The 85008-nt window shown below is 63.7% G+C and carries 81 protein-coding genes, 1 tRNA gene and 1 rRNA gene; 51 read left to right on the top strand and 32 right to left on the bottom strand.

Annotated elements, in window-relative coordinates; genetic code table 11:
* The first annotated feature begins 255 nt into the window (after positions 1-255).
* Together rrf and PTE30175_RS22645 are read left to right on the top strand one after the other, a co-directional pair.
* Positions 256-369, top strand: a 5S ribosomal RNA gene (gene rrf / locus PTE30175_RS22640).
* A 258-nt stretch (positions 370-627) separates the two neighbouring features.
* Positions 628-1428, top strand: coding sequence for a DUF3047 domain-containing protein (locus tag PTE30175_RS22645; protein WP_150699332.1), 801 nt, complete (start codon positions 628-630; stop codon positions 1426-1428).
* Positions 1429-1533: 105 nt separating this feature from the next.
* Here the strand turns inward: PTE30175_RS22645 and PTE30175_RS22650 are convergent, their stop codons facing one another.
* Positions 1534-2727, bottom strand: coding sequence for a M20 aminoacylase family protein (locus tag PTE30175_RS22650; protein ID WP_150699333.1), 1194 nt, complete (start codon positions 2725-2727; stop codon positions 1534-1536).
* A gap of 224 nt (positions 2728-2951) precedes the next feature.
* On the opposite strand from PTE30175_RS22650, the gene PTE30175_RS22655 reads away from it, so the two are divergent.
* Positions 2952-5030 carry a molybdopterin-containing oxidoreductase family protein gene (locus PTE30175_RS22655; RefSeq protein WP_150699334.1) on the top strand — a complete coding sequence of 693 codons (2079 nt, stop codon included), beginning with the start codon at positions 2952-2954 and terminating at the stop codon, positions 5028-5030.
* A gap of 22 nt (positions 5031-5052) precedes the next feature.
* Entirely contained in the window at positions 5053-6228 is a 1176-nt protein-coding gene (locus PTE30175_RS22660) for an aminopeptidase (RefSeq protein WP_150699335.1), read from the top strand.
* A 7-nt stretch (positions 6229-6235) separates the two neighbouring features.
* Here PTE30175_RS22660 and PTE30175_RS22665 read toward each other — a convergent pair whose 3' ends face one another.
* Together PTE30175_RS22665 and PTE30175_RS22670 are read right to left on the bottom strand one after the other, a co-directional pair.
* The gene (locus tag PTE30175_RS22665; protein WP_150699336.1) at positions 6236-6718 is read right to left on the bottom strand and encodes a MarR family winged helix-turn-helix transcriptional regulator; all 483 of its coding nucleotides are present in this window, start codon (positions 6716-6718) and stop codon (positions 6236-6238) included.
* A gap of 160 nt (positions 6719-6878) precedes the next feature.
* Complete coding sequence (locus PTE30175_RS22670) at positions 6879-8039, bottom strand: porin (RefSeq protein ID WP_150699337.1); 1161 nt, start codon at positions 8037-8039, stop codon at positions 6879-6881.
* Between the two features lie 106 nt (positions 8040-8145).
* On the opposite strand from PTE30175_RS22670, the gene PTE30175_RS22675 reads away from it, so the two are divergent.
* The 18 genes from PTE30175_RS22675 to lpxC all read left to right on the top strand — a co-directional run bounded on the left by PTE30175_RS22675 (position 8146) and on the right by lpxC (position 28263).
* The gene (locus tag PTE30175_RS22675; RefSeq protein ID WP_150699338.1) at positions 8146-8388 is read left to right on the top strand and encodes a hypothetical protein; all 243 of its coding nucleotides are present in this window, start codon (positions 8146-8148) and stop codon (positions 8386-8388) included.
* Complete coding sequence (gene coq7 / locus PTE30175_RS22680; protein WP_150699408.1) at positions 8357-8992, top strand: 2-polyprenyl-3-methyl-6-methoxy-1,4-benzoquinone monooxygenase; 636 nt, start codon at positions 8357-8359, stop codon at positions 8990-8992. Before PTE30175_RS22675 ends, coq7 begins: the two co-directional genes overlap by 32 nt.
* Before the next feature lie 405 nt (positions 8993-9397).
* Positions 9398-9826, top strand: coding sequence for a division/cell wall cluster transcriptional repressor MraZ (gene mraZ, locus PTE30175_RS22685; protein WP_150699339.1), 429 nt, complete (start codon positions 9398-9400; stop codon positions 9824-9826).
* Positions 9827-9848: 22 nt separating this feature from the next.
* Entirely contained in the window at positions 9849-10802 is a 954-nt protein-coding gene (gene rsmH / locus PTE30175_RS22690) for a 16S rRNA (cytosine(1402)-N(4))-methyltransferase RsmH (RefSeq protein ID WP_150699340.1), read from the top strand.
* Entirely contained in the window at positions 10799-11134 is a 336-nt protein-coding gene (ftsL, locus tag PTE30175_RS22695) for a cell division protein FtsL (RefSeq protein WP_150699341.1), read from the top strand. The genes rsmH and ftsL overlap by 4 nt, the downstream gene beginning before the upstream one ends.
* Entirely contained in the window at positions 11131-12906 is a 1776-nt protein-coding gene (locus PTE30175_RS22700) for a peptidoglycan D,D-transpeptidase FtsI family protein (protein ID WP_150699342.1), read from the top strand. The genes ftsL and PTE30175_RS22700 overlap by 4 nt, the downstream gene beginning before the upstream one ends.
* Positions 12906-14441 (top strand): UDP-N-acetylmuramoyl-L-alanyl-D-glutamate--2,6-diaminopimelate ligase, encoded by a 1536-nt coding sequence (locus PTE30175_RS22705; protein WP_150699409.1) that lies wholly within the window; start codon positions 12906-12908, stop codon positions 14439-14441. Before PTE30175_RS22700 ends, PTE30175_RS22705 begins: the two co-directional genes overlap by 1 nt.
* Entirely contained in the window at positions 14438-15832 is a 1395-nt protein-coding gene (locus tag PTE30175_RS22710; protein WP_150699343.1) for a UDP-N-acetylmuramoyl-tripeptide--D-alanyl-D-alanine ligase, read from the top strand. The genes PTE30175_RS22705 and PTE30175_RS22710 overlap by 4 nt, the downstream gene beginning before the upstream one ends.
* Positions 15833-15836: 4 nt before the next feature.
* The gene (mraY, locus tag PTE30175_RS22715) at positions 15837-17006 is read left to right on the top strand and encodes a phospho-N-acetylmuramoyl-pentapeptide-transferase (protein WP_150699344.1); all 1170 of its coding nucleotides are present in this window, start codon (positions 15837-15839) and stop codon (positions 17004-17006) included.
* Positions 17007-17112: 106 nt separating this feature from the next.
* The gene (gene murD / locus PTE30175_RS22720) at positions 17113-18627 is read left to right on the top strand and encodes a UDP-N-acetylmuramoyl-L-alanine--D-glutamate ligase (RefSeq protein ID WP_150699345.1); all 1515 of its coding nucleotides are present in this window, start codon (positions 17113-17115) and stop codon (positions 18625-18627) included.
* Positions 18624-19883: a putative lipid II flippase FtsW gene (gene ftsW, locus PTE30175_RS22725; protein ID WP_150699346.1), complete on the top strand. Its 1260-nt coding sequence runs from the start codon at positions 18624-18626 to the stop codon at positions 19881-19883. The genes murD and ftsW overlap by 4 nt, the downstream gene beginning before the upstream one ends.
* Positions 19880-20983 (top strand): undecaprenyldiphospho-muramoylpentapeptide beta-N-acetylglucosaminyltransferase, encoded by a 1104-nt coding sequence (murG, locus tag PTE30175_RS22730; protein ID WP_150699347.1) that lies wholly within the window; start codon positions 19880-19882, stop codon positions 20981-20983. Before ftsW ends, murG begins: the two co-directional genes overlap by 4 nt.
* A gap of 1 nt (position 20984) precedes the next feature.
* Positions 20985-22394 (top strand): UDP-N-acetylmuramate--L-alanine ligase, encoded by a 1410-nt coding sequence (gene murC / locus PTE30175_RS22735; protein ID WP_150699348.1) that lies wholly within the window; start codon positions 20985-20987, stop codon positions 22392-22394.
* Between the two features lies 1 nt (position 22395).
* A complete protein-coding gene (locus PTE30175_RS22740; RefSeq protein WP_150699349.1) occupies positions 22396-23379 on the top strand; it encodes a D-alanine--D-alanine ligase in 984 nt (327 codons plus the stop codon).
* Between the two features lie 24 nt (positions 23380-23403).
* Positions 23404-24249 carry a cell division protein FtsQ/DivIB gene (locus tag PTE30175_RS22745; protein ID WP_150699350.1) on the top strand — a complete coding sequence of 282 codons (846 nt, stop codon included), beginning with the start codon at positions 23404-23406 and terminating at the stop codon, positions 24247-24249.
* Positions 24250-24271: 22 nt separating this feature from the next.
* Positions 24272-25504, top strand: coding sequence for a cell division protein FtsA (ftsA, locus tag PTE30175_RS22750; RefSeq protein ID WP_150699351.1), 1233 nt, complete (start codon positions 24272-24274; stop codon positions 25502-25504).
* Positions 25505-25608: 104 nt separating this feature from the next.
* Positions 25609-26796: a cell division protein FtsZ gene (gene ftsZ, locus PTE30175_RS22755; protein ID WP_150699352.1), complete on the top strand. Its 1188-nt coding sequence runs from the start codon at positions 25609-25611 to the stop codon at positions 26794-26796.
* Between the two features lie 552 nt (positions 26797-27348).
* Positions 27349-28263, top strand: a complete 915-nt coding sequence (gene lpxC / locus PTE30175_RS22760; RefSeq protein WP_150699353.1) for a UDP-3-O-acyl-N-acetylglucosamine deacetylase — start codon at positions 27349-27351, stop codon at positions 28261-28263.
* Between the two features lie 81 nt (positions 28264-28344).
* On the opposite strand, the gene PTE30175_RS22765 is transcribed toward lpxC, so the two are convergent.
* Complete coding sequence (locus tag PTE30175_RS22765; protein WP_191629185.1) at positions 28345-28827, bottom strand: DciA family protein; 483 nt, start codon at positions 28825-28827, stop codon at positions 28345-28347.
* 244 nt (positions 28828-29071) lie between these two features.
* Here PTE30175_RS22765 and secA point away from each other — a divergent pair, with 244 nt between their 5' ends.
* The 4 genes from secA to PTE30175_RS22785 all read left to right on the top strand — a co-directional run bounded on the left by secA (position 29072) and on the right by PTE30175_RS22785 (position 34712).
* A complete protein-coding gene (gene secA, locus PTE30175_RS22770) occupies positions 29072-31867 on the top strand; it encodes a preprotein translocase subunit SecA (protein ID WP_150699355.1) in 2796 nt (931 codons plus the stop codon).
* Between the two features lie 229 nt (positions 31868-32096).
* Positions 32097-33326 (top strand): bifunctional glutamate N-acetyltransferase/amino-acid acetyltransferase ArgJ, encoded by a 1230-nt coding sequence (gene argJ, locus PTE30175_RS22775; RefSeq protein WP_150699356.1) that lies wholly within the window; start codon positions 32097-32099, stop codon positions 33324-33326.
* 48 nt (positions 33327-33374) lie between these two features.
* Positions 33375-34250, top strand: a complete 876-nt coding sequence (locus tag PTE30175_RS22780) for an ATP-binding protein (protein WP_150699357.1) — start codon at positions 33375-33377, stop codon at positions 34248-34250.
* Positions 34251-34283: 33 nt separating this feature from the next.
* Positions 34284-34712, top strand: a complete 429-nt coding sequence (locus PTE30175_RS22785) for an NUDIX domain-containing protein (RefSeq protein ID WP_150699358.1) — start codon at positions 34284-34286, stop codon at positions 34710-34712.
* A 100-nt stretch (positions 34713-34812) separates the two neighbouring features.
* Here the strand turns inward: PTE30175_RS22785 and yacG are convergent, their stop codons facing one another.
* From yacG to PTE30175_RS22820, 7 genes are all read right to left on the bottom strand, one after another.
* Positions 34813-35007, bottom strand: a complete 195-nt coding sequence (gene yacG, locus PTE30175_RS22790; RefSeq protein WP_150699359.1) for a DNA gyrase inhibitor YacG — start codon at positions 35005-35007, stop codon at positions 34813-34815.
* 5 nt (positions 35008-35012) lie between these two features.
* Positions 35013-35768: a cell division protein ZapD gene (zapD, locus tag PTE30175_RS22795; protein ID WP_150699360.1), complete on the bottom strand. Its 756-nt coding sequence runs from the start codon at positions 35766-35768 to the stop codon at positions 35013-35015.
* Positions 35769-35911: 143 nt separating this feature from the next.
* The gene (gene coaE / locus PTE30175_RS22800) at positions 35912-36562 is read right to left on the bottom strand and encodes a dephospho-CoA kinase (RefSeq protein WP_150699361.1); all 651 of its coding nucleotides are present in this window, start codon (positions 36560-36562) and stop codon (positions 35912-35914) included.
* Positions 36559-37431 (bottom strand): prepilin peptidase, encoded by an 873-nt coding sequence (locus tag PTE30175_RS22805; protein WP_150699362.1) that lies wholly within the window; start codon positions 37429-37431, stop codon positions 36559-36561. Before PTE30175_RS22805 ends, coaE begins: the two co-directional genes overlap by 4 nt.
* Positions 37428-38663 (bottom strand): type II secretion system F family protein, encoded by a 1236-nt coding sequence (locus PTE30175_RS22810; protein WP_191629186.1) that lies wholly within the window; start codon positions 38661-38663, stop codon positions 37428-37430. Before PTE30175_RS22810 ends, PTE30175_RS22805 begins: the two co-directional genes overlap by 4 nt.
* Positions 38664-38677: 14 nt before the next feature.
* Positions 38678-39892, bottom strand: coding sequence for a GspE/PulE family protein (locus PTE30175_RS22815; RefSeq protein ID WP_150699364.1), 1215 nt, complete (start codon positions 39890-39892; stop codon positions 38678-38680).
* Between the two features lie 78 nt (positions 39893-39970).
* Positions 39971-41269, bottom strand: coding sequence for an HlyC/CorC family transporter (locus PTE30175_RS22820; protein ID WP_150699365.1), 1299 nt, complete (start codon positions 41267-41269; stop codon positions 39971-39973).
* 152 nt (positions 41270-41421) lie between these two features.
* On the opposite strand from PTE30175_RS22820, the gene PTE30175_RS22825 reads away from it, so the two are divergent.
* A complete protein-coding gene (locus PTE30175_RS22825) occupies positions 41422-41811 on the top strand; it encodes a hypothetical protein (RefSeq protein WP_150699366.1) in 390 nt (129 codons plus the stop codon).
* Between the two features lie 247 nt (positions 41812-42058).
* Here PTE30175_RS22825 and PTE30175_RS22830 read toward each other — a convergent pair.
* Positions 42059-42135 (bottom strand) — tRNA-Pro (locus PTE30175_RS22830).
* A 30-nt stretch (positions 42136-42165) separates the two neighbouring features.
* Complete coding sequence (locus tag PTE30175_RS22835) at positions 42166-43095, bottom strand: polyprenyl synthetase family protein (protein WP_150699410.1); 930 nt, start codon at positions 43093-43095, stop codon at positions 42166-42168.
* Positions 43096-43507: 412 nt separating this feature from the next.
* Between PTE30175_RS22835 and rplU the strand changes: the two genes are divergently transcribed.
* The 4 genes from rplU to proB all read left to right on the top strand — a co-directional run bounded on the left by rplU (position 43508) and on the right by proB (position 46583).
* Complete coding sequence (gene rplU / locus PTE30175_RS22840) at positions 43508-43819, top strand: 50S ribosomal protein L21 (protein ID WP_150699367.1); 312 nt, start codon at positions 43508-43510, stop codon at positions 43817-43819.
* Positions 43820-43844: 25 nt separating this feature from the next.
* The gene (gene rpmA, locus PTE30175_RS22845) at positions 43845-44105 is read left to right on the top strand and encodes a 50S ribosomal protein L27 (RefSeq protein WP_150699368.1); all 261 of its coding nucleotides are present in this window, start codon (positions 43845-43847) and stop codon (positions 44103-44105) included.
* Positions 44106-44255: 150 nt separating this feature from the next.
* Entirely contained in the window at positions 44256-45404 is a 1149-nt protein-coding gene (gene cgtA, locus PTE30175_RS22850) for an Obg family GTPase CgtA (protein WP_150699369.1), read from the top strand.
* Positions 45405-45449: 45 nt separating this feature from the next.
* Positions 45450-46583, top strand: coding sequence for a glutamate 5-kinase (gene proB / locus PTE30175_RS22855; RefSeq protein ID WP_150699370.1), 1134 nt, complete (start codon positions 45450-45452; stop codon positions 46581-46583).
* Between the two features lie 21 nt (positions 46584-46604).
* On the opposite strand, the gene PTE30175_RS22860 is transcribed toward proB, so the two are convergent.
* Together PTE30175_RS22860 and PTE30175_RS22865 are read right to left on the bottom strand one after the other, a co-directional pair.
* The gene (locus PTE30175_RS22860) at positions 46605-47165 is read right to left on the bottom strand and encodes a CNP1-like family protein (protein WP_191629187.1); all 561 of its coding nucleotides are present in this window, start codon (positions 47163-47165) and stop codon (positions 46605-46607) included.
* Between the two features lie 70 nt (positions 47166-47235).
* The gene (locus tag PTE30175_RS22865; RefSeq protein ID WP_150699411.1) at positions 47236-47832 is read right to left on the bottom strand and encodes an RNA pyrophosphohydrolase; all 597 of its coding nucleotides are present in this window, start codon (positions 47830-47832) and stop codon (positions 47236-47238) included.
* Between the two features lie 90 nt (positions 47833-47922).
* Here PTE30175_RS22865 and PTE30175_RS22870 point away from each other — a divergent pair, with 90 nt between their 5' ends.
* A complete protein-coding gene (locus PTE30175_RS22870; protein WP_150699372.1) occupies positions 47923-49656 on the top strand; it encodes a proline--tRNA ligase in 1734 nt (577 codons plus the stop codon).
* A 93-nt stretch (positions 49657-49749) separates the two neighbouring features.
* Here the strand turns inward: PTE30175_RS22870 and PTE30175_RS22875 are convergent, their stop codons facing one another.
* Together PTE30175_RS22875 and ffh are read right to left on the bottom strand one after the other, a co-directional pair.
* Positions 49750-50298 carry a hypoxanthine-guanine phosphoribosyltransferase gene (locus PTE30175_RS22875; protein ID WP_150699373.1) on the bottom strand — a complete coding sequence of 183 codons (549 nt, stop codon included), beginning with the start codon at positions 50296-50298 and terminating at the stop codon, positions 49750-49752.
* Positions 50299-50369: 71 nt separating this feature from the next.
* Positions 50370-51734, bottom strand: coding sequence for a signal recognition particle protein (ffh, locus tag PTE30175_RS22880; RefSeq protein ID WP_150699374.1), 1365 nt, complete (start codon positions 51732-51734; stop codon positions 50370-50372).
* 86 nt (positions 51735-51820) lie between these two features.
* Between ffh and PTE30175_RS22885 the strand changes: the two genes are divergently transcribed.
* The 8 genes from PTE30175_RS22885 to PTE30175_RS22920 all read left to right on the top strand — a co-directional run bounded on the left by PTE30175_RS22885 (position 51821) and on the right by PTE30175_RS22920 (position 60555).
* Positions 51821-52714 (top strand): cytochrome C assembly family protein, encoded by an 894-nt coding sequence (locus PTE30175_RS22885; RefSeq protein WP_150699375.1) that lies wholly within the window; start codon positions 51821-51823, stop codon positions 52712-52714.
* Between the two features lie 6 nt (positions 52715-52720).
* Entirely contained in the window at positions 52721-52993 is a 273-nt protein-coding gene (locus tag PTE30175_RS22890; RefSeq protein WP_150699376.1) for a PP0621 family protein, read from the top strand.
* A gap of 186 nt (positions 52994-53179) precedes the next feature.
* Positions 53180-53692 (top strand): DUF1269 domain-containing protein, encoded by a 513-nt coding sequence (locus tag PTE30175_RS22895; RefSeq protein ID WP_150699377.1) that lies wholly within the window; start codon positions 53180-53182, stop codon positions 53690-53692.
* Positions 53693-53705: 13 nt separating this feature from the next.
* Positions 53706-54086, top strand: a complete 381-nt coding sequence (locus PTE30175_RS22900; protein ID WP_150699378.1) for a hypothetical protein — start codon at positions 53706-53708, stop codon at positions 54084-54086.
* Positions 54083-54670 (top strand): 1,6-anhydro-N-acetylmuramyl-L-alanine amidase AmpD, encoded by a 588-nt coding sequence (gene ampD / locus PTE30175_RS22905; protein ID WP_150699379.1) that lies wholly within the window; start codon positions 54083-54085, stop codon positions 54668-54670. The genes PTE30175_RS22900 and ampD overlap by 4 nt, the downstream gene beginning before the upstream one ends.
* Positions 54671-55099: 429 nt before the next feature.
* Positions 55100-58057 (top strand): ribonucleoside-diphosphate reductase subunit alpha, encoded by a 2958-nt coding sequence (locus tag PTE30175_RS22910; RefSeq protein ID WP_150699380.1) that lies wholly within the window; start codon positions 55100-55102, stop codon positions 58055-58057.
* A gap of 83 nt (positions 58058-58140) precedes the next feature.
* On the top strand, positions 58141-59310 hold the full coding sequence (locus tag PTE30175_RS22915; protein ID WP_150699381.1) for a ribonucleotide-diphosphate reductase subunit beta: 1170 nt from the start codon (positions 58141-58143) through the stop codon (positions 59308-59310).
* Between the two features lie 621 nt (positions 59311-59931).
* Positions 59932-60555, top strand: coding sequence for a histone H1-like DNA-binding protein (locus PTE30175_RS22920; protein WP_150699382.1), 624 nt, complete (start codon positions 59932-59934; stop codon positions 60553-60555).
* Between the two features lie 218 nt (positions 60556-60773).
* Here PTE30175_RS22920 and PTE30175_RS22925 read toward each other — a convergent pair whose 3' ends face one another.
* The 10 genes from PTE30175_RS22925 to PTE30175_RS22970 form a co-directional block, all read right to left on the bottom strand.
* Positions 60774-61253, bottom strand: coding sequence for an outer membrane lipoprotein (locus PTE30175_RS22925; RefSeq protein WP_150699383.1), 480 nt, complete (start codon positions 61251-61253; stop codon positions 60774-60776).
* A gap of 26 nt (positions 61254-61279) precedes the next feature.
* The gene (locus tag PTE30175_RS22930; RefSeq protein WP_150699384.1) at positions 61280-62215 is read right to left on the bottom strand and encodes a carbohydrate kinase family protein; all 936 of its coding nucleotides are present in this window, start codon (positions 62213-62215) and stop codon (positions 61280-61282) included.
* A gap of 61 nt (positions 62216-62276) precedes the next feature.
* Positions 62277-62777, bottom strand: coding sequence for a thiol peroxidase (tpx, locus tag PTE30175_RS22935; RefSeq protein ID WP_150699385.1), 501 nt, complete (start codon positions 62775-62777; stop codon positions 62277-62279).
* A 35-nt stretch (positions 62778-62812) separates the two neighbouring features.
* Positions 62813-63817, bottom strand: coding sequence for a DUF3426 domain-containing protein (locus PTE30175_RS22940; protein ID WP_150699386.1), 1005 nt, complete (start codon positions 63815-63817; stop codon positions 62813-62815).
* A 33-nt stretch (positions 63818-63850) separates the two neighbouring features.
* Positions 63851-64744 carry a 50S ribosomal protein L11 methyltransferase gene (prmA, locus tag PTE30175_RS22945; protein ID WP_150699387.1) on the bottom strand — a complete coding sequence of 298 codons (894 nt, stop codon included), beginning with the start codon at positions 64742-64744 and terminating at the stop codon, positions 63851-63853.
* A gap of 9 nt (positions 64745-64753) precedes the next feature.
* On the bottom strand, positions 64754-66115 hold the full coding sequence (gene accC, locus PTE30175_RS22950) for an acetyl-CoA carboxylase biotin carboxylase subunit (RefSeq protein WP_150699388.1): 1362 nt from the start codon (positions 66113-66115) through the stop codon (positions 64754-64756).
* Positions 66116-66196: 81 nt separating this feature from the next.
* A complete protein-coding gene (gene accB, locus PTE30175_RS22955; protein WP_150699389.1) occupies positions 66197-66655 on the bottom strand; it encodes an acetyl-CoA carboxylase biotin carboxyl carrier protein in 459 nt (152 codons plus the stop codon).
* 63 nt (positions 66656-66718) lie between these two features.
* Positions 66719-67165: a type II 3-dehydroquinate dehydratase gene (gene aroQ / locus PTE30175_RS22960; protein WP_150699390.1), complete on the bottom strand. Its 447-nt coding sequence runs from the start codon at positions 67163-67165 to the stop codon at positions 66719-66721.
* A gap of 184 nt (positions 67166-67349) precedes the next feature.
* Positions 67350-67871, bottom strand: coding sequence for a TlpA family protein disulfide reductase (locus PTE30175_RS22965; RefSeq protein WP_150699391.1), 522 nt, complete (start codon positions 67869-67871; stop codon positions 67350-67352).
* 60 nt (positions 67872-67931) lie between these two features.
* Positions 67932-68591 carry a UDP-N-acetylmuramate--alanine ligase gene (locus PTE30175_RS22970; RefSeq protein WP_150699392.1) on the bottom strand — a complete coding sequence of 220 codons (660 nt, stop codon included), beginning with the start codon at positions 68589-68591 and terminating at the stop codon, positions 67932-67934.
* A gap of 157 nt (positions 68592-68748) precedes the next feature.
* Here PTE30175_RS22970 and mpl point away from each other — a divergent pair, with 157 nt between their 5' ends.
* From mpl to mtgA, 7 genes are all read left to right on the top strand, one after another.
* On the top strand, positions 68749-70131 hold the full coding sequence (gene mpl / locus PTE30175_RS22975; RefSeq protein ID WP_150699393.1) for a UDP-N-acetylmuramate:L-alanyl-gamma-D-glutamyl-meso-diaminopimelate ligase: 1383 nt from the start codon (positions 68749-68751) through the stop codon (positions 70129-70131).
* 11 nt (positions 70132-70142) lie between these two features.
* Positions 70143-70736, top strand: coding sequence for a YqiA/YcfP family alpha/beta fold hydrolase (locus PTE30175_RS22980; protein ID WP_150699394.1), 594 nt, complete (start codon positions 70143-70145; stop codon positions 70734-70736).
* A 70-nt stretch (positions 70737-70806) separates the two neighbouring features.
* Positions 70807-72960, top strand: coding sequence for a ribonuclease catalytic domain-containing protein (locus PTE30175_RS22985; protein ID WP_150699395.1), 2154 nt, complete (start codon positions 70807-70809; stop codon positions 72958-72960).
* Between the two features lie 8 nt (positions 72961-72968).
* Positions 72969-73901: an energy transducer TonB family protein gene (locus PTE30175_RS22990; protein WP_224788934.1), complete on the top strand. Its 933-nt coding sequence runs from the start codon at positions 72969-72971 to the stop codon at positions 73899-73901.
* 75 nt (positions 73902-73976) lie between these two features.
* Positions 73977-74873 (top strand): lipid A hydroxylase LpxO, encoded by an 897-nt coding sequence (lpxO, locus tag PTE30175_RS22995; protein ID WP_150699396.1) that lies wholly within the window; start codon positions 73977-73979, stop codon positions 74871-74873.
* The gene (aroE, locus tag PTE30175_RS23000) at positions 74870-75727 is read left to right on the top strand and encodes a shikimate dehydrogenase (protein WP_150699397.1); all 858 of its coding nucleotides are present in this window, start codon (positions 74870-74872) and stop codon (positions 75725-75727) included. Before lpxO ends, aroE begins: the two co-directional genes overlap by 4 nt.
* An 18-nt stretch (positions 75728-75745) precedes the next feature.
* Complete coding sequence (gene mtgA / locus PTE30175_RS23005) at positions 75746-76486, top strand: monofunctional biosynthetic peptidoglycan transglycosylase (RefSeq protein ID WP_150699398.1); 741 nt, start codon at positions 75746-75748, stop codon at positions 76484-76486.
* Positions 76487-76507: 21 nt separating this feature from the next.
* On the opposite strand, the gene PTE30175_RS23010 is transcribed toward mtgA, so the two are convergent.
* Positions 76508-77377 (bottom strand): mechanosensitive ion channel family protein, encoded by an 870-nt coding sequence (locus PTE30175_RS23010; protein WP_150699399.1) that lies wholly within the window; start codon positions 77375-77377, stop codon positions 76508-76510.
* 147 nt (positions 77378-77524) lie between these two features.
* Between PTE30175_RS23010 and pyrF the strand changes: the two genes are divergently transcribed.
* Positions 77525-78337: an orotidine-5'-phosphate decarboxylase gene (pyrF, locus tag PTE30175_RS23015; protein ID WP_150699400.1), complete on the top strand. Its 813-nt coding sequence runs from the start codon at positions 77525-77527 to the stop codon at positions 78335-78337.
* 88 nt (positions 78338-78425) lie between these two features.
* Here the strand turns inward: pyrF and PTE30175_RS23020 are convergent, their stop codons facing one another.
* The 3 genes from PTE30175_RS23020 to thiL are packed head-to-tail and all read right to left on the bottom strand — an operon-like array spanning position 78426 to position 80497.
* Positions 78426-78929, bottom strand: a complete 504-nt coding sequence (locus PTE30175_RS23020; protein ID WP_150699401.1) for a CinA family protein — start codon at positions 78927-78929, stop codon at positions 78426-78428.
* 57 nt (positions 78930-78986) lie between these two features.
* Positions 78987-79508 carry a phosphatidylglycerophosphatase A family protein gene (locus PTE30175_RS23025; protein WP_150699402.1) on the bottom strand — a complete coding sequence of 174 codons (522 nt, stop codon included), beginning with the start codon at positions 79506-79508 and terminating at the stop codon, positions 78987-78989.
* Entirely contained in the window at positions 79505-80497 is a 993-nt protein-coding gene (thiL, locus tag PTE30175_RS23030; protein WP_150699403.1) for a thiamine-phosphate kinase, read from the bottom strand. The genes PTE30175_RS23025 and thiL overlap by 4 nt, the downstream gene beginning before the upstream one ends.
* Before the next feature lie 359 nt (positions 80498-80856).
* On the opposite strand from thiL, the gene PTE30175_RS23035 reads away from it, so the two are divergent.
* From PTE30175_RS23035 to PTE30175_RS23045, 3 genes are all read left to right on the top strand, one after another.
* Positions 80857-83163, top strand: a complete 2307-nt coding sequence (locus PTE30175_RS23035) for an NADP-dependent malic enzyme (RefSeq protein WP_150699404.1) — start codon at positions 80857-80859, stop codon at positions 83161-83163.
* A gap of 336 nt (positions 83164-83499) precedes the next feature.
* Complete coding sequence (locus PTE30175_RS23040) at positions 83500-83904, top strand: guanyl-specific ribonuclease (RefSeq protein WP_150699405.1); 405 nt, start codon at positions 83500-83502, stop codon at positions 83902-83904.
* A gap of 49 nt (positions 83905-83953) precedes the next feature.
* Positions 83954-84463, top strand: coding sequence for a barstar family protein (locus PTE30175_RS23045; RefSeq protein WP_420819669.1), 510 nt, complete (start codon positions 83954-83956; stop codon positions 84461-84463).
* 118 nt (positions 84464-84581) lie between these two features.
* Here the strand turns inward: PTE30175_RS23045 and PTE30175_RS23050 are convergent.
* The coding region (locus PTE30175_RS23050; RefSeq protein ID WP_150699407.1) for a YidB family protein at positions 84582-85008 on the bottom strand (427 nt) is incomplete at its 5' end.

Raw genomic sequence — 85008 nt, forward strand, 5'->3', positions numbered from 1 at the left:
TACTAATTGCCCGTGAGGCTTGATCCTATAACCAGTGTGTTTTTTTACGGCCAGTGTTAGCGCTTGAGCTGTCGGCTTGAGTTAGTGCTTCAGCACTTACTCCGGCCCCATGCAGAGCACTTACTCTGGGCCAATGCAAAGCACGGCTGGTGTGTATCGTGAATATGCCGATACAAGCACAACCCGATTGTTGTACTACGACTTCTTCTGAATTGGTTTCGTAGCCCCAAAAGGCTGCGAGACATACAAGTTATGCCTGATGACCATAGCGAGTTGGAACCACCCCTTCCCATCCCGAACAGGACCGTGAAACGACTCCACGCCGATGATAGTGCGGATTGCCCGTGTGAAAGTAGGTAATCGTCAGGCTCCCCTAAAAACCCTTCAGTGCATGCGTACTGAAGGGTTTTTGCTTTTGCGGCAGCGGTTTCTTGCAGGCAAAACTGTTGCACAAATGCGGCTACGAGCGAAATCCCTATAGCGTGTATCTTCGGTGATCGCTTAGGATGCCCTTCACGGGGATATTGCAGGCAGCACAATCGGGGTTATCAAGTGGTCGTACGGAAGAAGGGAAGTCGTTTGGCGCGACATTTTGCGCTTACGCGGCGTACAGTGCGCAGCGTTACCATGATCACCTGTGTCGCAGGGGCATTTGTCATGGGCTTGAGCGGTTGTGCGCTCACCCGTTCAACATCGCAATCGGCCAGCGCGTCACCGCCATCGGCCGCGTCTCTCGTGTCCATCACGCCATTCTCCGATCCCGCTGAAGCTGGCGTTCTGCCTGCGCCTTGGGAACCGTACATCGTCACCCGCAACAAGCGCCCCACCGAATACCGACAAGTACCGGATACCGACGGCATTCCGGTCATCGAAGCTCGCGTGGACAATTCCGCATCAGGCTTCGCGCAAAAACTTGATATTCCTGTCATTGCAGGTTCGAAACTCAGTTGGCGCTGGCGCGCCGATGCGATGCCTGTGGACGCCGATATCCGCACCAGGCGTGGTGACGATGCTCCCGTCCGGATTGCTCTCGCGTTCGATGGCGATAGCGACAAGTTGAGCGGAAAGGACCATCTCCATCGCGAGCTCGCACGCTTGGTGAGCGGGCGTGATATGCCCTATGCAACATTGATGTATGTTTGGGGCAGTAGCGATATGAAGCGCGACGAAGTCATTCCGAGTCCTTATACCGGACGCATTCGTGCGATTGCCGTGGAACGGGGAGATGTGCACCTCGGCACCTGGCAAACCTATGTCCGCGATATCGCCGCAGACTACGAGAGGGCTTTCGGCGAGCCGCCCGGGCGTCTTGTCGGTATCGCAATCATGAGCGACGGCGATAATACGCAATCACGCTTCACCGCGTGGTATGGCGACATCCGACTCATTAAGGGTGACGAAATCCGCACGCAAACGGCAGCCAACTAACGCGACCCAGCGAAGGCTCCGTGAAAGCCAAAAGCCGGCATGTGCCGGCTTTTTTGCCTATGCCCCCGTCGCGCATCTTCTTCGCAAATCGGGACGTGCCGCGAACTACGTGCGTGAAAAGTACGATTCCACCAATTTCACCCAGTAGGTTCCGCCCAGCGGCAGAAGCTCATCGTTAAAATCGTAGCTGGCATTGTGCAGATTGCACGGTCCAAGACCGTGGCCGCTGTCCCGGTGATCGCCTTCGCCGTTGCCGATGAATACGTATGCGCCCGGCTTCTCCAGCAACATGAACGAGAAGTCCTCCGCACCCATCGTCGGCTCGACTTTTGCATTGACGTTTTTCTCGCCAACGATACCGCGCATCACGCCTGCACACAATTCGGCCATCGCCGGATCGTTGATCGTCGGTGGATAATTCCGATGGAAGCTGACCTCAGCGCTGCAACCAAAGCCCTTGGACACGTATTCCGATAGCTCGCGTAGGCGTGTTTCGATCAGATCGAGCACCTCCACGGAGAATGTGCGGATCGTGCCGCCAAGCCAGGCCGTATCCGGAACGACATTGGTCGCGTCGCCGGCATGAATCTGCGTGATCGACAGCACTGCCGCATCGATCGGGCGCTTGTTGCGGGTCAAAATGCTTTGCAGCGCCTGGGCCAGACTGGCGGCCGCAATCACCGGATCAATACCCGCATGCGGTATGCCAGCGTGGGTGCCCTTGCCCGTCAACGTGATCTTGAATTCGTTGCTCGACGCCATGATCGGGCCCGGCGTCAGCGCAAACGTGCCCACTGGCACGCCCGGCCAGTTATGCATGCCGAATACCGCTTCCATCGGGAAGCGCTCGAACAGCCCGTCCTTGATCATCTCGCGCGCGCCGCCACCTCCTTCTTCCGCCGGCTGGAAAATCAGGTACACGGTGCCGTCGAACGGGCGATGTTTCTGCAAGTACTGGGCGGCGGCCAACAACATCGCCGTGTGCCCGTCGTGTCCGCACGCATGCATCTTGCCCTCATGTTTCGATGCGTGCGAAAACGTGTTGGCTTCGTGGATCGGCAAGGCATCCATATCGGCCCGAAGGCCGATGGCACGGTCGCTGGTACCGTTCTTCAAGATACCCACGACGCCCGTAGTACCCAAGCCGCGGTGAATCGGAATACCCCATTCCGTCAGTTTTTCCGCCACGACGTCGGACGTGCGCCTTTCCTCGAAACACAATTCGGGATGTGCGTGGATGTCTCGCCGCAGTGTCTGGATCTCGGCGCGCGCCGCGTCGATTTCGGAGATGAGCTTCATGACGTGTTCCTGCAGGTCGCAATTGACCCATCTTACCCCGTCTGACCGTTTCCCGCACCCGCCCGGAAGGGGTAGAAGTACACGGCCAGGCGTGCCGCCACGCAGCAAGAACGTACCGCTTTCCGGCAATTTTGGGGGGCGGATGGCGGGAGGAAGACGTAATACAATAGCGCCATACGCGACGCCGGAGAGGGCGCCGCTTTCCGGTAGAAAGGAGTGGATTCATGACGTCAGGCACGCACGTCGTACGGGCCGCCTGCCCGCACGATTGCCCTGATACGTGCGCACTGCACGTGACAGTGGAAAATGGCGTAGCGATCAAGGTGCAAGGCGATCCCGAGCATCCGACGACAAAAGGCGTGCTTTGTACGAAAGTCGCCCGCTATACGGAGCGGACTTACCATCCGGATCGCCTGCTTCACCCCCTCAAACGCATCGGCGCGAAAGGCGAAGGTCGCTTCAAGCCGATCAGTTGGGAAGAAGCACTCGACGAAATCGCCGCGCGGCTCGGCGAGATCTCCGCAAGAGACCCGCAGGCAATCGTGCCGTACAGCTATGCCGGCACCATGGGACTCGTGCAGGGCGAGAGCATGGCCGCCCGTTTCTTCCACAAGCTTGGCGCCTCGCTGCTCGACCGCACGATCTGCGCGAGCGCTGGCGCGACCGGACTGCGCTACACCTACGGCGCAAGTGTCGGTATGCAGGTTGAACACTTCGTCGACAGCAAGTTGATCCTGATTTGGGGCAGCAACCCGATTACCTCGAGCGTCCACTTCTGGGCGATCGCCCAGGAAGCAAAGCGCCGCGGCGCAAAACTGGTCGCCATCGACCCTTATCGTTCGCTCACTGCGGAAAAGTGTCATCAACACATTGCGTTGCTTCCGGGGACCGATGCTGCGCTGGCGCTCGCCATGATGCACGTGTTGATCAACGAGGATCTCGTCGATCACGAATACATCGCGCGCCATACGGTCGGCTTCGCGCAACTCAAAGAGAGGGCGCAGCGCTATTCACCTGCCCGGGCGGCCGAAATCTGCGGCATTCCGGCGCAGACCATTATCGCGCTTGCGCGGGAGTATGGCGCCACGCGTCAATCAGCCATCCGCCTGAATTACGGCATGCAACGCGCCAAGGGCGGCGGGCAGGCCACCCGTGCGGTCGCCTGTCTGCCGGCGCTGACGGGCGCGTGGCGTGATCCGGCCGGGGGGCTGCTGATGTCGACATCGGGCTTCGCGCCGGTCGACAACGCCGCGTTGGGCCGTCCCGATCTGTTGCCGGGCTGGCCGCAACGCCTGCCGCGGACGATTAATATGAGCACCATCGGGGATGCGCTTTGCCACCCCGGAGACGCTGAGTTTGGTCCGAAGGTTGAGGCGGTCGTCGTCTACAACAGCAATCCGGTGGCCGTCGCGCCGGAGTCGGGCAAAGTGGCAAAGGGATTCGGCCGCGAAGATCTGTTCACTGTGGTTCTCGAGCATTTCCAGACCGATACGGCGGATTATGCGGACATCGTGCTGCCCGCCACCACGCAACTCGAACATCTTGATATTCACAAGGCATACGGTCACACGTATCTTCTCGCGAACAATCCGGCGATCGCCCCGATGGGCGAGGCGAAACCCAATGCGGAGATTTTCCGCCTCCTCGCCGATCGCATGGGCTGGCAAGAGGCATGCTTCAAGGACAGCGACGACCAACTGGCCGAACAGGCTGTCCGTTGGGATGATTCGCGCGCGGCCGGCGGCAGCTGGGCGCAACTGAAGCAGGATGGCTGGAAGGCGCTGAATCTACCGGATGCCCCGTTCGCGCAAGGCAATTTCCCCACGCCATCGGGCAAATGCGAGTTCTACTCCGAGCGTATGGCGCAAGCCGGCCTGGATCCGTTGCCGGATTGGGTGCCGCCGTATGAGTCCGTGGCGAGTAACCCGGTGTTGGCGGAGCGGTTTCCCTTGGCCATGATTTCGCCGCCGGCGCGCAATTTCCTGAATTCGAGTTTCGTCAACGTGGACAGCCTGCGGAAGTCAGTCGGCGAGCCAACGCTCGATATTCATCCGGACGACGCGCGCATGCGCGGCATCGCCGAGGGGCAGATGGTGCGCGTGTTCAACGAGCGCGGCACGCTGAACGCCAAGGCGCATGTCACCGACAAGGCGCGCGAAGGCGTTGTCGTGGGGCTCTCGCTGTGGTGGAAAAAGCTTGCGCCGGATGGCAAGAACGCCAATGAAGTCACCAGCCAGCGCTTGACCGATCTCGGCAACGCGCCGACGTTCTACGATTGCCTTGTCGAGGTCGCCGCGCTTTGAGCGCGATTCAGGGGGTGCGCAAATGACGGTCGAATCGATCTCACGTGCGCTTCGCCTGACTGGGTGTGCCACGGCAGCGGGGGGCGCGATCGCCCTTTCCGCTTGCGGCCAGATCGGTTATTACGCCCAATCGATCAACGGACACTTTACGGTGCTGCACGAGGCGCACCCCGTCAGCGAATTGCTTGCGGACCCCGCGCTCAACCCGCGCCTTCGTGCGCGGCTCATCGACGCCGAACAGATGCGTGCGTATGCGGTCAGCGCGCTTGGCCTGCCCGACAACGGCAGCTATCGCAGCTATGCCGATCTGAAGCGCCCGTTTGTCGTGTACAACGTGTTCGCTGCGCCCGCGCTTTCGTTGAAGCTGCACGAATCGTGTCTACTGGTTGTCGGTTGCGTGGAGTATCGCGGCTATTACTCCCGCGAATCGGCGGAAGCGTACGCCGCAGATTTGCATCGCGATGGTTGGGAGACGTTCGTCGCCGGTATTCCCGCCTATTCGACGCTCGGGTATTTCGATGACCCGCTTCTGAATACGTTTATCTACCTGCCGCGCGGCGAACTTGCCCGCATGATTTTTCACGAACTCGCGCACCAGGTGCTGTATGTGCGGGGCGATACCACTTTCAACGAATCGTTCGCCGTGACGGTCGAATCCGTTGGTGTTCAGCGCTGGATCGATGCACACCCGGATGCCGCGCCGGAATATGCGCAATACAGTACGCAACGAAAGCAATTCCGGGGGCTGGTCGAGGGTTACCGCAAGCGGCTGCAAGCAGTCTACGAGGGGGCGGGTGATGATTCGCGCAAGGCGGCGGAGAAGATGCGACTTTTCTCGGCCATGCGTGATGATTATCAACAGCTACGCGCGCAATGGGGCGGGTACGCCGGATTCGACCGATGGTTTGCGTCAGACCTCAATAATGCGAAGATCGGCGCATTTGCCACCTATAACCAATGGGTGCCGGCGTTTGCGGCCCTTCTGGCACAGGAAGGTGGCGATTTGCCGAGCTTTTACAGGGCGGTGAAGGCGCTGTCGAAACGGCCGGAAAGTGAGCGGAATGCGGTGCTCGCGCAATTGAGCCGGACACCGGCTGCCATGGCCGTTCGAGACAGGGACTTGGAGACCCCGGGCGAGGGGCGCGCCGATGTGCTTGTGCCGCCCGCGCCTGTCGGACAAAGCCGGCGGGCGCCGTAGTCTCGCGTCATCCGCCGATCGCAGCCTTCAAGCTGCCGAGCAGGCTGTACAACTGTTGTTGTTCCTTTTCAGGCATCTGACGCATCAGCGTTTCGACCCACGCTTCGTGTGCGCGAGCCATGCTGGCGAATGCCTTCTTGCCGCGCGGCGTCAGCTTGATCAGAAAAGCACGGCGATCATTCGCCACGGTCTCCCGGGTTACCCAGCCTTCCTTCTCCAACTGATCTGTGATGCCGGTGACATTGCCGCCCGTCACCATCATGCGTTTGGAGAGCTCGCCCATCTTCAACCCTTCGGGATGCCGGTCCAATTGCGCAAGCAAGTCGAAGCGCGGCAGCGTGCAGTCGAATTCCTGCCGAAGCCGCGAGCGGATGTCGGTCTCGATCAGGTTGGTGCAGGTCAGCAGGCGCAGCCAAAGACGCAGGGCGTCGTGCTCGTGATCGCTGGCGCGCGTTTCGAGATCGAGTGAGGCAGTGTCGGCGAGGCTCATGGCGCGAGAGCGAAAAATTTGCGATGTGGAAATTTTAGGTTTGAAATAATCGCCCGGTCAAGCGCTTAAGTGGTGTGTCGCCACAGATGTGATTGGCTGGCACCATAAAAAAGGGCACCCGAAGGTGCCCTTTCCAAGCTAAGTGACGAGAATCGTCAGCTTAGAACTTGTGGCGAACGCCAGCCGTCACAGCGAACTGGTTCTTGTTAGCCGAGAACGGTTGGCCGTTCAGCTGAGCTTGACCAGCGTCGTTGTTGGCGTGTTGCCACAGGCCAACCAGGTACGTGTCCGTACGCTTCGACAGCCAGTAGTCCAGGCCCAGGTTGACTTGGTGGTACTTCGGCGAGAGGCTGCCAGCCGGGAGCACGACGCCGTTCGAGGTAGCCTTCGACCACGTGTACGTGTACGCAGCACCCAGTTGCAGCGCCGGGGTCAGCATGTACTTGGCGTTGATTTCGGCGTTGTCGAACTTGAAGCTGCCGGCGTTCGCAACGAAGTCATACTTCGAGTGGCTGTAGACCAGGCCAACCGTCGCAGGACCGAAGGCGTACGAACCGCCAGCCGCCACGATCTGTGCCTTGTCGGTCGCCGTGATGCCATTGAGGTTGGTCGCGAAGCTGCCGAAGTCGTTGCCAGCAGCGCCGGTGTTGTTAGCACCCGGCGTACCCAGGTACAGGTAGCCGACGCCCAAGGTCAGCGGACCGTTGGCGTAGCCAGCACCCAGCGACCAGGCGCGGTTGTTGGCGAAGCCCGTGCCGCCGCCCGTGTTGGCTTGATTGCTGAAGCCGTACAGTGCGCTGGCGCTGAAGCCGCTGTAGTTGGCGGTCGTGTACTTGACCGAGTTGTTGATACGGAACGAGTTGTTCAGGTTGTCGTTATCGAACGGGTGCGCGCCCGAGAACGTTGCCCATTGGCTACCCGAAGCGAGCGGACCGACGAAGTCGACGACGGAGTCATACTGACGGCCGAGGGTCAGCGTGCCAGCCGTGGCGCTGCTCAGGCCGACGTAGGCTTGACGACCGAATTCACGGCCGCCTTGGGCCAGGTTGCCGTCACCAATGCGGAAGCCGTTTTCCAGCACGAAGATCGCCTTCAGACCGCCGCCCAGATCTTCCGCACCCTTCAGGCCCCAACGGTTACCTTGTTGGTTGCCGTTGCTGAACTTGATGTTCTTGCTGCCGGTGGTGCCGCCGGGGGTGCTCTCGTTGTTGACGTAGGTGATACCAGCGTCGAGGATACCGTACAGGGTCACGCTGCTTTGTGCGTTAGCAGCACCAGCGAAGGCACCGAGCACGCCCAGAGCGAGAAGCGACTTTTTCATTGAGTGATCTCCAAAAGATTGTGAGATTTGTTTAACAAGGTCACTAGTGATAACGTCCTTGCTAATCAACTTCGCGAGAAGTTGGACGTAATGTAACAAATTCACAATGACGGGCAAAGGAAAAGGGGCGTTTTACGGGGGATTCCTGGCCGTGTTGTTTCGTTTACGCAACAACGCCGGGATCCGCTTTCCACGGGCTTTCGGCGGGCTTGCGCCCGCGAAAGGCGCGCCGGCTCAGGGCGCGTATCATGACCCCGGCGGCAATTTTGCCGATACCGCATTCCATATCGTGAAGTATAGAAGTCAGGAAGCAGATGATGTTGTCAGACCGCTGGATTACCGAAATTGACCGTGGCTTGCGCGCCATTGCAGGCGTGACCCGTGCGTCACGCCCGACGCCGGAACCCGCGAATCTCGATGCCGGGGAAGACGATGCGCTGTCGGCCCATGAGAAGCGGCACGTCGCTGGATTGATGCGGGTCAATCACGTCGGCGAGGTGTGTGCACAAGCGCTGTACCAGTCGCAGAAGCTCGCCACGAAGAGCGCCGGCCTGCGCGAAGCCTTTGCCCATGCGGGGCAGGAAGAGGAAGACCATCTGGCCTGGACAGCCCAGCGCCTGTCGGAGCTTGGCTCGCGCCCGAGCCTGCTCAATCCGCTGTGGTACGCCGGCGCCTTTGCGATCGGCTACACGGCCGGGCGCGTCGGCGACAAGGTCAGTCTTGGCTTCATGGCGGAAACGGAGCGGCAGGTCGAACACCATCTCGACGGCCACCTCGACCGGCTGCCGCCGCAGGACCAGCGCTCGCGAGCGATCGTTGACCAGATGCGCCGCGACGAGGCCGCGCACGGCCAGGCCGCGCGCGATGCCGGCGGCATCGATCTGCCGGTGCCGGTGCAGCGCCTGATGCGCGCTTGCGCCAAGGTCATGACGACAACGGCCTACTATATATAGAGGCGTTTCGACGCACGTTTTTTTCGGACGATTCTGCCTCGTTTGAGGTAGAGTCCGACGAATTGCGTGGCGTAAGTGCGCACTCCGTTGCTGTGTCAGTGCTGACGGGGGCTGCCGCCGAGGATGGTTAGATTTTGAAGTTCCACTTTCAATATCCGGCTTATCTCTTTAATTTTTCAACAAAAACTGCCGTCGGGCGCTTGAAGAAAGTGCGCTAAGTCATTGTTCTGGCTCGTAAATCTCCCGTCTAAAAGCGGCAAAACGCTTGACCGCCCCAACACGTTCCTCTAAAGTGGGAAATAGTGTGAGAAAGTGTATTTTTGTGTGCTGTACGAAGTGTTTCCGGGCACACTCCTTTCTCTCTCGGCATGACGGGTTTGCGGTTGGAAAATCACGGGAGCGCGCGTGTTTCAGGGAGCCTCGGCACTTTCACTGGATGCAAAGGGACGGATGTCGATTCCGGCCCGGCATCGTGACGTGCTCGTGGGCGAGGCGGAAGGCAAGGTGACCATCACCAAGCACCCCGACGGTTGCCTGCTCCTGTTCCCGCGTCCTGAATGGGAAATCTTCCGCGGCAAGATCGCCGCACTGCCGATGGACGCGCACTGGTGGCGCCGCATTTTCCTTGGTAACGCCGCCGACGTCGACATGGACTCGGCGGGCCGGGTGCTGGTGGCGCCGGAATTGCGCGCTGCGGCCGGGCTCGACAAGGAAGTCATGCTGCTGGGCATGGGCAGTCATTTCGAACTCTGGGATGCCGCGACATATGCCGCCAAGGAGCAGGCGGCGATGGCGCAAGGCATGCCCGAGGCACTGAAGAATTTCACTTTCTGATTGATCAGGTGGTCCGACGAGCATGGCGCACGCGGTGGATACGGAAATGCAGCACCGCACGGTTCTGCTGGACGAGGCCGTGGATGCCCTGCTGTGGCGGGACGACGGCGTATACGTCGACGGCACGTTCGGCCGCGGCGGGCACAGCCGCAGGTTATTGGAGCGATTGAGCGACAAGGGGAGACTGCTCGCGTTCGACAAGGATCCCCAAGCGATCGCGGAGGCGGCAACGATTGCCGATCCGCGATTTTCGATTGAGCACGACAGCTTCGCACAACTGCGCGAGGTGCTGGCTCGCCGCGGTATTGCACGCGTGGCCGGCGTCCTGCTGGACCTGGGTGTGTCGTCGCCGCAGTTCGACGACCCCACGCGCGGTTTCAGTTTTCGCTTCGACGGGCCGCTCGACATGCGCATGGATCCCACGCGCGGTGAGTCGGCCGCCGAGTGGCTGGCCCGGGCAACGCTGGAAGAAATTACGGAGGTCATCAGGGACTATGGGGAAGAACGGTTTGCTTTTCAGATTGCAAAGGCGCTTGTTGCTCGCCGGGCAAGCACCGATCGCCTCGGTCCACTCGCCAGCACTGGCGAGCTTGCCGCGATCGTGGCGGGCGCCGTCAAGACCCGTGAAAAGGGCCAGAACCCGGCAACACGTACCTTTCAGGCTATACGGATTCACGTCAATCAAGAGCTTGCGGACCTGCAGATAGCACTCGATGTCGCGGCCGATGTCCTCGAAACGGGGGGGAAACTCGTGGTGATCAGCTTTCATTCGCTGGAGGACCGCATCGTCAAGCGCTTCATGCAAGCGAAGACGAGCGTTCCCGCGGTCGATCGCCGCGTGCCCCTGCGCGCCCACGAATTGCCGACGCCGCCGTACAAACTCGTGCGCAAGGTCAAGCCCTCGGACGAAGAGGTGGCGGCCAACCCGCGCGCACGTTCGGCGATCATGCGCATCGCGCAACGGGTGGCGCCATGAGCCGGCTCAACGTCCTGCTCCTGGTCGTCCTGATCGGCAGCTCGCTCTCGCTCATCAATGCCCAGTACCAGGCCCGCGGCACGTTCGTCGAACTGAACCGCGAGCAGGCGCTCGAACACCAGCTGCTGCAGGACTGGGATCGCCTCCAATACGAACAGAGCGCGCAAAGCAAGAGCGCGCGCGTCGAAGCGGTCGCGCGTAACGACCTGAAGATGCAGGCTGTCTCGCCCGGCCGCACGCAATACCTGTCCGCACCGGGCGGCGCATCGGGCGCCGCCGTCCCCGTGCCGATGCCGGCCGCCCCCGCTTCGCCCGCCGGAGCCTCGCGATGAGCCGCCGCCAGGACGCCAAAACCAAATCCAAGGACGTTCAGTTCTCGGCGAGTCCCGTATTGTCGGTGCGCTTGCCGATGTGGCGTTCCAAGTTGGTGGTGTTCCTGGTGTTTACTGCATTCGCGGCGCTGGCCGCCCGCGCGTTCTGGATTCAAGGGCCGGGCAACGATTTCTATCAACGTCAAGGCGAATCGCGCTACGAGCGCACGCTGGAAATGTCCGCCACGCGCGGCAAGGTGTTCGACCGCAATGGCCAGGTGCTCGCCACCAGCCTGCCGGTGCGCGCGATCTGGGCCATTCCCGAAGACGTTCCGGAAGATCTGTCCGCCGCCAAGTTGCGCCAGCTCGCCAAGCTGCTCGACATGAGCGAAGCCGAGCTGCGCCGCAAATTCAACCAGGACAAGAGCTTCGTCTATGTGAAGCGTCAGGTCCTGCCGGAGGTGGCCAGGCAGGTCGCCGACCTGGAGATTCCGGGCGTCTACCAGCGCAAGGAGTACAAGCGATTCTATCCGGAAGGCGAGATCGCCGCCCATATCGTCGGCTTCACGAACGTCGAAGACATCGGCCAGGAGGGTGTCGAGCTGTCGATGCAGAAGTCGCTCGCTGCCACGTCGGGCAGCCGGCGCGTCATCAAGGATCGCCTCGGCCGGATCGTCGAGGACATCGACATCCTCGCGCAGCCGCGTGACGGCAACGACATCACGTTGTCGATCGACGGCAAGATCCAGTTCCTCGCGTTCAGCGAACTCAAGGCGGCCCTCGAACGCACTGGCGCGAAGGCCGGCAGCGCAGTCGTGCTCGACGTGCGCACCGGCGAAGTGCTCGCACTCGTCAATTTGCCGACGTACAACCCGAACAACCGCACCAACCTCACCGGCGCGCAATTGCGCAATCGTGTGTTGACGGACACCTTCGAGCCGGGTTCGATCATGAAGCCGCTGACGATCGCCACGGCCATCGAGAACCGCCACGTCACGCCGAATTCGCTGGTGCAGACGACCGGCCGCTGGACGCTCAATGGCGCCACGATCACCGATACCCATGACTACGGCACGCTGACGGTCGCCGGCGTCATCCAGAAGTCGAGCAACATCGGCACCGCCAAGCTTGCGTTGCAGATGAAGCCGCAGGAAATGTGGGACATGTTCACCAGCGTCGGGCTCGGACAGGCGCCCAAGATCGGCTTTCCCGGCGCGGTCGCGGGCCGCCTGCGTCCCGCCAAGAGCTGGCGCCCGATCGAGCAGGCGACGATGGGATACGGCTACGGTCTGTCCGCCTCGCTGATTCAATTGGCGCGGGCTTACACGGTCTTTGCCCACGACGGCGAGCTGCTGCCGATCTCGATCTACAAGACGGATGGTTCGGTCGTGCGCGGCGAGCCCGTGATTTCGCCGGCAACGGCACGCGAAGTCCGCACGATGCTCGAAATGGTCACCTCGCCGGGCGGCACCGCCACGATGGCGCAGGTGATCGGCTATCGCGTCGGCGGCAAGACCGGCACCGCTTACAAGCAGTCGGGCCGCGGCTATGACAAGAGCAAGTATCGCGCGTCGTTCGTCGGCATGGCGCCGATGTCCGAGCCGCGCATCATCGTGGCCGTCACGCTCGACGAGCCGAGCCGTGGGTCGCATTTCGGCGGCGTCGCCGCCGGCCCGGTGTTCGCCTCGATCGTCGGCGGCACGCTGCGCGCGCTCAGCGTGCCACCCGATTCCCCCGTCACGCAACTGGTTGTGAGCGAAAAAGTCGAGGAGAGCGAGCCATGGGCGCCGTGATGTCGATGCTCACCGACAAGAAGCAACGAAAGGCGCTGCAGGACGCCTGCGACTGGCTGCGCGCGACTGTGCCGGCCGGCGCCACGCTGCATGCCGACAGCCGCCGGGTGCAGGCCGGCGATGTTTTCGTGGCGTATGCCGTCGAAGGCGCCGACAGCCGCGGTTTCATCGCGGACGCCGTCGAACGCGGCGCGGCAGCCGTGGTGTGGCAGACGGATGGCTTTCATTGGCCGGACGGACTGGATGACGTCGCCGCGTTTGGCGTGGCGCATCTCGATCAACTGGCGGGGCCATTGGCCGCACTCTGGTATGGCGAGCCGAGCGATACGCTGCTCACGCTCGGCGTGACCGGCACCAATGGCAAGACGTCGTGCAGTCAGTGGCTCGCGCAACTGCTGTCGAAGTGCGGCATGCGCAGCGCCGTCATCGGCACCCTGGGCAGCGGCTTCCCCGGGCATCTGACCGTCACCGGATTCACGACCCCCGACGCCGTGCAATTGCAGCGCAGTCTTTCCGACCTGCGCGCACAGGGCGCCGCCGCCGTCGCGATGGAGGTGTCGTCGCACGGACTCTATCAGGGCCGTGTGGCGGGGGTTGCGTTCGACGTGGCCGTCTTCACGAACCTGACGCAGGATCATCTCGACTATCACGGCACGATGGCCGCCTACGAGGCTGCCAAGACACGTCTGTTCGATTGGCCTGGTTTGAAGGCCGCCGTGATCAATCGTGATGATGCGATGGGCCAGCGATTGCTGGCGCGCCTCGCGGGCAAGCCACAGGTGATCGAGTACGGCATCGGCGGGGCTGCGCAATCGGGCCACGGCCACCGTGTGCTGCGCGCTGAAGACGTGCGTGCCACGTCCGCCGGCACCAGCTTCACGCTGCATCTCGACGGCGCCTCCCATTCACTGAGTGTGCCGCTCGTCGGCGAGTTCAACGTCAGCAACGTGCTCGCCGTGCTTGGCGCGGCGCTTGCCGGCGGCGTGCCGGCCGCTCGTGCGTTGGCGGCGCTGCCGTCGCTCGCGCCGGTCTCCGGGCGCATGGAGCAAATCGGGCAGGCCGGTCAGCCGCTCGTGGTCATCGACTACGCGCACACGCCCGATGCGCTCGAGAAAACGCTCGCCGCGCTGCGCCCGGTGGCGCAAGCCCGCGCCGGCGCACTTGTGTGTGTCTTTGGCTGCGGCGGCGATCGCGACAACGGCAAACGGCCGTTGATGGGGGCGGTGGCCGAACGGCTGGCCGATGCGGTGGTGCTGACGAGCGACAACCCGCGCACGGAAGCGCCCGCAACGATTCTCGAACAGATCGCCGCCGGTTTGCAGGCCCCTGAGCGTGCGCGCCTTATCGAGGACCGCGCCAGCGCGATCCTGCAGGCGATTCGCGGCGCGAACGCGTCCGACGTCGTGCTGATCGCCGGCAAGGGTCACGAAAACACACAGGAGACCATGGGCAAGAAACGCCCGTTCTCCGATCAGGAACATGCCCAACTGGCGCTTGCCGCCCGGGCTACGACATCGCGTGGAGGTGGTGAATGAGCATGTGGCGCTTGCAGGATGCCCAAGGCGCGCTGTCGAATGCGGCGCTTCATGGACGCGGCAACGTCGCGTTCGAGCGCATCGTCACGGATAGCCGCGCCGTACAGCCGGGCGATCTGTTCGTGGCGATCAAGGGCGAGCGCTTCGACGCACACGATTTTCTGGCGGACGTCGCCGCCGCCGGCGCCACCGCCGTGCTGGCTTCGCGGGTGCCGGAAGGTTTCGAGACACCCGCGCTGATCGTGCCCGACACGCGCCTCGCGCTGGGCGAGCTTGCGACGGCATGGCGCCGCCGCTTTGCGATTCCCGTCGTGGCCGTGACCGGCAGCAACGGCAAGACGACCGTCAAGGAAATGATCGCCGCGATTTTCGCGCAGGCCGTGGGCGAGAACGCCCGCCTGTCGACCGCCGGCAACTTCAACAACGATATCGGTCTGCCGCTGACGGTGTTTCGCCTGAACGCATCGCATCGCCTCGCGGTGCTTGAACTCGGCATGAACCACCCGGGCGAGACGGGGTATCTGGCGAATATCGCGCAGCCGACCGTCGCGGTCATCAACAATGCGCAGCGCGAGCATCAGGAATTCATGGTGAGCGTCGAGGCCGTCGCGCAGGAACATGCGGCCGTGCTGGCCGCGCTGCCGCAAGACGGCGTGGCCGTATTCCCCGGTGACAGCGATTTCACGCCGCTGTGGCGCGACGTCGCAGGCAGCCGGCGCATTCTCGATTTCGCGCTCGACAAGCGCGCTGCGGTTTCCGGCCGCTACGACAGTGCCACGCGCGTGCTGCGTGTGGCCACGCCGTCGGGCGACTTCTCCCTCCGGTTGCCCGTGCTCGGTGAGCACAATGCCCGCAACGCGTTGGCCGCGATTGCCGTGGCGATCGGCGCGCATGTCGACATTGTTTCGATCGTGCGGGCACTCGAAGCGTTCGCGCCCGTCAAAGGCCGTCTGCAAGTGTCAACGCTTTCGCGCGGACCGCTCGCCGGCATCACGCTGATCGACGACACCTATAATGCGAACCCCGATTCGGTGCGCGCGGCCATCGATGTGCTGGCTTCGACACCGTCGTCATGCGTGCTGGTGCTCGGCGACATGGGTGAAGTCGGCGATTCCGGACCCGAGGTTCATCGGGAAGTCGGGGCCTACGCGGCGGAGCGCGGCGTCGAGCGGTTGCTTGGCCTGGGCGAGTTGACGCGCCATGCCTGCGAAGCGTTCGGCGCGGGTGCGGAACATTTCGCGGATGTGGGCGCGCTCACCGAAGCGCTGATCAAGGGCGTGAGCGCACCGGCCACCGTGCTGGTGAAGGGTTCGCGCTTCATGAAGATGGAACGCGTGTTGCACGCGTTGAATGAAACTGGGGGCGGCAACGCCCCGGCAAATAAGGATTGATGGAATGTTTTTGACGTTGGCGCAATGGCTGCAGGCGGATGCGAGCTTCTTGCGCGTGTTCAACTACCTGACCTTCCGGGCGGTGATGGCCAGCCTCACCGCGCTGATGATCGGTCTTGCCTTTGGCCCGGCCGTGATTCGCAAACTGGCGGAGATGAAGGTCGGCCAGGCGGTGCGCACGGATGGCCCGCAGACGCACCTCGTCAAATCGGGCACGCCGACCATGGGGGGCGTGCTGATCCTCATCGCGATCACGATCGCCACGTTGCTGTGGGCCGACCTGTCGAACCGCTTTGTGTGGATTGTGCTCGCGGTAACGCTCGGCTTCGGCATCATCGGCTGGATCGACGACTACCGGAAGGTCGTCTACAAGGACCCGCGCGGCATGTCGTCGCGCGAGAAGTATTTCTGGCAGTCGATTATCGGATTGTTCGCAGCGATCTACCTGGCGTTCAGCGTGTCTGAAACGAGCAATCTCAAGGTGTTCGAGCTGTTCATCAGCTGGGTGCGCCACGGCCTGCCGCTCGATTTGCCGCCGAAAGCGGACTTCATCGTGCCGTTCTTCAAGACGATGACTTATCCGCTCGGCGTGTTCGGCTTCATCGCGCTCACCTATTTTGTCATCGTGGGTTCGAGCAATGCCGTTAACCTCACCGACGGTCTCGACGGGCTCGTCATCATGCCGGTGGTGCTGGTCGGCAGCGCGCTGGGCGTGTTCGCGTACGTCATGGGCAACGTCGTCTACGCGAAGTACCTGCTGTTTCCGCACATCCCGGGCGCGGGCGAGCTGCTCGTGTTCTGCGCGGCGATGTCCGGCGCGGGGCTCGCGTTCCTGTGGTTCAACACGCATCCGGCGCAAGTGTTCATGGGCGACGTGGGCGCGTTGGCGCTCGGCGGCGCGCTCGGCACAGTGGCCGTGATCGTGCGTCAGGAGGTGGTGTTGTTCGTGATGGGCGGCGTGTTCGTCGTCGAAACGATCTCCGTGATGCTGCAGGTTACGTGGTTCAAGTATACGAAGCGCAAGTACGGGGAAGGGCGGCGCATCTTCAAGATGGCGCCGCTGCATCACCACTTCGAATTGTCGGGCTGGAAGGAAACGCAGGTGGTCGTGCGCTTCTGGATTGTGACGTTGATGCTGGTCCTGATCGGGCTGTCGACGTTGAAGTTGCGCTAAAGGATGCGCCGCCGACGCCGATAGTCGGAGGTCGGCCGAGTAGATGCCGTTGGGCTGGCGATGCATCCGCAGGTGGTTGGAATCGATTGAATAAGGAAATAGCGACGTGTTTGGCGAGAAGTTTGGCGAATCCTGGCAACCGCGTGTCCTGATCCTGGGCTTGGGAGAATCCGGCCTGGCGATGGCGCGTTGGTGCGCGCGTTACGGCTGCAGTGTGCGTGCGGCCGATACGCGCAATGCGCCGGCCAATCTCGCCGTGCTGCAAGCCGATGCGCCGCAGGCCGAGTTCGTTGGCGGCCCGTTCGCCACCGCGTTGCTGGAAGACATCGAACTGGTCGGCATCAGCCCGGGCCTGTCGCCGCTGTCGGCCGACGTCGCGCCGTTGCTGGCCGCCGCCGCCGAAGCGGGCATTCCCGTCTGGGGCGAGATCGAGTTCTTCGCGCAGGCGCTGCAGCACATGGCGGCCACCAGCGGCTACGCGCCGAAGGTGCTGGCCATCACGGGCACCAACGGCAAGACCACGACCACGAGCTTGACCGGCCTGCTTTGCCGCCGCGCCGGCAAACGCACTGCCGTGGCGGGCAACATCAGCCCGTGCGCACTTGACCGTCTGTCCGAATGCATCGCCGAGGCGGCGCTGCCGGACGTCTGGGTGCTGGAGCTGTCGAGCTTCCAGCTGGAGACGACGCATTCCCTCGCGCCCGATGCGGCAGCGATCCTCAATATCACGCAGGACCACCTCGACTGGCACGGCAGCATGGATGCCTACGCCGCAGCCAAGGCGCGCATTTTCGGGCCCGAAACGGTCCGCGTGCTCAATCGCGACGACGCCCGCGTGATCGCGCTGGCCGCGCCCCAAGCGCATGTCGTGACCTTCGGCACGTCGGCGCCCGACGCGCTCGGCGATCTCGGACTGCAGCTCGAGAGCGGCATGTGGTGGCTCGTCGAGGCGATCACGCGCGACGACGCGCCGCCCGCGCCATCGGCGCGCCGCCGCAAGGCCGCCGATGCGGCCGCCGCACCGGTCGAAGTGTCGATGAAACGCCTGATGCCCGCCGACGCGCTGCGCATCCGCGGCGCGCACAACGCCGCGAATGCGCTGGCCGCGCTCGCACTCGCGTGCGCGATCGATTTGCCATTGGCCAAACTGCTGCACGGCCTGCGCGAATACCCGGGCGAACCGCACCGCGTGCAGCTGATCGGCACGATCAACGACGTCGAGTATTACGACGACAGCAAGGGGACGAACGTCGGCGCCACGGTCGCCGCGATCACCGGCTTGCAGAAACGTATCGTGCTGATCGCCGGCGGCGACGGCAAGGGCCAGGATTTCTCGCCGCTGGCCGATCCGGTGGCGCATCACGCGCGCGCCGTGGTGCTGATCGGCCGCGACGCCGCCCGGATTCGCGCCGCGCTGGCCGACACGAACGTGCCGCTCGTCGACATGGATACGCTTGAAGCCGCCACGCGTGAGGCTGCCAAGCTGGCGCATGTGGGCGACGCCGTGCTGTTGTCGCCGGCGTGCGCCAGTCTGGACATGTTTCGCAACTACGCGCACCGGGCCGACGTGTTCCGGGAAGCCGTGGTCGACCTGGCCGCTGACGCGGGGGTGATGCTATGAACCGGCTCAAGACGTTCTTCAGCAAGAAGCGCCAGGCAGGCTTCGCCGGTACCGGGGCCTCGGCGCCGGCATCGACTGCCTCGGCCGGCACGCTCGGCAGCATCAAGCCGACGCGCTCGCGCATGCTCGATTATGACCATGCGCTGGTGTGGGTCGTCATCACGCTGCTCTCGCTCGGCCTGATCATGGTCTATTCCGCGTCGGTCGCCTTGCCCGATTCGCCCAAGTACAACGGCTATTCGACGTACCACTTCCTCGGTCGCCACATCGTGTCGCTGACGATGGGCCTCACCGCGGCGTTCATCACCTTCCGCATCCCGGTCAAGACGCTCGACAAGCTTGCGCCCAAGCTGTTCCTGCTGGCGCTGATCCTTTTGATCATCGTGCTGATCCCGCACGTCGGCAAAGGTGTCAACGGCTCGAAGCGCTGGATTCCGTTCGGCATCCTGAACCTGCAGCCGTCCGAAGTGATGAAACTCGCGGTCACGCTGTACGCGGCGAACTATACGGTCCGCAAGCAGGAGTTCATGCAGAGCTTCCGCAAGGGCTTCCTGCCGATGGGGATTGCGGTCGTGTTCGTCGGCATGTTGCTGCTGCTCGAACCGGACATGGGCGCGTTCATGGTGGTCGCGGCCATTGCGATGGGGATCCTGTTTCTCGGGGGCGTGAACGGCAAGCTGTTCGGCGGCCTCGCGCTGACGGCGGTCGGGACCTTCGCGATGCTGATCTGGCTGTCGCCATGGCGCCGCGAGCGGATTTTCGCGTATCTGGACCCGTGGCGCGAAGACTATGCGCTGGGCAAGGCCTATCAGCTGACGCACTCGCTGATCGCGTTTGGCCGTGGCGAATGGACGGGCGTCGGACTCGGGGGCAGCATCGAAAAATTGCACTACCTGCCTGAAGCGCATACCGACTTCATCCTCGCCGTGATTGGCGAGGAATTCGGCTTCATCGGCGTGCTGTGCGTGATCCTGCTGTTTTATTGGCTGGTGCGCCGTGCGTTCGAGATCGGCCGTCAGGCGCTCGCGCTCGAACGCACTTTCGCCGGACTGCTGGCCAAGGGCGTCGGCGTGTGGCTCGGCGCCCAGACCTTCATCAACATGGGCGTGAATCTCGGCTTGCTGCCGACCAAGGGCTTGACGTTGCCGCTTGTGAGCTACGGCGGCTCCGGCATTTTGCTGAACTGCATCGCCATCGCGGTGCTGCTGCGCGTCGATTACGAGAACCGGGTGCTGATGCGAGGAGGAAAGGTATGACCGACCGGCTGACGGCCGTGCCGTCTCCCGAAACCGAAACCCGTACGCTGCTGGTCATGGCCGGCGGAACGGGCGGTCACGTCTTTCCCGGACTCGCGGTGGCCAACTTCCTGCGCGTGCAGGGCTGGCAGGTGGTCTGGCTCGGCAATCCCGACGGCATGGAAGCCACGCTCGTGCCGAAGTATGACTTCCCGATGGCGTACGTGAAGTTTGGCGGCTTACGCGGCAAGGGGCTGGTGACAAAACTCGTGCTGCCGATCATGCTGTTGCGCGCGTTCTGGCAAAGCGTGCGCGCGATCCGGCGCGTGAGGCCGAACGTCGTGCTCGGCATGGGCGGCTACATCACATTCCCGGCGGGCATGATGGCCTCGCTGCTCGGCCGCCCGCTTGTCCTGCACGAACAGAATTCCGTGGCCGGGCTGGCCAATCGGGTGCTTGCGCGCGTGGCCGACAAGGTCCTGCTCGCGTTTCCCGATACGCTGCCGGGCGGCGAGTGGGTCGGCAATCCGATCCGGGCCGATTTCGATGGTCTGGCCGACCCCGCCGACCGCTACGGCACGCGCAACGGGCCGTTGCGCGTGCTCGTCGTGGGCGGCAGCCTCGGTGCGGCGGTATTGAACGAAATCGTGCCGAAGGCGCTGGCCAAGTTGCCGCGCGACGTGCGCCCGCAAGTCGTCCATCAAGCCGGCGTGAAGCACATCGGCACATTGCAGGCCAACTACGCGGCGGCCGGCGTGGCCGTGGAGGCGGTGCCGTTCATCGACGACATGGTCAAGGCCTATGCCGATGCCGATCTGGTCATCTGCCGCGCCGGCGCGATGACGGTTGCCGAAGTGGCTGCCGCGGGCGTGGCGGCGCTGTTCGTGCCGTTCCCGCATGCCGTGGACGACCATCAGACCGGCAACGCGCGTTTCCTCGCCGACAAGGGCGCGGCAACGCTGATCGATCAGCGTGAGTTGTCGGTCGACATTCTGGCCGAGTGGCTGCGCCGTCAAACGCGCGAAACGCTGCTGGCCACCGCACAGAAAGCCAAGGCGCTCGCGAAGCCGGACGCCACCGAACAAGTGGCGCGCATCTGCGTGGCCTTGGCCAAGGATTGAAATGAAGCACATCGTCAAACACATTCACTTCGTAGGTATCGGCGGCGCCGGCATGAGCGGCATCGCCGAGGTCCTGCTGAACCTCGGGTACCAGGTCAGCGGCTCCGATCTCGGCGACAACGCCGTGACGCAGCGCCTGACGCGGCTCGGTGCGCGCGTGATCCAGGGTCATGCTGCCCGGAACGTGGAGACGGCCGACGCCATCGTGGTCTCGACGGCGATTACCGCCGATAACCCCGAAGTGCTGGCCGGCCGCGCCAAGCAGATTCCTATCGTGCCGCGCGCGCTGATGCTCGCGGAGCTGATGCGCCTGAAGCAGGGCATCGCGATCGCCGGCACGCATGGCAAGACGACCACGACCAGCCTTGTCGCGAGCGTCCTTGCGCAGGGCGGTCTCGATCCGACGTTCGTGATCGGGGGACGCCTGAACAGCGCCGGCGCGAACGCGAAGCTCGGCACGGGCGACTTCATTGTCGTCGAAGCGGACGAGTCGGATGCGTCGTTCCTGAACCTGAATCCGGTCATCGAAGTCATCACGAATATCGATGCCGACCATATGGACACCTATGGTCACGACTTCGCACGGCTCAAGCAGGCGTTCGTCGCCTTCACGCAGCGCCTGCCGTTCTACGGCATTGCCGTGCTGTGCGTCGACGATCCGAATGTGCGCGAGATCCTGCCGTTCGTCTCGAAGCCGATCGTCCGTTATGGTCTCTCGGAAGACGCCCAGGTGCGCGCGATCGATGTGCGTGCTGACGGCGGCCGCATGCAATTCACGGTGCTGCGCACGTACGGCGAAGGCGCGGCGCCGCTCGACGTCACGCTGAACCTGCCGGGCAACCATAACGTGCTCAACGCGCTGGCCGCGATCGCGATTGCGACGGAACTCGAAGTGCCGGACGACGCGATTCGTCAGGCGTTGGCCGAATTCCACGGTGTGGGCCGGCGCTTTCAACGATATGGCGAGATCGCGCTGCCCAAGGGCAGCGGCGGCGGCACATTCACGCTGATCGACGACTACGGGCACCATCCCGTCGAAATGGCCGCGACGCTGGCCGCGGCACGCGGCGCGTTCCCGGGCCGCCGCATCCTGCTGGCGTTCCAGCCACATCGCTATACGCGCACGCGCGACTGCTTCGAGGACTTTGTGAAAGTGCTGTCGGAAGCCGACGCGCTGGTGCTCGGCGAAGTGTATTCGGCCGGCGAAGCGCCAATCGTCGCGGCGGACGGCCGCGCCCTGTCGCGTGCGCTGCGCGTGGCGGGCAAGGTCGAGCCGGTGTTTGTCGAAGACGTGGCCGCGTTGGCCGACACCGTGTTGAAGGTGGCGCGCGCGGGCGACGTCGTGATTACCATGGGCGCCGGCTCGATTGGCGCGGTGCCCGGCAAGTTGCAAGAACAGCAAGGAGTTTGAAGTGAGCGCATTCGATCCGAAACGATTCGGCAAGGTGGGCGTCCTGATGGGCGGCCGTTCTGCCGAGCGCCAGATCTCGCTGATCTCGGGCAAGGGCGTGCTCGACGCGCTGCGTTCGCGCGGCGTTGACGCCCATGGCTTCGATACCGGCATGCACGACCTGAGCGCGCTTGCCGCGCAGAAGTTCGATCGTGTCTTCATCGCGCTACACGGCCGCTACGGCGAAGACGGCACGATGCAGGGCGTACTCGAACATCTGGGCATCCCCTACACCGGCAGCGGCGTGCTGGCCTCGTCGCTCGCGATGGACAAGGAAATGACGAAACGGGTCTGGCTGCATGAAGGGCTGCCGACGCCGCGTTTCACAATGCTCAAGGCCAACAGCGACTGGGACGCCGTGGCGCGCGACCTCGGTTTGCCGATCATCGTCAAACCGTCGCGCGAAGGCTCGACCATCGGTCTGACCAAGGTCACGGAAGTCTCGCAACTGCAGGCCGCCTATGAAAAGGCTGCGCGCCTGGACCCGGATGTCCTGGCCGAAGAGTTCATCGACGGCGACGAGTTGACGGTGCCGGTGCTCGGCATCGGCACGCAGGGCGCGGCGGCCGCACGCTCGCTGCCGGTCATCCGCATCGTCGCGCCGGAAGCGAACTACGACTACCAGAACAAGTATTTCAAGGACGACACGCGCTACGAGTGTCCGCCGCCGTTGCCGGTGTCGCTGCAGGAGGAAGTGCAGCGCCTCGTGCTGCGCGCTTACCTCGTGCTGGGTTGCCGCGGCTGGGCCCGCGCCGACGTGATGTTGAGAAAGCGCGACAACAAGCCGTATCTGCTGGAGATCAACACCTCGCCAGGCATGACCGGGCATTCGTTGGTGCCGATCTCGGCACGTGCAACCGGTTTGTCGTACGAAGATCTCGTGCTGGAAATCCTCAGCACGGCCACGCTCGATCTGCATCCGAACGAGCAGTGGAAACCTGAATAACGGAAACGAAGGAAACCCATCGCCATGTGGCACAACGTCCGCCTGCTCAACGCCGTCGCCAGCGTGCTTGTCGCGCTGTGCGTGCTGGCGGCGCTCGCGGCCGGCGCACGCTGGTTGATCCAGCGGCCGCTGTTTACCCTGAAGGCGGTCCAGATCGACGGCGACGTCGAGCATATCAACGGCCCGACGCTGCGCGCGAATGCGGTGTCGCGGCTGCGCGGCAATTTCTTCACGATCGACCTCGACGCCACACGCGCGGCGTTCGAAGCCGTGCCCTGGGTGCGTCACGCGAGCGTGCGGCGCGTGTGGCCGAATCGCCTGGCGATCACGATCGAGGAATTCAAGCCGCTTGCGACGTGGGCTGACGGGCGGTTGGTGAGCGTGGACGGCGAACTGTTTGCGGCCAATCTGGCCGAAGCGGAAGAGCACGGGAAATTGCCGGAGTTTGCCGGGCCGGCGGGCAGCGAGAGAGACGTGACGGCGCGCTACTACGACTTCGTCAAATGGTTCTCGCCCTTGGGCATGAAGCCGGAAGCGGTCAGCCTGTCGGCACGCTACGCCTGGGGCGTGCGTCTGTCGGGTGGCGTGCAGTTGGCGCTGGGCCGGGAACGCAATGCCGAAACGCTGGTGTCGCGCAGCCGGCGTTTCGTGCAGGCATATCCGCAAGTGGCGGCGCGTTGGGGCAGCCAGATCGAATACGCCGATCTGCGCTATCCGAACGGGTTTGCGGTGCGTGCCGCCGGCATGCGGTTTTTGAGTGAAGCGGAATCGAAAAAGTTGGAAACCCGGGTGCAGCAGCCGCAGCCGCAGCGGCCGCAGGCGGCGAAACGGGATGCGCAAAAACCGGGTTTGCAGAAGCGAAGCCAGTGAGACTTCAGGACTTACACACGCTATGAGTAAAGATTACAAGGATCTGTTGGTCGCCCTCGATATCGGCACGACGAAAGTCGTGGCGGTAGTGGCCGAACTGCGCCCTGAAGGCCGCTACGAAGTCATTGGCCTCGGCCAGAGCGAATCGCGCGGACTCAAGAAGGGCGTCGTGGTCAACATCGAGGCCACGGTCCAGTCGATCCAGCGCGCGCTCGAAGAAGCGGAGCTGATGGCCGACTGCAAAATCACGAACGTGTTCACCGGCATTGCCGGCAGCCACATCCGCAGCTTCAACTCGAGCGGGATGGTGGCGATCAAGGACAAGGAAGTGACGCAGGCGGATGTGGCTCGCGTGATCGAAACCGCCAAGGCGATCAACATTCCCACGGACCAGCAGGTGCTGCACATCCTGACGCAGGAATTCATCATCGACGGCCAGGAAGACGTTCGCGAGCCGATCGGCATGAGCGGCATCCGTCTCGAAGTGAAGGTGCATATCGTGACGGGCGCTGTGTCGGCGGCACAGAACATCGTCAAGTGCGTGCGCCGCTGCGGCCTGGAAGTCAACGACCTGATCCTGCAGCCGCTCGCGTCGAGCATCTCGGTGCTGACGGAAGACGAAAAGGAATTGGGTGTGGTGCTGATCGACATCGGCGGCGGCACGACCGACATCGCGATCTTCAGCGAAGGCGCGATCCGTCACACGGCGGTGATTCCGATCGCCGGCGACCAGATCACGAGCGACATTGCGATGGCGGTGCGCACGCCGACGCCGGACGCGGAAGACATCAAGATCCAGCACGGCATCGCCAAGCAGTCGCTGGCCGATCCGGACGAAATGATCGAAGTGCCGGGCCTCGGCGAGCGCGGTCCGCGCACGTTGTCGCGCCAGGCGCTGGCGGCCGTTATCGAGCCGCGCGTGGAAGAGTTGTTCTCGCTTGTGCAACAGGTTGTGCGCGAGTCGGGGTACGAAGAATTGCTGTCGTCAGGCATCGTGCTGACGGGCGGCGCGGCAATGATGCCGGGCATGGTCGAACTGGGCGAGGACATTTTCCTGAAGCCCGTGCGTATCGGCGTGCCCGAGTATGCCGGCGGCCTGGCCGATGTCGTGCGCAGCCCTCGCTATGCAACGGCCATGGGGCTGCTGCTCGAAGGGCGTTCGCAACGCATGCGCGGGCGCAAGGTGGCGGTGCAGTCGGGACAGGCGAATCAGGTGTGGACCCGGATGCGCGATTGGTTTTTCAGCAATTTTTAAATGCTTTTTTGAGGGTGTGGAAAAGACAGACGGTCAGGCGGCGCAATACCCGAGTCGCCGTTTGATACCGGAGGTCGAATCCGCTTTTTTTCACTGGAGGCGTTATGAACTTTGAAATGTTGGAAACGGAAACCAACGGCACCATCATCAAGGTGGTGGGCGTTGGTGGCGCGGGCGGCAATGCCGTTCAGCACATGATCAACCGCGGCGTGCAGGGCGTGGAATTCATCGCCATGAACACCGACGCGCAAGCGCTTGGCCGTTCGCAAGCGAGCATCACGATCCAGCTCGGCAAGACCGGCTTGGGTGCGGGCGCGCGTCCGGAGATGGGCCGTTCGGCCGCCGAAGAGGCGCGTGAGCGCGTGGCCGATGCGCTGCGCGGCGCGCACATGGTGTTCATCACGGCAGGCATGGGCGGTGGCACCGGTACCGGTGCTGCGCCCGTCGTCGCGCAAATCGCCAAGGAAATGGGCATCCTGACCGTCGGCGTCGTGTCGAAGCCTTTCGAGTTCGAAGGCGGCAAGCGCATGCGTGTGGCCGAGAACGGCGCGCAGGAACTGGAAGACAACGTCGACTCGCTGATCGTCGTGCTCAATGACAAGTTGTTCGAAGTCATGGGCGACGATGCCGAGATGGACAAATGCTTCCAGTGCGCTGACGACGTGCTGCATAACGCCGTGGCCGGTATTGCGGAAATCATCAACGTGGACGGTCTCGTCAACGTCGACTTCGAAGACGTGAAGACGGTGATGGGCGAGCAGGGCAAGGCGATGATGGGCACGGCGACGGTCGCCGGTGTCGATCGCGCCCGTCTGGCGGCGGAACAGGCCGTGGCGAGCCCGCTGCTCGAAGGCGTCGATCTGTCGGGCGCGCGCGGCGTGCTGGTCAACATCACGGCCTCGCGTTCGCTGCGCCTGTCGGAAACGCGTGAAGTGATGAACACCATCAAGAGCTATGCCGCTGAAGACGCGACCGTGATTTTCGGTACCGTCTATGACGACAAGATGGGCGATGCACTGCGCGTGACGGTGGTTGCAACGGGCCTCGGCCGCGCTGCGTCGAAGAAGCAAGCTGCACCGATGACGCTGCTCAAGACCGGTACGGACAACCTGCCGATCGCGGCGGGTCACGTTCCGGTGATGCAGACGTCCGGCACGGATTACGGCGCGCTCGAGACGCCGGCCGTGTGGCGCAGCTCGCGTGAAACCGCGGCGTCGCATGTGGCTGCGCTGCAGGAAAAGGGTGTCGACACGTACGACATTCCGGCATTCCTGCGCAAGCAAGCCGACTGATAGGGCGCGCGCGGACCGGGTTGCCAGTGTCCGGTTCGCCGCACCCTGCGACGGCATGAGGCCGGCGCGAAAGCGCACAGGACGGTGAGCGACGTTACGGGTAAGCGTCGCACGCCTTTGACCTGGCCGCATGCCGTCGGGCGCATGCACGAAATCTCGCGACCGCCGCAAGGCGGGCGCGGCAGAAGTGTCCGCGCTTTGGAAGGAAACGTCCGGGCGACGCGAAAGCGCGCCGGGGCGGTAGTCGATGCAGCTCCCCGGGAGGCCGGGCGGCAGCGCGTGCGTGATGGTTTGACGTGCGCAATGTCGCTCGATCCCGGTGCCTGCCCCGGCCGCAACGACATGCCTCCGTCGTTGTGGCCGGGCAGCCTTCTCGTCGTGAACGTGGTGTGCGTTCAAACGCTCGGTTGTGGAAACTAGCAAGACGAAAGGCACCCCAAAGGGGCAAAATGATTGGTAACGATTCGTTGCTATTGGTAAACCACGACCTGGCTAGCGATCTGTTATAATTGACTCTATGAAAATCGGCACTTAATAGTTTCCATAAATAGCATGCTGAAGCAGCGCACTCTCAAATCCATCGCCAAGACAGTTGGCATCGGCTTGCACTCCGGTCGCAAGGTCGAGCTGACGTTGCGTCCCGCGCCGCCCGATACCGGCATCGTGTTTTGCCGTATCGACCTGCCTACGCCGGTCGACATTCCGGCGTCGGCGCTGAGCGTTGGCGACACGCGCATGGCGTCCGTTCTCCAGAAGGACGGTGCACGCGTGTCGACGGTGGAGCATTTGATGTCCGCATGCGCAGGGCTTGGCATCGACAACCTGTATGTCGACGTCACGGCCGAGGAAATTCCGATCATGGACGGCAGCGCCGCGACGTTCGTCTTCCTGATCCAGTCCGCCGGTATCGAAGAGCAGAACGCGGCGAAGAAGTTCATCCGTGTCACGCGTCCGGTCGAGGTGCGTGAAGGCGACAAGTTCGCGCGCATGGAGCCGTACAACGGTTTCAAGCTCAAGTTCACCATCGATTTCCGTCACCCGGCCGTGGATCGTACCGGCCAGGCGCTCGAGGTCGATTTTGCCGAGACGTCGTACGCGAAGGAAATCGCGCGTGCGCGCACGTTCGGTTTTGCCCACGAAGTGGAAATGCTGCGCGAGCTGGGTCTGGCGCGCGGCGGCAGCATGGACAACGCGATCGTCCTCGACGAATACCGCATCCTGAACAACGACGGCTTGCGCTACGACGACGAATTCGTGAAGCACAAGATGCTCGATGCGATTGGCGACCTGTATGTCATCGGCCACCCGCTGCTGGCGTCGTACACCGCCTACAAGTCGGGTCACGGGCTGAACAACGCCCTCCTGCGCGAATTGCTCGCGCAGCAAGCCTATGAAGTGGTGACCTTCGAACGTGCAGAAGATGCGCCGCGCGGGTTCCAGTTCGAGCCGCAAACGGCATTTGCCTGAAGCACGATTCAGGTGGGTCTTTTACGCAAAACGCGCCGACAGGATTCGGCGCGTTTTTGTTTGGCGGGCAGGCGCCCAGGGTCAGTCCTTGCGTGTGCCGCCGTGCGAGTGGCGGGCGACGAGCCGCGCGAGGGCGTCGCGCAACGGCGACGGTTCGAGCTGGTCGCGCAGGTCGCGCAGACTCACGAGCCCCTGGCGCGACAGGCGCGCCTCTTTGGGGGCCTTCGCCGGTTCCGGTGCGGCGATGCTGACGCGAATCCGGATATTGCGGATGAGCCAGCCGCGCCTGGCAAGCCCTTCGATCAGCGACGGCGTCTGCTGGCGCAGGCGGGCGGCCACGGCGTTGTTGGTCACGAGGAAGACGAGCGCCCCCTCCCGTGGTGGCGCGAGCCGCACCGTGCCGGCCAGCGGCGCAGGCAACAGTGCGCGGACGTCCGTTTCAAGCCGGCCCAGTTGTTCCGCGGCGACGAGCAAAGACCCCGCGCCGTCGGCGGAGGACAACAGGTCGGTCAACGGGCGGGCCACACGCGGACGCGCCTTGCGGGGCGATTTCAGGAATTTCATATCTGGGCCATGGTCAGACGCTATTGTACCGGTCAAGGTGCCCGGGCCACTGCGCCGCACCATGCTAGAATCCCTTTTTTAGAATACGTGCCGAACCTGCGCGCGGCGTCCCTGCCAAACACCGGTTCGCCGCAAGGCATTCGAACGGGTACGCGGGTTTCGCGTCCGGGCGGCGTCAGGCTTTTTGCCTGCGCCGCCGGGCCGGCGCCCGCGGACAACATTTGCCGCCCTAACCAGTGATCCGATGATTCCCGGTCTTCTCAAAAAAGTATTTGGCAGCCGCAACCAGCGGCTCATCAAGCAGTACCAGAAAACCGTCGCGTCCATCAACGCGCTCGAGCCGCAGATCGCCGCCCTTTCCGACGACGAACTGCGCGGCAAGACCGAGGAATTCAAGCAGCGCATCGCGCAAGGTGCGAGTGTCGACTCGTTGCTGGTCGAAGCGTTCGCCGTCTGCCGGGAAGCCGGCAAGCGCGTGCTGAAAATGCGTCACTTCGACGTTCAGCTGATCGGCGGCATGGTGCTGCACTACGGCAAGATCGCAGAAATGCGTACCGGCGAGGGCAAGACGCTCGTCGCCACGCTGCCGGCCTACCTGAACGCGCTCGCCGGCAACGGCGTGCACGTCATTACCGTCAACGATTACCTGGCGCAGCGCGATGCGGAATGGATGGCGCGCCTGTACAACTTCCTCGGCATGTCGGTCGGCATCAATCTGTCGCAGATGCCGCACGAACAGAAGCAGGAAGCATACGCCGCCGACATCACCTACGGCACCAACAACGAGTTCGGTTTCGATTACCTGCGCGACAACATGGTCTATGAGACCTCGCAGCGCGTGCAGCGAAGCCTGAACTACGCCATCGTCGACGAAGTGGACTCGATCCTGATCGACGAAGCGCGCACACCGCTGATCATCTCGGGGCAGGCCGAAGACCACACCGAGCTGTACGTCAAGATGAACGCCCTGCCGGCATTGCTCGAACGCCAGATCGGCGAAGAGAAGGCCGACGGCACCGGTGTCGAGAAGCCGGGCGACTACACGCTCGACGAGAAGGCGCGTCAGGTGTTCCTGACCGAACGCGGTCACGAGAAGGCCGAGCAGGTGCTGACCGATTGGGGCATGATCGCCGAGGGCGACAGCCTGTACTCGCCGCAGAACATCACGTTGATGCACCATGTGTATGCCGCCCTGCGCGCGCATACGCTGTTCCATCGCGATCAGCATTACGTCGTGCAGAACGACGAGATCGTGATCGTCGACGAGTTTACCGGCCGCCTGATGGCCGGCCGCCGCTGGTCCGAGGGGCTGCACCAGGCCGTCGAAGCGAAGGAGCGCGTGAGCATCCAGCACGAAAACCAGACGCTTGCCTCGATCACCTTCCAGAACTACTTCCGCATGTACGCCAAGTTGTCCGGCATGACCGGCACGGCTGACACGGAAGCGTACGAATTCAACGAGATCTATCGTCTCGAGACGGTCGTCATCCCGACCAACCGCCCGAATCAGCGGCTGGATCGTCAGGATCAGATCTACAAGACGGCGAAAGAGAAGTACGACGCCGTCATCAAGGACATCCGCGATTGCGTCGATCGCAGCCAGCCGGTGCTGGTAGGCACGACCTCGATCGAAACGTCCGAGTACCTTTCGCAACTGCTCACGCACGAAAAGCTTCCGCATCAGGTGCTCAATGCCAAGCAACATGCGCGCGAAGCCGAGATCGTGGCGCAGGCGGGCCGTCCGGGTGTGATCACGATCGCGACCAACATGGCTGGCCGTGGCACCGACATCGTGCTCGGCGGCAACGTCGAGAAGCAGGCGGCGCTGGTCGAGGCCGATGCCGCCCTCGACGACGCCGAGAAGGCGCGCCGCGTGCAACAGCTGAACGACGAATGGCAAGGTCTTCACGAGCAGGTCAAAGCCGCCGGGGGGCTGCATATCGTCGGCACCGAACGTCACGAATCGCGCCGTATCGACAATCAGCTGCGCGGCCGTTCGGGCCGTCAGGGCGACCCGGGTTCGTCGCGCTTCTACCTGTCGCTGGAAGATCCGCTGCTGCGCATTTTTGCGGGCGACCGCGTGCGCGCCATCATGGATCGCCTGAAGATGCCGGAAGGCGAGGCGATCGAGGCCGGCATCGTGTCGCGTTCGATCGAATCGGCGCAGCGCAAGGTCGAAGCGCGCAACTTTGACGTGCGCAAGCAACTGCTCGAATACGACGATGTGTCGAACGACCAGCGCAAGGTGATCTACCAGCAGCGCAACGAACTGCTCGAAGCCACCGATGTGTCGGACACGATCGCCGGCATGCGCCAAAGCGTGTTCGACGATGTCGTGCGTGCGGACGTGCCCGCGGGCAGCGTCGAGGAACAGTGGGACCTGCCGGCGCTCGAGACCAAGCTGCGCGAGGAATGGCAGCTCGATCTGGCGCTCGCCGCCCAGCTCGATGTTGCGGAAGATCTCGACGACGAGGACATCCTCAAGCAGGTGCAGGACGCCGCGCTGGTGTCGTACCAGGCAAAGGTCGACCTGGTCGGCCGCGAGTCGTTCTCGGGTTTCGAGCGTTCCGTCATGCTGCAAAGCGTGGACACGCACTGGCGCGAACATCTGGCGGCGCTCGATCATCTGCGTCAAGGGATCCATCTGCGCGGCTATGCGCAGAAGAATCCGAAGCAGGAATACAAGCGCGAAGCCTTTGAACTGTTCGCCCAGTTGCTCGAGACCATCAAGCTGGAAGTCTCGCGCGTCATCATGAACGTGCGCATCCAGTCGCCGGAAGAACTCGAGCAGGCTTCCGAGCAATATGAAGAGAGCGTAAGCCATCTGTCGAACGTCGAATTCCAGCACGCGGAACTGGAAACGGTCGGCGCCGAAGAAGAGGCGCAAGCCTCGTCGCGCGGCGTAGCGGCGGCGGCATTTGCCGCACCGACGACGGCGCCGGAAGACGACCGGGTTCTGCAGCCGAAGGTTGGCCGCAACGATCCGTGTCCGTGTGGCAGCGGCAAGAAATACAAGCACTGCCACGGCAAGCTGGCTTAAGATGTGAAGTATGCGGCGCCGAAGATCGGCGCCGCGTTGTTTTGAGTGCCGATTTCGCTTTGACGCCGAATCGCTGACGCACTGCCGCCAGGCTGCCCCGACGCCGGCTGCGGCGCGACGGCTCCCGCCGCCCCGCCATCGCCACAGGGCCCGCCAATGCCGGTCAGGCCGATGCCTGTCGTTCGTCACAGCCCCTTTTTTCTGAACTCCTTCTCGCGGGCGAACCCCTATGGCCGTCAATTTCCCCTCGATCGATCCTGCTCAACTGCATGCCGTTCCCGGCGTCGAACTGGGCTGGGCCGAAGCGCATATCCGTAAACCGAACCGCAAGGATGTGCTCGTGATGCGCTTCGCGCCCGGTAGTACGGTGTCGGGGGTGTTTACGACGAACCGTTTCTGCGCCGCGCCGGTCACGGTCTGCAAGGCGCACCTCGCCGCCGCCGCCGGCATTCGCGCGCTGGTCGTCAACACCGGCAATGCCAACGCCGGCACGGGCGAGCCGGGCATGCTGGCCACGCGCCAAACATGCGACGCGCTCGCCAAGCTGCTCGACGTCGCGCCGAACCAGATCCTGCCGTTCTCGACCGGGGTGATTCTCGAGCCGCTGCCGGTCGACCGGCTCGTGGCCGGTTTGCCCCAGGCCATCGGCAATCTCAAGGCGGCGCACTGGTTCGAAGCCGCGCAATCGATCATGACGACCGACACGCTGCCGAAGGCCGCGTCGCGCCAGGTCACGATCGACGGCAAGACGATCACGATGACCGGCGTCAGCAAGGGCGCCGGCATGATTCGTCCGAACATGGCGACAATGCTGGGCTTTGTCGGCACCAACGCCCGCGTGGCGCAGCCGGTGCTCGATGAACTCGTGAAGTTCGTGGCCGATCGTTCGTTCAACGCGATCACGATCGACGGCGATACGTCGACGAACGACTCGTTCATCGTCGCCGCCACGGGCCAGACCGACCTGCCGGAAATCGCAAGCACAGATACGCCGGCCTATGGCGCGTTGCGCGATGCGTTGCTGTCGCTGTCGCAGGAACTGGCGCAGTTGATCGTGCGTGACGGCGAGGGCGCCACCAAGTTCATCACCGTGACGGTCGAGGGCGGGCGCGATATCGCCGAATGCCGTCAGATCGCTTACGCCATCGGCCATTCGCCGCTCGTGAAGACGGCCTTCTTTGCGTCGGACCCCAACCTCGGCCGGATTCTGGCCGCGATCGGCTACGCGGGCGTGACGGATCTCGACGTCAGCAAGATCGATCTGTATCTCGACGATGTGTGGGTCGCACGCGCCGGCGGCCGCAATCCCGATTACCGCGAGGAAGACGGCCAGCGCGTCATGAAGCAGGCCGAGATCGGCGTGCGCGTGGTGCTGGGCCGTGGCGACGCGCAGGCAACGGTCTGGACCTGCGATCTGTCGCACGACTACGTCAGCATCAACGCCGATTACCGTTCTTGATCATCTAACCGGAAGCGCCCGCCAGTGGCGCGTGGGGACTGTCGCATCATGGATAAGCTTGAACAATTTCTGACGCGCGCCGAAGGCGTGCTGGCCCGTCTCGAAGCGATGCTGCCGCCGGCCGCGCCCGCGATCGACTGGCGCGCCGCGCTGGCGTTCCGCTGGCGCAAGAAGCAGGGCCGCGGTTTCCTGCATCCGGTCGCGCACGTGTCGACGATTCGTCTGGACGATCTGAAGAACATCGAGCGCCAGAAGGCGGCGATCGAGCAGAACACGCGCCAGTTCGTACAGGGCGAGCCCGCCAACAACGTGTTGCTCACGGGCGCACGCGGCACGGGCAAGTCGTCGCTGATCAAGGCTTGCCTGAATGCCTACGCCGGACAGGGTCTGCGCCTGATCGAAGTCGACAAGGACGATCTGGCGGACCTGGGCGACATCGTGGAGCTTGTGTCGGCACGCCCCGAGCGATTCGTGGTGTTCTGCGACGACCTGTCGTTCGAGGAAGGCGAGTCGGGCTACAAGGCGCTCAAGGTCGCGCTTGACGGTTCCATCGCCGCGCAATCGGACAATGTGCTCATTTATGCGACGTCGAACCGCCGCCATTTGCTCCCGGAGTACATGCGCGACAACGAAACTTACCGTCATACCGACGACGGCGAAATTCATCCGGGCGAAGTCGTCGAGGAAAAGATTTCGCTATCCGAACGTTTCGGCTTGTGGGTCAGCTTCTATCCGTTCAAGCAGGACGACTACCTGACGATCGTCGCCCATTGGCTGGGGCATTTCGGCGTGCCGGAGGGCGAGTTCGAGGCCGCGCGCCACGAAGCGCTGATCTGGGCGCTCGAGCGAGGTTCGCGCTCGGGCCGCGTGGCGTTCCAGTTCGCGCGCGACTGGGCCGGCAAGCATCGCGGCGCAGCGCATTGATTCACCGTTTTTTTGCCTGAAACCGATACGACAATGACCGCAGTTGCCGATGCCGCGCCCGACGGGCGCCCCGTTACCGAAGTTGCCGTGGGCGTGATGGTCCAGCCTGATGGCGCAGTGCTGCTTGGCCAGCGTCCTGCCGGCAAGCCGTACGCCGGGTACTGGGAATTTCCGGGCGGCAAGCTGGAGGCCGGAGAAACGGTCGAGGCGGCGTTGGCGCGCGAGTTGCACGAGGAACTGGGCGTAACGGTCGAGCGCTGCGAGCGATGGCATGTGCTCGAACACGACTATCCGCACGCGTATGTGCGCCTGCATTTCTGCAAGGTGACGGTCTGGAAGGGCGAGCCGCACGGGCGCGAAGGACAGGCGTTGGCGTGGCGGCGCCCGCCGGTCGATGTTGCGCCGCTGTTGCCCGCCGCGTTGCCGCCGCTCAAGTGGTTGGAAGAGGAATTGGCGCGGTAAGCGGTTGGCAAGGGCGGGGGGCGGGGGCAGCAGCAATGATGCAGCCCCGCGAGGCCGGCGAGCGGATCGCCGGCCTTTTTGTTTCCGGAGCGCTGGGCGCTTACCGTTCGGTGGGATCGAGCGGGGCCGAACTCGACGGATCTTCGGGCGCCTCTGACGGGATCGTGTACTTCTCGGCGGCCCAGGCGCCCATGTCGATCTGCTTGCAACGCTCGGAGCAGAAGGGACGGAAACGCGCTTGGGGGCCCCACACGACTTTCTTGCCGCAGGTCGGACAATTGACGACGGTCGTCATGATACTTACAGATTACAGAGGGTCAGCAAAAACGGCACATCGCTATCGACGGGCCGGGGCTTCAGGTCGCCGTCCTGCGTGGTGAAGCGCACCCACAGCATGTACTTATTGGCGCTGGCTTCGGGAATCACGCGCAGATCGGTGGCGACGCGCACTTGCATGAGTTGATAGACGCGCCCGGTGAGCATCTGCTGATAGCTGCCTTGCTGCGCCATCGCCTTGCTCGCATGACCGGCCTCGCGAGCCAGGCCAAGCACGATCGTGATGGCATCGCGCAGCGGCACCAGCGGTGCGACCCACTTGTCGATGTCCTGACGGCGCTGCTCGGCGACGTTATGACGCCACGCATAGTACGACGGCAGATCGAAGCGGCAGGTGCCGCCCGGAATTACCGAACGGCTGCGAATGCTCGACAGCCATTCGTTTTCGTTAAGATGTTGGCCGGGTTTGCCGGGAATCTGGTTCAACGCGGACAGCGCACGTTCGACTTCGTCGATGAATGCTTCGAGAGCATCCGTCGCAATATCGGGATTGCCGCGATAGGTCTGGAGCGTCTGGCGCTGCCGATCGAGTTCCTTGATCAGATCGGCCTTCAGATCCGAGCGGCCCGCGATGTCAGCGATCTCGAATAGCGTAATGAGCGCCGCATGGTGATCGAGCGGCTGGTCCTGGCCGACGAAGAAGGCAAAGCGCCCGAACAGCTCCTCCAGCCGCAGCAGGGTGCGAATGCGTTCGTTGAGCGGATATTCGTACAGGATCAAGCGCGTCGGCCCAGGGAGTTGACGCAGTAGCTGCGTATTGGCGACATTCTAATGCGCAAATCCGGCGCGTGGCAATGCGCGATGGCTCGCATCATGCTGTGATTTCACCGTGATTTCCCGTGATTTTCGAAGCTTTGCCGAATTCAGGGGGAATGTCGCCGGTCATTTTCCGGTCCTTCGGGCGATGGCAAGGCCTCGCCGGCCAGTTGCAGATAGCGCACGTGCAACTGATCGACCTGCGTGACGAGCGGCGTCGCGTCGATGTTGTTGTCGATGAGGTCGTCGGCGACGGCTTGCCGTTCGCTGCGCCCGGCCTGATGCGCCATGATGGCGAGGACCTGTTCACGTGTGAATTGATTGCGTGCCATGACGCGCGCGATCTGCGTTTCTTCTGCGCAGTCGACGACGAGAATGCGTTGCACGCGCGCGCGCCATTGGCCGGACTCCACAAGCAGTGGCACGACGTACATCAGATAGGGCCCACGCGCAGCGGCTGCGGCGCGGTCGCATTCGGTGCGGATCAACGGATGCGTGATGGCTTCGAGACGTCCCTTCGCCTCGGCGTCGTGGAACACCAGTTCGCGCATGCGGGCGCGATCGAGCGCGCCGTCCGGCGCGACGAACTCGGCCCCGAAGGCCGCGCGAATCGGCGCCATGGCCGCGCCGCCCGGCGCGGTAATGCCATGGGCAATGGCGTCCGTGTCGATGATCGGCACGCCGTGCGCGGCGAACAAGTTGGCTACGGTCGTCTTGCCGCTGCCGATGCCGCCGGTCAGGCCGATGGCGTAAGTCATGATGCGCTCCCCAACCAGAATATGAAGCCGTTGCCGCACAGCAGCGTAACGAGCCCGGCCGCCGCGAGGAACGGGCCGAAGGCAAACGCCTGATTACGCGGCAGGCGACCGCTCGCCCACGCCGTGCCGGCCACCACCAGGGCCAGAAGCGACGCGATCGTAAAGATCTGCAGCAGGGCTGTCCATCCGAACCACGCACCGAGCGCGGCGGCGAGCTTGAAGTCGCCGAATCCCATGCCTTCCTGCCCCCGCCACAGGCGATGCATCCAGTAAAGCAGCCAAAGGCTGAGATAGCCGGCCATCGCGCCGATCACTGCGGCGGGCAACGCGGCGAACCAGTGCCCGAGATTGAAGAGCAGGCCAGCCCACAGCAACGGCAGCGTCAGCATGTCGGGCAGCAGTTGGGTATCCGCGTCGATCAACGCGAGTGCGACGAGCGTGTAGGCCAGTCCGAGCGCGCCGAGGCTTTGCCACGTCGGACCAAAACGCCACGCGACCAGTGCGCCAAGGGTGATCGCCGCAAACAGCACGGAAAGCCGGCGCGTTCGTCCAGGCGGCGCCGGCAGGCAGCTCGGCGCAGGGAGTGGCGGGGTGCTCGCGAGTGATGCGGGCTTGGCCGGCGTGCCGGCATGGGGGGCGGCGTCCGGCTCCAGCGGCAGATAGCCGTCTTGTGCGGCGGCAAGCTCGGCTTGCCATGCGCGTTCGATGATCACCGGCACGCGCCGCACGATGGCGTTGACGACGATGCCCGCGAAGAGGCCAAGGGCCGCGAACAGGCCGATACGCACTGCGGGCGCCAGGCGGGCCAGCACGTCGATGAGCAGCGGTGCGGCGAACCCGCCGGAGGTTGCGATCGAATCGAGACTCATGATGCAGCGTGGCCGAGCTGGAACATCGGCAAGTACATGGCCATCACGATGCCACCGACGACGAGGCCGAGGAATGTGATCATCATCGGTTCGAGAATCCCCGAAAGGGCGGTCAGCCGTTGCGTCACGTCCTCATCGAGCAAATCGGCGGCCTTGTTGAGCATGCGCCCGAGTGTACCCGATTCCTCCCCGACTGCCGCCATCTGGGCCACGAGTCCCGGAAATGTGGCGTCCGCGCGCAGCGCGGCGCCCAGCGTCGCACCTTGCGTGACGGCAAGGTGCACGCCGAGGGCGGCCTGGCGCATCGCAAGATTGCCGCAGACCGCCGCGGCCGCGTCCATGGCGTCGGTGAGCGGTATGCCTGCGTGGGCAAGTGTGCCGAGCGTGCGTGCCCACCGAACGGCGGCCGCCTGGCGTATCACGCGCCCGGCGAAAGGCAGGCGCAGCATTGCCCGGTCCGCCGCCCTGCGCGCGGCGGTAGTGCGGCGTACCCAGGCGGCGAGCAGTGCCCCAATCCCGGCGCTCGCGGCCAGCGCGCCCGGGCCGGCGGCAAGCGCCGTACGCGAGGCGCTGATGACCGCCCTGGTAACAACTGGCAGTGGCGCGCCCATGCCGGCAAACAGGCGCTCGAACTCGGGCACGACCCACGCGAGAAGCGCCGCGATCACGAGAAGCGCAACGCCGGTCACCGCGCACGGGTACGCAAGCGCGGCGCGCAGTGTGTCGCGCAACTTGCGCGCGCGTTCGCGGTGCTCGGCCAACCGGGCCAGTTGCAACGCGAGGGTGCCGCTCAGTTCGCCGGCGTCAACGAGGCGGCAATACACGCCGTCGATGCCCGACAGGTGGGCCGATGCACCCGGTGCGTTTGCCTGCCGGGAAATCGCGGCGGCAAACGCATGTCCCGCACGAACGTCAGCAGCGAGGCCGCGCGCGAGCGTCGCCATGCCGCCACCGTCGCTCGCATGCGAGAGGACGTCAAGGGCGGCCACAAGCGGTACGCCGGCATCGAGCAATGTGGCCAATTGTCGGGTGAATGCAGTGATGTCGTGCGAGCTCACGGGCGCCGGGCGCCGCGAACGCGAGGGTGCGATGCGGTCGACCTGAACGTGCCGCTCGCGCAGCAGCAGACGCGCCGCTGCCTCGCCCGGTGCACTGACGATGCCCGTGGTGAGTGCGCCTGCGGCATCGTGCCCGTGCCAGCGCCACGATGTTTCGGTCACTTTGGGTGCCATGGTATTGCGCGGTGTCATGACAGGGTGGCGGCCAGGACATCGTCGCGCCACACTTCGCCGCGCGCGCTGCGCGCCAGCCCGGCTTCGCGCAAGGTCAACACACCGTCGGCCGCCGCCTGTGCCGCAATGTCCTGGGTCGGCCTCGCCGCTGCGATCAGGCGCGCCACGGCTTCGCTGACCGGCATGACCTGATAAATGCCGGTGCGCCCGCTTGCGCCGCTGCCGTCGCAGTACCCGCATGGCGTGACGGCTTCTCCCGGCACGCATCGCGCCGGGCAGCGGCGCCGCACGAGGCGTTGCGCGCTGACAAGCCGCAGGCATGCGCCAAGATTGAAGGGAGCGACGCCGAGATCGAACAAGCGGGCGATCGTCGACGGGGCATCGTTGGCGTGCACGGTCGCCAACACGAGATGCCCGGTCTGCGCGGCCTGTACGGCAATCGCGGCGGTCTCGCCGTCGCGGATCTCGCCGATCATCAATACATCGGGGTCCTGCCGAAGGAAGGCGCGCAGTGCCACGGCGAACGTGAGTCCGGTGCGCGCGTTGACGTTGACCTGATTGACGCCCGGCAAGCGGATCTCGACTGGGTCCTCGACGGTCGCGATATTGCGCGACACGGTGTTCAGGCACCGCAAGCAGCTATAGAGGGACACGGATTTGCCGCTGCCGGTCGGTCCGGTGACAAGCACCAGGCCATAGGGGTGCGCGATGGCATTGGCAAGCGCGGTGCGCTGCGTCGGCAGGTAGCCGAGCGCGGACAGGTCGAGCGGCACCTTTGCCGCGTCGAGCAGCCGGATGACCAGCTTCTCGCCGTGCAGCGTGGGCAGCGAGCTGACCCGGCATTCCACCGCCTGATCGCCCTGTCGCCAGAGCATCTGGCCGTCCTGCGGCAGCCGCCTTTCCGCAATGTCGAGATTTGCGAGCACCTTGAGGCGCGTAGGCAGCATGTCGCGCAATGCGGCAGGCACGTCGGCACGTTCGCGGAGCTGCCCGTCGATGCGCAGACGGACGCGGAACCGGTGTTCAAAGGGCTCGAGGTGGATGTCGGATGCGCCGGCGGTCAGCGCGTCATGCAGGATGCGGTCGAGCAGGGCGCCGATCGAAGGCGTGTCGTGCACGCCTGCGTCCGCCTCGAATTGCCCCACGACGGGTGCGGCACGCGCCGGGGCGGACGCCGATTCGCGAACGGGCATGCGGGTGGAGCGGTTTGGGAAGGGATGGGCGGACATGGACGGCTCGCGATGCAGTGAGGCGTCCAGTGTCGCGTCGCGGCGGCAAGCCGGCAATCGGACACGGCCTAAATTTCGTCAGCGGTGCGCGTTGGCGGATTTCGGCGAAACCGGGCGAAACAGGCGCACGGTCTTGATCGCCTGATTGTCGATCTGCACGACCTCCATGCGGCAGCCGTCGATTTCCAGGCTGACGGAGGCTTCCGGAATTTCGCGCAAGGTTTCGAGGACAAGTCCGTTGAGCGTCTTGGGGCCGTCGGTCGACAGATGCAGGCCCAGGCGGCGATTGAGGTCGCGCAGCGTCACTGCACCGCTCACCAGGCAGTCGCCCTCGGCGGTCCAGCCCGAGCGGCTGCCGCCGGCGCCGGGCACGCTCGTGGTGAACTCGCCGATCAATTCTTCGATGATGTCCTCGGTCGTCAGGAGTCCTTCCACTTCGCCGTATTCGTTGACGACCAGTCCCACGCGCCGGTGATTTTCCTGAAAGTACTGCAACTGGCGCAGCGCCGGCGTATCGCTCGGAATGAAGTAGGGGTCGACCAGCAGCGCGCGCAAGGTGTCGACGGTCAACTCGTCGGGGTGGCGCAGGGCCGAGAGGGTACGGCGCACGGGCAGGATGCCGACGATGCGGTCAATGTCGCCATCATAGACCGGGAGCTTGTTGTGATAGCAGGTCTCGAGTTGCTGCAGGATCGATTCGAGCGGCGCCGAGATATCGAGCGCTTCGATGCGCGAGCGCGGCACCATGACGTCGTCGACGGCGATGTTCTCCAGGTCGAGCAGGTTGAGCAGCACGCTGCGCGGTTTCGTCGGCATGTAGTTGCCGGCCTCGAGCACGATGGTGCGCAGCTCCTCGGTAGTCATGCGGGGTTCGGCGGCGCCCTCGCGGGTGTCGATGCGCAAGATTCGCAGCAAGCCGCGCACGAGCGTGTTGAGCACCCAGACGATCGGCGTGGACACGCGCAGCAACGGACGAAGGATGAACGCCGCCGGCAGGGCGATGCGTTCGGGGAATCTCGCGCCGACGATTTTCGGGCCGATCTCGGCAAACACGATGATGAGCAGCGCGATGATGGCCGTGGCGATGGACAGGGTCAGCGCGTCGTTGCCGAAATAGCGCAGCGCAATCGACGTGGTCAACACCGGCACGACGGTATTGATGACGTTGTTGCCGACGAGGATCGTCGACAGCAGTTCTTCAGTGCGTTGCAGCAGTCCCTGCGTGGTGCGCGCGCCGCGTACGTTCATGCGCACGAGATGCTTCAGGCGATGGCGGTTGAGCGCCATCATGCTGGTCTCGGAGATCGAGAAGAATCCGGAACAGAAGATCAACAGGGCGATGGCGCAAAGTTGCGCCCATAAGGGCAGGGATTCCAAGCGATTGGGGCGCGAAAGCGCAGGGGTGTCGATGAGTCGCCACTATAGCAGACGCGTTATTGCTGGTAGCATCGCACAAGCGGCGTCTGCAGGTCTGCCGCCCCAACCCCGGTTCGGGTCTCTGAACCGTCACTTCCGCAGGAGAGCGTTCCATGGATGTCCAGCAACTCGTTTCTGAATTTCTTGCTTCCGAGCATGGGAGCCAGGCTGCCCAGGCACTGACGGCTCAGGGCATCGGTGCGGATGATGCACAGCAAATGCTGAGCCAGGTGGCAGAGACAGCGCATGACCACGTTGAAGAACAGAATGCCGGCCTGATGGGCGAACATCCGGGCAAGAGCTTTTTTGCGGCATTCGCAGCGGGCTTGGTCAGGGGCGATGGCTTTTTCAAGTCGGTGGTGGAGGGCGGGGAGGGTATCCTGACCGGCCGTGTGGCTGAGTCGCTTGCAGCGAAAATGGGCATTGACCCGTCGACTGCGTCGACTGTTGCCGCAGCCGCTACCCCCTACGTCGTGGCTTTCCTGAAGGAAAAGCTGGGCTGAGAGGGCCTATGCCGGGTCCCGACGGCCCAACGGCCGCGGTGCTCGGTGTTGGTTATGCTTAGGTTTCCGAAAAATTTAAACCCGTCCGGCATCGCGTTTTTATTTTGCGGGTAATGGGCACGAATAGGGTTGGTCGCGGTACAGATGTGGCACAGGGGCCCGCCGGAAATGCGCTGAAAATGGGCCGGAAATGAAAAACGCCCAGCGGACTGGGCGTTTTCGGCCTTGATGGACAAGGCATATGTCTTGGTCGGGGTGAGAGGATTCGAACCTCCGGCCTCTACGTCCCGAACGTAGCGCTCTACCAGGCTAAGCTACACCCCGCTTCGATCGTTGCTGCCGTCACTCAGTGCTTCAAGTGCGCCGCGTTATCGAGTAAGAACACAATTGTAGCAGGCTTTCTTTGTAAGTGGAACTAGGCAACGTCGAAATTATTTTCGCGGCCGCATTGGCCTCGGCTTCGGCGCGTGCCAACGTGTAGTCGAGTGCCCCTGTGCGCGTGATCGCGGCGAGGATCGGCTCGAATTTTTCGGTGCCGCCATTCTCGATCGCTTCGCGCACGAGTTGCTGTTCCACCGGTGTGCCGTGACGCAGGACATGAATCAGCGGCAACGTCGGCTTGCCTTCGCGCAAGTCGTCGCCCGCATTCTTGCCCATGGCGGCGCTGTCGCCGGCGTAATCGAGCCAGTCGTCCATCAACTGGAAGGCAGTCCCCAGCCGTCCGCCATATTCCGTGACGGCCGCTTCGGTGGCGGCATCCGCGCCGGCCAGCACTGCGGCGAGTTGCGTCGCCGCTTCGAACAGCGTGGCTGTCTTGTATTGAATGACCTGCAGATAGCGCGCTTCGTCCACATCGGGATCGTGCATGTTGAGCAACTGCAGCACCTCACCTTCGGCGATCACGTTCGTCGCACGGGCCAGGATCTGCATCACGCGCATATTGTCTACGCTGACCATCATCTGGAACGAGCGTGAGTACAGGAAATCGCCGACGAGCACGGAGGCCGCGTTGCCGAACAACGCGTTGGCGGTCTTCTTGCCGCGGCGCAGGTCGGATTCATCGACCACGTCGTCGTGCAGCAGCGTCGAGGTGTGGATGAACTCCACCACGGCGGCCAATTCATGTCGGGCCGCCGATTTGACGCCGAGCGCGCCCGCCACGAGCAGCAGCAGGGCGGGACGAAGCCGTTTGCCGCCGGCACCGATGATGTACTCCGAGATCTGGTTGATCAACACCACCTCGGAGGCCAACCGGTCGCGGATGAGCTGGTCGACCTGACGCATGTCGTCGGCGATCGCAGCCAGCAAGTTCTGGGAAGAGGTCGAAGCAGTCAAGACGAGACTCGGGTGAGCAAAAAAACGCCCAAATTATATAGTGGGCGCGGCTTGCGCGGCGAATTCGCGGTCACGAACTTGCGTTTGATGGAAGTCTTTGACGCAAAAGGGGAAAGTCTGTATAATCCCCGGTTTTCGTGCGCGTACTTGCGCCGAAGGCCAGCTTTGTTCTCGCCGAAGGCCCGGTTTGCCAGATTTAATGCTCGTTAATGCATTGTTAATGGCTCGGCATTGGCCAGGCTTCACGCGGTGGTTTCGCGGTGGCTTGCCGTATTGCGCATGATCGGCAAACAGGTGGCGCGGGTTGGTCCGGCAGGCAAGACGCTGCGGAAATTCTAATGTTTATGAGTGAGGTTCAACCATGTACGCGGTCATAAAAACCGGCGGCAAGCAATATAAGGTTGCTGCTGGCGAAAAACTTAAAGTAGAACAGATACCGGCTGACATTGGCGCTGAAATCACCATCGACCAAGTACTCGCCGTTGGCGAGGGTGAATCGATCAAGTTCGGTGCACCGTTGGTCAGTGGGGCTTCCGTCAAGGCTACCGTTGTCGCCCAGGGTCGTCACCCCAAGGTGAAGATTTTCAAGATGCGCCGTCGCAAGCACTACCAGAAGCGTCAAGGCCATCGCCAAAACTACACCGAGCTGCGCATCGACAGCATCGTCGGCTAATCGCGCGCAAGGTAAGGAGTAAACCATGGCACACAAAAAAGCAGGCGGCTCTTCCCGTAACGGCCGCGATTCCGAGTCGAAACGACTCGGCGTGAAGGTGTATGGCGGCCAGGCGATTCTCGCCGGCGGCATCATCGTCCGCCAACGTGGTACGCGCATGCATGCCGGCGAAAACGTCGGTATCGGCAAGGACCACACGCTGTATGCACTGACTGACGGTCACGTGCAGTTCGCCGTCAAGGGCGCAGCGAAGAAGCAATTCGTCAACGTGGTGCCGGCAGCGTAAGACCCGCCTTTTGCCACCAAAAGGCCTCGCACTTATGCGGGGCCTTTTTTGTTTGCCCGACCGGATTTTGCGTGCCCATGCAGGCGCGCGCGGACGGGCGCCGCACAGTGTAGGATCGTCGTGTGACGATCGGATGGACAGGACGGATTCATGAAATTCATTGACGAAGCGCGTATTGAAGTTATCGCCGGCAATGGCGGCAACGGCTCGGCGTCAATGCGCCGTGAAAAGTTCGTGCCGTTCGGCGGCCCCGACGGCGGCGACGGCGGCCGTGGCGGCAGTGTGTATGCCATCGCCGACCGCAATATCAACACGCTGATCGATTTCCGCTACGCCAAGAAGCATCTGGCGCGTAACGGGGAGAGCGGCCGCGGCGCGGATTGCTATGGCAAGGGCGGCGAAGACATCACGCTGCGCATGCCCGTCGGCACCATCATCATGGACATGGAGACCGGCGAGACAATCGCCGACCTGACCGAACATGGCCAGGTCGTAACGCTTGCCAAGGGCGGCGACGGCGGCCTCGGCAACCTCCACTTCAAATCGAGCACGAACCGCGCGCCGCGCCAGAAGACCGACGGCAAGCCGGGCGAGCGGCGCATGCTTCAGCTCGAACTCAAGGTGCTGGCCGACGTGGGCCTGCTCGGCATGCCCAACGCGGGCAAGTCCACGTTCATTGCTTCGGTGTCGAACGCGCGCCCGAAAGTGGCCGATTATCCGTTTACTACGCTCCATCCGAATCTCGGTGTTGTGCGCACGGCGGCGGGCAAGAGCTTTGTCATTGCCGACATTCCCGGCCTGATCGAAGGCGCCGCCGAAGGCGCCGGCCTGGGGCACCGTTTCCTGCGGCATTTGCAGCGCACCGGGTTGCTGCTGCACATTGTGGACGTGGCGCCGTTCGACGAGAACGCCGATCCGGTGGCCGACGCGCGCGCGATCGTCGACGAGCTCAAGAAGTACGACGAGGCGCTGTTCGAGAAGGAACGTTGGCTCGTGCTCAACAAGGTCGACATGTTGTCGCCGGACGAACGCGAAGCGCGTATCGCGGATTTCCTGAAGCGGTTTGCGTGGGACGGTCCGGTCTTCGAGATCTCCGCGCTGACCGGCGAAGGATGCGAAAATCTTTGCTACGCGATTCAGGATGACCTGTACGCCAAGCGCGGCGCCATCGACGAAGCCCTCGAAGACGCGGCGCAAGACCCGCGCTTTCGCGACGCGCTGAATGCGTCGCAAAATGCAGCGGCGTCAGTGGCCTCGCCGGAAGGCGACGATGGCGCGTCCGGCGCCGAATCCCGTTAATTCCAATATTCCGAAGCGACATCGATCGCAGGAGAAGCAAGCGCCATGCGTTCTGTCATCGCTGATGCCAAGCGAATCGTGGTGAAAGTGGGTTCCAGCCTCGTGACCAACGATGGCCGGGGGTTGGACGATATCGCGATCGCGCGCTGGGCGCAGCAGATCGCGGCTTTGCGCCAAGGCGCCGACGGCATGCCGGGCAAGGAGGTCGTGCTGGTCAGCTCGGGCGCGATCGCCGAAGGCATGCAGCGCCTGGGCTGGACGCGCCGTCCGAAGGAAATCCACGAACTGCAGGCGGCCGCGGCCGTCGGGCAGATGGGACTCGCGCAGGTCTACGAGACGCGTTTCGCCGAGCACGGCGTGCGCACCGCGCAAATTCTGCTCACGCACGCCGATCTGGCCGATCGCGAGCGCTATCTGAATGCGCGATCGACGCTGCTGACGCTGTTGCGCCTGGGCGTCGTGCCGATCATCAACGAGAACGACACGGTCGTTACCGACGAAATCAAGTTCGGCGACAACGACACGCTCGGCGCACTCGTGGCGAATCTCATCGATGGCGACGCGGTCGTCATTCTCACCGATCAATCAGGGTTGTACACGGCCGACCCGCGCAAACATCCCGATGCGACTTTCGTTCATGAAGCGAACGCCGGCGACGAAGCGCTCGAGGCGATGGCCGGCGGCGCCGGTTCCAGCATCGGCCGCGGCGGCATGCTGACGAAAATCCTGGCCGCCAAGCGCGCGGCGACGAGCGGGGCGCATACCGTGATTGCCTCGGGCCGCGAGGCCGACGTGCTGGTGCGTTTGGCCAAGGGCGAGGCGATCGGCACCCAGCTCGTCGCCAAGACGGCGCTGCTGACTGCCCGCAAGCAATGGATGGCCGATCATCTGCAGGTGCGCGGACGGGTGCGTATCGATGCGGGGGCGCGCAAGAAGCTGGTGGAAGAGGGCAAGAGCCTGCTGCCGATCGGCGTGACCGACGTAGAGGGCAATTTCGCGCGTGGCGAAGTGATCGTTTGTCTGGACGACGCAGGCGTCGAAGTGGCGCGCGGCCTGTCGAATTACAGCAGCTCGGAAGCCCGACTGATCCGCCGGCGTCCGAGCAGCGACATCGAGGCGGTGCTCGGGTTCGTCAACGAACCCGAACTGATTCACCGCGACAATCTGGTGCTGCGCTGACCGTTTGCCGGGTGTTGGCGATCAGCGGATATTGTCGAGCGCCTTGGGGTACTTGAGACCCTGGATGATCACCTTGGGCGACCCCAGCGGCCCCTTGTCGCGGCAGAAGTAGTCCCGATACAGCACCCCTTGGTAGCCGGTCGGTCCGTACGGGCGAATCGGCTGCCATTCGCTGACGCGCGCAGGCGCCCACTTGCCGTCCGGCCTTCCGGTCGCGTACAGGCGGTATTCGAACGTTTCGCAGCGCACGCCCTCGAACGTGACGTTTCGCGCGCCCTGATTGCTGCGGATGACGGAGACGTAGCGCACGACGCCTTCTGGCGTCACGGAGATGGACTTCGCGTCGATGGCGTAGTTGAGCGTCGCGTTTGCCGACGTCGGGTAGCTGACGAGATCGGCATCCTGCGGCGCAGCCGGCAGCGTGAAGGCGCTTTCGGTGAACTTCTTTGCCTGCTCCTGTTGCTGCAGGTATTCGGTGAGATCGTCTTCCGGGCTGGCGATCGCGTGCGTGGCAATGGCGGCGCCTGCCAACAGGCAGAGCGAGACGAGGCGAGGCGCGCGACGAAGGAGGTGTCGGGTCATGAATGAAGGTTGGGAACGATGCGGGCGGTCGGGCCCGCATCCGGTGGTTGATGGACCGTAAGGTCCGTCCTCAGTTCTCCTGCGGCGTCTTGGGAGACGCTTGCGGGACGGCATCCGGCACGTTTTCGGCCCCCGGCGGCAGCTTGGCGCCGGCGCGCGGAAACCGCCGCCGGTCATGTGGCAGACGGGCGGGATTGCGGCGCAGATAGCGCGACAGCTCATTGAGCGCCAGTTGATAAACCTCGCGCTTGAACTCGATGACGGCATCGAGCGGAACCCAATAATCATTCCAGCGCCAGGCATCGAACTCCGGATGATCGGTCGCGCGCAGGCAGATGTCGCAATCGCGACCGACCATGCGCAGCAGGAACCAGATTTGTTTCTGGCCCCGGTAATGTCCGCGCACTTCGCGCTTGATGAACTTGTCCGGCACCTCGTAACGCAACCAGTCGCGCGTGCGACCGATGATTTTGATGTGCTCTGGCTTCAGGCCGGTTTCTTCGTGCAGCTCGCGATACATGGCCTGTTCCGGCGTCTCGCCGTACTTGATGCCGCCTTGCGGAAACTGCCAGGAATGCTCGCCCAGCCGCTTGCCCCAGAACACCTCATTATGTGCGTTTAAGAGGATGATGCCGACGTTCGGGCGAAAGCCTTCACGGTCAAGCATACAACCACCCTTGAATCCTTTAAAATTGCTTCGATTATAAACAGATAATCGCCACCGCGGGCCGGTGGCCCTATCTCTCCTGGATAAAGCATGAAAGCCTCTCGTTTCTTCATCGGCACTCTGAAAGAAGCCCCTGCCGACGCCGAAATCGTCAGCCACAAGCTGATGATGCGCGCCGGCATGATCCGCCGCGTGGCCGGCGGCATCTATAACTACCTGCCGATCGGCCTGCGTTCGATTCGCAAGGTCGAAGCGATCGTACGTGAGGAAATGAACCGCGCCGGGGCCGTCGAGCTCCTGATGCCGGCCGTGCAGCCGGCCGAACTGTGGGAGGAATCGGGCCGCTGGGAGAAATATGGGCCGGAACTGCTGCGCCTGAAGGACCGTAACGACCGCGATTTCGTCGTCGGCCCGACCCACGAGGAGGTCGTGACGGACATTGCGCGCCGCGAAATCAAGAGCTATCGCCAGTTGCCGGTCAATTTCTATCAGATCCAGACGAAGTTCCGCGACGAGATTCGCCCGCGTTTCGGCGTGATGCGCGGCCGCGAGTTCATCATGAAGGATGCCTATTCCTTCGATAAGGACCGTGCGGGCCTGGAAGTCTCGTACCAGAAGATGTTCGATGCGTACGTGCGCATCTTCACGCGCCTGGGCCTCGAATTCCGCGCCGTCATCGCCGACAACGGCTCAATCGGCGGTTCGGGCTCACATGAATTCCACGTGATTGCCGACACCGGCGAGGACGCCATCGCCTATTGCCCGACGTCCGACTACGCGGCCAACGTCGAGAAGGCCGACGCCGTCGCGCTGGGCAACGGCCGTGCCGCCCCCGCCGAGGCGCTGGCCAAGGCCTCTACGCCGGGCATGGCCAAGTGCGAGGCCGTGGCCGAACACCTGAATATTCCACTCGAACGTACCGTCAAGTCGGTCGTGCTGGCCACCGACGGCGAGGCCGGCGTGCAGGTCTGGCTGCTGATGCTGCGCGGCGATCACGAGCTCAATGAGATCAAGGCGAGCAAGATCCCGGGGCTCGGTGAGTTCCGTTTTGCCACGGAAGCCGAGATCGTCGAATGGTTCGGCACGCGGCCGGGCTATCTCGGCCCGATCGGCACGAAGAAGCCGGTCAAGCTGGTCGCTGACCGGACCGTCGCCGACATGAGCGACTTCGTCGTCGGCGCCAACGACGCCGATTTCCACATGACCGGCGTGAACTGGGGGCGTGATCTGCCGGAACCGGAGGTCTACGACATCCGCAATATCGTTGCGGGCGACCCGTCGCCGGACGGGAAGGGTGAGATCGCGCTGTGCCGCGGCATCGAAGTCGGTCACGTGTTCCAGCTGGGCACCAAGTACTCGGAAGCGATGAGTGCGACGTTCCTCGGCGAGAACGGCAAGCCGCAGCCGATGGAGATGGGCTGCTACGGCATCGGCGTGACGCGGATTCTCGGCGCGGCGATCGAGCAGAATTTCGACGACCGCGGCATCATCTGGCCCGAGGCGATCGCGCCGTTCGAAGTTGTGCTGTGCCCGATGGGCTACGATCGCAGCGATGCGGTGCGCGCCGCCGCAGACAAGCTGTACGAAGCGCTGCTCGCTGCCGGCGTCGACGTGATCTTCGACGATCGCGGCGAGCGTCCGGGCGTGATGTTCGCCGACTGGGAACTGATCGGCGTGCCGCATCGCCTGGTCATTGGCGACCGCGGCCTCAAGGAAGGCAAGATCGAGTATCAGGGCCGCCGCGATGCCGAAGCGCAACTGCTCGATGCCGATACAGCCGCCGAGTTCGTCACGGGCAAGGTCCGCGCGGCAAAGGTCGTCTGACCGAACGCCGCCTGCGTTAGCGTCGAATGACAAACGGCCGTCGTGTGCGTGAACGACGGCCGTTGTCTTTTGGCGCGTGAAACGTCCGAAAACCTACTTGGCGGAATGCAGCGCCCGGATCGACGGCAGATTGCGCCAGTAGCCGCGTGCGTCCATGCCGCAGCCGAAGACGTAGCGGTCGGGCACGGTGAAGCCGCAGAAATCGGGATGCGACGGCTTCGCTTTGTTGAGCAGTTTCTCGCACAGCACGGCGCTGTAGAAGTGGGACGCGCCCATCTCCAGGATACGGTCACGAATGGCCGCCATGGTGGCGCCCTCGTCGAGAATGTCGTCAAGCACCAGCACCACGCGGCCACGCACCGAGTCGCGCGGCGCCACGCGCCACTGCATCGCGCCGCCCGTCGTGGTGTTGTTGTAGCGGGACAGATGGATGTAGTCGAATTCCAGCGGAAAATCGAGGCGGGGCAGCAACATGCCCGTGAAGACGGCGGCGCCGCCCATGACGGACAGCACCATCGGGAACGTGTCGCCGATGGCGCTCTTGATAGCGCCGGCCATGCGGTCGACGGAGGCATTGACCTCCTGCGGCGTGACGATCTCTTCGGAATTGCGGAATACTTCGAGGGCTTCTTCGCGGTTCATATGGGCGACCCTTGGCGAGTGCGAGGATTCAGTTCAGTGCGGCCGGCAGTATAACGCCGGATGGTCCGCGACTAGCGCATGCCGGGCATCATGCCCTTCATGCTGCGCATCATCTTCATCATGCCGCCGCCTTTCAGTTTCTTCATCATTGTGCGCATCTGGTCGTACTGCGCCAGCATGCGGTTGACTTCCTGCACCTGCACACCGGCGCCCGCGGCGATACGGCGCTTGCGGCTGGCCTTGATCAGGTCCGGCTTGGCGCGCTCGCCGGGCGTCATCGAATTGATGATGCCTTCCATGCGGCGCACCGATTTCTCGGCCTGATCCATATTGGTCTGGCTCGCCGCGGCCTGGAATTGCGCCGGCAGCTTGTCCATCAGGGTCGACAGACCGCCCATCTTCTTCATCTGGCCGATCTGTGCCTTGAAGTCGTTGAGGTCGAAGTCGCCGCCTTTCTTGACCTTCTCGGCGAGCTTTTGCGCGGCCTGAACGTCGACCCCGCGTTGCGCTTCCTCGACGAGGGCGAGAATATCGCCCATGCCGAGAATCCGGTTGGCCATGCGGTCCGGATAGAAGACCTCGAGGCCGTCGAGCTTTTCGCCGACACCGACGAACTTGATGGGGCGGCCCGTGACGTGACGCACGGACAGTGCCGCACCGCCGCGCGAATCACCGTCGAGCTTGGTGAGGATAACGCCGGTCAGCGGCAGCGCGTCGTTGAACGCGCGCGCGGTGTTCACGGCATCCTGGCCCAGCATCGCGTCGACGACGAACAGGGTTTCGATCGGGTTCAACGCGGCGTGCAGCGCGCTGATTTCCGACATCATCGCTTCGTCGATGCCGAGACGGCCGGCGGTGTCGACCAGCAGGACGTCGTGGTGATGCTTGCGTGCCCAATCGATCGCGGCGCCCGCGATGTCGACCGGCTTCTGGTCAGGCTGCGAGGGGAAGAAATCCGCGCCGACCTGTTCCGTCACTGTCTGCAGCTGTGCGATGGCGGCGGGGCGGTACACGTCGACGGAAACCGTCAGCACTTTCTTCTTCTGGCCGCGCAGAAGCTTGGCCAGTTTCCCGACGGTGGTGGTTTTCCCGGCGCCTTGCAAGCCGGCCATCAGGATAATGGCGGGGGGCGTCGTGGCAAGATTGAGTTCGGCGGCGCGGCCTTCGTAATCGCCGCCCATCAGCGCGGTCAGCTCGCGCTGGACCACGCCGACGAGGGCCTGGCCCGGCGAGAGGCTCGCCAGCACTTCCTCGCCGAGGGCTTTTTCCTTGACCTTGGCGATGAATTCGCGCACGACTGGCAGCGCCACGTCGGCCTCCAGCAGGGCCAAACGCACCTCGCGCAGCATTTCCTGCGTGTTGGCTTCCGTCAGCCGGGCTTCGCCGCGCAGCGTCTTGACGACCTTCGCCAGACGCGTAGTGAGATTGTCGAGCATGAAACGTTTCCTGTGACTGCGAGTCCCAGGCCGCGGCGGTTGCCGTATGGCAGCGCGCCCGTCAAGGGGTAGTGTAAACTTCGAACATGACTATTTTACTGTATGCGATGACCGCCATCCTCTATGCCGGATTGGCGGTGGCCTCATGGCAGGGATACCGGCGCGATGCCGCCCTCGTTATCGATGGTGCGGGCGGCGCCCGCATGCCTGCCGGCGCGGGTTCGAACGCCTTGCACTGGCCCCTGCAGGGTGTGCTGCTGGTCGCGCTCGTGGTGCATGGCGTGCTGTTGCATCAGACGATCTTCCGTGCAGACAGCATGTATTTCGGATTTGCCTATGCGCTGTCCGCGATGCTGTGGCTGTCCGTCGGGATCTACTGGATCGAGAGCTTCTTCTTCCCGCTCGACAGCCTGCGCATTCTCGTCATGCCGACGGCGTCGCTGGCCTGCCTGATGCCGCTGCTCTTCGCCGACAACCGCATCCTGAGCTTTGCCGCGAACCCGGTGTTCAAGCTGCACTTCATCATCGCGAACATGGCCTATGGCCTTTTCGCGCTGGCGGCGCTGCATGCGATGCTGATGCTTTATGCGGAGCGGCAACTGCATCCCGCACGTGCGGGTGAGCGCTCGGGCGGCTGGCTGACGCGCTGGCTCGATACGCTGCCGCCGCTGCTCACGCTGGAGAAGCTGCTGTTTCGCCTGATCGGCGCAGGATTCGTTCTGCTGACATTGACGCTGGTCTCGGGCGTGATGTTTTCCGAAACCCTGTTCGGCCGCGCGGTGCGCATCGACCACAAGACAGTGTTCGCCGTCATTTCGTGGGTGATGTTCGGCGCGGTGCTGGTCGGACGGCAATTGTACGGGTGGCGCGGCAAGGTCGCGCTGCGTTGGGTGCTGGCGTCCTTCGTGACGCTTTTGCTGGCGTATGTCGGCAGCCGCTTCGTGCTCGAGGTGGTGCTGCATCGCATGACGGAGAGGTAGGGCGCGATGCGCAATATTCTGTTGTTGCTGCTGTTACTGGTGGCGGGTACCTGGTGGATGCGGCGCAAGGAGCGGCGCGATCAGGCCGAGCGTGTGCGGACCTCCGGCGCGCAACGCGGCGTGCCGCCGCAACGCGACGCGCTGCCGCCGGCCGAGCGTATGGTGCGTTGCGCGCAATGCGGCACTTATCTTCCGGAGAGCGAGGCGCTTGCCGGCGCCGACGACGCGCACTTCTGCAGCGCCGCGCATCAGCAGGCCTTTCTCGCCCGCCCGCGCTAATACCGCGCTCGCATAGCCCCTGCCAGGGGCTGTCCAAGCATCAAACGTGCCCGCCCACCCGGCGCGGGGCGCCTTGCGCTCACCGTTCCCATGCACTAAAACTCAGTAAACACAAAGATCGCACAAAGATCGCCAACGGATCGGCTAAGAAGCGAATCATTCGGGACAGGAGGACACGTTATGCTGATGCGCAGACGAATGTATTTCCTGCTCCCCGATCTCGCCAGCGCACAACGCACGATGAGTGACTTGTTGCTGGCCCGCGTCGAGGAGCGTCACATCCATTTCATGGCCCGCGAGGATATGGAATTGGAGGGACTGCACGAAGCCAATCTGCTGCAAACATCCGATATCGTGCACGGCGCGGAAGCCGGGCTCGTGATCGGCGGTTTCTGCGGGCTGGCTGTCGGCGCAGTCGCCGCGTTTTTCCCCATCGTGGGTACGAAACCCCAGTGGGAACTGATGATCATCACGGCGCCGCTCGGCTCGCTGTTCGGCGCGTGGGTCTCCAGCATGATCGGTTGCTCGGTGCCGAATTCGCGCCTGAAACCGTTCAAGGACGCGGTCGAACGCGGCATGATTCTCCTCATGATCGACGTGCGCGACGGCCGCGTCGAGGAAATTCGTGAGCTGTTGCGCGAGCATCATCCGGAAGCGCACATGGAAGGCGTCGAATCCGCCATCCCGGCGTTCCCTTGAGCATTGCGAGGGCTTGACGATTTGCGAAGTCTTGCGGCCATTCGTGGCCACCTTGCGCCGCACCTGTGAGCGGCGCGGGACGGATCTTCCGCCGGTGCAGCCGGCGCGGATGCCGTCCCAGGGCGTAGCGGCGCCCAAGGAAGCCTCCCGGCATGGGTTTGCGGGAGGCTTCTGCCATTTTGCGCGCAGCGCTACGCCACACCACCGGCAAGTGCGCGCAGGCGCCGGATTGGGAAAGCCGTCAGCGTCGGCCGCCGGTCTGGGCTACAATGGCGCCCCCCTGCGTCAGGAATTCGCCATGATCCTGTCTTTGTCGTCCGTCATCGTTCGCTTCGGCAGCAACGCCGCGCGCGTGGGCGCGCGTACGCGCATCGTGCGGAGGTGGGCGTCATGACGAACACCGCGCTCACGATCGGTGACGACGGCTGGGTCGTGCAGGCTGAACGGATCGCGTCGCCGAATTTCGACGCGCGGCCCGAGGGCATGCCGGTCGACCTGCTGGTGGTGCACAACATCAGTCTGCCGCCGGGGCAGTTCGGCGGCGGCGAGATCGCACGCTTTTTCTGCAACCGGCTCGATCATGACGCGCATCCGTTCTTCGACGAAATCCGCGGCGTGCAGGTGTCGGCGCATTTTTTGGTATGCAGGGATGGTGTGTTGCAGCAATTCGTGTCCTGCGACGCGCGCGCCTGGCATGCGGGGGCCTCCGCGTTTCTCGGGCGCACGCGCTGCAACGATTTCTCGATCGGCGTAGAGTTGGAGGGAAGCGACGACACGCCGTTCGAGGCGGCGCAGTACGCGACCCTGGCGGCCCTGACGCGGGCGATTCTCGCGCGTTATCCGATTCAAGCCATCGCCGGACATGCCGATATTGCACCGGAGCGCAAAACGGATCCCGGTCCGTGCTTCGAGTGGCGAAAGTTCCGGCAGATGGCGGATCTTCCGCCCGAAATGTTGCCGTTTCAAGGGACCGCATAAACGATGCCGCATGCTTGGGACGACACCGGTGCCGAAGCGGCGCCGGGGCCGGGCACGTGCATCGCTTACCCCCATGCGGCGGTCGGATTTGCTTGACATGGACGTCCTGCGGGCGTCTGCGGGAACAAAAAATTTATGTTTTGCGGCTGGCGGCTTCTCCACTATACTTAGTGCGAATTCGGGTGTTGACCACTATATATAGTGGTTTGACCCTAAATCTTTCGAATCAGTCAAGCGTGTGTTGCGTCCCGCGACGGGGCACTCGCCAAGCACCAAGCCGTGGTAGCGGGCGCTTTGAGGTACTGGCCGCCCGCCGGTGTCCACGGTGTCATTCGCCGCTTACCGCGGCGCCCCCAGGGCGCTTCGTCGCCGGCACCACGTCAGTGAAGAAGCGTTTAGCACCACTCAATCGGAACGGGAGTTTTTTACATGCAAATCAACGAAAACCTCACCCGCCAGAATCCCTCGTCGAGCGCCCAGCCGGGCGATGCCGCGAGTGCATCGGCGCCCCAGACGACGGGCGCGTTTCAGCCGGCGACGAACGCCGACTTCAAGGTGATTCGACGTAACGGCGCGGTGGTGGGTTTCGAGCCGTCGAAGATCGCGATCGCCGTGACCAAGGCCTTCCTGGCTGTCAACGGCGGATCGGGCGCGGCTTCGGCGCGGATTCGCGAGCTGGTCGAAGAATTGACCGGCAACGTCGTGCGCGCGCTGGTGCGCAGCCGGCCCAACGGCGGCACCTTTCATATCGAAGACATCCAGGATCAGGTCGAACTGGCCCTGATGCGCGCCGGCGAACACAACACCGCCCGCGCATACGTGCTGTATCGCGAAAAGCGTTCGCAAGAGCGCGCCCATGCCGTCGAGGCGGCGTCCGCCGCGCAGCCGGCTGCCCCGGGCTTGCATGTCACTGACGCAGGCGTAACCCGTCCGCTGGACATGCAGGCGCTGCGCAACGTCATCCAGTCCGCCTGTGACGGTCTTGGCGCCGGTGTCGATGCCGAGCCGATCCTGACCGAGACGGTCAAGAACCTGTATGACGGCGTGCCGCTGTCGCAGGTCTACGACTCGGCGATCCTGGCCTCGCGCACGCTGATCGAAAAGGATCCTGACTACAGCCTGGTCACGGCGCGCATCCTGATGCACACGATCCGCCGCGAAATCCTCGGCGAAGAAGTGCCGCAGGGCGAAATGGCCGAGCGCTATGTCGAATACTTCCCGCGCTTTATCAAGCGCGGCATCGAAGCCGAACTGCTCGACGAGAAGCTGATGCAGTTCGACCTGGTGAAGCTTGGCGCGGCGCTCGACGCTTCGCGCGACCTCCAGTTCAACTACCTCGGCCTGCAGACGCTGTACGACCGCTACTTCCTGCACGTCGACGGCGCGCGCATCGAAATGCCGCAGGCATTCTTCATGCGCGTCGCGATGGGCCTGGCGCTCGGCGAAGTCGAGCGTGAAGCGCGTGCGATCGAGTTCTACCAGATCCTGTCGAGCTTCGATTTCATGAGCTCGACGCCGACGCTGTTCAACTCGGGCACGCGCCGCTCGCAACTGTCGTCGTGCTACCTGACGACCGTGTCGGACGACCTCGAAGGCATCTATGAAGCGCTGAAGGAAAATGCGCTGCTGTCGAAGTTCGCCGGCGGTCTGGGCAACGACTGGACGCAAGTGCGCGCACTCGGCTCGCACATCAAGGGCACGAACGGCAAGAGCCAGGGCGTCGTGCCGTTCCTGAAGGTCGTCAACGACACGGCCGTGGCCGTGAACCAGGGCGGCAAGCGCAAGGGCGCGGTCTGCGCCTATCTTGAAACGTGGCACCTGGACATCGAGGAATTCCTCGAACTTCGCAAGAACACGGGCGACGATCGCCGCCGTACGCACGACATGAACACGGCCAACTGGATTCCGGACCTGTTCATGAAGCGCGTGATGGAAGGCGGCGAGTGGACGCTGTTCTCGCCGTCGACCTGCCCTGACCTGCACGACAAGTACGGCAAGGCCTTCGAGACGGCCTACGTCGCCTATGAAGAGAAGGCGGCGCGCGGCGAACTGAAGCTGTTCAAGAAGGTGCCGGCCCAAGCCCTGTGGCGCAAGATGCTGGGCATGCTGTTCGAAACCGGTCATCCGTGGATTACCTTCAAGGATCCTTGCAACATTCGCTCGCCGCAGCAGCACGTGGGCGTGGTGCATTCGTCGAACCTGTGCACGGAAATCACGCTCAACACGAGCGAGACCGAAATCGCCGTCTGCAACCTCGGCTCGGTGAACCTGGTGGCGCACATGAAGCGCACGGCCAACGGCGGCTATGAACTCGATCACGAAAAGTTGCAGCGCACCGTCCGGGTGGCGATGCGCATGCTCGACAACGTGATCGACATCAATTACTACGCCGTGGCCAAGGCGCGGAATTCGAACCTGCATCATCGTCCGGTCGGCATGGGCATCATGGGCTTCCAGGACTGCCTGCATCTGCTGCGCACGCCGTACGCATCGGATGCCGCAGTCGAGTTCGCGGATCGTTCGATGGAAGCGGTTTGCTACTACGCCTACTGGGCATCGACCGAACTGGCTGCCGAGCGCGGCAAGTATTCGTCGTACCCGGGCTCGCTGTGGGATCGTGGCATCCTGCCGCAGGACTCGCTGCGTCTGCTCGCCGAAGAACGTGGCGGCTACGTCGACGTCGACCTGTCGGCAACGCTGGACTGGGATAGCCTGCGCGCGCATATCGCCGCGCACGGCATGCGCAACTCGAACTGCGTGGCGATCGCCCCGACCGCGACGATCTCGAACATCATCGGCGTTTCGGCCTGTATCGAGCCGACGTTCCAGAACCTCTACGTGAAGTCGAACCTGTCGGGCGAATTCACGGTCGTCAACGAGTACCTGGTGCGTGATCTGAAGGAACGCGGCCTGTGGGATGAAGTGATGGTCGCCGACCTGAAGTATTTCGACGGCTCGCTGGCCCGCATTGACCGCGTGCCGAGCGACCTGCGCGACATCTACGCCACGGCGTTCGAAGTCGAGCCGAAGTGGCTGGTCGAAGCGGCCTCGCGCCGCCAGAAGTGGATCGACCAAGCCCAGTCGCTCAATATCTATATGGCAGGCGCCTCGGGCAAGAAGCTCGACGAAACCTACAAGCTGGCCTGGACCCGTGCCCTGAAGACGACGTATTACCTGCGCACGATGGCAGCGACACACGTCGAGAAGTCGACGGTCAGCCGCGGCTCGCTCAACGCGGTGTCGTCGGGCGGCATAAGCGGCGGACTGGATGCAGCGCCGGAAGCCTCGGTCTCGCCGCTGGCGCAGCCGATGCCGGAAGCCGAAGGCGCCGTGTGCACGATGCGCCCGGGCGACCCCGGCTTCGAAGAGTGCGAAGCCTGCCAGTAAGCCGGGCACACCTGTTGCACCTCCGGCGGCGAGCCCGTTCGCGCGTCTCGCCGCCGCTCAACATTGAATGGACATAGACCCCTATGCTGAATTGGGAAGAAGAGACCAAGGCCGCACAACCGGTTCAACCGGTTACCGCCGCACCGATCGCCGACGAGCCGTCGCTCGCCTTCGGCACGAACATCCTTGGCACCGACCACGGGGATAACCCGAATGCCATCGCGTCGCAATCGAAGCGCCGTGTCAACGCCGCAGACAAGCGCGTGATCAACGGCTCGACCGACGTCAACCAACTTGTGCCGTTCAAGTACAAGTGGGCTTGGGAGAAGTATCTGGCCGGTTGCGCGAACCACTGGATGCCGCAGGAAATCAATATGTCGCGCGACATCGCGCTGTGGAAGGATCCGAACGGCTTGACGGAAGACGAGCGGCGCGTGGTCAAGCGCAACCTCGGCTTCTTCGTGACGGCCGATTCGCTCGCCGCGAACAACATCGTGCTGGGCACGTACCGTCACATCACCGCGCCGGAGTGCCGCCAGTTCCTGTTGCGTCAGGCGTTCGAAGAGGCGATCCACACGCACGCTTATCAGTACATCGTGGAGAGCCTGGGCCTGGACGAAGGTGAAATCTTCAACGCGTACCACGAAGTGCCGTCGATTCGCGCGAAGGACGAGTTCCTGATCCCGTTCATCGACATCCTGACGGACCCGGCCTTCAAGACCGGCACGCTCGAGACCGATCAGCAGTTGCTGCGTTCGCTGATCGTGTTCGCCTGCATCATGGAAGGTCTGTTCTTCTACGTCGGGTTTACGCAAATCCTCGCGCTCGGCCGTCAGAACAAAATGACCGGCGCCGCCGAGCAATATCAGTACATCCTGCGTGACGAGTCGATGCACTGCAACTTCGGTATCGACCTGATCAACCAGGTGAAGCTGGAGAACCCGCACCTGTGGACGCCGGCGTTCCGCGACGAGATTCGCGAGCTGTTCAAGAAGGCCGTCGATCTTGAATATCGTTATGCCGAAGACACGATGCCGCGCGGCGTGCTGGGCCTGAACGCGGGCATGTTCAAGGGTTACCTGCGCTTCATCGCGAACCGCCGCTGCACGCAGATCGGCCTCGAGCCGCTCTTCGCGAACGAAGAAAATCCGTTCCCCTGGATGAGCGAGATGATCGACTTGAAGAAGGAACGCAACTTCTTCGAGACGCGCGTGATCGAGTATCAAACCGGTGGCGCGCTGAGCTGGGACTGAGATGTTTGGCGACGCGCGTGAGCAACTCACGCGCGCTTCGATATCGCATCGAAGCCATGTTGTCGCCACATCGATGAAGCGATCGCGGTGTGTTGTGTGCATCAAATACAACAAATTGCGATCGCGATGTTGAGCCATGTACGCTTTTTTATGTACAAAGTATTAACATCGCATCACAAAAGAATTATTATTCGCTCAAATGAATTGCAGTCTCAGTAGTCTCGATGAACACACGAAAGCGTTTCGCTTTCATCCCGCGACAGAGAGCTGGTAGTTACGGAGCGTAAAAACCTTGGTGCATAGCAAGCAGTATCGCTTATCCGCTATCGCAATCTCCTCCATCCCGATGACGGGACAGGCAAGCTACCCCCCCAAGAAACTGGCGACTTTCCAATCTCACGACAATCGAATTGCCGGCGGCAGTGTCGCTGGCAATTTTTTTGCGCGCGCGAATCGCACCGAGCAGGTTCGCACGCGCAGCGCCGAATTCATTAGCGTAAGCAGCCGATGTCCGATGCGTACGCCGATGAATAGCCCGCTCGCCGCCCACGTACCACGCGGCGGTCGGGTTTCCTTCTCAGGTGGTTTGTTTGAACGATTCACACGTTCAGGAGATAAATGATGGCTACTACTGCTAAGAAAAAACCCGCAGTCAAGAAAGTTGCTGCCGCCAAGAAACCGGTAGCGAAGAAGGCGGTTGCCGCCAAGAAGCCGGTCGCCAAGAAGGCAGCTGCCGCCAAGAAGCCGGTCGCCGCCAAGAAGGCGCCGGCCAAGAAGGCAGCAGTGAAGAAGGTCGCAGCGAAGAAGGCTGCACCGGCCAAGAAGGCAGCAGTGAAGAAGGTCGCAGCGAAGAAGGCTCCGGCCAAGAAAGCTGCAGTGAAGAAGGTTGCCGCCAAGAAGGCGCCGGCCAAGAAAGCCGCAGTGAAGAAAGTCGCCGCCAAGAAGGCCCCGGCCAAGAAAGCCGCGGTCAAGAAGGTAGCAGCGAAGAAGGCGCCGGCGAAGAAGGCCGCCGCTGCCAAGAAGCCGGCTGCTGCGAAGAAGCCTGCCGCTGCGAAGAAGCCGGCCGCTGCGAAGAAGCCTGCTGCTGCGAAGAAGCCGGCTGCTGCGAAGAAGCCGGCTGCCAAGAAGGCCAAGGCTGCTGCACCTGCTGCGCCTGCCGCGACGCCGGCAGCTGCTGCTCCGGCGGCAAAGACGGTGTTGAGCCCGGCGGCGGCATGGCCGTTCCCGACCGGCAGCCGTCCGTAAGTCGAAGGCTGATGCAGGAACCTGGACACTTCGGTGTCTTTTGATCGCGTAGTGTCTACGCGATCCGAAACCCGCTGCGGCGCACGTCGTCGCAGCGGGTTTTTTCTTGCCCGGACGATTTACGCACAAGAAAAAACGCGCACGGCGATGGCCATGCGCGTTTCAGATGAAGCCCACCGGCGCGACCGCCGGCATGTGACGCCCAGGGCCTGTTCGCGCTAGTGGGTCACGCGGGTGACGCCGCCGCTTGACAGCAGGCGCACGCGTTCGCCCGGACGGAAGCCTTCGTCGGCATCCTGGGTGATCGCACGCAACTCGCCGTTGTCGAGACGCACGGTAATTTCGAGACCGGCTTTCTGGCTCATGCGGTTTTCAATCGCCTGACCGGCGACCGCGCCGCCGATGGCGCCGAGAATGCCGGTGACGATCGAGCCGCGGCCACCGCCGATGGCGCTGCCGCCCACTGCACCGAGCGCACCGCCGCCGAGGACGCCGAGCGCGCCGGGTTGTCCGTTGCTCGCGTCGATCGTGACCGGGCGCACCGATTCGACGGTTCCCATGCGCACGACCTGCTCGCGCTGAGCCTGGCCGCCGCGATAGACACTCGCCGAGTTGCTGGGACCGATGGCGGTACAGGCCGAGAGGCCGAGCGTTGCCGCGACGGTGACGAAGAGTAGCGGTGTGGTGAGTCGTGCCATGTCAGATCTCGCGAATAAGCGATGAATTATTCCAGGCCATAGCCGAATTCGGCGGCAAAGCGATTCAGAATTTCCGCGCGGGTGGGGGCGTACGTCTGCGGACCCTGTTCGGCAATCTTGAGCGAGCCCATCAGGCTCGCCAGGCGGCCGGTCGTCGGCCAGTCCAGGCCTTTCTCGATGCCATACAGCAGGCCGCCACGGAAGGCGTCGCCGCACCCGGTCGGATCGACGACGCGCGTGGCCGTGACTACCGGAATGTCGTGTCGCCGACCGTCAGCGTAAATGGTGGACCCGTGCTCGCCGCGTGTGACGATGAGCGCCTTGACGCGCGAATTGAGATCGTCGAGCGTCCAGCCGGTCTTCGTGCAAAGCAGTTTGGCCTCGTAGTCGTTGACCGCGAGATAGCTGGCGAGTTCCACCATGCGGCGAAGCGCTGCGCCATCGAGAATCGGCAGGCCCTGGCCCGGATCAAAAAGGAACGGAATGCCGGCGGCGGCAAAGCCCTCGACATGCTCGCGCATGGCGTCGGGGCCGTCCGGCGCGACGATGCCGAGGGCAATCCCACGGGCGTCGGCCACCTTGTTTTGCGACGAGAACATCATCGCGCCCGGGTGGAAGGCAGTGATCTGGTTATTGTCCAGATCGGTGGTGATCATCGCGTTGGCCGTCAGCGAACCGGCTACCACGCGAACGTGGCGTGTCGACATGCCGAGCTCGCGCATGCGCGCGAGATACGGCTCGCCATCCTCTCCCACCGTGGCCATGACTTCCGGCGAGCCGCCGAGCAGGTGCAGGCTGTAGCCGATATTGCCCGCGCAGCCGCCGAAGTTGCGTCGCAGGGTCGGCACCAGGAAGCTGACGTTCAGGATATGCACCTGGTCCGGCAGGATGTGCTCGCTGAAGCGGCCCTCGAAGTTCATGATGTTGTCGAAAGCGAGTGAGCCGCAGATCAGGGTGGTCACGGAGGGAGTCCTTTGTGTTCTGGCAATGGAGGATACGGATGGCGATGGTGCAGCCTATGACTTACGAAAGGACGGCGAGCGCTGCATCGTAGTTCGGCTCGTTCTTGATTTCGGGCACGAGTTCGGCATGCAGGACCTTGTCGTTTTCATCGAGCACGACAACGGCGCGCGCGGTCACGCCGGCGAGCGGGCCGGTGGCGATGTCGACGCCGTAGTTCTTCTTGAACTCGGCGCCGCGCATCGTCGACAGCGAGATCACGTTCGTCAGGCCTTCGGTGGCGCAGAACCGGTTCATGGCGAACGGCAGATCGGCGGACACCACGAGCACGACGGTGTTGCTCAGCTTGCCGGCGGCTTCGTTGAACTTGCGCGTCGACGTCGCGCACGTCGGCGTGTCGAGGCTCGGCACAATGTTGAGTACCTTGCGCTTGCCGGCGAAATCGGCCAGCGTGACGTCCTTCAGATCCTTGCCGACCAGCGAAAACGCCGGTGCGGACTGGCCCTTCTGCAGAAAGGCGCCGCCAACTTCGATGGGGTTGCCCCCGAGTGTGACTTGAGACATCGATTTCTCCTCTATGAATGGGGTGCAGCGCGGTGTTACGGATAGAACGCAAGTACACGATAGTTGCTTGCGGCCGCCGCTTGGTCCGGCTGTGCAGTCAATCGTAACCGAATCGTGCGCTCGCTGCGCGCCGGCAGACCCTCGGATCGGACATGCGCGTCGGGCAGATACTCGTCGGCCGAAAAAACGCGGCGCGCCACAGGCTTCGCTTCGGTATCGGATAGTGTAAGTTCAAGCGACGGGTACGCGATCGCGTGATCTGCCTTGTTGCGCAGGAAGACCGTCAGCGTCAGCCCCGTATCGTCACTCGCAGTGGGGCCCGAAGGGGCGGACTTGTCCGTGGCCTCGCCGGTGCCTGCCGTTGCCGTGGCGCCGCTGGCCGCCGCGTCGGCGTCGGTTTGCAGCGTCACGTTTTCGATGCTCAAGGCCTCGCGCTGATGCGGCAAGGCGACGTCGCCGTGCGTGATCGCGGCCCACTGCGCGAGCGGTGCGCGCAGCGCGGGCCAGCGGTCGACCAGCGCTTCCCGGTCGAGCCAGGCCCACTGGCCGATGAGCGCGAGCACGGCAATGCCGATGCCGGCGCGCCACGCGATGCGACGACGAGGGCGGGAAGCCGGTGCAATGGGGGCGGGCGGCGTCTCGCCCGGCACATCGCCCCACACCTGTGCGGCAAACGGAGTGGGTTCCGCGACGGTTGCGTCCTCCGCGCGCAGCAGCGCAAATGGCGGGGACGGCACTTCGGCGCAGGGCGCAGGAACGGCGCCCGATTCGGCCGTGTCAGGTCCATCGAAAAGACGTGGAATCGCGGATGTGTCGATGCCGGTGCCTGTTGCTCGCGCATCCGCGCGGGATTCGGGCGCAACGGAGTCTTCCGCTGCCTCGCCGGGTGGCTCGCACAGATGCGCGCGGCCGTCGAAGACATGGCGGCATTGGCCGCAACGAACGAGACCGTCACGCAGCTTGAGCTGATCGGCGACGACGCGAAAGACGGTGTGACAGTTGGGACAGCAGGTAGCGAGAACGCGATTGGCGTGCACCATGGGCGTCTGCGAGTCAGGGAGCCAGGCGATATTTTACCCGGCTTCACCGTGCAGACAGACCCAGCCGTCCTGCGCGCGCCAGACCGACATCTTCATATAGGGCGCATACGCCGCGATGACTTCGTCGGCTTGCCGCTCGAGCACGCCCGACAGTGCCAGGCGTCCGCCCGGCGCAACGCGGCCGCACAGCATCGACGCGAGCAGCTTGAGCGGATTCGAGAGGATGTTGGCGACGACGATATCGAACTGGCCCTCGTGCAAGTCGGCCGGCAGGCCGTAGCTCACCGGCGCATGATTCCGTTCGCTGTTGTAGCGGGCCGATTCCACGGCTTGCAAATCGATGTCGATGCCGATCACCGGTTGGGCGCCGCACTTCTGCGCAAGGATGGCGAGAATGCCGGAGCCGCAGCCATAGTCGAGCAGCGACTTGCCCGCCTGCACATGTTTTTCCAGCCATTCCATGCAAAGACGCGTGGTCGGATGGCTGCCCGTGCCGAAGGCCAGACCGGGATCCAGTTCGAGCACGAGCGCGTCGGGATCGGGGGCGTCATGCCACGACGGCACGACCCAGATCCGCTCGCCGATCTGCATCGGCTCGAACTGCGACTGGGTCAGGCGCACCCAGTCCTGATCCGCAACGTCGCGCAACGTGTACGAGGGCGCATCCGCCAACCCGATGGCGTTGCCGGCTGCAGCGAGCAGCACGGCCGGGTCCTGATCGTCGGCTACCAGCGCGACGACACGCGAATGCTGCCACGCGGTGTCGGGCGGCGTCAGGCCGGGCTCGCCGAACATCGGTTGTTCGTCGGGCGTGTCGGCGTCGGCGTCTTCCACCGAAACCGACAACGCGCCCAGGTCGAGCAGGGCGTCTGACAATGCCTCGGCCTGCGCCCGGGCGACTTCCACGACGAGTTCGCGATACATGATGTTCCTGACTCAGTTGCTGCCGACGGCAGTCTTCTGCGCCAGCTTTTGCTCGAGATAGTGAATGCTCGTGCCGCCTTCAACAAACTTCGCGTCGAGCATCAGTTCGCGGTGCAGCGGGATGTTCGTCTGGATGCCTTCGATCACGATCTCCGACAACGCGACGCGCATGCGCTTGATGGCCTGCTCGCGTGTGGCGCCGTAGGCGATCAGCTTGCCGATCATCGAATCGTAGTTGGGCGGCACGAAATAGCCGTTATAAGCGTGCGAATCGACTCGGATGCCGGGACCGCCGGGCATGTGCCAGGCAGTGATGCGGCCCGGCGACGGCGTGAATTTGTACGGATCCTCGGCGTTGATGCGGCATTCGATCGCATGACCGCGAAACTCGATGTCGCGCTGGCGCAGTGCCATCTTCTCGCCGGCGGCGATGCGAATCTGCTCCTGCACGATGTCGACACCTGTGATCATTTCCGTGACCGGATGCTCGACCTGCACGCGCGTGTTCATCTCAATGAAATAGAACTCGCCGTTCTCGAACAGGAATTCGAACGTGCCCGCGCCAACATAGCCCATCTTCTTGCAAGCGTCCGCGCAACGGTCGCCGATGCGCTCGATCAGGCGGCGCGGGATCAGCGGCGCGGTCGCTTCTTCGATCACCTTCTGGTGGCGGCGCTGCATCGAACAGTCGCGCTCACCGAGCCAGATGGCGTTCTTGTGCTTGTCGGAGAGCACCTGGATTTCAATATGGCGCGGGTTCTCGAGGAACTTCTCCATATAGACTTCCGGGTTGCCGAAGGCGCGGCCGGCTTCTTCGCGCGTCATGTTGACCGCGTTGACGAGCGCCGCTTCCGTATGGACCACGCGCATGCCGCGGCCGCCCCCGCCGCCGGCGGCCTTGATGATGACCGGATAGCCGACCTGACGCGCAATACGCACGATTTCCTTCGGATCGTCCGGCAACGCGCCTTCCGAACCCGGCACGCACGGCACGCCGGTCTTGATCATTGTCTGCTTGGCCGACACCTTGTCGCCCATCAGGCGAATCGTGTCAGGGCGTGGGCCGATGAACGTGAAGCCGGATTGCTCGACGCGCTCGGCGAAATCGGCATTTTCCGAGAGGAAGCCATACCCGGGGTGAATCGCCTGGGCGTCGGTGACTTCCGCGGCGCTGATCAGCGCCGGCATGTTCAGGTAGCTATGGGCGGAAGGCGCCGGGCCGATACAGACGGCTTCATCGGCCAACTTCACGTATTTGGCTTCCTTGTCGGCGGTCGAATAGACCACGACGGTCTTGATGCCCAACTCACGGCACGCACGCTGGATACGCAATGCGATTTCGCCACGGTTGGCAATTAGAATTTTTTCGAACATTGTGTGCAGTCCTGCCCGTAGGGGAGAGGATCGGGTGGGCGCCTGCATAGGCGCCGTACGCCCGTAGTGCGGTGTCGCGGCTTAGCCGATCACGAACAGCGGTTGGCCGAATTCGACGGCCTGGCCGTTTTCGCCGAGGATTTCCTTGATGACGCCCGCCTTGTCGGCTTCGATCTCGTTGAGCAGCTTCATGGCTTCGATGATGCACAGCGTCTGGCCTTCCTTGACCGTATCGCCCACCTGGACGAACGGATCTGCGCCCGGCGACGGGGCGCGGTAGAAGGTGCCGACCATCGGCGACGTGACGACATGGCCTTGCGGCACGACCGGTGCGGGCGCGGCGGCCGGCGCGGCGGCAGCGGCGGGGGCATAGGCTTGCGGCGCGGCGAGTTGCGGCATGGCCATCTGCATCGGGGCGGCGATCACTTGGGGCGGCGCCTTGACGATGCGGACCTTGCCTTCGCCTTCGGTGACTTCCAGTTCGGAGATACCCGATTCGGCCACGAGGTCGATCAACGTCTTGAGTTTGCGCAAATCCATGAAGGAAGCTCCTTGATTCTGTGTCCCGCGGGCGAGCCCGCGCATAGGGGATAAATAACGGGTCTACCCGCCGGCGAGCCGGTGCAGGGCGAAATCGAGTGCGTAGGTGTAACCGCGCCAGCCCAGGCCGCAAATCACGCCTTCCGCGAGATCGGAGAAATACGAATGATGTCGGAACGCTTCACGTTTGTGGACGTTCGACAGGTGCACCTCGATGAACGGGATGCCGACCCCGGCGATTGCATCGCGGATGGCGACGCTCGTATGCGTATACGCGGCCGGGTTGATGACGATGAAATCCGTCTGTTCGCCCGCCGCCGCCTGGATGCGATCGACCAGGGCACCCTCGTGGTTGCTCTGGAAGCACGTCAGTTCGACGCCAGCCGCCAACGCTTGCGTGTGCAGCGCCTGGTCGATATCGGCCAGCGTCGTGCGGCCATAGACCTGCGGCTCGCGTGTGCCGAGCAGATTCAGGTTGGGGCCGTGCAGCACAAGGATGCGGTGAGGCATTGGGTGTTCGATATTTCGCGAAATTGGGCGCAATTAAACGCCAGTTGCCGAATTTTGTCCAGTGGGGCGAAAAGCGCCCCCGCCGGCAGGGCCGCAGAGCGGGGGCTCTATTATATAGGCGTTCGGATCGGGCCTTTGCGCCGACCCGGGCCGGAGGTCTCCGGAATACTGCCCGCGAGAAACGTCAAAGGCCTTTCAGGGCGGTGCGGAGTTCGTCTGGCGCGATACGGCCGAGCTTCTGGATGCGCACCTTTCCGGCGCCGTCGATCACCACTGTAAACGGCAAACCGCCGGCCGTATTGCCGAACGCGCGGGCCAGATCCGTGCCCGCGTAGCCGGCAACGAGCAGCGGATAGTCAACCTTGACCTTCTGTTCGAAGGCGATCATGTTCTGCGCCGAGTCGATGCCGATGCCGACAAATTGAACGTCCTTGCCCGAAAATTCGTGAGAAAGCGTGCCGAGATCGGGCATTTCCTCAACACAGGGGCCGCACCACGGGGCCCAGAAGTTGACGACCAGCGTTTTTCCATGCCACTGCGCGATCGGTTGTTCCGCACCCTTGAGGTCGGGCAGTTTCGTGGCGAACAACTGCTGGACGGCTGCGTCGGCGGCCGGATCGGGGGCGTGTTTGCGCGTGCCGAAATAGAAACCGGCTGCTGCGGCGGCCACCGCCAGGACCAGCAGGATCAGGATACGTTTTGCCATGAGTGTCGCAGGTTCTGTGGGTTGAATCGGGGATGGGCGATGCGCGGGTGTCCGGCGGCGTCAGGCCGACGCCGGGGCCGTGGACGTTGCGCCGGCGGCGATCAATGCGCGCAGGCCATCGGCATCGGTGCGCGCCGGCCGTCCGTTGGCATCGGAGATTTTCAGGGCGCCGCGCAGATCGTCGAGCGAGTACAGGGCCAGATGCACGCCGACCGGAGCGCCGGCGGCGCGATGGGTGCGCCACAGGAAACTCAACGTTTCGATCATGGCGCCCCGGCCGTTGAAGTGGCGCGTCTCGGAAACCTCGTAATCGATGCCGCGATTGAGCAGGTCGATGGCGACGTCCTTCGGGTTGTCGCAAAACGCCTGAAGATAAACGTCGGAATGTGCTGTGGCAGTGCCGTTGAATACCGCGCCGGTCAGGTAAGGGCGATAGCGCGCGAGGCTGTCCATGACCGCGAGTGCCGAGGCGCGTAAATGCGCAAGCTCGGCGGGCTGCGTATCCGACAGGAACGTCTCCACGTACTGACGCACTTCCGATTCGATCTGATCGTTATCGGGCAGCAATTCACCCGCAACCCGGTTCTCGCCCGTGATTTGCCGTGCAGCCTTGCGCTTGGCGGCGGCGTAGTCCATCCCTTCCTCGGCGATGAGGCGGGCGGCGGCAATCGCGATTTCTTCGCGAAGCCGTTGGGAATCTAACCAGGGTCTGCGAGTCATGCGGGCCATGATACTCCAAATCGCGGCGGCGCCCGGTGCCGCGAATCTGCCGAAAACCGGGCTTCTCCGGGCTTTTCCCCGCACGGGCTCGGGTACAATGGAGGCCACGCATCCCCATCTGCGGGCGCAGGCAGGCACCAGGCGCGCCCCTCACTTCATGCACATTCATATTCTCGGCATCTGCGGCACCTTCATGGGCGGTCTGGCTGTGCTTGCGCGGCAGGCCGGCCACACCGTCACCGGCTGCGACGCTAACGTCTACCCGCCGATGAGCACGCAGCTCGAGGCGCAGGGCATCAAGCTGATCGAAGGCTTCGACGCCGATCAGGTCTCGCTTGCGCCCGACCTGTTCGTGATCGGCAACGTCGTTTCGCGCGGCAATCCGTTGATGGAGGAAATCCTGAACCGGAACCTGCCCTATATGTCCGGCCCGCAGTGGCTTGGCGAACATGTGCTCGACAAGAAGTGGGTGCTGGCCGTCGCCGGGACGCACGGCAAGACCACGACCACGTCGATGTTGAGCTGGATTCTCGAGGACGCCGGCTACAACCCGGGCTTTCTCGTCGGCGGCGTGCCCGTCAACTTCGGCATCTCGGCACGGCTGACCGACAGCAACTTCTTCGTGATCGAGGCGGATGAATACGATACGGCCTTCTTCGACAAGCGCTCGAAGTTTGTGCACTACCGGCCGCGTACGGCCATCCTGAACAATCTCGAATACGATCACGCCGATATTTTTCCCGATCTGGCAGCCATCGAGACACAATTCCATCATCTCGTGCGCACCGTGCCCGGCCAGGGCCGGCTGGTCGTGAATGGCCGCGAACCTGCGCTCGACCGTGTGCTCGAGCGCGGGTGCTGGAGCGAGGTCGAACGTTTCGGTGTCGCCAGCGGCTGGCATGTCGCTGACGCCGTGGAAGCGATCGAGCCGGGACACGAGGCCTTCTGGGTGCGCCACGGCGCGCAGCAGGCGGGCGAGGTGAAGTGGCGTTTGCAGGGTGAACACAATCGTCAGAACGCGTTGGCCGCGATTGCGGCGGCGCGGCATGTCGGCGTGTCGCCCGAACAGGCGGCGGCATCGCTGGGCCGGTTCCAGAACGTGAAGCGGCGAATGGAAGTGCGCGGCACGGCGGGCGGCGTCACTGTCTACGACGATTTTGCGCATCACCCCACGGCCATTCGCACGACGCTGGCCGGTTTGCGCAAACGCGTGGGCGCCGCACGCATCCTCGCCGTGCTGGAGCCGCGCTCGAACACGATGAAGCTGGGCGTCATGAAAGCGCAACTGCCGGCGAGCCTGACCGATGCCGACCTGGTGTTCGGCTACGGGGCGCCGTCCGGCAAGGACGTCCTCGGCTGGAACCTGGCCGAGGCGCTCGCCCCGTTGGGCGCCCGCGGGCAGGCCTACAGCGACATTGACGGGCTGGTTCGCGCCGTGTCGTCGGCCGCGCAACCCGGCGACCAGATTGTGGTGATGAGCAACGGCGGCTTCGGCGGCATCCATCAGAAACTGCTCGATGCCCTTGCGGCACAGGCATGAGTGGGCGTTCCATGATCCTGTATCTTCACGGCTTCCGTTCTTCGCCGCGCTCGTTCAAGGCGCAGTTGATGGCGGCGCACATGCATGCGATGGGCCGGGGCCAGGATTGGGCCTGCCCGCAACTGCCGATCTCGCCGACGGCGACCATTGTCGATGCCCAGCGGCTGTTGGTCGGCATTGCGCCCGAGGACCTGACGATCGTCGGCAGTTCGCTTGGCGGCTATTACGCCACCTATCTGGCGGAGCGGCTTGGTTGCCGCGCCGTCTTGCTCAATCCGGCGACGAGACCCTATCTCGATCTCCACAAGTGGCTCGGCGAGCATCCGCTGTGGCACGGTGGCGGCACGGTGGTGGTCGAGCCGTATCATCTCGACGAGTTGCGCGCGCTTGAAGTCCCGGCCGTTACCCGGCCGGAGCGCTATTATCTCGTCGCGGCAACGGGCGACGAGACGCTCGACTATCGCGACATGCTGGCCAAGTACCCGGGCGCGAAACTCACGCTCATCGAGGGCAGCGACCACGGAATTTCCGATTTCCCCAAGTATCTGGACGACGTTTTGAGGTTTGCCGGCATCGACGATTCGGCGCCCGCGGCAGCCGTTTGAGAATTCGAGGCGCAATACCGGCGCAGCCGCCCGGTTTACAATGTCGCCTCTTGCGGACTATGGCAGTTTCATGAACATTTTTTTTGAGGAATCCGGCAGCTTCAAGGCGGGTACGATCCTGTCCCAACAGGGCGAGTCGTATCAGGTGGAGTTGCCGGGCGGACGGCGCAGCAAGATCAAGGGGCGCGACGTGTTGTTGCGTTTTGAATCCCCGAGCCCTGCCGAGTTGATCAAGCAGGCGGATGCGCTGTCGCAGGAAATCGATATGAGTTTCCTGTGGGAATGTGCACCGGCTGAGGAATTTCCCTTTGCAACGCTGGCCGGCGAATATTTCGGCGAGGGCGCGAGCGTGCCGCAGCAGGCCGCGCTGGCGTTGGCGCTGCAAGGATCGCCGGTGTATTTCCGCCGCAAGGGCCGCGGGCAGTATCAGCGTGCGCCGCAGGAACAGCTGCAGGCGGCACTGGCCGGCCTCGCGCGCAAGCAGCAGCAAGCCGCGCTGCAAGCCGAATATGCCGAGCAACTGGTTGCGGGCCACCTGCCTGACGCGTTGAAGGGCAAGGAACTGCAACTGCTCTTCAAGCCGGACAAGAACACCATCGAATGGAAGGCGCTCGATGCCGCTTCGATGACCACCGGCAAGACGCAAGCTGAGATCATGCTGGCCTGTGGCGGGATTTCGTCGCCACGCGCCTATCATGAGGCGGGCTTCCTGTACGAATACTTCCCGCGCGGTACCGGCTTCCCCGACGTGGGGCCCGCCCACGTGCCGACCGGCGATCTGCCGCTCGCGGACGTGCAGGCTTTCTCGATCGACGATATCACCACGACGGAAATCGACGACGCGCTGTCGATCCAGGAGTTGCCTGACGGCCTCTTGCGCGTGGGCATTCACATCGCCGCGCCGGCGCTCGGCATCGAGCGTGGCGACGCGATCGACGAAATTGCCCGCACGCGCATGTCGACCGTCTATTCGCCGGGCGACAAGATCACGATGCTGCCCGACGCTATCGTGGATGCGTACACGCTGAAGGAGGGGGCGGCGCGTCCGGCCTTGTCGCTGTACGTGATCGTCAAGGCCGACAACTACGACCTGGTGGCGACTGAGACCCGCGCGGAAATGGTGCCGATCTCAGCTAACCTGCGGCACAACGAACTCGATGCGACGATCACGGCCGAAGCGTTGGCTGACGGCAGCGGCGAGTACCCGCACAAGCGGGAGCTTCGCCTTCTGTGGCCATTTGCGCAGGCCATGTTCGCGAAGCGCCAAGCCGCCCGTCTGGGCTATGGCCTGCGCCCGGAAGTCCATAACAGGACCGACTTCAATTTTTACATCGACGGCGATCACGTCACGATTTCGCCCCGTATGCGCGGCGCACCGCTTGACCTGATCGTCGCGGAGATGGCGATTCTCGCCAACAGCACGTGGGGCAAGCTGCTCGCCGAGTGCGGCGTGCCGGGCATCTATCGCGCCCAGCGCGCGTATGGCGTCAATCGCACGCGCATGCAGACGTCCGCGGCGCCGCACGAAGGGCTGGGCGTGGAGCAATACGCGTGGAGCACTTCGCCACTGCGCCGTTACGTCGATCTCGTCAACCAGTGGCAGTTGCTCGCGTGCGCGCGGCACGGCATCACGGCGAAGCTGGCCGCGCCGTTCAAGCCGAAGGATGCGGACCTGTATGCGGCCGTGTCGAGCTTCGAGGCGGCCTATGCGGCTTACGCCGAGCACCAGAGCCGCATGGAGCGCTACTGGTGTCTGCGTTGGCTGTTGCAGGAGAACAAGCGCCAGGTGCAGGCGAGTGTTCTGAAGGGCGACACCGTGCGCTTGAACGAGGCCCCGTTGACGGTTATTGCGCCAGGGCTTGGCGCCCACGCGCGCGGCACGCAGATTCTGCTCGACGTGTTGTCGGTCGATGTCGTGACACTCACCGTGTCGCTGCGCGTAGCGCAGGTGCTGGGCGCAGGCGCTGGCGCGCTTGCCGAGGTCGACGACAGTGACGATGACGGCGGCGAGGGCGGCGAGGGCGGCGAGAACAACGAAGGCGGCGGGAACGGCGAGGGCGGTGACGGCCCCGAAGCCGGGGGCGACGACTCGACCGATGCGCAAGACGGCTCGGCATCGGCCGCGCCTGAAACCGGCGGCGACGATGTGCCCGGAACGGCGCCTCTGGCGGCCACCGCGTCCGCTTCCGGCGCCGAGACGGCCGCGAGTCAGACGGCGTGTTGAAACCGGCAATGCCGAACGGATCGTTCGTGTCCCGCCAGGGACGCGCCTGGGCGCTGGTGCGCCGGCATCCGCTCGGCACGGGGCTCGCCATCTCGGCGGTCGTCCACCTGCTGGCGCTGGGCATTCACTTCGTCGCGCCGGACACGTTCCAACTGCATAGTGCGGACACCCCGCTCGACGTAGTGCTGGTCAATGCCAAGTCGGCGCGCGCGCCCGACAAGCCGTCGGCGCTGGCGCAGGCGAATCTGGTGGGCGGCGGCGAAACCGACGGTGAGCGTGCGTCCACGCCATTGCCGGCGCAAGCCGTCGCGCGGCCAGGGGAGGCGATCGCGCAAACGCAGCGCGACGTCAGCGATCTCGAGGCCCTGCAGCAACGACTGCTGGCGCAGGTACGGAGTCAGTACGCGGCGGCGCCCGATGCCGCAACGCAACGCGGCGCGGCGTCAAAACGCGGCACGGGCCGCGACGATCAGACGGTCGATCAGGAAATCGCGCGTCTTCAGGCCGAGATCGATCGGCAAGTGCACGCCTACCAATCGCGCCCGAAGCGCGGGCAAGTCACCGCCAACACGCGCGAGGTCGCGTACGCGCGTTTTTTCGACAGCTTGCGCCATCGTGTCGAACGATTCGGCACCGAGCATTTCCCGGAAGCGGGGGGGCAGCGGCTTTATGGCGAGATGATTGTGACGATCAACGTCAATCAGCGAGGCGGCCTCGGCTATCACAAGGGCAGCTGGAACGTGGCGGGCGTGGAAGTCACGCGTAGCTCCGGCAATCGCGAACTCGATCGGCGCGCGGTGGCGATCGTGCAGGCGAGCGCGCCGTTCGGCGACTTTTCGGCGCCGATGAAACAGCGTTATGACATTCTTGAAGTCGTCACGCGCATGACCTTCTCGCGTCACGGCGTGCAAGCCGAGACCGTTGCCGTGCCGCCCTCGTGAGCGTTTTGCCGGCATACACGGGCGATTTTTCAAAAAATCTTATAATTGTCCGGTTTTGCAACTGGGATCCCTGCTATGAAATGGGTTGTTCTGGCGATCATCGCCGCGTGCGCCGCTTACGTGCACTTGCGGGGCAAGGTGCGTCACGGCTTTTGGCGGCAACTTTCCGACCATTCGACGTTCCTCTCCCCGATCAACGTCTTCATGTACGCCTTCTCGCGCGTGCCGACCACGCCGTATCTCAAGGAGGAGAATTTCCCTGAGCTGGATCCGTTGCGCGAGAACTGGACCGAGATTCGTGCGGAGGCGAATCGTCTGCTCGAGGCGAGTCGCATCAAGGCGTCGGACCAGTTCAACGACGTCGGCTTCAATTCCTTCTTCAAGAGCGGCTGGAAGCGCTTCTATCTGAAGTGGTATGACGAAAGCCATCCGTCGGCGAACGAACTTTGCCCGCGCACGACGGAACTCGTGAAAAGCATTCCGTCCATCAAGGCGGCGATGTTTGCCGAGTTGCCGCATGGCAGCCGGCTGGTGCGCCACCGCGATCCGTTCGCGGGCTCCTTGCGCTATCACCTGGGGCTTGTGACGCCGAACGACGACCGGTGCTATATCGATGTCGACGGTCAAAAATACAGCTGGCGTGACGGCAAGGGTGTCGTGTTCGACGAAACCTACATCCACTACGCCGAGAACCAGAGCGGCGAGAACCGGATCATTCTGTTTTGCGATATCGAGCGGCCGATGAGATTTCGTTGGGCGCAGGTGGTGAACCACTGGATCGGCGCGGGTTTGCTGCGCGCCGCCGCGTCGCCCAATGAAGCAGGCGACCGTACCGGCGGCATCAACAAGATCTTCAAGTATCTGTACGCAATTCGCCGTGTCGGCAAGCGTTTGAAGGCGTGGAACCGTTACGTCTACTACGCGGTCAAGTGGGCATTGTTCGGCGGTCTTGCACTGTGGATCTTCTGGTGAGCCGCGCGAAGGACACTGCCGCCGATCGTTATGCCGTGATCGGTCATCCGGTCGAGCATAGCCAATCGCCATTCATCCATGGCGAGTTCGCGCGTGCGACAGGACAATCGCTGAGTTACGAGCGCCTTTTGGCGCCGCTCGACGGCTTCGCCGCGACCGTGCACGCTTTTATTGCGGCGGGCGCACGCGGTGCAAACGTCACCGTGCCGTTCAAGCTCGAAGCGCATGCCCTGGCGACGCGGTTGACCGAGCGCGCCGAAGCGGCGGGCGCGGTCAATACCTTGCAGTTCACCGGCGGCGAGATCATTGGCGACAACACCGACGGCGTCGGTTTGGTGACCGACATCGAGCACAACCTTGGCGTGCCGCTCATGGCGCGCCGCGTGTTGTTGCTGGGGGCAGGGGGCGCGGCGCGCGGGGCGGTGCTGCCGCTTCTGGCGGCACGGCCGGCGGCGCTGTTCATCGCCAACCGGACGCCGGCGCGCGCGCAGGAACTGGTTGAGCGCTTTGCGGCGGCGGCGGTTCAGCACGGCGTGCACTTGGCGTGCGGCGGGTGGCACGACGTGCCGGCCGGTTTCGACGTCGTGATCAATGCGACGGCCAGCAGCCTGAAGGGCGACGTGCCGCCATTGGCGGCCGCCACCTATACGCCCGGCGCACTCGCGTACGACATGATGTATGGCGCGCAGCCGACGGTATTCATGACGCATGCGCAGGCTCACGGCGCACGTGTCGCGGACGGTCTGGGGATGCTCGTCGAGCAGGCAGCCGAGGCATTCGCCTTGTGGCGGGGTGTACGTCCCGACACGGCGCTCGTGCTGGCCGCGCTGCGCGCGCGTCTCGCGGCGAAGTAAGCGGCGCCGCCCCGTCCGATGGCGCGTTCCCGCGGCAACCCCCGTCATCCCCGCAGCCGGCGCTGGGGGGCATGGCATTGGTGCGGATACGTGCTGGTGCTGTTCGTCGCGGGCATCTTTGCGACGCAACTCTACTATTTTCTTCAGATCGGGTGGTGGACGCGCTTCAACCCCGAATCGACGGCCTTCATGCGCGCCGCGCAATCACGTTTGCGTGAGACGGACCCCAACGCGACGCTCAAGCACACCTGGGTGGCGTACGGCGACATCTCCCGGAATCTGAAGCGCGGCATCATTGCGAGCGAAGACGCGAACTTCGCCAATCACGACGGGTTCGAGATCGATGCAATGCTGGGGGCTTGGGAGAAGAACAAGAAGAAGGGGCGCATCGTTGCGGGCGGATCGACGATCTCGCAGCAACTGGCGAAGAACCTGTTTCTGTCGAGCGAGCGCAGCTATATCCGGAAGGCCGAGGAAGTCAGCATCACGTGGATGCTCGAATTCTGGATGGACAAGCAGCGGATATTCGAGATTTACCTGAATTCGGTTGAGTGGGGCGAGGGCGTCTTCGGCGCGGAGGCGGCGGCGCGCTATTACTATCATGTCCCGGCATCGAAATTGACGCCGTGGCAAGCCGCGCGCCTCGCGGTGATGTTGCCTCGGCCTCGCTATTTCGACCAGCATCGCGGTTCCGCCTATCTGAGCCAACGGGCCGGTGTCATCGCGCGCCGTATGGGGGCTGCGGAATTGCCGCAGTAAGTTGTTTTCCTGACCCCGCGCTCAGTGCCGAGTCTCCGACGCGGGCTCGCCTGCCGGGGCTTGCACGATCACGCGTGTCGGATACGGCAGCGAACAACCTACGCCCTCGACGACTTCCTTCACGCCGCGTTGCAGATCCCAATACATGCTCCAGTAATCGCTCGAACCCGCCCAGCAGCGTACGTTGATGATGATCGCGCTGTCGCTGTTCTGCTTGACCATGATTTCGGGGGCCGGTTCGTCGAGCACACGCGTGTCGGTCGTCACGAAATCCCGCAGTGCGGACATGGCGGCGTCGACGTCGTCGTCGAGTGCGATGCCGACCGTTACCTCCATGCGGCGTTTCGGGTTGCGGCTGTAATTCGTGACCGGCTGCCCCCAGATCTGGTTGTTGGGCACGAAGACGAATATCCCGTCGGCGTTCGTCAGCGTGGTCGTGAACAGGCCGACTTCCTCGACGGTGCCTGCGACATTCGATCCGGCGGTGATGTAGTCGCCGATGCGAAATGGCCGCAGGACGAGCAGCATGGTGCCGGCCGCGATATTCTGCAACGTACCTTGCAATGCGAGACCGATGGCGAGACCTGCGGCGCCAAGCACGGCGATGATGCTGGCGGTCTGCACGCCGAACTGCGCCAGCACCGCGATGGCCGTGACAATCCGCATCGACCACAGCACGATCGATGCGATCAGCGGCTTGAGCGTGGCATCGAAATGGGGCGAGTGGTCGAGCGCCCTGCGCACGAAACGTGTGAGCCGACCGCCGAGCCAGAACCCGATCAGCAAGATCAGGACGGCTTGGATCAACGTCAGCCCGTAGTGAATGACGTTGGCCGTCAGATAGCCCAGAACGGCGTCGAATGACGCGAGTGGTGTGGTGGGTTCCGTCATGAGGTTCCTTTCTCCCTATAGATGGATGGCGCCTGACGGCGCCGAAAAACAGAGTGACCGGCCCGGGCGCGATTGGTTCGCGCCATGCAGGAATCGGCTGACCGTGCCGAAGCAGGTAAAATGACGGTCTTGCTACGGAATCCCGTCATGACCTTCATTGCCCAACTGAACGCCGCCTGGACGCGCAACAACTCGCTGTTGTGTGTCGGCCTCGATCCCGAACCGGCCAAGCTGCCGGCCCATCTGCAAGGCCGCGACGGCGCCACCTTCGAATTCTGCCGTGAGATCGTCGACGCGACGGCCGCGTACGCCAGTGCCTTCAAGCCGCAGATTGCGTATTTTGCCGCCAATCGCGCCGAAGACCAGCTCGAGCAGTTGATCGCGCACATCCACGCGGCCCATCCGGGGCTGCCGGTCATTCTCGATGCGAAGCGCGGCGATATCGGCAGCACCGCCGAACAATACGCACGCGAAGCGTTCGAGCGATATCGCGCGGACGCCGTCACGGTCAATCCCTACATGGGCTTCGATTCCCTCGAACCGTATCTCGCATACCCCGACAAGGGGGTGATCGTGCTGTGCCGCACGTCGAACCCGGGCGGCAGCGATCTGCAGTTTCTCGACGTGAACGGTCATCCCTTGTATCAGACGGTCGCGCGTCTTGCCGCCGGCCCCTGGAATACGAGTGGCCAGATCGGGCTGGTCGTCGGCGCCACGTTCCCGGCGGAAATCGCCGCGGTGCGCGGCATCGTCGGCGATATGCCACTGCTTGTGCCCGGCATCGGTGCGCAGGGCGGCGATGTGGAAGCGACGGTCAGGGCCGGGCGCACCGCCGACGGCGCCGGCATGATGATCAACTCGTCGCGCGCCATCATCTATGCAGGCGGCGACGAACAGTTCGCCGCGGCCGCCGCAGCGGCCGCCATGAAGACGCGCGATACGATCAATCTTTATCGCTGATCCGCAGGCGTTTTGTCGCCCCGGGAACTCACGGCGCCGCATCGGCGCCGTTGTTGTTTGTCACGGCAGTCACGCGCGGCAGGGCCGTTCAACGCTCGGCGGTCTCGAGTAGTTCGAGCAGGCCGCGCAATGCGTATTGGGCCGCCTGGCTGCGGACCTGAGCGCGATCGCCCTTGAATTGCTTCGTCTCGACGCGCGTGGCGATCCGGTTGCTCCAGCCGAAGCAGACCATGCCGACCGGCTTGTCTGCCGTGCCGCCGCCAGGGCCGGCCACGCCTGTCACCGACAGCGCCACCTGGGCGCGGCTGTTGATCAATGCCCCTTCGGCCATCGCGCGCGCCACGGGTTCGCTGACCGCGCCATGGCGGTCGATCAGGTCGGCGGGCACGCCGATCATCTCGGTCTTCGCCTGGTTGGAGTACGTGATGAACCCACGCTCGAACCAATTGCTGCTGCCGGAAATGTCGGTGACGGCGGCGGCGACCATGCCGCCCGTGCATGACTCGGCCGTTGCCAGCAGCAGACGCTCCTCGCGCAGACGGTTGCCGACCTTGACGGCCAATTGGTGCAGTAGATTTTGCTGAGTGACCACGACAGCCTCGATGTCAGGCGAAGGCGCGCAGCTGCGCGCGCGCCGGCCGTTTGATGATTAGATGGAGCGCCACAGGGCGATGACGAGCAGCGTGCAGAATGCGGCAACGAGATCGTCGAGCATGATGCCCAGGCCGCCCTTGAACGTGCGGTCGAAGTAGCGGATCGGCGGCGGCTTGACCGCGTCGAAGAAGCGGAAAATGACAAAGGCGACGAACTGTGCGCCAAATCCTGTCGGCGTAATCAGCAGCAGCACGATCCAGAAGGCGACGATTTCGTCCCATACGACGGCGCCCGGATCGCTGTCGCCAAGCTTCCTGGACGTGAAGCCGCACAGCCAGATGCCGCCGAGCACGCCTGCGCAGATCAGCACGGCCCAGCCGGTGACCGTCAGGTAGAGGTTGAGCACGAGATACGACGCCCAGCCGAACAAGGTGCCGACGGTGCCCGGGGCGAACGACGACAGGCCCGTGCCGAAGCCGAGCGAGAAGAGATGGGCCGGATGCGACAGCATGAAGCGCGCGTCAGGCCTGCGGGGGCCGGCGCCGCCTGCGGCGGTGGCCGGTTGATCGGTACTCATTGGAAGTGGTCGAAGCTCTTGAAGTCGATGTCGACGGACGTGCCCCTGCGGTCGTGAAGGTCGACGCGGGCGCGGTGCGTGTCGCGAAGCGTTATTGTACCGATACGCGTGACGGGCAGGCCCAGTTTTGCAGCGATATTGCCGATATCGTCCCGCGCAGACGGGTCCGCGCAGAAACAGAGTTCGTAATCGTCGCCGCCAGTCAGCGAGCAACGCCGCGCGATTGCCTCGGGTTGCGCGGCAAGCAGCGCGGAGCGGGGCACGGCGTCTACGTCGACGCGCGCGGCGAGGCCGGAACGTTCGAGAATATGACCGAGGTCGCCGAGCAGTCCGTCGGAGATATCGAGCGCTGCGCGCGCCACGCCGCGCAAGGCGATGCCCAACGCAACGCGCGGTTCCGGCCACTCGAGCGCGCGTCGCGCTTGCACCAGATCGTCTTCCGTCAACGGCCATTCGCCGCGCAGCGCGCCGAGGGCCAGTCGGGCGTCGCCGACGGTGCCCGATACCCAGATGTCGTCGCCCGCCTGTGCGGCGTCGCGGCGCAATGCATGGGCGCCCGGCACGGCGCCGAATACCGTGACGCAAAGATTGCGCGGCCCACGCGTGGTGTCGCCGCCGATTAGCGGGCAATCATGACGATCGGCCAATGCCGCGAGTCCGTGCGCGAACGGCGCAAGCCAGGCGGGATCGCTGTCCGGCAAGGCGAGCGCCAGGGTAAAGCCGAGCGGTTTTGCGCCCATGGCGGCGAGATCGGACAGGTTGACGGCCAGGGTCTTGTGACCGAGCGCGCGCGGATCGACATTCGGGAAGAAATGACGGCCCTCGACCAGCATGTCGGTCGAAATCGCCAGTTGTTCGCCCGCTGGCGGGCGCAGGAGGGCGCAGTCGTCGCCTATGCCGAGCGCGACATGCTCCCCGGGTCGGGTCGCGTGGGCAAAGAAGCGTTCGATCAGGGAAAATTCAGAAAGGGCGGGCGTCGGCACGGGCATTCGCTCTCGATGCAGCATCAGGAAAGGTTCGTGTTCGCCGTCGGCTGGCCGGCCTTGGCGAACGTCGTTCGGGTTCGATGATGCACCGCGATGGCGCGGCAATGTCGTCGTCCCTGACGGTATTGTACGGTGCGCCGACAGGCGGACCCAAGCATCGCAATGGCGCGCGGGACGCTGTTTCACAGCAGGTCGGGAAACCCTGCGGATGTTGCGGTGCAGCGTTGAATATTCAGGCCTTTTGGGTGTCGATTCGAGTGCGAAAAGTTGGGAGCCTTATTCGTTTTTTGCATAAATCCCGCGGATAAATGGGGATACAATTTATGCGGAAATTTATCAGTTTGTTCACGAGCCTCTCCCCCATGCCTACGCCGATCGATCCGAAGTTGCGCGAAGCCGCGCTCGAGTACCACGAATTCCCCACCCCCGGCAAAATCGCCATCGCGCCGACCAAGCAGTTGCTGAACCAGCGGGATCTGGCGCTGGCCTATTCGCCGGGCGTTGCGGCGGCGTGCGAGGAGATCGTGGTCGATGCGCTCAACGCCTCGCGCTACACGGCGCGCGGCAACCTCGTTGGCGTGATCACGAACGGCACGGCCGTGCTGGGTCTGGGCGACATCGGCCCGCTGGCCTCGAAGCCGGTCATGGAAGGCAAGGGCGTGCTGTTCAAGAAGTTCGCGAACATCGACGTCTTCGACATTGAAGTCGACGAGAAAGACCCCGAGAAGCTCGTCGATATCATTGCCGCGCTCGAACCCACCTTCGGTGCGATCAATCTGGAAGACATCAAGGCGCCGGAGTGCTTCATCGTCGAACGCAAGCTGCGCGAGCGCATGAAGATTCCGGTTTTCCACGACGATCAGCACGGTACCGCGATCGTCGTGGCGGCCGCCATCATCAACGGCCTGAAGGTCGTAGGCAAGAAGATCAACGAAGTGAAGCTGGTCACGTCGGGCGCCGGTGCGGCCGCGCTCGCTTGCCTGGATCTGCTCGTCGACATGGGCCTGCCCGTCGGGAACATCTGGGTGACGGACCTCGCCGGCGTGGTCTACGAAGGCCGTACCGAACTGATGGACCCGGAAAAGAGCCGTTTCACGCAAAAGACCGACGCGCGTGGCCTGGCTGACGTGATCGTCGGCGCCGACATCTTCCTGGGCCTGTCCGCTGCTGGCGTGCTGAAGCCGGAAATGGCCAAGCAGATGGCCGACAAGCCGCTGATCTTCGCACTTGCGAATCCGAATCCGGAAATCACGCCGGAGCTGGCGAAGGAAGTGCGCCCGGATTGCGTGATGGCCACCGGCCGTACCGACTATCCGAACCAGGTCAACAACGTCCTGTGCTTCCCGTTCATTTTCCGCGGCGCGCTCGACGTCGGCGCGACCACGATCACGCGCTCGATGGAAATCGCCGCCGTGAACGCGCTGGCCGAACTGGCCCGTCAGGAACAAAGCGATATCGTCGCTTCGGCCTACGGCATCAAGAATCTGTCGTTCGGCCCGGAATACCTGATCCCGAAGCCTTTCGATCCGCGTCTCATCGTGAAGATGGCAGTCGCTGTCGCGACGGCCGCGATGGAAGCCGGCGTGGCCACGCGCCCGTTGGCCGACGTCGACGCCTATGCGCAGTCGCTGCAGCAGTTCGTCTACCACAGCGGCGGCCTGATGAAGCCGCTGTTCAGCGTGGCGCGTAGCGTGCCCGCCAACCAGAAGCGCATCGTCTTTGCCGAAGGTGAAGAAGAACGCGTGCTGCGCGCGGTGCAAGTGCTCGTCGATGAACGTGTCGCGACGCCGATCCTGGTCGGCCGTCCCGCCGTCATCGCGCATCGCATCGAGCAATTCGGCCTGCGTCTGACCCCCGGCACCGATTTCACGGTCGTCAACCCGGAGCACGACGAGCGTTATCGCGATTATTGGGAAAGCTACCATCGCCTGACGGCACGCAAGGGCGTGACCGCATCGTACGCCCGCGTTGAAATGCGCCGCCGTACGACGCTGATCGCCGCGATGATGGTCGACAAGGGCGAAGCCGACGGCATGATCTGCGGCACGGTCAGCACGCCGGGCCGCCACCTGCACTTCATCGATCGCGTGATCGGCAAACGTCCTGGCGGCCATGTCTACGCCGCCATGAACGCGCTGATCCTCCCGAATCGCCAGATCTTCCTGGTCGACACGCACATCAATCAGGATCCGACGGCCGAGGAGCTGGCCGAGATCACACTGATGGCCGCCGAGGAAATCCGCCGCTTCGGCATCCAGCCGAAGGTCGCGCTGCTGTCGCACTCGAATTTCGGCACCAGCGACGCGAACTGCGCGAAGAAGATGCGCGAAACGCTCGCAATTCTGCAGGAGCGTGCGCCAGATCTGGAAGTCGATGGCGAAATGCACGGGGATTGCGCGCTCGACCCGGCGTTGCGCGCGCGCATCATGCCGGATTCGACGCTGACCGGCGCCGCGAATCTGCTGGTGATGCCGAATATCGATTCGGCGAACATCTCGTACAACCTGCTGAAGACTGCCGCCGGCAACAACGTGGCCATCGGGCCGATCCTGCTCGGTGCGGCCAAGCCGGTCCATATCCTGACCGAATCGGCCACCGTGCGCCGCATCATCAACATGGCTGCGCTCGTCGTGGCCGATGCCGCAGCACAGATGGGGAAGAACGCCTGAGCGTGTGCGCGTAACGATTGACCGTAGTGCCGCCGCGGCGACGTCCGGTTTCCCCCGGCACCCGCGGCCTCACGCCGACTCCTCGCGGGGCCGGCGTGTTTCATTTTCCCGGACCGGAATCCGCTTTTTGAAGCGGGGCGGCCTGTTCGAGTGTGGGAAAAATCCACGTTTGTGAGTGCTTGCTACTGGCTTGTGCCTTGTCAATTGGCGCGATGCCGTAGGCGATTGGTTGCAAAATGTAAGTCGACATTGCTTCCGGGAAGCAATAGCGATAACCTTACGACTTCACCCACTCGATCGGGCTCGCGGCCATGATCCGCAGGCTCATGTCTTGCTATGACAATGGGGCGCTGGCTACACCGGGGCATCGTGGCGCTGACGGCCGCAAGCGGGCTGTTTCTGGGTGGGACCGACGGCATGGCGCGTACGCACGAGCCGTTGCTGACCGACACATCGGCGGCGGTCTCCGTGGCCGATTTGCCGCGCGAAGCGCAGCGCACGCTGACGCTGATTGCACAGGGTGGGCCGTTCCCGTACGCCAAGGATGGCGTGGTGTTCGGCAATTTCGAGAAACGTCTGCCCAAAATGCCGCGCGGCTATTACCATGAATACACGGTGCCGACGCCGGGCGCTCGCAACCGCGGCGCGCGGCGCATCATTTGCGGCGGCGACCAACGTGCGGCAAATGAATGTTTTTACACCCAAGACCACTACAACAGCTTTAGACGAATAAGGGAATGACAGCAGTATGAGTGAGCCGGTTTTCGCACAGAAACGCGGGAAAGATCTTATGGCAGATCCATTCGGTGCGGGCGAGGGCAACTTGTTCAAGCAGGTGCTGGGCCTGCACGCTGCCGGACGGCGTGCGGGCGGCCGTCATACCTTGTCGGAAGAGGGAGATATGAGTCTTTTCAAGACCGTCAGGCCGAATATTGTGCAGTCGATCCGGGCATTCCGCGTGCCGGACCTGGCCGCCGAGGCTGAAAGGCTTGGCCAGCATTTCCTGTACGCCAACTGTGCGCATGCACAGACCAAGGCGGAAGTGCTCGAGGTGATCGCCACGAACTTCTTGTTCCCGAAGCATTTTGGCAAGAATTTCGACGCGCTGCACGACTGTCTGACCGATCTGGTCCATCGTGCCGGCCCGCAACCGGGTTTCGTGGTGGTGCTGGAGGGCTTGCCCACGGTCCAGAAGTTTGACAAGGATGCGCGCGAGACCCTGCTGGACGTTTTCCGCGAGGCCGCCGAATTCTGGGCTGAGCGCCGCGTCAGTTTCCGCGTTTTCTATTCGTTTGCCTGAGGCTGGTCGAACGCGTCGGCACCTGCGCTTGCACTGAGCCGTACCCAGGAAAAAGTCCGCCAAGGCGGACTTTTTTTATGCTGTGCCCCGCCGGTACGGGAGCGGCAGGTTCTGCACATCATGACTTGGCGGCGCCGCCGAGGAATTGCTGCGCAAGGCTGGCAAGGTCAAGCGGGCCTGGGGGCACGTCGCCACCCGGGGTCAGGTGATTGACCACCTCCGGCAGAAGCCCCGTCAGTTGCTGCGCAGCTTCGTCCGGGGTGACGCCGGCGGTATCGGCCAGTTGCTGAAGCTGTCCCCCCGGGCCCAGCGCTTGCGTGATCTGGTCGGCGGAGACAGGCTGATTGGCGCCGGTGCCGATCCACGATTGCACGGCATCGCCCAGGCCGCCGCCCTGCAGTACTTGGGCGAGGCCGCCCAGGCCGCCCAACGAGCCAAGCAGATCGGTGACCGCCGGCCCGCCGGCCGGTGAGCCTTGGGTGCCAGGGGCTGCCTGGCCGCCGCCGAGCACGCCGGCGAGCAAGCCGCCGAGGCCGCCGGCCGCG

It is taken from the genome of Pandoraea terrae (assembly GCF_902459695.1).
Taxonomy (GTDB): domain Bacteria; phylum Pseudomonadota; class Gammaproteobacteria; order Burkholderiales; family Burkholderiaceae; genus Pandoraea; species Pandoraea terrae.

What these genes read in the sequence shown, in the direction of transcription:
- mraY (WP_150699344.1), top strand. Translation starts at nt 15,837, where the DNA reads ATGTTTTTGACGTTGGCGCAATGGCTGCAGGCGGATGCGAGCTTCTTG.
- ampD (WP_150699379.1), top strand. Translation starts at nt 54,083, where the DNA reads ATGACGAACACCGCGCTCACGATCGGTGACGACGGCTGGGTCGTGCAG.
- argJ (WP_150699356.1), top strand. Translation starts at nt 32,097, where the DNA reads ATGGCCGTCAATTTCCCCTCGATCGATCCTGCTCAACTGCATGCCGTT.
- cgtA (WP_150699369.1), top strand. Translation starts at nt 44,256, where the DNA reads ATGAAATTCATTGACGAAGCGCGTATTGAAGTTATCGCCGGCAATGGC.
- lpxC (WP_150699353.1), top strand. Translation starts at nt 27,349, where the DNA reads ATGCTGAAGCAGCGCACTCTCAAATCCATCGCCAAGACAGTTGGCATC.
- ftsL (WP_150699341.1), top strand. Translation starts at nt 10,799, where the DNA reads ATGAGCCGGCTCAACGTCCTGCTCCTGGTCGTCCTGATCGGCAGCTCG.
- ftsW (WP_150699346.1), top strand. Translation starts at nt 18,624, where the DNA reads ATGAACCGGCTCAAGACGTTCTTCAGCAAGAAGCGCCAGGCAGGCTTC.
- PTE30175_RS22925 (WP_150699383.1), bottom strand. Translation starts at nt 61,253, where the DNA reads ATGGCACGACTCACCACACCGCTACTCTTCGTCACCGTCGCGGCAACG.
- PTE30175_RS22650 (WP_150699333.1), bottom strand. Translation starts at nt 2,727, where the DNA reads ATGAAGCTCATCTCCGAAATCGACGCGGCGCGCGCCGAGATCCAGACA.
- lpxO (WP_150699396.1), top strand. Translation starts at nt 73,977, where the DNA reads ATGAAATGGGTTGTTCTGGCGATCATCGCCGCGTGCGCCGCTTACGTG.
- PTE30175_RS22700 (WP_150699342.1), top strand. Translation starts at nt 11,131, where the DNA reads ATGAGCCGCCGCCAGGACGCCAAAACCAAATCCAAGGACGTTCAGTTC.
- PTE30175_RS22675 (WP_150699338.1), top strand. Translation starts at nt 8,146, where the DNA reads ATGACGGGCAAAGGAAAAGGGGCGTTTTACGGGGGATTCCTGGCCGTG.
- PTE30175_RS22835 (WP_150699410.1), bottom strand. Translation starts at nt 43,095, where the DNA reads ATGCGTCAGGTCGACCAGCTCATCCGCGACCGGTTGGCCTCCGAGGTG.
- PTE30175_RS22745 (WP_150699350.1), top strand. Translation starts at nt 23,404, where the DNA reads ATGTGGCACAACGTCCGCCTGCTCAACGCCGTCGCCAGCGTGCTTGTC.
- PTE30175_RS22875 (WP_150699373.1), bottom strand. Translation starts at nt 50,298, where the DNA reads ATGAACCGCGAAGAAGCCCTCGAAGTATTCCGCAATTCCGAAGAGATC.
- rplU (WP_150699367.1), top strand. Translation starts at nt 43,508, where the DNA reads ATGTACGCGGTCATAAAAACCGGCGGCAAGCAATATAAGGTTGCTGCT.
- thiL (WP_150699403.1), bottom strand. Translation starts at nt 80,497, where the DNA reads ATGCCCGTGCCGACGCCCGCCCTTTCTGAATTTTCCCTGATCGAACGC.
- PTE30175_RS23010 (WP_150699399.1), bottom strand. Translation starts at nt 77,377, where the DNA reads ATGACGGAACCCACCACACCACTCGCGTCATTCGACGCCGTTCTGGGC.
- PTE30175_RS22785 (WP_150699358.1), top strand. Translation starts at nt 34,284, where the DNA reads ATGACCGCAGTTGCCGATGCCGCGCCCGACGGGCGCCCCGTTACCGAA.
- mtgA (WP_150699398.1), top strand. Translation starts at nt 75,746, where the DNA reads ATGGCGCGTTCCCGCGGCAACCCCCGTCATCCCCGCAGCCGGCGCTGG.
- PTE30175_RS22815 (WP_150699364.1), bottom strand. Translation starts at nt 39,892, where the DNA reads ATGTCCGCCCATCCCTTCCCAAACCGCTCCACCCGCATGCCCGTTCGC.
- rpmA (WP_150699368.1), top strand. Translation starts at nt 43,845, where the DNA reads ATGGCACACAAAAAAGCAGGCGGCTCTTCCCGTAACGGCCGCGATTCC.
- PTE30175_RS22865 (WP_150699411.1), bottom strand. Translation starts at nt 47,832, where the DNA reads ATGCTTGACCGTGAAGGCTTTCGCCCGAACGTCGGCATCATCCTCTTA.
- ftsZ (WP_150699352.1), top strand. Translation starts at nt 25,609, where the DNA reads ATGAACTTTGAAATGTTGGAAACGGAAACCAACGGCACCATCATCAAG.
- mpl (WP_150699393.1), top strand. Translation starts at nt 68,749, where the DNA reads ATGCACATTCATATTCTCGGCATCTGCGGCACCTTCATGGGCGGTCTG.
- ftsA (WP_150699351.1), top strand. Translation starts at nt 24,272, where the DNA reads ATGAGTAAAGATTACAAGGATCTGTTGGTCGCCCTCGATATCGGCACG.
- PTE30175_RS22655 (WP_150699334.1), top strand. Translation starts at nt 2,952, where the DNA reads ATGACGTCAGGCACGCACGTCGTACGGGCCGCCTGCCCGCACGATTGC.
- PTE30175_RS22890 (WP_150699376.1), top strand. Translation starts at nt 52,721, where the DNA reads ATGCGCAATATTCTGTTGTTGCTGCTGTTACTGGTGGCGGGTACCTGG.
- proB (WP_150699370.1), top strand. Translation starts at nt 45,450, where the DNA reads ATGCGTTCTGTCATCGCTGATGCCAAGCGAATCGTGGTGAAAGTGGGT.
- PTE30175_RS22860 (WP_191629187.1), bottom strand. Translation starts at nt 47,165, where the DNA reads ATGACCCGACACCTCCTTCGTCGCGCGCCTCGCCTCGTCTCGCTCTGC.
- PTE30175_RS22895 (WP_150699377.1), top strand. Translation starts at nt 53,180, where the DNA reads ATGCGCAGACGAATGTATTTCCTGCTCCCCGATCTCGCCAGCGCACAA.
- PTE30175_RS23040 (WP_150699405.1), top strand. Translation starts at nt 83,500, where the DNA reads ATGACAATGGGGCGCTGGCTACACCGGGGCATCGTGGCGCTGACGGCC.
- PTE30175_RS22870 (WP_150699372.1), top strand. Translation starts at nt 47,923, where the DNA reads ATGAAAGCCTCTCGTTTCTTCATCGGCACTCTGAAAGAAGCCCCTGCC.
- murC (WP_150699348.1), top strand. Translation starts at nt 20,985, where the DNA reads ATGAAGCACATCGTCAAACACATTCACTTCGTAGGTATCGGCGGCGCC.
- PTE30175_RS22805 (WP_150699362.1), bottom strand. Translation starts at nt 37,431, where the DNA reads ATGAGTCTCGATTCGATCGCAACCTCCGGCGGGTTCGCCGCACCGCTG.
- PTE30175_RS22660 (WP_150699335.1), top strand. Translation starts at nt 5,053, where the DNA reads ATGACGGTCGAATCGATCTCACGTGCGCTTCGCCTGACTGGGTGTGCC.
- PTE30175_RS22780 (WP_150699357.1), top strand. Translation starts at nt 33,375, where the DNA reads ATGGATAAGCTTGAACAATTTCTGACGCGCGCCGAAGGCGTGCTGGCC.
- PTE30175_RS22910 (WP_150699380.1), top strand. Translation starts at nt 55,100, where the DNA reads ATGCAAATCAACGAAAACCTCACCCGCCAGAATCCCTCGTCGAGCGCC.
- murG (WP_150699347.1), top strand. Translation starts at nt 19,880, where the DNA reads ATGACCGACCGGCTGACGGCCGTGCCGTCTCCCGAAACCGAAACCCGT.
- yacG (WP_150699359.1), bottom strand. Translation starts at nt 35,007, where the DNA reads ATGACGACCGTCGTCAATTGTCCGACCTGCGGCAAGAAAGTCGTGTGG.
- ffh (WP_150699374.1), bottom strand. Translation starts at nt 51,734, where the DNA reads ATGCTCGACAATCTCACTACGCGTCTGGCGAAGGTCGTCAAGACGCTG.
- PTE30175_RS23045 (WP_420819669.1), top strand. Translation starts at nt 83,954, where the DNA reads ATGGCAGATCCATTCGGTGCGGGCGAGGGCAACTTGTTCAAGCAGGTG.
- PTE30175_RS22825 (WP_150699366.1), top strand. Translation starts at nt 41,422, where the DNA reads ATGGATGTCCAGCAACTCGTTTCTGAATTTCTTGCTTCCGAGCATGGG.
- rsmH (WP_150699340.1), top strand. Translation starts at nt 9,849, where the DNA reads ATGGCGCACGCGGTGGATACGGAAATGCAGCACCGCACGGTTCTGCTG.
- PTE30175_RS22990 (WP_224788934.1), top strand. Translation starts at nt 72,969, where the DNA reads ATGCCGAACGGATCGTTCGTGTCCCGCCAGGGACGCGCCTGGGCGCTG.
- PTE30175_RS22710 (WP_150699343.1), top strand. Translation starts at nt 14,438, where the DNA reads ATGAGCATGTGGCGCTTGCAGGATGCCCAAGGCGCGCTGTCGAATGCG.
- aroQ (WP_150699390.1), bottom strand. Translation starts at nt 67,165, where the DNA reads ATGCCTCACCGCATCCTTGTGCTGCACGGCCCCAACCTGAATCTGCTC.
- PTE30175_RS22885 (WP_150699375.1), top strand. Translation starts at nt 51,821, where the DNA reads ATGACTATTTTACTGTATGCGATGACCGCCATCCTCTATGCCGGATTG.
- coaE (WP_150699361.1), bottom strand. Translation starts at nt 36,562, where the DNA reads ATGACTTACGCCATCGGCCTGACCGGCGGCATCGGCAGCGGCAAGACG.
- PTE30175_RS22985 (WP_150699395.1), top strand. Translation starts at nt 70,807, where the DNA reads ATGAACATTTTTTTTGAGGAATCCGGCAGCTTCAAGGCGGGTACGATC.
- PTE30175_RS22970 (WP_150699392.1), bottom strand. Translation starts at nt 68,591, where the DNA reads ATGACTCGCAGACCCTGGTTAGATTCCCAACGGCTTCGCGAAGAAATC.
- accB (WP_150699389.1), bottom strand. Translation starts at nt 66,655, where the DNA reads ATGGATTTGCGCAAACTCAAGACGTTGATCGACCTCGTGGCCGAATCG.
- PTE30175_RS23035 (WP_150699404.1), top strand. Translation starts at nt 80,857, where the DNA reads ATGCCTACGCCGATCGATCCGAAGTTGCGCGAAGCCGCGCTCGAGTAC.
- secA (WP_150699355.1), top strand. Translation starts at nt 29,072, where the DNA reads ATGATTCCCGGTCTTCTCAAAAAAGTATTTGGCAGCCGCAACCAGCGG.
- PTE30175_RS22965 (WP_150699391.1), bottom strand. Translation starts at nt 67,871, where the DNA reads ATGGCAAAACGTATCCTGATCCTGCTGGTCCTGGCGGTGGCCGCCGCA.
- pyrF (WP_150699400.1), top strand. Translation starts at nt 77,525, where the DNA reads ATGACCTTCATTGCCCAACTGAACGCCGCCTGGACGCGCAACAACTCG.
- coq7 (WP_150699408.1), top strand. Translation starts at nt 8,357, where the DNA reads ATGTTGTCAGACCGCTGGATTACCGAAATTGACCGTGGCTTGCGCGCC.
- PTE30175_RS22940 (WP_150699386.1), bottom strand. Translation starts at nt 63,817, where the DNA reads ATGGTGCACGCCAATCGCGTTCTCGCTACCTGCTGTCCCAACTGTCAC.
- PTE30175_RS22765 (WP_191629185.1), bottom strand. Translation starts at nt 28,827, where the DNA reads ATGAAATTCCTGAAATCGCCCCGCAAGGCGCGTCCGCGTGTGGCCCGC.
- PTE30175_RS22670 (WP_150699337.1), bottom strand. Translation starts at nt 8,039, where the DNA reads ATGAAAAAGTCGCTTCTCGCTCTGGGCGTGCTCGGTGCCTTCGCTGGT.
- PTE30175_RS23025 (WP_150699402.1), bottom strand. Translation starts at nt 79,508, where the DNA reads ATGAGTACCGATCAACCGGCCACCGCCGCAGGCGGCGCCGGCCCCCGC.
- PTE30175_RS22705 (WP_150699409.1), top strand. Translation starts at nt 12,906, where the DNA reads ATGTCGATGCTCACCGACAAGAAGCAACGAAAGGCGCTGCAGGACGCC.
- PTE30175_RS22920 (WP_150699382.1), top strand. Translation starts at nt 59,932, where the DNA reads ATGGCTACTACTGCTAAGAAAAAACCCGCAGTCAAGAAAGTTGCTGCC.
- PTE30175_RS22810 (WP_191629186.1), bottom strand. Translation starts at nt 38,663, where the DNA reads ATGGCACCCAAAGTGACCGAAACATCGTGGCGCTGGCACGGGCACGAT.
- accC (WP_150699388.1), bottom strand. Translation starts at nt 66,115, where the DNA reads ATGTTCGAAAAAATTCTAATTGCCAACCGTGGCGAAATCGCATTGCGT.
- tpx (WP_150699385.1), bottom strand. Translation starts at nt 62,777, where the DNA reads ATGTCTCAAGTCACACTCGGGGGCAACCCCATCGAAGTTGGCGGCGCC.
- PTE30175_RS22645 (WP_150699332.1), top strand. Translation starts at nt 628, where the DNA reads ATGATCACCTGTGTCGCAGGGGCATTTGTCATGGGCTTGAGCGGTTGT.
- PTE30175_RS22915 (WP_150699381.1), top strand. Translation starts at nt 58,141, where the DNA reads ATGCTGAATTGGGAAGAAGAGACCAAGGCCGCACAACCGGTTCAACCG.
- PTE30175_RS22665 (WP_150699336.1), bottom strand. Translation starts at nt 6,718, where the DNA reads ATGAGCCTCGCCGACACTGCCTCACTCGATCTCGAAACGCGCGCCAGC.
- PTE30175_RS22980 (WP_150699394.1), top strand. Translation starts at nt 70,143, where the DNA reads ATGATCCTGTATCTTCACGGCTTCCGTTCTTCGCCGCGCTCGTTCAAG.